The organism is Streptosporangium sp. G11 (assembly GCF_051192615.1).
Lineage (GTDB): Bacteria > Actinomycetota > Actinomycetes > Streptosporangiales > Streptosporangiaceae > Streptosporangium.
The window spans coordinates 57,672-172,404 of sequence record NZ_JBPJUQ010000009.1 but is presented as its reverse complement, the minus strand read 5'-3'; the positions used below and the strand labels follow the sequence as shown (position 1 = coordinate 172,404).

Annotated in this window: 106 protein-coding genes (2 of these 106 only partly in view); 83 read left to right on the top strand and 23 right to left on the bottom strand. The window is 69.4% G+C overall.

Annotation, left to right across the window (positions count from 1 at the left end):
• The 49 genes from secE to truA all read left to right on the top strand — a co-directional run.
• Nucleotides 1–51, top strand: the 3' end of a protein-coding gene (gene secE, locus ACSDR0_RS12380; RefSeq protein WP_329089906.1) for a preprotein translocase subunit SecE. The gene continues 198 nt to the left of window position 1, outside the view; the window shows 51 of its 249 coding nt (coding positions 199–249); its start codon lies off the left edge, out of view; it ends in the stop codon at nt 49–51.
• Nucleotides 52–124: 73 nt separating this feature from the next.
• The gene (gene nusG / locus ACSDR0_RS12375; RefSeq protein WP_435288906.1) at nt 125–913 is read left to right on the top strand and encodes a transcription termination/antitermination protein NusG; all 789 of its coding nucleotides are present in this window, start codon (nt 125–127) and stop codon (nt 911–913) included.
• A 146-nt stretch (nt 914–1,059) separates the two neighbouring features.
• Nucleotides 1,060–1,491 (top strand): 50S ribosomal protein L11, encoded by a 432-nt coding sequence (gene rplK, locus ACSDR0_RS12370; RefSeq protein WP_329089910.1) that lies wholly within the window; start codon nt 1,060–1,062, stop codon nt 1,489–1,491.
• Between the two features lie 173 nt (nt 1,492–1,664).
• Nucleotides 1,665–2,378, top strand: a complete 714-nt coding sequence (gene rplA, locus ACSDR0_RS12365; RefSeq protein WP_435288905.1) for a 50S ribosomal protein L1 — start codon at nt 1,665–1,667, stop codon at nt 2,376–2,378.
• A gap of 143 nt (nt 2,379–2,521) precedes the next feature.
• On the top strand, nt 2,522–3,352 hold the full coding sequence (locus tag ACSDR0_RS12360; protein WP_435288904.1) for an LppX_LprAFG lipoprotein: 831 nt from the start codon (nt 2,522–2,524) through the stop codon (nt 3,350–3,352).
• Nucleotides 3,353–3,831: 479 nt separating this feature from the next.
• Nucleotides 3,832–4,356 carry a 50S ribosomal protein L10 gene (rplJ, locus tag ACSDR0_RS12355; protein ID WP_435288903.1) on the top strand — a complete coding sequence of 175 codons (525 nt, stop codon included), beginning with the start codon at nt 3,832–3,834 and terminating at the stop codon, nt 4,354–4,356.
• An 84-nt stretch (nt 4,357–4,440) separates the two neighbouring features.
• Entirely contained in the window at nt 4,441–4,827 is a 387-nt protein-coding gene (rplL, locus tag ACSDR0_RS12350) for a 50S ribosomal protein L7/L12 (protein ID WP_344746616.1), read from the top strand.
• Nucleotides 4,828–5,249: 422 nt separating this feature from the next.
• On the top strand, nt 5,250–5,777 hold the full coding sequence (locus tag ACSDR0_RS12345) for a hypothetical protein (RefSeq protein ID WP_435288902.1): 528 nt from the start codon (nt 5,250–5,252) through the stop codon (nt 5,775–5,777).
• Nucleotides 5,774–6,298 carry a hypothetical protein gene (locus ACSDR0_RS12340; protein WP_435288901.1) on the top strand — a complete coding sequence of 175 codons (525 nt, stop codon included), beginning with the start codon at nt 5,774–5,776 and terminating at the stop codon, nt 6,296–6,298. Before ACSDR0_RS12345 ends, ACSDR0_RS12340 begins: the two co-directional genes overlap by 4 nt.
• A 443-nt stretch (nt 6,299–6,741) precedes the next feature.
• Entirely contained in the window at nt 6,742–10,209 is a 3,468-nt protein-coding gene (gene rpoB / locus ACSDR0_RS12335) for a DNA-directed RNA polymerase subunit beta (protein WP_435288900.1), read from the top strand.
• Nucleotides 10,210–10,236: 27 nt separating this feature from the next.
• Nucleotides 10,237–14,124, top strand: coding sequence for a DNA-directed RNA polymerase subunit beta' (locus tag ACSDR0_RS12330; protein WP_435288899.1), 3,888 nt, complete (start codon nt 10,237–10,239; stop codon nt 14,122–14,124).
• Nucleotides 14,125–14,675: 551 nt separating this feature from the next.
• On the top strand, nt 14,676–14,975 hold the full coding sequence (gene rpsL, locus ACSDR0_RS12325) for a 30S ribosomal protein S12 (RefSeq protein WP_435288898.1): 300 nt from the start codon (nt 14,676–14,678) through the stop codon (nt 14,973–14,975).
• Nucleotides 14,976–14,977: 2 nt separating this feature from the next.
• Complete coding sequence (rpsG, locus tag ACSDR0_RS12320) at nt 14,978–15,448, top strand: 30S ribosomal protein S7 (RefSeq protein ID WP_012887827.1); 471 nt, start codon at nt 14,978–14,980, stop codon at nt 15,446–15,448.
• Between the two features lie 87 nt (nt 15,449–15,535).
• A complete protein-coding gene (gene fusA, locus ACSDR0_RS12315) occupies nt 15,536–17,584 on the top strand; it encodes an elongation factor G (protein WP_435288964.1) in 2,049 nt (682 codons plus the stop codon).
• Nucleotides 17,585–17,746: 162 nt separating this feature from the next.
• The gene (gene tuf / locus ACSDR0_RS12310; protein WP_435288897.1) at nt 17,747–18,940 is read left to right on the top strand and encodes an elongation factor Tu; all 1,194 of its coding nucleotides are present in this window, start codon (nt 17,747–17,749) and stop codon (nt 18,938–18,940) included.
• A gap of 335 nt (nt 18,941–19,275) precedes the next feature.
• Entirely contained in the window at nt 19,276–19,584 is a 309-nt protein-coding gene (gene rpsJ / locus ACSDR0_RS12305) for a 30S ribosomal protein S10 (protein ID WP_030912931.1), read from the top strand.
• 14 nt (nt 19,585–19,598) lie between these two features.
• Complete coding sequence (rplC, locus tag ACSDR0_RS12300) at nt 19,599–20,252, top strand: 50S ribosomal protein L3 (protein WP_435288896.1); 654 nt, start codon at nt 19,599–19,601, stop codon at nt 20,250–20,252.
• Entirely contained in the window at nt 20,249–20,896 is a 648-nt protein-coding gene (gene rplD / locus ACSDR0_RS12295; RefSeq protein WP_435288895.1) for a 50S ribosomal protein L4, read from the top strand. Before rplC ends, rplD begins: the two co-directional genes overlap by 4 nt.
• The gene (gene rplW, locus ACSDR0_RS12290) at nt 20,896–21,198 is read left to right on the top strand and encodes a 50S ribosomal protein L23 (protein WP_030912923.1); all 303 of its coding nucleotides are present in this window, start codon (nt 20,896–20,898) and stop codon (nt 21,196–21,198) included. The genes rplD and rplW overlap by 1 nt, the downstream gene beginning before the upstream one ends.
• A 91-nt stretch (nt 21,199–21,289) precedes the next feature.
• Complete coding sequence (gene rplB / locus ACSDR0_RS12285) at nt 21,290–22,126, top strand: 50S ribosomal protein L2 (protein WP_329089941.1); 837 nt, start codon at nt 21,290–21,292, stop codon at nt 22,124–22,126.
• Between the two features lie 11 nt (nt 22,127–22,137).
• Nucleotides 22,138–22,416 (top strand): 30S ribosomal protein S19, encoded by a 279-nt coding sequence (gene rpsS, locus ACSDR0_RS12280; RefSeq protein WP_012887835.1) that lies wholly within the window; start codon nt 22,138–22,140, stop codon nt 22,414–22,416.
• Between the two features lie 97 nt (nt 22,417–22,513).
• On the top strand, nt 22,514–22,867 hold the full coding sequence (gene rplV, locus ACSDR0_RS12275; protein ID WP_030912916.1) for a 50S ribosomal protein L22: 354 nt from the start codon (nt 22,514–22,516) through the stop codon (nt 22,865–22,867).
• Nucleotides 22,867–23,742, top strand: coding sequence for a 30S ribosomal protein S3 (gene rpsC / locus ACSDR0_RS12270; protein ID WP_435288894.1), 876 nt, complete (start codon nt 22,867–22,869; stop codon nt 23,740–23,742). Before rplV ends, rpsC begins: the two co-directional genes overlap by 1 nt.
• A gap of 2 nt (nt 23,743–23,744) precedes the next feature.
• The gene (gene rplP / locus ACSDR0_RS12265) at nt 23,745–24,164 is read left to right on the top strand and encodes a 50S ribosomal protein L16 (protein ID WP_030912912.1); all 420 of its coding nucleotides are present in this window, start codon (nt 23,745–23,747) and stop codon (nt 24,162–24,164) included.
• Nucleotides 24,164–24,400 (top strand): 50S ribosomal protein L29, encoded by a 237-nt coding sequence (gene rpmC, locus ACSDR0_RS12260; protein WP_030912909.1) that lies wholly within the window; start codon nt 24,164–24,166, stop codon nt 24,398–24,400. The genes rplP and rpmC overlap by 1 nt, the downstream gene beginning before the upstream one ends.
• Nucleotides 24,393–24,674: a 30S ribosomal protein S17 gene (rpsQ, locus tag ACSDR0_RS12255; protein ID WP_326635528.1), complete on the top strand. Its 282-nt coding sequence runs from the start codon at nt 24,393–24,395 to the stop codon at nt 24,672–24,674. Before rpmC ends, rpsQ begins: the two co-directional genes overlap by 8 nt.
• A 180-nt stretch (nt 24,675–24,854) precedes the next feature.
• A complete protein-coding gene (rplN, locus tag ACSDR0_RS12250; protein ID WP_012887841.1) occupies nt 24,855–25,223 on the top strand; it encodes a 50S ribosomal protein L14 in 369 nt (122 codons plus the stop codon).
• Nucleotides 25,223–25,543, top strand: a complete 321-nt coding sequence (gene rplX, locus ACSDR0_RS12245) for a 50S ribosomal protein L24 (protein ID WP_435288893.1) — start codon at nt 25,223–25,225, stop codon at nt 25,541–25,543. The genes rplN and rplX overlap by 1 nt, the downstream gene beginning before the upstream one ends.
• Nucleotides 25,543–26,121, top strand: coding sequence for a 50S ribosomal protein L5 (gene rplE, locus ACSDR0_RS12240; protein WP_435288892.1), 579 nt, complete (start codon nt 25,543–25,545; stop codon nt 26,119–26,121). Before rplX ends, rplE begins: the two co-directional genes overlap by 1 nt.
• A 2-nt stretch (nt 26,122–26,123) precedes the next feature.
• Entirely contained in the window at nt 26,124–26,309 is a 186-nt protein-coding gene (locus ACSDR0_RS12235; RefSeq protein WP_012887844.1) for a type Z 30S ribosomal protein S14, read from the top strand.
• Between the two features lie 147 nt (nt 26,310–26,456).
• Entirely contained in the window at nt 26,457–26,855 is a 399-nt protein-coding gene (rpsH, locus tag ACSDR0_RS12230) for a 30S ribosomal protein S8 (RefSeq protein ID WP_329089949.1), read from the top strand.
• Between the two features lie 17 nt (nt 26,856–26,872).
• Nucleotides 26,873–27,415 carry a 50S ribosomal protein L6 gene (rplF, locus tag ACSDR0_RS12225; RefSeq protein ID WP_329089952.1) on the top strand — a complete coding sequence of 181 codons (543 nt, stop codon included), beginning with the start codon at nt 26,873–26,875 and terminating at the stop codon, nt 27,413–27,415.
• A 2-nt stretch (nt 27,416–27,417) separates the two neighbouring features.
• A complete protein-coding gene (gene rplR, locus ACSDR0_RS12220) occupies nt 27,418–27,801 on the top strand; it encodes a 50S ribosomal protein L18 (protein ID WP_344913778.1) in 384 nt (127 codons plus the stop codon).
• A 73-nt stretch (nt 27,802–27,874) separates the two neighbouring features.
• Nucleotides 27,875–28,507, top strand: a complete 633-nt coding sequence (gene rpsE, locus ACSDR0_RS12215) for a 30S ribosomal protein S5 (protein ID WP_329089955.1) — start codon at nt 27,875–27,877, stop codon at nt 28,505–28,507.
• A 3-nt stretch (nt 28,508–28,510) separates the two neighbouring features.
• Entirely contained in the window at nt 28,511–28,693 is a 183-nt protein-coding gene (gene rpmD / locus ACSDR0_RS12210) for a 50S ribosomal protein L30 (RefSeq protein WP_012887849.1), read from the top strand.
• A gap of 2 nt (nt 28,694–28,695) precedes the next feature.
• Complete coding sequence (gene rplO / locus ACSDR0_RS12205) at nt 28,696–29,151, top strand: 50S ribosomal protein L15 (protein ID WP_435288891.1); 456 nt, start codon at nt 28,696–28,698, stop codon at nt 29,149–29,151.
• Nucleotides 29,152–29,330: 179 nt separating this feature from the next.
• Entirely contained in the window at nt 29,331–30,650 is a 1,320-nt protein-coding gene (gene secY / locus ACSDR0_RS12200) for a preprotein translocase subunit SecY (RefSeq protein WP_435288890.1), read from the top strand.
• Entirely contained in the window at nt 30,650–31,300 is a 651-nt protein-coding gene (locus tag ACSDR0_RS12195) for an adenylate kinase (RefSeq protein WP_435288889.1), read from the top strand. Before secY ends, ACSDR0_RS12195 begins: the two co-directional genes overlap by 1 nt.
• Before the next feature lie 123 nt (nt 31,301–31,423).
• Nucleotides 31,424–32,242, top strand: a complete 819-nt coding sequence (gene map / locus ACSDR0_RS12190) for a type I methionyl aminopeptidase (RefSeq protein WP_435288888.1) — start codon at nt 31,424–31,426, stop codon at nt 32,240–32,242.
• 50 nt (nt 32,243–32,292) lie between these two features.
• On the top strand, nt 32,293–32,724 hold the full coding sequence (locus tag ACSDR0_RS12185) for a DUF1707 SHOCT-like domain-containing protein (protein ID WP_435288887.1): 432 nt from the start codon (nt 32,293–32,295) through the stop codon (nt 32,722–32,724).
• A gap of 109 nt (nt 32,725–32,833) precedes the next feature.
• The gene (locus tag ACSDR0_RS12180; protein ID WP_435288886.1) at nt 32,834–33,301 is read left to right on the top strand and encodes a hypothetical protein; all 468 of its coding nucleotides are present in this window, start codon (nt 32,834–32,836) and stop codon (nt 33,299–33,301) included.
• 535 nt (nt 33,302–33,836) lie between these two features.
• The gene (infA, locus tag ACSDR0_RS12175) at nt 33,837–34,058 is read left to right on the top strand and encodes a translation initiation factor IF-1 (RefSeq protein ID WP_012887858.1); all 222 of its coding nucleotides are present in this window, start codon (nt 33,837–33,839) and stop codon (nt 34,056–34,058) included.
• 25 nt (nt 34,059–34,083) lie between these two features.
• Nucleotides 34,084–34,197, top strand: a complete 114-nt coding sequence (gene rpmJ, locus ACSDR0_RS12170) for a 50S ribosomal protein L36 (RefSeq protein WP_003956441.1) — start codon at nt 34,084–34,086, stop codon at nt 34,195–34,197.
• A 209-nt stretch (nt 34,198–34,406) separates the two neighbouring features.
• Entirely contained in the window at nt 34,407–34,787 is a 381-nt protein-coding gene (gene rpsM, locus ACSDR0_RS12165) for a 30S ribosomal protein S13 (protein ID WP_362678418.1), read from the top strand.
• A 45-nt stretch (nt 34,788–34,832) separates the two neighbouring features.
• Complete coding sequence (rpsK, locus tag ACSDR0_RS12160; protein ID WP_012887860.1) at nt 34,833–35,237, top strand: 30S ribosomal protein S11; 405 nt, start codon at nt 34,833–34,835, stop codon at nt 35,235–35,237.
• A 20-nt stretch (nt 35,238–35,257) separates the two neighbouring features.
• A complete protein-coding gene (gene rpsD / locus ACSDR0_RS12155) occupies nt 35,258–35,884 on the top strand; it encodes a 30S ribosomal protein S4 (protein WP_030912875.1) in 627 nt (208 codons plus the stop codon).
• 99 nt (nt 35,885–35,983) lie between these two features.
• The gene (locus tag ACSDR0_RS12150; RefSeq protein WP_089210160.1) at nt 35,984–37,000 is read left to right on the top strand and encodes a DNA-directed RNA polymerase subunit alpha; all 1,017 of its coding nucleotides are present in this window, start codon (nt 35,984–35,986) and stop codon (nt 36,998–37,000) included.
• A gap of 151 nt (nt 37,001–37,151) precedes the next feature.
• Complete coding sequence (rplQ, locus tag ACSDR0_RS12145) at nt 37,152–37,676, top strand: 50S ribosomal protein L17 (protein WP_435288885.1); 525 nt, start codon at nt 37,152–37,154, stop codon at nt 37,674–37,676.
• 167 nt (nt 37,677–37,843) lie between these two features.
• Nucleotides 37,844–38,731, top strand: a complete 888-nt coding sequence (gene truA, locus ACSDR0_RS12140) for a tRNA pseudouridine(38-40) synthase TruA (protein ID WP_435288884.1) — start codon at nt 37,844–37,846, stop codon at nt 38,729–38,731.
• Here truA and ACSDR0_RS12135 read toward each other — a convergent pair.
• The 3 genes from ACSDR0_RS12135 to ACSDR0_RS12125 form a co-directional block, all read right to left on the bottom strand.
• The gene (locus ACSDR0_RS12135; RefSeq protein ID WP_435288883.1) at nt 38,721–41,216 is read right to left on the bottom strand and encodes a hypothetical protein; all 2,496 of its coding nucleotides are present in this window, start codon (nt 41,214–41,216) and stop codon (nt 38,721–38,723) included. The genes truA and ACSDR0_RS12135 overlap by 11 nt on opposite strands.
• A 94-nt stretch (nt 41,217–41,310) precedes the next feature.
• On the bottom strand, nt 41,311–42,240 hold the full coding sequence (locus ACSDR0_RS12130) for a hypothetical protein (RefSeq protein WP_435288882.1): 930 nt from the start codon (nt 42,238–42,240) through the stop codon (nt 41,311–41,313).
• A 35-nt stretch (nt 42,241–42,275) separates the two neighbouring features.
• A complete protein-coding gene (locus ACSDR0_RS12125) occupies nt 42,276–42,971 on the bottom strand; it encodes a CAP domain-containing protein (protein ID WP_435288881.1) in 696 nt (231 codons plus the stop codon).
• Between the two features lie 647 nt (nt 42,972–43,618).
• Between ACSDR0_RS12125 and rplM the strand changes: the two genes are divergently transcribed.
• From rplM to ACSDR0_RS12100, 5 genes are all read left to right on the top strand, one after another.
• Nucleotides 43,619–44,062: a 50S ribosomal protein L13 gene (rplM, locus tag ACSDR0_RS12120; protein WP_344746717.1), complete on the top strand. Its 444-nt coding sequence runs from the start codon at nt 43,619–43,621 to the stop codon at nt 44,060–44,062.
• Between the two features lie 69 nt (nt 44,063–44,131).
• Nucleotides 44,132–44,653 carry a 30S ribosomal protein S9 gene (gene rpsI / locus ACSDR0_RS12115; RefSeq protein ID WP_435288880.1) on the top strand — a complete coding sequence of 174 codons (522 nt, stop codon included), beginning with the start codon at nt 44,132–44,134 and terminating at the stop codon, nt 44,651–44,653.
• Between the two features lie 3 nt (nt 44,654–44,656).
• Nucleotides 44,657–46,012, top strand: a complete 1,356-nt coding sequence (glmM, locus tag ACSDR0_RS12110) for a phosphoglucosamine mutase (protein WP_435288879.1) — start codon at nt 44,657–44,659, stop codon at nt 46,010–46,012.
• Between the two features lie 518 nt (nt 46,013–46,530).
• On the top strand, nt 46,531–58,644 hold the full coding sequence (locus tag ACSDR0_RS12105; RefSeq protein ID WP_435288878.1) for a putative Ig domain-containing protein: 12,114 nt from the start codon (nt 46,531–46,533) through the stop codon (nt 58,642–58,644).
• Nucleotides 58,645–58,829: 185 nt separating this feature from the next.
• Complete coding sequence (locus ACSDR0_RS12100; RefSeq protein ID WP_435288877.1) at nt 58,830–59,606, top strand: hypothetical protein; 777 nt, start codon at nt 58,830–58,832, stop codon at nt 59,604–59,606.
• A gap of 50 nt (nt 59,607–59,656) precedes the next feature.
• On the opposite strand, the gene ACSDR0_RS12095 is transcribed toward ACSDR0_RS12100, so the two are convergent.
• The 6 genes from ACSDR0_RS12095 to ACSDR0_RS12070 all read right to left on the bottom strand — a co-directional run bounded on the left by ACSDR0_RS12095 (nt 59,657) and on the right by ACSDR0_RS12070 (nt 64,839).
• Nucleotides 59,657–60,373, bottom strand: coding sequence for an ABC transporter permease (locus tag ACSDR0_RS12095; RefSeq protein WP_435288876.1), 717 nt, complete (start codon nt 60,371–60,373; stop codon nt 59,657–59,659).
• Nucleotides 60,374–60,375: 2 nt separating this feature from the next.
• The gene (locus tag ACSDR0_RS12090; protein WP_435288875.1) at nt 60,376–61,290 is read right to left on the bottom strand and encodes an ABC transporter ATP-binding protein; all 915 of its coding nucleotides are present in this window, start codon (nt 61,288–61,290) and stop codon (nt 60,376–60,378) included.
• Entirely contained in the window at nt 61,287–62,165 is an 879-nt protein-coding gene (locus ACSDR0_RS12085; RefSeq protein ID WP_435288874.1) for an ABC transporter permease, read from the bottom strand. The genes ACSDR0_RS12090 and ACSDR0_RS12085 overlap by 4 nt, the downstream gene beginning before the upstream one ends.
• On the bottom strand, nt 62,158–63,063 hold the full coding sequence (locus ACSDR0_RS12080) for an ABC transporter ATP-binding protein (protein ID WP_435288873.1): 906 nt from the start codon (nt 63,061–63,063) through the stop codon (nt 62,158–62,160). The genes ACSDR0_RS12085 and ACSDR0_RS12080 overlap by 8 nt, the downstream gene beginning before the upstream one ends.
• Before the next feature lie 84 nt (nt 63,064–63,147).
• Entirely contained in the window at nt 63,148–64,098 is a 951-nt protein-coding gene (locus tag ACSDR0_RS12075; protein WP_435288872.1) for a DUF389 domain-containing protein, read from the bottom strand.
• Between the two features lie 204 nt (nt 64,099–64,302).
• A complete protein-coding gene (locus tag ACSDR0_RS12070) occupies nt 64,303–64,839 on the bottom strand; it encodes a hypothetical protein (RefSeq protein WP_435288871.1) in 537 nt (178 codons plus the stop codon).
• Between the two features lie 629 nt (nt 64,840–65,468).
• On the opposite strand from ACSDR0_RS12070, the gene ACSDR0_RS12065 reads away from it, so the two are divergent.
• Nucleotides 65,469–66,689: a cytochrome P450 gene (locus ACSDR0_RS12065; protein WP_435288870.1), complete on the top strand. Its 1,221-nt coding sequence runs from the start codon at nt 65,469–65,471 to the stop codon at nt 66,687–66,689.
• Between the two features lie 212 nt (nt 66,690–66,901).
• The gene (locus ACSDR0_RS12060) at nt 66,902–67,681 is read left to right on the top strand and encodes a class I SAM-dependent DNA methyltransferase (protein WP_435288869.1); all 780 of its coding nucleotides are present in this window, start codon (nt 66,902–66,904) and stop codon (nt 67,679–67,681) included.
• Between the two features lie 78 nt (nt 67,682–67,759).
• Here ACSDR0_RS12060 and ACSDR0_RS12055 read toward each other — a convergent pair whose 3' ends face one another.
• A complete protein-coding gene (locus ACSDR0_RS12055) occupies nt 67,760–68,344 on the bottom strand; it encodes a TetR/AcrR family transcriptional regulator (RefSeq protein WP_435288868.1) in 585 nt (194 codons plus the stop codon).
• 107 nt (nt 68,345–68,451) lie between these two features.
• Between ACSDR0_RS12055 and ACSDR0_RS12050 the strand changes: the two genes are divergently transcribed.
• The gene (locus tag ACSDR0_RS12050; RefSeq protein ID WP_435288867.1) at nt 68,452–69,285 is read left to right on the top strand and encodes an NAD(P)H-binding protein; all 834 of its coding nucleotides are present in this window, start codon (nt 68,452–68,454) and stop codon (nt 69,283–69,285) included.
• Between the two features lie 84 nt (nt 69,286–69,369).
• Here ACSDR0_RS12050 and ACSDR0_RS12045 read toward each other — a convergent pair whose 3' ends face one another.
• Nucleotides 69,370–70,824: a MerR family transcriptional regulator gene (locus tag ACSDR0_RS12045; protein ID WP_435288866.1), complete on the bottom strand. Its 1,455-nt coding sequence runs from the start codon at nt 70,822–70,824 to the stop codon at nt 69,370–69,372.
• A gap of 277 nt (nt 70,825–71,101) precedes the next feature.
• Between ACSDR0_RS12045 and ACSDR0_RS12040 the strand changes: the two genes are divergently transcribed.
• The gene (locus ACSDR0_RS12040) at nt 71,102–72,733 is read left to right on the top strand and encodes a hypothetical protein (protein ID WP_435288865.1); all 1,632 of its coding nucleotides are present in this window, start codon (nt 71,102–71,104) and stop codon (nt 72,731–72,733) included.
• Here the strand turns inward: ACSDR0_RS12040 and ACSDR0_RS12035 are convergent.
• Nucleotides 72,697–73,275 (bottom strand): GNAT family N-acetyltransferase, encoded by a 579-nt coding sequence (locus ACSDR0_RS12035; RefSeq protein ID WP_435288864.1) that lies wholly within the window; start codon nt 73,273–73,275, stop codon nt 72,697–72,699. The genes ACSDR0_RS12040 and ACSDR0_RS12035 overlap by 37 nt on opposite strands.
• 225 nt (nt 73,276–73,500) lie before the next feature.
• Nucleotides 73,501–74,436: a type I pantothenate kinase gene (coaA, locus tag ACSDR0_RS12030; RefSeq protein WP_435288863.1), complete on the bottom strand. Its 936-nt coding sequence runs from the start codon at nt 74,434–74,436 to the stop codon at nt 73,501–73,503.
• A 115-nt stretch (nt 74,437–74,551) separates the two neighbouring features.
• Between coaA and glmS the strand changes: the two genes are divergently transcribed.
• Complete coding sequence (gene glmS, locus ACSDR0_RS12025; protein WP_435288862.1) at nt 74,552–76,405, top strand: glutamine--fructose-6-phosphate transaminase (isomerizing); 1,854 nt, start codon at nt 74,552–74,554, stop codon at nt 76,403–76,405.
• A gap of 175 nt (nt 76,406–76,580) precedes the next feature.
• The gene (locus tag ACSDR0_RS12020; RefSeq protein WP_435288861.1) at nt 76,581–77,996 is read left to right on the top strand and encodes a PhoX family protein; all 1,416 of its coding nucleotides are present in this window, start codon (nt 76,581–76,583) and stop codon (nt 77,994–77,996) included.
• A gap of 70 nt (nt 77,997–78,066) precedes the next feature.
• Here the strand turns inward: ACSDR0_RS12020 and ACSDR0_RS12015 are convergent, their stop codons facing one another.
• The gene (locus tag ACSDR0_RS12015; RefSeq protein ID WP_435288860.1) at nt 78,067–78,756 is read right to left on the bottom strand and encodes an SDR family NAD(P)-dependent oxidoreductase; all 690 of its coding nucleotides are present in this window, start codon (nt 78,754–78,756) and stop codon (nt 78,067–78,069) included.
• A gap of 154 nt (nt 78,757–78,910) precedes the next feature.
• Here ACSDR0_RS12015 and ACSDR0_RS12010 point away from each other — a divergent pair, with 154 nt between their 5' ends.
• The 10 genes from ACSDR0_RS12010 to tsaD all read left to right on the top strand — a co-directional run bounded on the left by ACSDR0_RS12010 (nt 78,911) and on the right by tsaD (nt 87,490).
• A complete protein-coding gene (locus ACSDR0_RS12010) occupies nt 78,911–79,261 on the top strand; it encodes a holo-ACP synthase (RefSeq protein ID WP_435288859.1) in 351 nt (116 codons plus the stop codon).
• A gap of 10 nt (nt 79,262–79,271) precedes the next feature.
• Complete coding sequence (locus tag ACSDR0_RS12005) at nt 79,272–80,918, top strand: NAD(P)H-hydrate dehydratase (RefSeq protein ID WP_435288858.1); 1,647 nt, start codon at nt 79,272–79,274, stop codon at nt 80,916–80,918.
• On the top strand, nt 80,915–82,042 hold the full coding sequence (alr, locus tag ACSDR0_RS12000; RefSeq protein WP_435288857.1) for an alanine racemase: 1,128 nt from the start codon (nt 80,915–80,917) through the stop codon (nt 82,040–82,042). Before ACSDR0_RS12005 ends, alr begins: the two co-directional genes overlap by 4 nt.
• Before the next feature lie 20 nt (nt 82,043–82,062).
• The gene (locus ACSDR0_RS11995; RefSeq protein WP_435288856.1) at nt 82,063–83,145 is read left to right on the top strand and encodes an alpha/beta fold hydrolase; all 1,083 of its coding nucleotides are present in this window, start codon (nt 82,063–82,065) and stop codon (nt 83,143–83,145) included.
• 186 nt (nt 83,146–83,331) lie between these two features.
• On the top strand, nt 83,332–83,784 hold the full coding sequence (tsaE, locus tag ACSDR0_RS11990; protein WP_435288855.1) for a tRNA (adenosine(37)-N6)-threonylcarbamoyltransferase complex ATPase subunit type 1 TsaE: 453 nt from the start codon (nt 83,332–83,334) through the stop codon (nt 83,782–83,784).
• 169 nt (nt 83,785–83,953) lie between these two features.
• A complete protein-coding gene (locus ACSDR0_RS11985) occupies nt 83,954–84,622 on the top strand; it encodes a hypothetical protein (RefSeq protein ID WP_435288854.1) in 669 nt (222 codons plus the stop codon).
• 6 nt (nt 84,623–84,628) lie between these two features.
• A complete protein-coding gene (locus ACSDR0_RS11980) occupies nt 84,629–85,186 on the top strand; it encodes a class F sortase (protein WP_435288853.1) in 558 nt (185 codons plus the stop codon).
• 147 nt (nt 85,187–85,333) lie between these two features.
• Nucleotides 85,334–86,017 carry a tRNA (adenosine(37)-N6)-threonylcarbamoyltransferase complex dimerization subunit type 1 TsaB gene (tsaB, locus tag ACSDR0_RS11975; protein ID WP_435288852.1) on the top strand — a complete coding sequence of 228 codons (684 nt, stop codon included), beginning with the start codon at nt 85,334–85,336 and terminating at the stop codon, nt 86,015–86,017.
• Nucleotides 86,014–86,466 (top strand): ribosomal protein S18-alanine N-acetyltransferase, encoded by a 453-nt coding sequence (gene rimI, locus ACSDR0_RS11970; protein ID WP_435288851.1) that lies wholly within the window; start codon nt 86,014–86,016, stop codon nt 86,464–86,466. The genes tsaB and rimI overlap by 4 nt, the downstream gene beginning before the upstream one ends.
• Nucleotides 86,459–87,490, top strand: coding sequence for a tRNA (adenosine(37)-N6)-threonylcarbamoyltransferase complex transferase subunit TsaD (gene tsaD / locus ACSDR0_RS11965; protein WP_435288850.1), 1,032 nt, complete (start codon nt 86,459–86,461; stop codon nt 87,488–87,490). Before rimI ends, tsaD begins: the two co-directional genes overlap by 8 nt.
• Nucleotides 87,491–87,692: 202 nt before the next feature.
• On the opposite strand, the gene ACSDR0_RS11960 is transcribed toward tsaD, so the two are convergent.
• Entirely contained in the window at nt 87,693–88,751 is a 1,059-nt protein-coding gene (locus ACSDR0_RS11960) for an alkene reductase (RefSeq protein WP_435288849.1), read from the bottom strand.
• 109 nt (nt 88,752–88,860) lie between these two features.
• Between ACSDR0_RS11960 and ACSDR0_RS11955 the strand changes: the two genes are divergently transcribed.
• The gene (locus ACSDR0_RS11955) at nt 88,861–89,457 is read left to right on the top strand and encodes a MarR family winged helix-turn-helix transcriptional regulator (RefSeq protein WP_435288848.1); all 597 of its coding nucleotides are present in this window, start codon (nt 88,861–88,863) and stop codon (nt 89,455–89,457) included.
• Nucleotides 89,458–89,528: 71 nt separating this feature from the next.
• On the opposite strand, the gene ACSDR0_RS11950 is transcribed toward ACSDR0_RS11955, so the two are convergent.
• Nucleotides 89,529–90,818: a hypothetical protein gene (locus ACSDR0_RS11950; RefSeq protein WP_435288847.1), complete on the bottom strand. Its 1,290-nt coding sequence runs from the start codon at nt 90,816–90,818 to the stop codon at nt 89,529–89,531.
• Nucleotides 90,819–91,032: 214 nt separating this feature from the next.
• Nucleotides 91,033–92,199: a class I SAM-dependent methyltransferase gene (locus ACSDR0_RS11945; RefSeq protein WP_435288846.1), complete on the bottom strand. Its 1,167-nt coding sequence runs from the start codon at nt 92,197–92,199 to the stop codon at nt 91,033–91,035.
• 243 nt (nt 92,200–92,442) lie between these two features.
• Between ACSDR0_RS11945 and groES the strand changes: the two genes are divergently transcribed.
• The 4 genes from groES to ACSDR0_RS11925 all read left to right on the top strand — a co-directional run bounded on the left by groES (nt 92,443) and on the right by ACSDR0_RS11925 (nt 95,664).
• Entirely contained in the window at nt 92,443–92,754 is a 312-nt protein-coding gene (groES, locus tag ACSDR0_RS11940; protein ID WP_329090052.1) for a co-chaperone GroES, read from the top strand.
• Between the two features lie 91 nt (nt 92,755–92,845).
• Nucleotides 92,846–94,468 (top strand): chaperonin GroEL, encoded by a 1,623-nt coding sequence (gene groL / locus ACSDR0_RS11935; RefSeq protein ID WP_435288845.1) that lies wholly within the window; start codon nt 92,846–92,848, stop codon nt 94,466–94,468.
• 271 nt (nt 94,469–94,739) lie between these two features.
• Nucleotides 94,740–95,378, top strand: a complete 639-nt coding sequence (locus ACSDR0_RS11930) for a sigma-70 family RNA polymerase sigma factor (protein ID WP_329090055.1) — start codon at nt 94,740–94,742, stop codon at nt 95,376–95,378.
• An 82-nt stretch (nt 95,379–95,460) separates the two neighbouring features.
• Nucleotides 95,461–95,664, top strand: coding sequence for an anti-sigma-D factor RsdA (locus ACSDR0_RS11925; RefSeq protein ID WP_435288844.1), 204 nt, complete (start codon nt 95,461–95,463; stop codon nt 95,662–95,664).
• Here the strand turns inward: ACSDR0_RS11925 and ACSDR0_RS11920 are convergent.
• Complete coding sequence (locus ACSDR0_RS11920) at nt 95,625–96,002, bottom strand: DUF5319 family protein (RefSeq protein WP_326635634.1); 378 nt, start codon at nt 96,000–96,002, stop codon at nt 95,625–95,627. The genes ACSDR0_RS11925 and ACSDR0_RS11920 overlap by 40 nt on opposite strands.
• Before the next feature lie 111 nt (nt 96,003–96,113).
• A complete protein-coding gene (locus ACSDR0_RS11915; RefSeq protein ID WP_435288843.1) occupies nt 96,114–97,124 on the bottom strand; it encodes a LuxR C-terminal-related transcriptional regulator in 1,011 nt (336 codons plus the stop codon).
• A 478-nt stretch (nt 97,125–97,602) separates the two neighbouring features.
• Between ACSDR0_RS11915 and guaB the strand changes: the two genes are divergently transcribed.
• The 3 genes from guaB (at nt 97,603) to ACSDR0_RS11900 (ending at nt 101,578) form a co-directional block, all read left to right on the top strand.
• On the top strand, nt 97,603–99,084 hold the full coding sequence (guaB, locus tag ACSDR0_RS11910; protein WP_435288842.1) for an IMP dehydrogenase: 1,482 nt from the start codon (nt 97,603–97,605) through the stop codon (nt 99,082–99,084).
• A gap of 153 nt (nt 99,085–99,237) precedes the next feature.
• A complete protein-coding gene (locus tag ACSDR0_RS11905; protein ID WP_435288841.1) occupies nt 99,238–100,356 on the top strand; it encodes a GuaB3 family IMP dehydrogenase-related protein in 1,119 nt (372 codons plus the stop codon).
• Nucleotides 100,357–100,645: 289 nt separating this feature from the next.
• Nucleotides 100,646–101,578 (top strand): hypothetical protein, encoded by a 933-nt coding sequence (locus ACSDR0_RS11900; protein WP_435288840.1) that lies wholly within the window; start codon nt 100,646–100,648, stop codon nt 101,576–101,578.
• A gap of 112 nt (nt 101,579–101,690) precedes the next feature.
• Here the strand turns inward: ACSDR0_RS11900 and nagA are convergent, their stop codons facing one another.
• Together nagA and ACSDR0_RS11890 are read right to left on the bottom strand one after the other, a co-directional pair.
• The gene (gene nagA, locus ACSDR0_RS11895; protein ID WP_435288839.1) at nt 101,691–102,827 is read right to left on the bottom strand and encodes an N-acetylglucosamine-6-phosphate deacetylase; all 1,137 of its coding nucleotides are present in this window, start codon (nt 102,825–102,827) and stop codon (nt 101,691–101,693) included.
• 372 nt (nt 102,828–103,199) lie between these two features.
• Nucleotides 103,200–103,373 (bottom strand): hypothetical protein, encoded by a 174-nt coding sequence (locus tag ACSDR0_RS11890; RefSeq protein WP_435288838.1) that lies wholly within the window; start codon nt 103,371–103,373, stop codon nt 103,200–103,202.
• A gap of 424 nt (nt 103,374–103,797) precedes the next feature.
• On the opposite strand from ACSDR0_RS11890, the gene ACSDR0_RS11885 reads away from it, so the two are divergent.
• The 5 genes from ACSDR0_RS11885 (at nt 103,798) to ACSDR0_RS11865 (ending at nt 109,331) form a co-directional block, all read left to right on the top strand.
• Nucleotides 103,798–104,697, top strand: a complete 900-nt coding sequence (locus ACSDR0_RS11885) for an ABC transporter ATP-binding protein (protein WP_435288837.1) — start codon at nt 103,798–103,800, stop codon at nt 104,695–104,697.
• Complete coding sequence (locus tag ACSDR0_RS11880) at nt 104,697–105,434, top strand: ABC transporter permease (RefSeq protein ID WP_435288836.1); 738 nt, start codon at nt 104,697–104,699, stop codon at nt 105,432–105,434. The genes ACSDR0_RS11885 and ACSDR0_RS11880 overlap by 1 nt, the downstream gene beginning before the upstream one ends.
• A gap of 7 nt (nt 105,435–105,441) precedes the next feature.
• Entirely contained in the window at nt 105,442–106,656 is a 1,215-nt protein-coding gene (locus tag ACSDR0_RS11875) for a sensor histidine kinase (protein ID WP_435288835.1), read from the top strand.
• Nucleotides 106,653–107,258, top strand: a complete 606-nt coding sequence (locus ACSDR0_RS11870) for a response regulator (protein ID WP_435288834.1) — start codon at nt 106,653–106,655, stop codon at nt 107,256–107,258. The genes ACSDR0_RS11875 and ACSDR0_RS11870 overlap by 4 nt, the downstream gene beginning before the upstream one ends.
• Before the next feature lie 330 nt (nt 107,259–107,588).
• Nucleotides 107,589–109,331 carry a glycerol-3-phosphate dehydrogenase/oxidase gene (locus tag ACSDR0_RS11865; protein WP_435288833.1) on the top strand — a complete coding sequence of 581 codons (1,743 nt, stop codon included), beginning with the start codon at nt 107,589–107,591 and terminating at the stop codon, nt 109,329–109,331.
• 162 nt (nt 109,332–109,493) lie between these two features.
• Here the strand turns inward: ACSDR0_RS11865 and ACSDR0_RS11860 are convergent, their stop codons facing one another.
• Both ACSDR0_RS11860 and ACSDR0_RS11855 read right to left on the bottom strand, forming a co-directional pair.
• Nucleotides 109,494–112,406, bottom strand: a complete 2,913-nt coding sequence (locus ACSDR0_RS11860) for a M36 family metallopeptidase (protein ID WP_435288832.1) — start codon at nt 112,404–112,406, stop codon at nt 109,494–109,496.
• Between the two features lie 201 nt (nt 112,407–112,607).
• On the bottom strand, nt 112,608–114,733 hold the 3' portion of the coding sequence (locus tag ACSDR0_RS11855) for a beta-propeller domain-containing protein (protein WP_435288831.1). 106 nt of this gene lie beyond the right edge of the window; the window shows 2,126 of its 2,232 coding nt (coding positions 107–2,232); its start codon lies beyond the right edge, outside the window — the gene reads right to left on this strand; the stop codon is at nt 112,608–112,610.

Genomic DNA, 114,733 nt, shown 5'->3' with positions numbered 1-114,733 from the left:
TTGGACGCGCTGTTCACCGAGGGCGTGCTGAGAATCTTCGGCGGAGCCTGAGCCGCGGTCTCCAGCGGGCGATCCAGCTCCGCGGACGAGTCCATCAGCCATCGACGAAAAGAGAAAGAGCACCGTGTCCGAGTCTGCACAGTCGGCCGGCGAGCCCCGCGAAGAGCGCGAGGACGAGCTGGAGAAGGCCGTCGACGTCACCGAGGATTCGCTTGACGAGTCCGACGGGCAGGATGTCGACGCCGAGACCGACGCCGACGCCGAAACCGAGGCCGAGCAGGCCCCGACCGGCGCCGTCGACGAGGACGGTGACGTCCTTCCCGACGTCGACCCGGTCGAGGAGTTCAAGCGGCACCTGCGGAGCCTGTTCGGCGAGTGGTACGTCATCCACTCCTACGCGGGTTACGAGAACCGCGTGAAGTCGAACATCGAGACCCGTACGCAGTCCCTCAACATGGAGGACTACATCTTCCAGGTCGAGGTGCCCACCCACCACGTGACCGAGATCAAGAGCGGCAAGCGCCAGCTGGTCAAGGAGCGGGTGCTGCCCGGCTACGTGCTGGTCCGGATGGAGCTCACCGACGAGTCCTGGTCCGCGGTGCGTAACACGCCCGGTGTGACCGGTTTCGTCGGCCTTTCCAACAAGCCGAGCCCGCTGAGCCTCGAAGAGGTCGCCAAGCTGCTCGCGCCGGAGCCCTCGGAAGAGGTCAAGAAGTCCACCGCGAAGGCCTCCGCCGCCACGGTCGATTTCGAGGTCGGCGAGTCCGTCACCGTCATGGACGGCCCGTTCGCCACGCTGCCCGCCACGGTCAGCGAGATCAGCGCCGAGTCGCAGAAGCTCAAGGTGCTCGTGTCGATCTTCGGTCGAGAGACCCCGGTCGAGCTCTCGTTCAACCAGGTCTCGAAAATCTAAACCGGTCGCGTAGACTTCATCAGTCTGCCCCGCGGTCGCGGGGATGGTTCCAAATTCGCGGCGTTGGTCAATGTCCAACTGCTGTGGGCCCCGCGGTCGCGGGGATCTGGAACATCGTTCAGAGAAGCAAGGACCCGGAGAGAAGCATGCCTCCTAAGAAGAAGTTTGCCGCGCTGGTCAAGGTCCAGTTGCCCGCCGGCCAGGCCACCCCCGCGCCGCCGGTCGGTACCGCCCTCGGTCCGCACGGCGTCAACATCATGGAATTCGTGAAGCAGTACAACGCTGCCACCGAGGCCCAGCGCGGCAACATCATCCCCGTAGAGATCACCATCTACGAGGACCGCACCTTCACCTTCGTCACGAAGACGCCCCCGGCGCCTGAGCTGATCAAGAAGGCCGCCGGTGTCGCCAAGGGTTCGGCCGTCCCGCAGAAGGACAAGGTGGGCAAGCTCACCAAGGAGCAGCTGCGCCAGATCGCCGAGACCAAGATGCAGGACCTCAACGCCAACGACGTCGCGGCGGCCGAGAAGATCATCGCCGGCACCGCCCGGTCGATGGGCATCACGATCGTCGACTAGCCGAAACGGCGACCCGGCCCTGCGGGCACGAGCGCGGGACATGATCCGCGTGACCGCCGAGGGGCCGACAGCGGGCGGAGCACGAGCGACGTCCGCCAGGACAATTTCGAAGTAAGTGGAGGGGCCAGGCGCTGGCCCGCACCACGAACACTCGGATCCACAGGAGTGATCACATGAAGCGCAGCAAGGGATACCGCGCCGCAACGGCGCAGTTCGACCGCGACGCCCTGTACAGCCCGGCCCAGGCGGCCAAGCTGGCCAAGGACACCAGCGTCGCCAAGTTCGACGCCACCGTCGAGGTGGCCCTGCGGCTGGGTGTCGACCCCCGCAAGGCCGACCAGATGGTCCGCGGCACCGTCAACCTCCCGCACGGCACCGGCAAGACCGCCCGGGTCCTGGTCTTCGCGACCGGTGACCGTGCCGAGGAGGCCCGCGCCGCGGGTGCCGACATCGTCGGTGCGGACGAGCTGATCGACGAGGTCGCCAAGGGCCGCCTCGACTTCGACGCCGTCGTCGCCACCCCGGACCTCATGGGCAAGGTCGGCCGTCTGGGCCGCGTGCTCGGCCCTCGTGGCCTGATGCCGAACCCCAAGACCGGCACCGTGACCCCGGCCGTCGGCAAGGCCGTCACCGACATCAAGGGCGGCAAGATCGAGTTCCGTGTCGACCGGCACGCGAACCTGCACTTCATCATCGGCAAGGTGTCCTTCGGTGAGCGCCAGCTCATCGAGAACTACGCCGCCGCCCTCGACGAGGTGCTGCGTCTCAAGCCGTCCGCGGCCAAGGGACGCTACGTCAAGAAGGTCGTCTTCTCCACGTCGATGGGCCCCGGCATTCCGGTCGACCCCAACCAGACGCGGGCGCTGACCGCCGAGCTCGACGCCTGATAGCAGACGTCTTCCGCGGAAGGCCTCAACCGAATGGCCATTCGGTTGAGGCCTTTCTTCGTTCTCCCGGACGACGCGCCCGGCTTTGCCGACGCGTAGTGTCTTAGTCAGGATCATCGGGGGAACGAAAGGATGAAGAGGAAATGCGCCGATTGGCTCCCGCACTTGCACTAGGAGCGGCCGCGCTCGTCGCGGTCGCGGGATGCGGTGCGCAGGGCACCAGCTCCCTCGGAAACGTCAAGCTCGCCGCGGCGGACGCGGTGCAGCAGAGCGCGCAGAAGGCCGAGGAGGTCACCTCCTACTCCGCGGACGTGGTTCTCGACGCCAGTGGCGGCGAGAAGGAGTCGGGCAAGATCCAGGGCAGCATGCTCTATCAGAGCAAGCCCCAGCTGGCCACGGACATCAGGCTCGACACGATCACCTTCGGCGGCCAGAACGTGCCCGGCGGGGCGCGGGCCATCCTGTCGGGTGACACGGTCTACGTGAAGTCCGAGCTCCTCAACAGGTTCGCCGGTGTCACCAAGCCGTGGACCAAGGTGTCGCTCACCGAGCTCGACGCCAAGGGGCAGTCCGAGATCAGGAAGTTCATGGACCAGGCCCAGCAGTTCGACCTGGCGGGCACCGTCAAGCTGCTGACCGCGTCGAAGGACGTCAAGGCGGTCGGCACCGAGACGGTCGGCGGGGTCGACACGACCCACTACAGCGGCACCTTCCCGGTCGCCGAGGCCGCCCAGCTGATCGACCCGGCCAAGCGTGAGCAGCTCCAGGAGCAGCTCTCGCATGCCAAGAACGTGAAGTTCGACCTGTGGGCCGACGCGCAGAGTCTGCCCCGCAAGGTGACGCTCAGCGGTTCCGAGAAGGACGCGACGTTCAACCTGACGGCGCTCTTCAAGGGGTTCAACGAGCCCGTGGAGATCACCGCCCCGCCCGCCGACCAGGTGGGTGACCTGCCCGAGCACCGCGGCGGAAACTGACGTTTCCCCGAGATCCGCGCCCCCGGCCCACCGGCCGGGGGCGCGCGCCTTTTCCCGGGCCCTGTCCGAGGGGCCTCGTCCGCGCCGGCGGCCGTTCCGGCATCCGGGGCCGGGAACCGTGACGACAGCCGTTCTGGGAACCGTGACGGTGGCCGGGCCGGGAACCGTGACGGCATTCGCGACGACAGCCGTTCTGGGAACCGTGACGGTGGCCGGGCCGGGAACCGCGATGGCATTCGCGACGGTGGCCGAGTTGGCATTCGTGGCGGCAGGACGTAAGCTGTCAACGCCGAAGACCGCCGGTCGTCGTCAAGTCGCATGGCTTGACGACTTAAGGATCCACGTCAGTGGACGGCCCGCGTAGGTTGTGATGTGAGTTTTCATCTGGACTAACCTCCTCATGTGAGCCCCGCGCGCCTGCGCCGGGGCTTGTTCGCTTTTCTGGGCCTTGCCCCGGCGGCACATCTGGAAGGAGGCCCATGGCGAAGGCAGAAAAGGCAACGGCTGTCGCTGAGCTGAAGAGCAGCTTCGACGGCTCCAATGCTGCCGTTCTGACCGAATACCGCGGTCTCACCGTCGCCCAGCTCAAGCAGCTGCGCGTTTCTCTCGGTGAGAATGCGAAGTTCGCCGTGGTGAAGAACACGCTGACCAAGATCGCGGCCACCGAGGCCGGGTTCAACCAGCTCAACGACCTGCTCGCGGGTCCGTCGGCGATCGCGTTCGTCAACGGCGACGTGGTCGAGGCTGCCAAGAGTCTGCGTGACTTCGCCAAGGCCAATCCCCTCCTGATCATCAAGGGCGGTGTCGTCGACGGCAGGTCGATGACGCCGGACGAGATCAGCAAGCTTGCCGACCTCGAGTCGCGTGAGGTTCTCCTCGCGAAGCTGGCCGGTGCCATGAAGGCGAAGCAGGGCCACGCGGCCGCCGTCTTCAACGCGCTGCCCACCAACATGGCTCAGCTGGTCGAGGCCCTGCGTGCCAAGCGCGAAGGCGCCGGCGAGTAGGTCCGCGCAGGCGGTCACAGGGGATTAACGCAAACCGCGGTCCCAACTTTCTTTAGTAGTTCAGATCCGTATGGAGGAACCACCATGGCGAAGCTCAGCACCGACGAGCTGCTCGACGCTTTCAAGGAGATGACCCTTCTTGAGCTGTCCGACTTCGTGAAGCTCTTCGAGGAGACCTTCGACGTCAAGGCCGCTGCCCCCGTCGCCGTCGCCGCCGCCGCCCCCGGTGCGGCCGCTGTCGAAGAGGTCGAGGAGCAGGACGAGTTCGACGTCATCCTCGAGGCTGCCGGCGAGAAGAAGATCCAGGTCATCAAGGAGATCCGCGCCCTGACGAGCCTGGGCCTCAAGGAGGCCAAGGACCTCGTTGACGGCGCTCCCAAGTCCGTCTTCGACGGCAAGGTCAACAAGGAGCAGGCCGAGAAGGCCAAGGCCGCCCTTGAGGGCGCCGGCGCTTCGGTCACCGTCAAGTAGTTCGTCTCACCGGAAAGAGCGGGTCCACCAGGTGCCGGTGGCCCGCTCTTTTCGTGTTTCCGCCCTCAGGGCGGCCCGTACGCGCCCGAGACCGGCTCGTACGGCTTTGTTCCACGCCGCCGGCCCGCACACCTGAGACCGGCTCGTCCGCGCCCCGGGCGGGGCGGGAGACGGCCGGTCGAGGCGCGCGTCGGTGGCGCGTCGGCGGTGAGGGGGAGCGCGGTCATCTGGCCGGGTGCCTGGCCGTTCCCGGTACGGGGTGCGGGGCCGGGCGAAATGGCCCGAGGCATGTGCGCGAAGGCCGTTATGCGGATCTGCGCGGCGGGTTATGATCCGGCGATCGGGGAGCATGCCGTTCCGGACGGCGAGGCAGCCGCGCTCGCCGGCCCGCGTTCCGCAGACCGTGCGATGGGAGAGAACGCATGGCAGTGCACTCCACTCGCTCCCGTCGCTCGCGCCGCTCCCGTCGCCCGCTCAGGATCGCGGGACCGGCGCTGGGAGTGTTGATCGCGGTGCTGCTGGCGGCCGCGTTCTGGGTCGGTGCCACCCTACGGGACGCTCAGACGGCCGCTGACGACAGGCAGGCGGCGCTGCGGGCCGCGGGGGCCCACGCCGTCCATCTCCTCTCCGTGGGCCACAGGAGCGTCGACGACGACATCGGGCGCATTCTCGGCACCTCCACGGGCGCGGCCAGGGCCGAGTACGCCAGGACCGCCGCGGAGCTCAAGAGGAGCACGGTCAAGGACAAGATCCTCCAGACGGGCGCGCTGCGGGCCTCGGGGCTGGTCTCGCTGCGCGGAGGCACGGCCCAGGTGATGGTGGTGGGCGACGCGGTGATCCGGCGGGACGGTGGCAAGGACGCTCCGCAGGAGCGGTTCTACCGGTGGAACATGGAAGTGACCAAGGTGGGGGGAGCCTGGCTCGTGTCCAAGGCGGAGCTGGTGCTGTGAGACGTGCCTCCCGGTTGGCGATCGGGCTCATGGTCGCCGTCGCGCTCGCGCTCGCGGCGGCCGTATGGATCATGTTCACCGACCTGAGCCGGCTGCGCGCGGACGAGACGGCGGGGCGGGAGGCGCTCGCCGCGGCCCGTTCGGTCGCCCCCGACATGCTGTCGTATGACTATCGTACGATCGAACAGGATTTCGCAAGAGCGGGTGGATACACCACCGGGGCGCTCAGCCTGCACTACCGGCAGCTGGCCAGGAGCATGGCTTCGCAGGCCAGGAGCCAGAAGACGGTGCAGCAGGCCACGGTGACCGGGGCCGGGGTCGAGTCGGTGGAGTCCGGAGATTCCGGCCGGGTCGAGGTGCTCCTCTTCATGAGCATGAGCACGGTCAGGACCCCCGCCGGGGAGAAGGAACCCCGCCGGGTCGTCAGCCAGAACCGGGCCAGGTTCATCATGGTCAAGAAGGATTCCCGCTGGCTGGTCTCGGAGCTCTCCACGCTGCTCGGAGACCCCCCGCCACCTTGATCGGCGCGTCGCTTTATTCAATTGTTAGTAAAGCCTTGGTTTGGACTGGGTCCGCGGTTGGGTACACCGGCCATGGCAGCGTCGATCGTCAGTCGGTCCCTCGGCTAGCGTTCGATCCGCCGTGTGACTCAGTGTCAGCCACACCAGGTCGGACATCGTCTCCGGCCTTGTGGTGTACGCAGGTCACCCGGTGGGAAAACTCCCAGGGTCTCGGCTATTTCCCGGCCGAAATGTCAGCTCCCGGGCTTGACGTTTCGGCTCTGACGGGCGATGCTGCGACCAACGTGGAGCTTGCAGCGAGACTGAGGTGGACAGGTGTATGCCGTTCGGCTACACTGCCCCTTTGCGCTGCCCTTTGACGACCCGCTTCTTTTGGTGCTCTGATGCATGGTCGTCTGGCGTGCGTGTAGTCAGTCCGCCGCGAGCCCTCGGAAGGACATCTGTTGGCAGCCTCGCGCAACGCCTTCGCCGTACCCGCCGGTCCCCGTCGTGTGTCTTTCGCACGAATTCAGGAGCCGCTAGAAGTTCCTGACCTTCTCGCTCTTCAGACCGAGTCCTTCGACTGGTTGCTCGGCAACGAGAAGTGGAAGGGGCGGGTCGAGGCGGCTCGCCAGGCCGGGCGCAAGGACGTTCCGGCCCAGTCGGGCCTCGAAGAGATCTTTGAGGAGATCAGTCCCATCGAGGACTTCTCCGGGACTATGTCCCTGTCGTTCCGCGATCACCGGTTCGAGCCGCCCAAGTACTCAGTCGATGAGTGCAAAGACAAGGACATGACCTACTCCGCCCCGATGTTCGTCACGGCGGAGTTCATCAATAACACCACTGGTGAGATCAAGAGCCAGACCGTGTTCATGGGCGATTTCCCGCTCATGACCGGCAAGGGCACATTCATCATCAACGGCACCGAGCGTGTCGTCGTCTCCCAGCTGGTCCGGTCCCCGGGCGTCTACTTCGACCGCAGTGTCGACAAGACCTCCGACAAGGACCTCTATGGATGCAAGGTGATCCCTTCCAGGGGCGCCTGGCTAGAGTTCGAGATCGACAAGCGTGACAGCGTCGGTGTCCGCATCGACCGTAAGCGCAAGCAGGCCGTCACCGTCCTGCTCAAGGCGCTCGGCTGGACCAGCGAGCAGATCCTTGAGCGTTTCGGTCAGTACGAGTCCATGCGCGCCACCCTGGAGAAGGACCACACGGCCGGCCAGGACGACGCTCTGCTCGACATCTACCGCAAGCTGCGCCCGGGCGAGCCGCCGACCAAGGAGTCGGCGCAGACGCTGTTGGAGAACCTGTACTTCAACCCCAAGCGTTATGACCTCGCCAAGGTCGGCCGATACAAGATCAACAAGAAGCTCGGGGTCGACAGCGAGATCACCCAGGGCACGCTCACCGAAGACGACGTCGTCGCCACCATCGAGTACATCGTCCGGCTCCACGCCGGCGAGGTCGAGATGCCCGGCGCCAACGGTGAGATCGTCGTCGAGACCGACGACATCGACCACTTCGGCAACCGCCGTCTCCGCACGGTGGGCGAGCTGATCCAGAACCAGGTCCGCCTGGGCCTGGCCCGCATGGAGCGCGTCGTCCGCGAGCGGATGACGACCCAGGACGTCGAGGCGATCACGCCGCAGACCCTGATCAACATCCGCCCGGTCGTGGCGTCGATCAAGGAGTTCTTCGGCACCTCCCAGCTGTCGCAGTTCATGGACCAGACCAACCCCCTGGCCGGCCTGACGCACAAGCGTCGTCTGTCCGCGCTGGGCCCCGGTGGTCTGTCCCGTGAGCGGGCCGGCTTCGAGGTCCGTGACGTCCACCCGTCGCACTACGGCCGCATGTGCCCGATCGAGACGCCGGAAGGACCGAACATCGGTCTGATCGGCTCGCTGGCCTCCTTCGGCCGGGTCAACTCCTTCGGTTTCGTCGAGACCCCCTACCGCAAGGTCGTCGAGGGCCGGGTCACCGACCAGGTCGACTACCTGACCGCGGACGAGGAGGACCGGCACGTCATCGCTCAGGCGAACACGCCGATCGGTCCCGACGGAACGTTCCTCGAACCGCGCGTGCTCGTCCGCAGGAAGGGCGGGGAGTTCGAGTCCCTGCGCGCCAACGAGGTCGACTACATGGACGTCTCGGCACGCCAGATGGTGTCCGTGGCGACCGCGATGATCCCGTTCCTGGAGCACGACGACGCCAACCGCGCGCTCATGGGCTCCAACATGCAGCGCCAGTCGGTGCCGCTGCTCAAGAGCGAGGCGCCGCTGGTCGGCACCGGCATGGAATACCGTGCCGCGACCGACGCCGGCGACGTCATCACCGCCGACAAGGCGGGTGTGGTCGAGGAGGTCTCCGCCGACTACATCACCGTGATGAACGACGACGGCACCCGTACGACCTACCGGGTCGCCAAGTTCAAGCGCTCCAACCAGGGCACCTGCTTCAACCAGAAGCCGATCGTCAAGGAAGGCGACCGGATCGAGGTCAACCAGGTCGTCGCCGACGGTCCCTGCACCGACGACGGCGAGATGGCCCTGGGCAAGAACCTCCTCGTGGCGTTCATGCCGTGGGAGGGTCACAACTACGAAGACGCGATCATCCTCTCCCAGCGCCTGGTGCAGGACGACGTCCTCTCCTCGATTCACATCGAGGAGCACGAGGTCGACGCCCGCGACACCAAGCTGGGCCCCGAGGAGATCACCCGGGACATCCCGAACGTCTCCGAGGAGGTCCTGGCCGACCTCGACGAGCGCGGCATCATCCGCATCGGTGCCGAGGTCGTCCCCGGCGACATCCTCGTCGGCAAGGTCACGCCCAAGGGCGAGACCGAGCTGACCCCCGAGGAGCGTCTGCTCCGCGCGATCTTCGGTGAGAAGGCGCGTGAGGTCCGTGACACCTCGCTGAAGGTGCCGCACGGCGAGCAGGGCAAGGTCATCGGGGTGCGCGTGTTCAGCCGCGAGGAGGGCGACGAGCTCCCCCCCGGCGTCAACGAGCTGGTCCGCGTCTACGTGGCCCAGAAGCGCAAGATCACCGACGGTGACAAGCTGGCCGGCCGTCACGGCAACAAGGGCGTCATCTCCAAGATCCTCCCGGTCGAGGACATGCCGTTCCTCGAAGACGGCACGGCCGTCGACATCATCCTCAACCCCCTGGGCGTGCCCGGCCGAATGAACGTCGGCCAGGTCCTGGAGACCCACCTCGGGTGGATCGCCGCCAGAGGGTGGGATATCACCGGCATCCAGGAGGCCTGGGCCGAGCGGCTGCGCGACAAGGGCTTCACGGAGGTCGAGCCGCGCACCAACATGGCCACGCCGGTGTTCGACGGTGCCAACGAGGAAGAGATCATCGGTCTGCTCGACAACACCCTGCTCAACAGGGATGGCGGGCGCATGGTCGGCGCGAACGGAAAGGCCCAGCTGTTCGACGGCCGTTCCGGGGAGCCGTTCCCGCACCCGATCTCCGTCGGCTACATCTACATCCTGAAGCTGCTCCACCTGGTCGACGACAAGATCCACGCTCGTTCGACCGGCCCCTACTCCATGATCACCCAGCAGCCGCTCGGCGGTAAGGCCCAGTTCGGTGGCCAGCGCTTCGGTGAGATGGAGGTCTGGGCCCTGGAGGCGTACGGCGCCGCCTACGCCCTGCAGGAGCTGCTCACCATCAAGTCCGACGACGTCCTCGGCCGCGTGAAGGTCTACGAGGCCATCGTCAAGGGCGAGAACATTCCCGAGCCGGGCATCCCGGAGTCGTTCAAGGTCCTCATCAAGGAAATGCAGTCGCTGTGCCTGAACGTCGAGGTGCTCTCCAGCGACGGCATGTCCATCGAGATGCGCGACACCGACGAAGACGTCTTCCGCGCCGCGGAAGAACTCGGCATCGACCTGTCCCGGCGCGAGCCGAGCAGCGTCGAAGAGGTCTGATCTAGAAGCTGAGGAGGGGATTACATAGTGCTCGACGTCAACTTCTTCGACGAGCTTCGGATCGGCCTCGCGACCGCCGACGACATCCGCCAGTGGTCGCACGGCGAGGTGAAGAAGCCCGAAACCATTAACTACCGGACGCTCAAGCCCGAGAAGGACGGACTCTTCTGCGAGAAGATCTTCGGCCCGACTCGCGACTGGGAGTGCTACTGCGGTAAGTACAAGCGCGTCCGCTTCAAGGGCATCATCTGTGAGCGCTGTGGCGTCGAGGTGACCCGCGCCAAGGTGCGTCGTGAGCGGATGGGCCACATCGAGCTGGCCGCGCCCGTCACGCACATCTGGTACTTCAAGGGTGTCCCGTCCCGTCTGGGATACCTGCTCGACCTGGCCCCGAAGGACCTCGAGAAGGTCATCTACTTCGCGGCCTACATGATCACGCACGTCGACAAGGAAATGCGCGAGCGTGACCTGCCGTCGCTCGAGGCGAAGATCTCCGTCGAGCGGCAGCACATCGAGCAGCGGCGTGACGCCGACATCGAGGCTCGCCAGCGCAAGCTGGAGACCGACCTGGCCGAGCTTGAGGCCGCCGGCGCCAAGGGCGACCAGCGCCGCAAGGTCCGCGAGGGCGCCGAGCGTGAGATGCGGCAGCTGCGCGACCGGGCCCAGCGCGAGCTGGACCGGCTGGACGAGGTCTGGAGCCGCTTTAAGAACCTCAAGGTCCAAGACCTTGAGGGCGACGAGCTGCTCTACCGCGAGATGCGCGACCGCTTCGGCCGCTACTTCCGCGGTGGCATGGGCGCCCAGGCCATCCAGGAGCGTCTGACCAACTTCGACCTCGCTCTCGAGGCCGAGAACCTGCGCGAGACGATCCGCAGCGGCAAGGGCCAGAAGAAGGCCCGCGCGCTCAAGCGTCTCAAGGTCGTGTCCGCGTTCCTGAACACCCGCAACTCGCCCAACGGGATGGTCCTCGACTGCATCCCGGTCATCCCGCCGGACCTGCGCCCGATGGTGCAGCTCGACGGTGGCCGGTTCGCGACCTCGGACCTGAACGACCTGTACCGCCGGGTGATCAACCGGAACAACCGCCTCAAGCGACTTCTCGACCTCGGTGCCCCCGAGATCATCGTGAACAACGAGAAGCGGATGCTCCAGGAGGCCGTCGACGCGCTGTTCGACAACGGCCGCCGCGGCCGCCCGGTCACCGGTCCCGGCAACCGCCCCCTGAAGTCCCTCAGCGACATGCTGAAGGGCAAGCAGGGCCGGTTCCGCCAGAACCTGCTGGGCAAGCGAGTCGACTACTCCGGCCGTTCGGTCATCGTCGTCGGCCCGCAGCTGAAGCTGCACCAGTGCGGTCTGCCCAAGCAGATGGCGCTGGAGCTCTTCAAGCCGTTCGTGATGAAGCGCCTGGTCGACCTGAACCACGCGCAGAACATCAAGTCGGCCAAGCGGATGGTCGAGCGTGCCAGGCCGGTCGTGTGGGACGTCCTCGAAGAGGTCATCACCGAGCACCCCGTGCTGCTCAACCGCGCGCCGACCCTGCACCGCCTGGGCATCCAGGCCTTCGAGCCGCAGCTGGTCGAGGGCAAGGCCATCCAGATCCACCCGCTCGTCTGCACCGCGTTCAACGCGGACTTCGACGGTGACCAGATGGCCGTGCACCTGCCGCTGTCGGCCGAGGCGCAGGCCGAGGCCCGCATCCTGATGCTGTCGACGAACAACATCCTCAAGCCGGCCGACGGTAAGCCCGTGACCATGCCCACCCAGGACATGATCATCGGCCTCTACTCGCTGACCACGCTCAAGGACGAGGACGAGAACGGTGTCGGCAGGGGCCGGGTCTTCGGCTCGGTGTCGGAGGCGCTCATGGCCTTCGACCGCCGCGAGCTGGACATCCAGTCGCTGATCCAGATCCGGATGAAGGGCGACGTCCCGCCGCCCCGCGGCTGGGCCGGTCCCGAGGGCTGGGAGGCAGGTGACAGCTACCGCCTGGAGACCACCCTGGGCCGGTGCCTGTTCAACCAGACCCTGCCGGCCAACTACCCGTACGTGAACTCGCAGGTCGGCAAGAAGCAGCTGTCGGTCATCGTCAACGAGCTCGCCGAGAAGTACCCCAAGGTCGAGGTCGCCGCGGCGCTCGACGCCCTCAAGGACGCCGGTTTCTACTGGGCGACCAGGGCCGGTGTGACGATCTCCATCGAGGACGTCATCGCGCCGCCGAACAAGGCCGAGATCATGGAGACGTACGAGCGCAGGGCCGACAAGGTCCAGCGTGAGTACGAGCGCGGTCTGATCACGGACGAGGAGCGCCGTCAGGAGCTCATCGAGATCTGGACGCACGCGACCAGTGACGTGACCGACGACATGCAGAAGGCGTTCCCGAAGACCAACCCGGTCTGGATGATGGTCCAGTCGGGCGCCCGAGGAAACCTGATGCAGGTCCGGCAGATCTCCGGCATCCGTGGTCTGGTGTCCAACACCAAGGGTGAGACGATCCCGCGTCCGATCAAGGCCTCGTTCCGCGAGGGCCTGTCGGTGCTGGAGTACTTCATCTCCACCCACGGCCAGCGAAAGGGTCTGGCGGACACCGCGCTGCGGACCGCCGACTCGGGTTACCTGACCCGTCGTCTGGTGGACGTCGCGCAGGACGTCATCGTCCGCGAGATCGACTGCGGCACCGACCGTGGTGTCCCGCTGCACGTGGCCGACCGCGACGCCCAGGGCAACCTGGTCAAGGCGGAGAACGCCGAGAGCAACGTGCACGGCCGCATCCTCGCCGAGGACGTGGAGGTGGATGGCAAGATCATCGTGCCGGTGGGTGTCGACATCAACGACATCCACGTCACCGCGCTGGTCGAGGCCGGTGTGGAGACCGTCAGGACCCGCAGCGCCCTCGTCTGCGAGGCCAAGATCGGTGTCTGTGCCACCTGCTACGGCCGCTCGCTCGCGACCGGCAAGCTCGTGGACGTCGGCGAGGCGGTCGGCATCATCGCCGCCCAGTCGATCGGCGAGCCCGGCACCCAGCTGACGATGCGGACCTTCCACACCGGTGGTGTGGCGGGCGCCGACATCACCCACGGTCTGCCCCGTGTGCAGGAGCTCTTCGAGGCGCGCGTCCCCAAGGGTGTCGCCCCGATCAGCGAGGCCGAGGGCCGGGTCCGCGTCGACGAGACCGACAAGACGCGGAAGATCGTGGTCGTCCCGGACGACGGTTCCGAAGAGGTCGCGTACCCGGTGTCGATGCGGTCGCGCATGCTGGTCTCGGACGGGCAGCGCGTCACGGTCGGCCACCAGCTGATCGCCGGCGCGGTCAACCCCAACGAGGTGCTGCGCATCCTCGGCCCCCGGGCCGTGCAGCTGCACCTCGTGGCGGAGGTCCAGCAGGTCTACCGCTCGCAGGGTGTGTCGATCCACGACAAGCACATCGAGATCATCGTGCGGCAGATGCTCAAGCGCGTGAACGTGCTGGAGTCCGGTGACGCCGACATGCTGCCCGGTGAGCTCGTCGAGCGGCCGCGCTTCGAGCGGATCAACCGCGAGTGCGTGGCGGAGGGCGGCACGCCGGCCTCCGGACGCCCGGTGCTGATGGGCATCACCAAGGCCTCGCTCGCCACCGAGTCCTGGCTGTCCGCGGCGTCCTTCCAGGAGACGACCCGAGTGCTCACCGACGCGGCGATCCACGCCAAGTCGGACTCGCTGCTCGGCCTCAAGGAGAACGTCATCATCGGAAAGCTCATCCCGGCCGGTACGGGCATGCCCCAGTACCGCAACATCCGGGTCGAGCCCACCGAGGAGGCCAAGGCCGCCATGTACACCGTCGGTGGTTACGACGGCTCCGCGGCCGACTACACCTTCGGCTCGGGCTCTGGTGAGGCCGTGCCGCTGGAGGAGTACGACTTCGGTCAGTACAACCGCTAAGTGGTCACAGGCGGCGCCCGGTTCCCGGAAGGGGGCCGGGCGCCGTCGGCGTTCCTCCCACCGGCGCCGTCTTTTTCCTCTCCCGCAGGTCCGGTAGCTGTGGATGTGGACCTTTCTTGACCGGAATGTTGCGGCGAAAGCCGTACGTTAATGCGGAGAACGGCCGGAGAAGTGCTTCGCGGCGGGTAAACTCGACACGGACCCGGAAGCGGTCGGTCGGAAACCGGTCGCGGGAGTCATGACACGAACGCCGACGCCTGGCGAGTGCAGCCGTTTTGACGTGTTGCGTTGAGCTGGGTAGTCTTTTCCTTCGTGCCCATGTCTTCATGGGCCCTCATGCGTGCGCGTCGCCAGGCTCCCAGTGAGGGGCCGGCAGAGGCGCCGTGTGGCCTCCTCCACCGGACCGGCCTTAACCGGGATGTGGCGCGGAACGTACGCGACACGCCCGACCGCGTGGGTCGGAGGGGATGAAAGAACCGCAGGTCATGACACCGGCAGTACCTGCAAAATGCACGACATTCGAATTACCGGCTAGCACGAACGGAGACGCGGTGCCCACGATTCAGCAGTTGGTCCGCAAGGGCCGCCAGGACAAGGTCACCAAGACCAAGACCCCGGCGCTCAAGGCCAGCCCTCAGCGACGCGGCACCTGCATGCGCGTTTACACCACGACCCCGAAGAAGCCGAACTCCGCCCTCCGCAAGGTCGCGCGTGTCCGGCTCACCAACGGCATCGAGGTCACGGCCTACATCCCCGGTGTCGGCAAGATCATCCGCGGTTCGCTCGACACCCAGGGTGTCCGTAACCGCAAGCAGGCCCGTAGCCGTTACGGCGCGAAGAAGGAGAAGTAGGAATGCCTCGCAAGGGTTCTCCTGGCCGCCGTCAGCTCATGGCTGACCCGGTTCACAACTCGCCCCTGGTCACCGCGCTCATCAACAAGGTGCTCCTGGACGGCAAGCGATCCATCGCCCAGTCCATCGTGTACGGCGCCCTCGAAGGCGCCAAGGAGAAGACCGGCAACGACCCGGTCGTCACCCTGAAGCGCGCCCTGGACAACGTCAAGCCCACCCTTGAGGTCCGCAGCCGCCGTGTCGGTGGCGCGACCTACCAGGTCCCGGTCGAGGTGCGCGCGGCGCGCAGCACCACCCTGGCCCTGCGTTGGCTGGTGCAGTACTCCCGCGCCCGCCGCGAGAAGACCATGACCGAGCGCCTCATGAACGAACTGCTCGACGCCAGCAACGGCCTCGGCGCAAGCGTCAAGAAGCGCGAGGACACCCACAAGATGGCCGAGTCCAACAAGGCCTTCGCCCACTACCGCTGGTAACAGCGGGTTCGACGAGACGACGAGGACGCGAGAGAAGTGGCCACCACGACCGCTCTTGACCTGGCCAAGGTCCGTAACATCGGGATCATGGCCCACATCGACGCGGGCAAGACCACGACGACCGAGCGCATCCTGTTCTACACCGGTATCAACTACAAGATCGGTGAGGTCCACGAGGGCGCAGCCACGATGGACTGGATGGAGCAGGAACAGGAGCGTGGTATCACCATCACCTCCGCTGCCACGACCTGCGAATGGCTCGGCCACACGATCAACATCATCGACACGCCGGGCCACGTGGACTTCACGATCGAGGTGGAGCGCTCGCTCCGCGTCCTCGACGGTGCCGTCGCCGTGTTCGACGGCGTCGCCGGTGTCGAGCCGCAGTCCGAGACGGTCTGGCGTCAGGCCGACCGCTACGAAGTGCCCAGGATCTGCTTCGTCAACAAGATGGACCGGGTCGGCGCGGAGTTCCACCGCTGCGTCGACATGATGGTCAGCCGCCTGAACGCGACCCCCGCCGTCATCCAGCTTCCCTGGGGCGTCGAGGCCGACTTCAAGGGCGTCATCGACCTGGTCAAGATGAAGGGTCTGCTCTGGAGCGCCGAGGCGGCCAAGGGCGAGATGTACGAGACCGTCGACATCCCGGCCGAGCACGCCGAGGTCGCTCGCGAGTGGCGTGACAAGCTGGTCGAGACCGTCTCCGAAAACGACGACGAGCTGATGGAGCTCTTCCTCGAGGGCGTCGAGCCCACCGAGGAGCAGCTGGTCGCGGCCATCCGCCGCGCCACGCTGGCCAGCACCATCAACCCGGTCCTGACCGGCACCGCGTTCAAGAACAAGGGCGTCCAGCCCCTGCTCGACGCGATCGTCGCCTACCTCCCCGCCCCGATCGACATCGCGGCCTTCAAGGGTCACGCGGTCGGCAAGGAGGAGGAGATCATCGAGCGTCACGCGGACGTGAACGAGCCCTTCTCCGCGCTCGCCTTCAAGATCATGAGCGACCAGCACCTGGGCCGTCTCACCTACATCCGCATCTACTCGGGCACGCTCGAGACCGGCACCGCCGTGGTCAACTCGGTGAAGGGCCGCAAGGAGCGGATCGGCAAGATCTACCAGATGCACGCCAACAAGCGCGAAGAGCGCCCGTCGGCCGTGGCAGGTCAGATCGTCGCCGTCATGGGTCTGAAGGACACCACCACCGGCGACACCCTCTCCGACCCGGCTCACCCCGTGGTCCTGGAGTCGATGAACTTCCCGGCGCCGGTCATCAGCGTCGCCATCGAGCCCAAGACCAAGGGCGACCAGGAGAAGCTGGGCACCGCGATCCAGCGTCTGGCCGAGGAGGACCCGTCCTTCCAGGTCCGTCGTGACGACGAGACCGGGCAGACGGTCATCTGGGGTATGGGCGAGCTCCACCTGGAGATCCTCGTCGACCGGATGCGCCGCGAGTTCAAGGTCGAGGCCAACATCGGCCGGCCTCAGGTGGCCTACCGGGAGACCATCCGCCGCAAGGTGGAGAAGGTCGACTACGTCCACAAGAAGCAGACCGGTGGTTCCGGCCAGTTCGCCAAGGTCATCATTGACATTGAGCCGCTGGGCGAGGGCAACGACGGTTACGAGTTCTCGAACAAGGTCTCCGGTGGCCGCATCCCGAGGGAGTACATCCCCTCGGTCGACGCGGGCGCCCAGGAGGCCGCCGAGTTCGGTGTTCTCGCCGGATACCCCATGGTCGGGGTCAAGGTCACCCTGCAGGACGGTGCCTACCACGAGGTGGACTCGTCCGAAATGGCCTTCAAGATCGCTGGTTCGATGGCCTTCAAGGAGGCCGCGCGCCGTGCGGACGCCGTAATCCTGGAGCCGATGATGGCCGTCGAGGTCACCACGCCCGAGGACTACATGGGTGATGTCATCGGTGACCTCAACGGTCGCCGCGGGCAGATCCAGGCGATGGACGAGCGCTCCGGCGCCCGGATCATCAAGGCGCTCGTGCCGCTCTCTGAGATGTTCGGCTACGTGGGAGACCTCCGTAGCAAGACGCAGGGACGCGCGAGCTACAGCATGCAGTTCGACTCCTACGCGGAAGTGCCTGCGCACATCGCCAAGGAGATCGTCGCGAAGGTGCGGGGCGAGTAAGTCCGGCATCGTTCCGAGTGCGGGAGGACGAGAAGACCGTCTTCCCGCCACCGGAGGGGTGCGGGGCGAGAACTTTCTCGCCGGCCGGTTCCGAGAGGGGCCGGCCTCCCCAAGCCCGAATATGAAGACGCAAGTCACGTCAGAATCTCTAAGGAGAGAGCAGTGGCCAAGGCCAAGTTCGAGCGGACCAAGCCGCACGTAAACATCGGCACCATTGGGCACATCGACCACGGCAAGACCACTCTGACCGCGGCGATCACCAAGGTGCTCCACGAGCGTTTCCCGACTCTCAACGAGGCGACCCCGTTCGACAAGATCGACAAGGCGCCCGAGGAGAAGGCTCGTGGTATCACGATCTCCATCGCGCACGTCGAGTACCAGACCGAGAAGCGCCACTACGCCCACGTGGACTGCCCCGGTCACGCCGACTACGTGAAGAACATGATCACCGGTGCGGCTCAGATGGACGGCGCGATCCTCGTGGTCGCCGCCACCGACGGTCCGATGCCGCAGACGAAGGAGCACGTCCTCCTGGCCCGCCAGGTCGGCGTCCCCTACATCGTCGTGGCCCTCAACAAGTCCGACATGGTGGACGACGAGGAGATCCTGGAGCTCGTCGAGCTCGAGGTCCGCGAGCTCCTCTCGGCCCAGGAGTTCCCCGGCGACGACCTGCCGGTCGTCCGCGTCTCGGCGCTGAAGGCGCTTGAGGGCGACGCCAAGTGGGGCGACTCGATCATCGAGCTCATGACCGCCGTGGACGAGAACGTCCCCGAGCCGACTCGTGAGACCGAGAAGCCGTTCCTGATGCCGATCGAGGACGTCTTCTCGATCACCGGTCGCGGCACGGTCGTCACCGGCCGTATCGAGCGCGGTGTCGTCAAGGTCAACGAGACCGTCGACATCATCGGCATCAAGGAGACCAAGACCACCACCACGGTCACCGGTGTCGAGATGTTCCGCAAGCTCCTCGACGAGGGCCAGGCGGGCGACAACGTCGGTCTGCTCCTGCGCGGCATCAAGCGCGAGGACGTCGAGCGCGGCCAGTGCATCATCAAGCCGGGCACGACCACCCCGCACACCGAGTTCGAGGCCCAGGTCTACATCCTGAGCAAGGACGAGGGCGGCCGCCACACGCCGTTCTTCAACAACTACCGCCCGCAGTTCTACTTCCGTACGACCGACGTGACCGGCGTGGTGAACCTCCCCGAGGGCACCGAGATGGTCATGCCCGGCGACAACACGGAGATGAACGTCGCGCTGATCCAGCCCATCGCGATGGAGGACGGTCTCAAGTTCGCCATCCGTGAGGGTGGCCGCACCGTCGGTGCGGGTCGAGTGACCAAGATCATCAAGTAGTACGATCGCGGAGTGGCGGTCGGCCCTCGACGCAGGGCCGGCCGCCTCCCCACGAGGGGCCCGCGCTCTCAGGGCGCGGACCTCGGCAGGACCCCACGAACCGTGATCTCGCAGTTGGTTCGGCTGAACGCCGGCCGAACTAATTGCCAGATCACGGAAGAAAGCGCGGACTCACAGCGTCTGCTACGTGGGGCATGTGCGGAGAACGCCGTCCCAGGGCGAGACGTGCTCCGGCACGACGTGGCGGGACCGTCCCAAGACGGACCGGCCATGACACAGCGGCAACAGGCCGCACGTAACTTTTTCAGACGACAGTGAAGGACACCGAGGCCATTATGGCGGGACAGAAGATCCGCATTCGGCTCAAGGCCTATGACCACGAGGTCATCGACGTCTCGGCCAAGAAGATCGTCGAGACGGTGACAAGGACTGGCGCCAAGGTCGCGGGCCCGGTGCCGCTGCCGACCGAGAAGAACGTGTACTGCGTCATCCGCTCGCCGCACAAGTACAAGGACAGCCGCGAGCACTTCGAGATGCGCACGCACAAGCGGCTGATTGACATCATCGACCCGACGCCGAAGACGGTCGACTCGCTCATGCGACTCGACCTTCCCGCCGGCGTTGACATTTCGATCAAGCTCTGAGGGAACGCACTGACATGGCTAACAAGATCAAGGGCGTCCTGGGCAAGAAGCTCGGCATGACCCAGGTCTTCGACGCGGACAACCGGATGGTCCCGGTGACCGTCGTCGAAGCTGGCCCGTGCGTCGTGACCCGCGTCCGCACCCCCGAGAAGGACGGCTACACCGCCATCCAGCTGGGCTTCGGCCAGGTCGACCCGCGGAAGGTCAACAAGCCGCTCGGCGACTACCTGCGCAAGCACGACATCACCCCGCGTCGTTACTTCACGGAGATCCGTACCGACGACGCGAGCGACTACACCCTGGGCCAGGAGCTCCTCGCCGACACCTTCGAGGCCGGCCAGTTCGTCGACGTGACGGGCAAGAGCAAGGGCAAGGGTTTCGCGGGTGTCATGAAGCGCCACGGCTTCAAGGGCCTCGGCGCCTCGCACGGTACGCAGCGCAAGCACCGCTCGCCCGGTTCCATCGGTGGCTGCGCCACCCCCGGCCGCGTCTTCAAGGGCGTGCGCATGGCGGGCCGGATGGGCAACGTCCGCACGACCGTCCAGAGCCTCAAGGTTCACGCCGTGGACGTCGAGAAGGGCCTCATCCTGATCAAGGGTGCGATCCCCGGCGCCAACGGCAGCCTGGTCCTGGTCCGCACCGCCACCAAGAAGGGGGCTGCCAAGTGAGCACCATTGACGTCCTCGACGTACGTGGCGAGAAGGCCGGCACCGTCGACCTGCCGGAGGACATCTTCGGCACGAAGATCAACATCCCGCTGATCCACCAGGTCGTCGTGGCCCAGCTCGCCGCTCGCCGGCAGGGCACCCACAAGGCGAAGACCCGCGGTGAGGTCCGAGGCGGCGGCAAGAAGCCGTACCGCCAGAAGGGCACCGGCCGCGCCCGCCAGGGCTCGACCCGCGCCCCGCAGTTCACCGGTGGTGGCGTCGTCCACGGCCCGGTCCCGCGGGACTACTCGCAGAAGACTCCCAAGAAGATGAAGGCCGCCGCCCTGCGCGCGGCCCTGTCCGACCGGGCGACCGGCGGCCGCGTTCACGTGGTCAGCGGTCTGGTCGAGGGGGAGACCCCGAAGACCAAGGCGGCTCTCGAGTCGCTTCGCAGGCTCACCAAGGCCCGCAGCGTCCTGGTCGTCGTCGACGAGGGTGACGAGCTCAGCTGGCTGAGCCTGCGCAACGCTCCCGAGGTCCACCTCCTGGACGCCGGGCAGCTCAACACCTACGACGTGCTCTGCTACGACGACGTCGTCTTCACTCAGGACGCGTACGACCAGATCGTGGCGCGTCTGAGCAAGAGCGGGAAGGAAGACGCCTGATGGAGAAGATCGCCGACCCGCGCGACATCATCATCAAGCCGGTTGTCTCCGAGAAGAGCTACGGCTTGATCGACGAGCACAACAAGTACACGTTCCTGGTGCGGAAGACGGCCAACAAGACGCAGGTCAAGATCGCCGTTGAGAAGATCTTCGGTGTCAAGGTCGCCAGCGTCAACACCATCAACCGCCAGGGCAAGCGCAAGCGGACCAGGTTCGGCTACGGCCAGCGCCCGGCCACCAAGCGAGCCATCGTCAGCCTGGTCGAGGGCGACCGGATTGACATCTTCGGCCAGATCGGCTGACGCGCTCGCTCAGTAAGTACAGGGAGGACGCCCCTCACCACCTGGTGAGGGGCATTCGACCGGATTAACCGACGAAGGATGAACGAAAAAGATGGGCATCCGTAAACTCAAGCCGACGACCCCCGGTCGCCGCGGCGCCAGCGTCTCGGACTTTGCCGAGATCACGCGCAGCACGCCCGAGAAGTCGCTGCTTGCACCCCTGCACAGCAAGGGTGGCCGTAACGTCCACGGCCGAGTCACCACCCGTCACCAGGGTGGTGGCCACAAGCGCGCCTACCGGATCATCGATTTCCGGCGTCACGACAAGGACGGGATCCCGGCCAAGGTCGCTCACATCGAGTACGACCCGAACCGCACGTCCCGCATCGCGCTGCTGCACTACGCCGACGGGGAGAAGCGCTACATCCTCTGCCCGACCGGCCTCAAGCAGGGCGACAACATCGAGAACGGCCCCACGGCCGACATCAAGCCGGGTAACTGCCTCCCGCTGCGCAACATCCCGACCGGTACCTTCATCCACGCGGTGGAGCTCCGTCCGGGTGGTGGCGCCAAGCTGGGCCGGTCCGCCGGTGCGCAGATCCAGCTCCTCGCCAAGGAGGGCCAGTACGCCACGCTGCGTATGCCCTCCGGCGAGATGCGCCAGGTCGATGTTCGCTGCCGGGCCTCGATCGGCCAGGTCGGCAACGCCGAGCAGGCCAACATCAACTGGGGCAAGGCCGGACGCATGCGGTGGAAGGGCAAGCGCCCCACCGTCCGTGGTGTCGCGATGAACCCGGTCGACCACCCGCACGGTGGTGGTGAGGGTAAGACCTCCGGCGGTCGTCACCCTGTCAACCCCAAGGGCAAGCCCGAGGGACGTACCCGTGCGGCGAACAAGGCCAGCGACCGGCTGATCATCCGCCGTCGTACCAAGCGGAAGAAGCGGTAGGAGCAGCCAAAATGCCACGTAGCCTTAAGAAGGGTCCCTTCGTGGACGACCACCTTCAGAAGAAGGTGGATGTCCAAAACGAGAAGGGCACCAAAAACGTCATCAAGACGTGGTCGCGGCGCTCCATGATCGTGCCCGACATGCTTGGTCACACGATCGCCGTTCACGACGGCCGTAAGCACGTCCCGGTGTTCGTCACCGAGTCGATGATCGGCCACAAGCTCGGTGAGTTCGCTCCGACGCGAACCTTCCGTAGCCACGTCAAGGAAGACCGCCGCAGCCGGCGATAAGCGCCTCAGGAAGGGGACGTCGCGCCGGGAACGATCGGAAACGATCGTCACAGGGTGAGACGGACTCGACCAAAACGAAGGGTAAGAGGAGTAAGCGATGGAAGCCAGGGCTCAGGCGCGGTTCGCGCGCCACACGCCCATGAAGGCCCGCCGTGTGGTGGACCTCATTCGCGGGCTGCCCGCTTCGGAGGCGCAGGCCGTGCTGCAGTTCGCTCCCCAGTCGGCGAGCGAGACCGTGTACAAGGTGCTTTCGAGCGCCATTGCCAACGCGGAGCACAACTTCAAGCTCGACCGTGACACGCTCTTCGTGAGCCGTGCCTGGGTCGACGAGGGCCCGACGCTGAAGCGGTTTCGTCCCCGTGCTCAGGGTCGTGCCTATCGGATCAACAAGCGGACCAGCCACATCACCGTGATCGTGGAGTCCCGCGAGCCGAAGGGGAGGACCCGCTAGTGGGTCAGAAGGTTAACCCGCACGGGTTCCGCCTCGGCATCACGACCGACTTCAAGAGCCGGTGGTATGCCGACAAGCTCTACAAGTCGTACGTTGCCGAGGATGTGGCGATCCGCCGCATGCTCAAGAAGGGCATGGAGCGGGCCGGCATCTCCAAGGTGGAGATCGAGCGGACCACCGACCGGGTTCAGGTCGACATTCACACCGCCCGTCCGGGCATCGTCATCGGCCGCCGCGGCGCCGAGGCGGACCGGATCCGCGGTGACCTCGAGAAGCTGACCAAGAAGCAGGTCCAGCTGAACATCCTCGAGGTCAAGAACCCTGAGATCGACGCTCAGCTCGTCGCCCAGGGTGTGGCCGAGCAGCTGTCCAGCCGTGTCTCGTTCCGCCGTGCCATGCGCAAGGCGATGCAGTCGGCGATGAAGAGCGGCGCCAAGGGCATCCGGGTGCAGTGCTCCGGTCGTCTCGGCGGCGCCGAGATGTCCCGTTCGGAGTTCTACCGCGAGGGCCGCGTGCCCCTGCACACCCTCCGCGCGGACATCGACTACGGCCTGTACGAGGCCCGCACCACCTTCGGCCGTATCGGCGTGAAGGTGTGGATCTACAAGGGTGAGGCTCCGACCAGCCGCGCCGAGCGCGAGGCGGCTGCCGCCGGTGCTCGCGCCGGCCAGCGTCGTGACCGCGACGACCGTCGTGGCCCCGGTGCCGGTGGTGGCGGCGGCGACCGTCCCCGTCGTGGCGGTGGCGCCGGTGGCGCCCGTCGTGGCGCCGGTGCCGGCCGTGGTGACCGTCCCGCCGCCCCCAGGAACGAGGCGGCCTCCCAGGCTGCCCCCGAGACCGGCCCGGCTGCGCAGCCGGGTGCTGAAGGGAGCTGACCATGCTGATCCCGCGCAGGGTCAAGCACCGCAAGCAGCACCGGCCCGACCGTCACGGTGCCGCCAAGGGTGGCACCAGGGTCGTGTTCGGCGAGTTCGGCATTCAGGCGATTGAGCACTCCTACGTGACCAACCGCCAGATCGAGTCGGCTCGTATCGCGATGACCCGTCACATCAAGCGTGGCGGAAAGGTCTGGATCAACATCTATCCGGACCGCCCCCTCACGAAGAAGCCCGCCGAGACCCGCATGGGTTCCGGTAAGGGTTCGCCGGAGTGGTGGATCGCCAACGTCAAGCCCGGCCGCATCATGTTCGAGCTTTCGGGTGTCGCCGAGCCGGTGGCTCGCGAAGCCCTGCGCCGTGCGATGCACAAGCTGCCGATGAAGTGCCGGTTCGTCAAGCGTGAAGTGGGTGAGGCGTGATGGCTAAGGGCCTGACCGCCGGTGAGCTGCGGGTGGAAGACCAGGACACCCTGGTCACTAAGCTGAAGGAAGCCAAGGAGGAGCTGTTCAACCTCCGCTTCCAGGCAGCGACCGGCCAGTTGGAGAGCCACGGGCGGTTGCGTGCCGTCCGCCGCGAGATCGCCCGTATCTACACCGTGATGCGCGAGCGGGAGCTCGGAATCGTCACGGTAGAGAAGGAGTCGATCGATGGCTGAGGCCACGGAAACCACGACCGAGACGCGGAACTACCGCAAGACCCGTGAGGGTCTGGTCGTCAGTGACAAGATGGACAAGACTGTCGTGGTCGCTGTCGAGGACCGCGTGAAGCACCCCCTGTACGGCAAGGTCATCCGTAGGACGACCAAGTACAAGGCGCACGACGAGGCCAACACCTGCGGTGTCGGCGACCGTGTCCTCCTGATGGAGACCCGGCCGCTCTCCGCCAGCAAGCGCTGGCGGGTCATCGAGATCCTCGAGAAGGCCAAGTAGGCAACGCGCCTCGTGGGGGGTGACACCGTCACCCCCCACGACGGCGTCCAAGGGGGCGAAGCGATCTTCGCCCCGCCTGCGGTGGCGGCCTGAGAAAGGCTGTCGCCGGGGGAAAAAGACCCAGCAGGTTCCGCAAGGCTCGCCCACGGGTGAGAACCAGCGAGACAAACAGGAGTTCAAGTGATCCAGCAGGAGTCGCGGCTCAAGGTCGCCGACAACACCGGTGCGAAGGAAGTCCTTTGCATCCGTGTGCTCGGTGGCTCGGGCCGGCGCTACGCGGGAATCGGTGACATCATCGTCGCCACGGTCAAGGACGCCATTCCCGGCGGCACCGTGAAGAAGGGCGATGTGGTCAAGGCCGTCATCGTCCGCACTGTCAAGGAGCGCCGCCGGCCTGACGGTTCCTACATCCGCTTCGACGAGAACGCCGCCGTCATCATCAAGGACAGCGGTGACCCCCGGGGCACCCGCATCTTCGGTCCTGTCGGACGTGAGCTGCGTGACAAGAAGTTCATGCGGATCATCTCGCTCGCGCCGGAGGTGTTGTAATGCCGAAGCTTCATGTGAAGAAGGGTGACCTCGTCCTGGTCATCGCCGGCAAGGACAAGGGTGCCAAGGGCCGTGTGATCGCCGCCCACCCGCGCGACGAGCGTGTGGTGGTCGAGGGCGTCAACCTGGTCAAGAAGCACTCCAAGGAGACCAACCAGGGTCCGCGTGGCGCCAAGACCGGCGGCGTGCAGACCATGGAGGCTCCCATCCACGTGAGCAACGTCAAGAAGCTCAAGGATGAGAAGCCTGCCAAGGACGACAAGCCCGCCAAGAAGGAGTCGGCCAAGGCCGCTTCCGAGGAGACGGGTGAGGACAACTGATGACCGCGAACACCACTGAGACCGGACAGCGGGCCCTCCCGCGCCTCAAGCAGCGCTACCGCGAAGAGATCATCGCGAAGCTGAACGAGGAGTTCCAGTTCGAGAACATCATGCTGGTGCCCACCATCACCAAGATCAAGGTGAACATGGGTGTCGGCGAGGCCGCGCGCGACTCGAAGCTCATCGAAGGCGCCGTCCGCGACCTCACTGTGATCACCGGCCAGAAGCCGGCGGTCGTCCGCGCCCGCAAGTCCATCGCCCAGTTCAAGCTGCGCGAGGGCATGCCGATCGGCGCGCACGTCACGCTGCGCGGTGACCGCATGTGGGAGTTCCTCGACCGGCTGCTCTCGCTGGCGCTGCCCCGTATTCGTGACTTCCGCGGTCTGTCGCCCAAGCAGTTCGACGGCAACGGGAACTACACCTTCGGTCTCACCGAGCAGGTCATGTTCCACGAGATCGACCAGGACAAGGTCGACCGCCAGCGGGGCATGGACATCACGGTCGTGACCACCGCTAAGACCGACGACCAGGGCCGGGCGCTGCTGAAGCAGCTCGGATTCCCGTTCAAGGAGGCCTGATCATGGCGAAGACGTCGCTCAAGGTCAAGGCTGCTCGCAAGGCCAAGTTCGAGGTCCGGGCGTACACTCGGTGCTCGCGCTGTGGTCGTCCCCGCGCCGTCTACAGGAAGTTCGGCCTGTGCCGCATCTGCTTCCGCGAGATGGCGCACCGGGGCGAGCTGCCCGGCATCACCAAGTCGAGCTGGTAGCCCTCCGCGCGGCCCTGTGAGCGATCACGGGCCCGCGCGCGGCACCGGCCGCACATAGAAGTTCGTACTCACCGGGCGCTGACTACAAGCGCCCATGACCACACCGTAGGTCCCCTGTGGAAACCGCGGTGAGGAAGGCCACCGGCCATGACGATGACCGACCCGATCGCAGACATGCTGACGCGTCTGCGAAACGCGAACTCGGCGTACCACGACAGTGTGGCGATGCCGTACTCGAAGATCAAGGCGCACATCGCCGAGATCCTCCAGCAGGAGGGTTACATCCAGTCCTGGAGCGTCGAAGACGCCAAGGTTGGAAAGAACCTCGTGGTGGAGCTGAAGTTCGGGCCGACCCGTGAGCGGTCCCTCGCGGGCCTGCGCCGGGTCTCCAAGCCCGGCCTGCGGGTCTATGCAAAGAAGGACAACCTGCCCCGAGTCCTGGGTGGACTGGGCGTCGCGATCATCTCGACGTCCGGCGGTCTCATGACGGACAAGCAGGCCGGCAAGCGTGGAGTGGGCGGGGAAGTCCTCGCCTTCGTTTGGTAGAGGGGAGAACGAACAGCATGTCAAGAATCGGACGGCTGCCCATCCCCGTACCGAACGGAGTGGACGTCGCCATCGACGGCCGGGACGTCACGGTCAAGGGCCCCAAGGGCACGCTTTCACACACGGTCGCGGAACCCATCGCGATCGCCAAGGGTGACGACGGCAATCTGTCCGTCACCCGTCCCAACGACGAGAACAAGGTCCGTGCGCTGCACGGCCTGTCCCGCACCCTGGTCGCCAACATGGTGACCGGTGTGACCCAGGGTTACTCGAAGACCCTGGAGATCGTGGGCGTCGGTTACCGCGTGCAGGCCAAGAGCCCGACTCAGCTCGAGTTCGCTCTCGGCTTCAGCCACCCGGTGATCGTCGACGCCCCCGAAGGTGTCACCTTCCGCGTCGAGAGGCCGACGCTGTTCCACGTGGACGGCATCGACAAGCAGAAGGTCGGCGAGATCGCCGCGAACATCCGTAAGTTGCGCAAGCCCGACCCGTACAAGGGCAAGGGCGTGCGTTACCAGGGTGAAGTTATCCGCCGCAAGGTCGGAAAGGCTGGTAAGTAGGCATGGCTGGCAAGACTGCGTTCGGCAAGCACACGGCCGCCCGCGCCGTCTCGCGGGCCCGCCGCCACGGCCGAGTCCGCAAGAAGGTGGCTGGTACGGCCACGCGTCCGCGCCTGGTCGTCAACCGGTCCACGAAGCACCTCTTCGTGCAGATCGTCGACGACACCCAGGGCCACACGCTGGTGAGCGCGTCCACCATGGACGCCTCCCTGCGCTCGGCGGAGGGCGCCAAGACCGACAAGGCCAAGCAGGTCGGCGAGCTTCTCGCTCAGCGGGCCAAGGCAGCCGGGATCACCGCGGTCGTGTTCGACCGGGGTGGCAACCGCTACGCGGGCCGCATCGCGGCGCTGGCAGACAGCGCACGCGAAGGCGGACTGGAGTTCTGATGACTCCGTCCCAGGATCGCAATCCAGGATCGCAACCGATGGCCCGTCTTACGAATGAGAAGAGGAACCACTAATGGCTGGAGCTCCGCGTCGCGGTGGCGCCGCCGGTGGCGAGCGGCGTGACGGTCGTCGTGACGACCGCCGCGGTGGAAACGCTGACAAGGGCGTCTCGTACATCGAGCGCGTTGTGAAGATCAACCGAGTGGCCAAGGTCGTGAAGGGTGGTCGTCGCTTCAGCTTCACCGCCCTCGTCATCGTCGGTGACGGCAACGGCATGGTCGGTGTCGGCTACGGCAAGGCCAAGGAAGTGCCCGCGGCGATCGCCAAGGGTGTCGAAGAGGCCAAGAAGCACTTCTTCAAGGTGCCTCGCATCCAGGGCACCATCCCGCACATCGTGCAGGGTGAAGAGGCCGCGGGTGTCGTCTTCCTGCGTCCGGCCTCGCCCGGTACCGGCGTCATCGCCGGTGGCCCGGTGCGCGCCGTGCTGGAGTGCGCCGGTATCCACGACGTGCTGTCCAAGTCGCTCGGCTCGGACAACCCGATCAACATCGTGCACGCCACCGTGGCGGCCCTGAAGGGCCTCAGCCGCCCCGAGGAGATCGCGGCCCGCCGTGGTCTCCCGATCGAGGACGTCGCCCCCAAGAGGATGCTCAAGGCTCGCGCCGAGGGCCTCGCGGAGGCCGCGGCCGCGAAGGCGGTGAGCTAGTCCATGGCGCGCCTGAAGATTACCCAGGTCCGTTCCAAGATCGGTGGCAAGCAGAACCAGCGTGACTCGCTGCGCTCGCTCGGTCTGAAGCGAATCGGCGATGTCGTCGTCAAGGAGGACCGCCCGGAGATCCGTGGCATGGTCACCGTGGTGACGCACCTCGTCACCGTGGAAGAGGTCGACTAGACATGGCAGAGAACACTCCGCTCCGCATCCACCACCTGCGTCCGGCCCCCGGCGCCAACAAGTCGAAGGTCCGCAAGGGCCGCGGCGAGGCGTCCAAGGGCAAGACCTCGGGTCGCGGTACCAAGGGCACGAGGGCCAGGAACAAGGTTCCGCTCGGCTTCGAGGGTGGTCAGGTTCCGCTCCAGCGGCGCCTGCCCAAGTTCAAGGGCTTCTCCAACGCCCTGTTCAAGACGACCTACCAGGTCGTCAACCTTGACAGGCTCGGCGAGCTGTTCCCCGAGGGTGGCGACGTCACCGTCGACACGCTCGTGGCCAAGGGCGCGGTTCGCAAGAACCAGCTCGTCAAGGTTTTGGGAACCGGTGACATCTCCGTGGCGTTGAACGTGGAGGCGCATGCCTTCTCGGCCAGCGCCAAGGACAAGATCGCCGCTGCCGGGGGCTCCGTCTCCGAGCTGTAGGCGTTATCATCACGCGGCGCGGGGGCTCGTAATGGGCTCCCGCGCCCGTAGTGCGTTAGAGTTCGCTGGACAGTGGGCCTCGACTCATTTCCTTGGGCTCATTGACTGGATATGGCAAAGATGGAACACCCCCGCACCATCGCTGACCGACCTCGCCTTTCAGGCGCGCAGGAGGGACCGTGCTGACCGCATTTACCCGAGCGTTCCGTACGCCGGACCTGCGTAAGAAGCTGCTCTTCACTTTGGGCATCATCGCGCTGTTCCGACTTGGGTCGGTCCTGCCGACTCCGGGTGTGCATACCGAGAACATCAGCCGTTGTCTCACCCAGGCGCAGGCGGGGGACGCGGGAAACATCTACGGAATGGTGCAGCTGTTCAGTGGCGGCGCCCTTCTGAAGCTTTCAGTCTTCGCCCTCGGCATCATGCCGTACATCACCGCGAGCATCATTCTTCAGCTGCTCGTCGTGGTCATCCCGCGCCTGGAAGCCCTCAAGAAGGAGGGACAGGCCGGACAGACCAAGATCACGCAGTACACCCGTTACCTGACGGTCGGTCTGGCCGTCCTGCAGTCGACCGCCTTCGTGGCCCTGGCCCGTAGCGGACAGCTGTTCCCGCAGTGCCGCGAGGAGATCCTCCTCGACAAGGACAACGTCTTCGCCATCGTCACGATGGTGCTGACCATGACCGCCGGCACCGCCGTCGTCATGTGGCTGGGCGAGCTCGTCACCGATCGAGGCATCGGCAACGGCATGTCCATCCTGATCTTCACGCAGGTCATCGCGGTCTTCCCGTCCGAGCTGCTGAACATCGCCCGTCAGAAGGGCGGCTTCGTCTTCGCCGTGGTCATCGTCGTCGGTATCGCGATGATCGCCCTGGTCGTGATGGTGGAGCAGGCACAGCGCCGGATCCCGGTGCAGTACGCCAAGCGCATGGTCGGCCGCAGAATGTACGGCGGGACGTCGACCTATATCCCGCTGAAGGTCAACCAGGCCGGCATCATCCCGGTCATCTTCGCCTCCTCGTTGCTTTACCTTCCGCAGCTGATCACGACGCTCTTCACGAACACCCAGGAAGAGCCGCACCCGATCATCCAGTGGATCTCGCAGGAGTTCGGCGGCGGCGGGACCACCCCGACGTACATGATCACCTTCTTCCTGCTCATCGTCTTCTTCACGTACTTCTACGTGTCGATTACCTTCAACCCCGTTGAAGTCGCCGACAACATGAAGAAGTACGGTGGGTTCATCCCGGGCATCCGCCCGGGTCGCCCGACGGCTGAGTACTTGAACTACGTGCTCACGCGACTCACCGCTCCTGGCGCGCTGTATCTGGGCCTGATCTCCATGGTGCCGATCGTCGCGCTGGCGCTCGTCGGTGCGAGTCAGAACTTCCCGTTCGGAGGGACGAGCATTCTGATCATGGTTGGTGTCGGCCTTGACACCGTGAAGCAGATCGAGAGCCAGCTGCAGCAGCGTAACTATGAAGGTTTCCTGAAGTAGTGCGCCTCGTCCTGGTCGGGCCCCCCGGAGCGGGTAAGGGGACACAGGCCCAGTTCGTCGCATCGAACCTGTCGATCCCGAAGATTTCGACAGGTGACATCTTCCGCGCCAACGTCTCGGGCGGCACGGAGCTCGGCAAGATTGCCAAGGAATACATGGACCGCGGCGACCTCGTGCCCGACGAGGTCACCATCGCGATGGTCCGCGACCGCCTCGCCGAGAAGGACGCGCAGGACGGTTTCCTGCTCGACGGCTTCCCCAGGAACGTGCCCCAGGCCGAGATCCTGAAGAAGATCCTCGCCGAGTTCGAGGTCGGTCTGGACATCGTCCTGGAGCTCGTGGTCGACGACGAGGAGGTCGTCCGCAGGCTCGCGGGACGCCGGACCTGCAGCCAGTGCGGCCGCATCTGGCATGTCGACTTCGATGACAAGAAGGACGACGTCTGCGACGCCTGCAACGGCCGGCTCTACCAGCGGGACGACGACAAGGAGGCGACCGTCAGGCACCGCCTGGAGGTCTACCAGGAGCAGACGGCTCCCCTGGTCTCCTTCTACGCCGACGAGGGCATCCTGGTCGGCGTCGACGCCACGGGCCCTGTGGAAGAGGTCACCCAGCGCTCCATGGAGGCCCTGAACCCCTTCATCGGCTAGCGAAGCGACGGCACCGCGCACGCCATCCATGGGTTTCCCATGGGTGGCGTGCTGTCATTTAGGGCAGAATCGGGGGAATTGGGCTCCCGGGCCGCCCGTTGAACCACCCCAGGGGGTGTGCACGTGTTCAAGAAGAACAAGCACGGAATTCAGATGAAGACGCCCGAGCAGGTGGACAAGATGCGGGCGGCCGGTCTGGTGGTCGGCCGTACCCTGCAGCTGCTGCGGGAGAGCGTCCAGCCGGGCATGACCCCCCTGGACCTCGACGCGATCGCGGAGAAGGCCATCAGGGACGAGGGGGCGATCCCCTCCTTCAAGGGCTACCAGGGTTTCCCCGCGACGATCTGCGCCTCGGTCAACCACGAGGTCGTCCACGGCATCCCGAGCGACCTCCGCCCGCTGCGGGAGGGCGACATCATCTCGATCGACTGCGGCGCCATCCTGGACGGCTGGCACGGCGACTCGGCCATCACGGTCCCGGTCGGCGAGGTGGACCCCAAACTGACCGAGCTGATGAGGGTCACCGAGGAGGCCATGTGGCGGGGCATCGCCGCGCTCACCGTGGGCCGCCACCTGTCCGACATCGGCCACGAGGTGGAGAAGTACGTCCGCTCCCAGGGGCGCTACGGCATCCCGCAGGAGTACGGCGGCCACGGCATCGGCACCGAGATGCACATGGACCCGTGGGTGGCCAACCACGGCAAGCCGGGCCGGGGCCCGAAGTTCGAGGCGGGCATGTGCTTCGCCGTCGAGCCGATGCTGAACCTGGGGACGGACCGGACCAAGGTGCTGGCCGACGACTGGACCGTGGTCACGATTGACGGGAAGGTCTCCGCACACTTCGAACACAGCGTCGCCGTGACACATAATGGTCCTTGGGTATTGACCGCCCTTGACGGGGGGAAAGAGCGGCTTGCCGACCTGTTGGGAGACGCGGGCTAGTTCGGGCCCGCCGGCGAGCGGATGTGGTTGAGATGGCGGCTGGTCCGGAGATGCGAGCCTCCGACGGAGATCGCGACAAGGTCGCCTCGGTCCTGAGGGAGCACTACGCGCAGGGCCGCCTGACCACGGAGGAGTTCGACGAGCGCCTGGAGCAGCTCTACACCAGCAAGACGTACGGCGAGCTCGCCGTCCTCACCTCCGATCTTCCCGACGTCGACCTGCGACGGCTCCCCGAGGTCCCTTCCCGGGCCCCTGAGCGTGCCAGGGCGGGTGGCGGCAAGGACGCGCAGAACAAGGGCCTGGCGGCGGCCTGGGGCGCCTGGGCGACGGCCAGCGGCGTCAACTGGGTGATCTGGCTCATCATCGGGCTGACCGGTGGCGACTTCCCCTACCCGTGGCCCCTGTGGGTCATGGGCCCGTGGGGTGTGGTGTTGCTGGTGGCGACGGTCGCCGGCGGCCAGGGGCGAGAGAAGAACCAGTAATAGTGCACTCTGGGCGTTGAGTGTGGATTCCTCCACAGATGGTCCCCTTGAAACTTCCTAACGTGAGCGGTGTCCGAACGAGGACCCCGTTTCACAGGAGGAAGATTCAATGAGCAAGATCCGTACAGCCCTGGTCGGAGCGGCGCTGGCAGGTTCGCTGGCCGCGGGTGTGGTCGCCGCTCCGTCGGCGATGGCCTCGGCCGGGTCCGCCGTCGCGGTCCAGGAGGCCCAGGCGTCGAACAAGCACTTCTTCGGCCCGTACTACTCGGGCTTCGGCGGCGGCGAGAGCTTCGGCAAGCGCTCCTACTTCAAGGGCTACTGGACCAGCAGCGGTGGCCGCTACTGGTTCTACGGCGACCTGTTCGACCGTGATCGTGACCGCCAGCGCAGCTACGTCTGGTTCAAGTGGCACGACAGGTTCGGCTCGCACAGCAAGGTGTTCAACACCTTCGGCAACTCGGGTTTCAACAAGTTCGGCGGGTTCAAGAAGAGCAGCGGCTTCGACGACTTCAAGATCCGGGTGTGCGAGGGCAGCAACAAGTTCGACGACTGCGGCCGCTGGGGCGACGCCTTCTGAGCCTCCGACGCCTTCCCGGGAGACGGTCCGAGGGGTCAAGGTCATCCGGTGAGGGGCGGGGAGGCTCTTCAGCGGGACGCCGGCCGAGGAACGTTGATCGGGAAGCGCCGGACGAGAAAAGTCGATCAAGAAAGTCCGATCAGGGGACGTTGATCGATAAGGTTGACCGAGTAAGCCCTCCGGCGCCGGGTCGTCGGGGGGCTTTCCCGCGTCGCGGACGCGGCGAGACGCCGGGCCCGGTCGCCGGGATGCTGGCCTGACCTGGCCGGACGTGCCACAATGAGGGCGCGGACATTCGCGCGTTGATCGGTGCCGTCCATCCCGCTCGGGATCTGCGGTATCCTTTGTAGCGGTTGTGTCAAGGTACCGGCCGTGTGTTTCGCATTTCCTCGCCCGGTGCCGTACACTCCTTCTTCGGTTCACTATGACCATTGCGCATCGGCGGTGTCGCAACCGCCGCTCTCATCGAAGCGCTAGGTCGCGGCTGCTTAGTGTTCCGAAGCCTCAGACGACCGATCAGTGAAACGCGAGGGACATGGCCAAGAAAGACGGCGCCATCGAGATCGAGGGCACTGTGGTTGAGTCGCTCCCGAACGCGATGTTCCGGGTGCAACTCGACAACGGCCATAAGGTCCTGGCCCACATCAGCGGGCGGATGCGGATGCACTACATCCGAATCCTTCCTGACGACAGGGTTGTCGTCGAACTGAGCCCCTACGACCTCAGTCGTGGGCGGATCGTCTACCGATACAAGTAAGCGCGTCTGAGGGACGAATAGGACTATGAAGGTCAAGCCGAGCGTCAAGAAGATCTGTGACAAGTGCAAGGTGATTCGCCGGCACGGTCGCGTCATGGTGATCTGCGACAACCTGCGCCACAAGCAGCGTCAGGGCTAGTCGCTCCAAAAGGCCCCGTAAGAGTCCGCTCCTAAGAGGCGGACTCGATCCATGTGGGGCTGTCATGTAATCGTGTCTCACACCTGCGCCGGCGGCTCACGCCGTACCCCGCAGGAGACCCCCGGTCGGAGGCCGGGGCCCTCACCCCGGGCATGGGGAGGGGAAGTGAGGCGCAGGACCTCCGCCATAACGAAGGAGAATGCCCGACCATGGCTCGCCTGGTTGGTGTAGACCTCCCCCGCGACAAGCGGCTGGAGATCGCTCTCACCTACATTTTCGGAATCGGCCGCACTCGTGCGCTCGAAACCCTTCAGGCCACCGGCGTCAACGGCGACCTGCGGGTTCACCAGCTCACCGACGAAGAGCTGGTGCCGCTGCGCGACTACATCGAGGCGAACTACAAGATCGAGGGTGACCTCCGTCGCGAAGTTCAGGCCGACATCCGTCGCAAGATCGAGATTCAGTGCTACCAGGGCATTCGGCACCGCCGTGGCCTTCCCGTGCACGGTCAGCGCACGCAGACCAACGCACGCACCCGTAAGGGCAAGAAGAAGACCGTGGCCGGCAAGAAGAAGCCCGGTAAGAAGTAGTCCGCGTAGCCGCAGGACCGAAGACCTCAGGAGTGAAGGCAAAGAATGCCTCCTAAGAGCCGCCAGGGTGCACCCAAGAAGGTGCGCCGCAAGGAAAAGAAGAACGTCGCTCATGGGCACGCCCACATCAAGAGCACGTTCAACAACACGATCGTTTCGATCACCGACCCGAGTGGGAACGTGATCTCCTGGGCCAGCGCCGGCCACGTCGGGTTCAAGGGCTCTCGTAAGTCCACCCCGTTCGCGGCGCAGATGGCCGCGGAGAACGCCGCCCGCCGCGCCATGGAGCACGGCATGCGCAAGGTCGACGTATTCGTCAAGGGCCCCGGCTCCGGCCGTGAGACCGCGATCCGGTCGCTGCAGGCGACCGGGCTCGAGGTCGGGTCCATCCAGGACGTCACCCCCGTGCCGCACAACGGCTGCCGTCCGCCCAAGCGCCGTCGCGTCTGACGCCCAGGAGAAGATAGAAAATGGCTCGTTATACGGGTGCGGACTGCAAGCTTTGCCGCAGGGAGAAGACCAAGCTCTTCCTCAAGGGCAAGAAGTGTGAGTCCGCGAAGTGCCCCATCGAGATCCGTCCTTACCCGCCGGGTGAGCACGGTCGCGGCCGTCCCAAGGAGTCTGAGTACCAGCTCCAGCTTCGTGAGAAGCAGAAGACCCGCCGCATCTACGGCGTCCTCGAGAAGCAGTTCCACAACTACTACGAGGAAGCCAACCGCAAGACCGGCAAGACCGGCGAGAACCTCCTCCAGATCCTGGAGAGCCGTCTCGACAACGTGGTCTACCGCGCCGGTTTCGCGGAGTCGCGCGACGCCGCCCGCCAGCAGGTCCGTCACGGCCACATCCTGGTGAACGGCAAGAAGGTCGACATCCCGTCGTACCGCGTGCGCGAGCACGACATCGTCGAGGTCCGCGAGAAGTCGCGCAACCTCCTGCCCTACGAGGTGGCCCGCGCCACCGCCGGTGACAAGACGTACCCGGCGTGGCTCGGCGTCGTCCCGGACGCGCTGCGCGTCCTGGTCCACCAGCTCCCGGTCCGTCAGCAGATTGACACCCAGGTCCAGGAGCAGTTGATCGTCGAGCTCTACTCCAAGTAGCGGCTCCTCAGGTGCCGTGCGGCGATCTGCCGCACGGCACCTATGCTGTTGTTCGAGCGGCGTCAAATAGCGGGCGCCGCCATGCAAGGGAGATTTCACATGCTGATCGCTCAGCGTCCCTCCCTCCTTGAGGAATCCCTTGAGGAGACCCGGTCCAAGTTCATCATCGAGCCGCTGGAGCCGGGGTTCGGCTACACCATCGGCAACTCGCTGCGCCGCACGCTGCTGTCGTCCATTCCGGGCGCGGCCGTGACCAGCATCCGCATCGAGGGTGTGCTGCACGAGTTCACCACCGTGCCGGGCGTCAAGGAGGATGTCACCGACATCATCCTGAACCTCAAGGACCTGGTCGTCTCCTCCGAGCACGACGAGCCCGTGGTCATGTACCTGCGCAAGCAGGGCCCCGGTGACGTCACCGCCGCCGACATCGCGCCCCCGGCCGGTGTCGAGGTGCACAACCCCGAGCTGCGCATCGCCACCCTGAACGGCAAGGCGAAGCTGGAGATGGAGCTGACCGTCGAGCGCGGTCGCGGCTACGTCTCCGCCGCGCAGAACAAGCAGCCGGGCCAGGAGATCGGTCGCATCCCGATCGACTCCATCTACTCCCCGGTGCTCAAGGTCACCTACAAGGTCGAGGCGACGCGAGTCGAGCAGCGCACCGACTTCGACCGTCTGATCCTGGACGTCGAGACCAAGCCGTGCATGAAGCCCCGCGACGCGGTGGCCTCCGCCGGTAAGACCCTCGTCGAGCTGTTCGGTCTCGCCCGCGAGCTGAACGTCGAGGCCGAGGGCATCGACATCGGCCCGTCGCCGACGGACGCGGCCCTGGCCGCCGACCTGGCGCTGCCGATCGAGGAGCTGAACCTCACGGTCCGCTCCTACAACTGCCTCAAGCGCGAGGGCATCCACACCGTGGGTGAGCTCGTGGCCCGCAGCGAGCAGGACCTTCTCGACATAAGAAACTTCGGTGCCAAGTCCATCGAAGAGGTCAAGCAGAAGCTGCACGAGATGACGCTGGCGCTCAAGGACTCCCCGCCCGGGTTCGACCCGAGCGCGGTGGCCGGCGGCGGCTACGACGACGACGACAGCGCCTACGTCGAGACCGAGCAGTACTGAGTTCCGGGACGTCCCGGACGTCCCGCGACACCGGGTGACCCCTCGTCACGCCGGGTGTCACCGAGTTTCACGATGACGGGGGCCTTCGGGCCCCCGGCCCGACCCCGGTACCTCGTACGGCCGGGGCGGGTTTACTCCCAAGGAGAACGTAATGCCTAGGCCCAGTAAGGGTGCCCGTCTCGGCGGCAGCCCGGCCCACGAGCGGCTGATCCTGGCGAACCTCGCCACCCAGCTGTTCCAGCACGGCCGGATCAAGACCACCGAGGCCAAGGCGAAGCGTCTGCGTCCGGTGGCGGAGAAGCTGATCACCAAGGCGAAGAAGGGCGACATGCACAACCGTCGCCAGGTGCTGACGATCGTCAAGGACAAGAGCGTCGTCCACCACCTCTTCACCGAGATCGCCCCGACCTTCGCCGAGCGTCCCGGCGGCTACACCCGGATCACCAAGATCGGTCTCCGTAAGGGCGACGCCGCCCCCATGGCCGTCATCGAGCTGGTGTCCGAGCCGCTGAACACGGTCAAGGTCGGCCAGACCCCGGCCGCCGCCGCCCAGGCCACCGCGCCCAAGGCGGAGGAGGTCAAGGAGGCCGAGGTCGAGGAGACCAAGGCCGAGACCGCCGAGGAGACGACCGAGGCTCCCGCCGAGGAGACCGAGGCCAAGAAGGACAACGCCTGATCTCTCAGGCCCCGTGAACGGGCCCGGCACCCCCTCCACGGGGGGCGCCGGGCCTTTTCCGTTCTCCCGACGGTTTCCCGGGAGTCCCCCTGACGGTCTTCCGGAATGTCCCCGGGAGTTTCAAGGGAGGCCCGGAAAGCCCGTGAGAGTCTCAGAAAGGAACCATCGTGGTACGGCTGAGGTTGGATCTCGCCTATGACGGCACCGACTTCTCCGGCTGGGCCAAGCAGCCCGGGCGGCGTACGGTCCAGGGGGAGATCGAGGAGGCGCTCGGCAGGATCCTGCGGCTTCCCGAGCCTCCGTCGCTGACCGTGGCCGGGCGGACCGACGCGGGCGTGCACGCCCGTGGCCAGGTGGCCCACGTCGATCTGGACCCCGGCGCACTCGGCGCGCTGGACGGCCGCGAGCGCCGAGGGGAGGCCGTGGGCGGGGGCCCGGAGCCGGGATCCTCGGGGGAGCTCGACGAGAGGCTCTCTGCCATGCGCAGGAGGCTCGCCGGAGTCCTGCCCCCCGATGTGCGTGTCCATCTCGTCACGGTGGCTCCTGAGGGCTTCGACGCGCGGTTCTCGGCGCTGTCGAGGCGGTATGCCTACCGGATCTCCGACGCCCCGGGGGGCGTCGACCCGCTCCGCCGCCGCGAGGTCGTCTGGTACAACAGGCCCCTCGACGTGGACAGGCTGAACGCGGCCGCCGCCGCCCTCCTCGGCGAGCACGACTTCGCCGCGTTCTGCAAGAAACGCGAGGGCGCGACCACGATCCGCGAGCTCAAGCGGCTCGACTGGGCCCGTGAGGACGGGCTCGTCGTCGCGACGGTGATGGCCGACGCGTTCTGCCACTCCATGGTCCGGGCGCTCGTCGGATCGTTGCTGCCCGTCGGCGAGGGCCGGCTCCCGATCGACTGGCCGGGAGGGGTGCTGGCGCGGGCCGTACGGGACTCGGGGGTGCACGTCGCGCCCGCGCACGGGCTCTGCCTGGAGGAGGTGCGCTATCCCGGCGCCGAGGAGCTCGCCCGGCGGGCCGCGGAGACCCGCCGGGTGCGGACGCTCAGTTCGTGACGCGGCGCTCCACGACCTTCGCGGTCTGGTCGCGGAAGGCGCCGCTGACCTTGCCCAGGGCCTTCTCCTTGGCGGTCGGCGTGTGGCCGTCGCTGAAGGTGGCGTAGCTGAACACGATGTAGCGGCCCCACACCATCCCGGCCGCGTAGCCGCCGGCGATGTGCACCCGCTCGCCTCCCGTGCCGGCGGCGGAGGGCAGGCCGCGGAACCAGAGGTTGCTGTCGAGATTCTTGGCCTTGTCGGCCGCGACCGCGGACTCGCGGGTGGGCAGCACGGCGATCCCCGTGGTCACGGCGTATTTCCGCTTGCTGTCCACGTACGTGGCCCGCAGCACGCGGCGGCACTCCTGGGTGCGCAGGGTGTCGGCGAACCTGCCGGACGCGGCCTTCTGGCACTGCTCGGTGACGTTGGTCTTGACCCGCTTGAACGTCGTCCCGGCCACGGACACCTTCTTGCCGAAGGCATCGGCCACGGTCATCGTGCCCGGGTCGGTCTTCTCGGAGTTGAGCATCGTGGTGTTGATCGGCTCGGGTTCGCCGCTGATGTCCAGGTTGTCGGTGGGATCGAGGGTCCCCGAGCTGGGGATCGGATCCGTCGCGTTCGCCGACTGCTTGGCGCTGAACGACTGGTAGGCGAAGAAGGCCCCGGTGCCGATGCCGACCACCACGACCGCGACCACGGCGGCGAGCAGCGTCGTACTGGCCCTGCTGCGGGAGGGCGCGGGGGGAGGGGGCGGGGGCTCGGGGGTGAACGCCGAGAGCGGGGTGAACGCCCCGCGCGTCGTCGCGGGCCCGCCCTCGGGAACCGTCGACGGCTCGCCCGCCGCCGAGGAGGTCACCGGTGGAGGAGGGAGAACCGGGAACGGCGGGGCGGCGCCGGTGACGACGGGGATGCCGCCGGGCGGGGTCGCCTGGTCCGAGGGGGAGAAGGGCTGCGCCGCAGGGTCGGGACCGGCCGCCTGGGGCGGTGTCAGGTCGCGGGTGGCCTGTTCGAAGGGGGGCGCGGGCACCTGCGAGATCAGCTCCGGTTCTGGCCCCGTGACCGGCTGGGCCACGGGCGCGGGCATGGAGGGCCCGGCCGCCGGGACGGGGCCGGACGGAGCGGGAAGGACCTCGTCGCGCGGACCGGCCGATGAGGGCGCGGCGGCCTGCTGAAAGGCATGCGAAGGGGGTTGCGCGGGAGTCTGGTGGGCGGGCGGGCCCTGCTGGAGCGGACCCTGCCGGGGTGGGGGTATGTGCCCCTGCTCGGGCTGCCCCGGTGCGCCGGGCCCGGTGGCGCGGACGTCGATCGTGGCGTCGCCGTCCGCGCCCGGCTCCTGATGGGGGGCGGCGTCCGGCGGCCAGACGGCGATGTCGCCGGGCTCTCCCGGGCGGGCGGCGCTCTCCTCGGGGTCGGTCCACACCGGCTCGCCGGTCGCGGCGGGCCAGGGGGCCTCCTGGCCCGACGAGGGCCAGACCTGCATGCCCGCGGCGGCGGCCGTGAAGGCGGGGGGCGGCTGCCAGGGCGGTGCCCCCGGCACGATGGGCGCGGTGGACAGCGGCTGGTCGTCCCGCGGTGCGGGACCCCCGTGCTCGTGGCGCTCGCCCTCGCCGATCCCGCCGTGCCGCGGGGGGGCGGCGGGTTCGGCCGGCCATCTGGGGGAGGAGTCGTCCCGGAGCGGGGGCGGCCAGGCCGGTGAGGTGGCCTCGGGGGCGAGGGCGTCGGAGGCGCCGGGCCACGCCGGGCCGGGAGGATCGGCCGACCCGGGGGTGCCGGGCCAGGGCGCGGACGGCCGGTCGGAGGGGGACGGCCAGGCGGGCGAGGTGGTCTCGTCCCGGAGCGGGGGCGGCCCGGCCGGTGAGGTCGGGTCCGAAGGCGGGGCCGGCCAGGCGGGCGAGGTCGCGTCCGGGGCGGGGGCGCCGGGCCGGGACGGGCTCGAAGGATCGGCCGTGTTCGGTGAGGCGGGCCAGGCGGGCGGGGAGGGCTCCGGGGGCGTGGGGGAGTTGACCCACGCCGGGGGGGCCGGATCGGGCCGGGAGAACTCGGACCAGGTGGGACCCGAGGGGCCGGACGTTGCCCGCGAGTCCGAGGGCTCGCGGGGGAGGTCCGGCCGGGGGTGCCCTGAGGGGCCGGGCGGGAACCCGGTCCCGGCGGGGTCGGAGGACTCCGGGAAGGACTCGGGTCGCGGGGAGCCGGAGGGCTCCGGATACGGGAGCGGTCCGGGCCGGGGCGCGGAGTGCGCGGGGCCGGGCCAGGGGGCGGGCGGGTCGTCCTCCGGCTGGGCGTACCAGTCGTAGGCGGCCCCGTCGCCGGGAACCGTCCATGGTTGAGCCGCCCCCGGGGTCACCTCCGGCCACGCGGAGGGGCTGTGGGGCTGGTCGTCACCTGTGAGATCGGTCCGCAGCACGTGGGGCGAGGGCTGGCCGAAACTCGGCGGCGGCGTCGCCGGTGCTGCCGAACCCTCGGCTTCACGTTGGTGCTCGGACCCGGATTCCTGGCCACGCATACGACGCAGCCTAGCGACAGCCGGAGATCGCCATGCGGGTATGGCCGTATCGTCTGCCGGATTCGTGCCTAAAAACGGCAGTATGACCCCATGGTCAGGGACGTTTTCCGGTCAGCGATCGTGACTCCAGGGCCGGGGTGACGGTCGCGTCCGCCGCGCCGAAGGCCGCCTGGTTCAGCTTCTTGACCTCGGTTTTTTTCGGCAGATGGCCGTCCTTGTACTGGAACCAGACCATCACGGCGTAGTGCCCGTGGCGCCATTCGCCCACGAACGCCTCGCCGGTGCCGAGAAGTTTGGTGACCTTATCCTCACCTGGCAGCGGTTTGATGTATTCCTCCCGCTCCTTGCCGGAACCGACCGCGACGACCTTGGACGCTCCCGCCGACGTCTTGAGGTTGGCGACCCCCACGGTGCCGATGATCTTCCCCGAGGCGTCGCGGAAGCTGGCGCGCAGGAGCTGGTTGCACTTGGCCGCGATGAGGGCCTTCTGGAGCTTGGCCCCGACCACCGCCTTGTCGCACTTCTTGTCGGTCCTGTGCGTGGTCATCAGGTAGGTCTGCCCGCCGATCCTCACCTTCTGGCGCTTGAACACCTCGTTCAGGGTGAGGAGGTGCGGGTCGGTGGCGCGGGAGGAGGCGAAGCCGAACTTGCCCTTCGCGGTGTCGGCGGGCGGCACGAGAGGGGCCTGGGCGGTGGGGCCCGTCGCGCCGGGCACCGGGGCGGGGTCGGAGTTGGCCAGCATGGCCAGGCCGATGCCCGCGGCGACCAGCGCGGCGAACGCCCCGGCCGCGATGAAGATCGGGCGGCGCGAGCGGGGCCCCTCGTCGTACGGGCTCCACATCTCCTGGCGAGGTCGTTCTCTGGGCGGTTCCGCGGGCCGTTCCTGCGGCCGGGTGGCCTGCGAAGGGGGCTCGGGGGGGCGGTTGTTCGGCGAGGCGTCGAACCAGTGCTGGCCCTGTGCGGGCGGCGACGCGTCAGGCCGGTTGTAAGGCTGGCGGCGCGGCGGCTCCACGGGAAAACCCATGCGCCGAGCGTAGCCCGGTATCGGAGCCGGTTGGCTCAGGAGTATCCGAAGTCCTGGGTCCACCAGGGACCGTCGGCGCCCTGCACCGCCCCGACCCCGGTGGCCCTGAGCTCGCAGTTGAGGATGTTGCGCCGGTGGCCGCTGGTCCCCATCCAGCTGCGCACCGCCTCGTCGGGTGAGGTGTAGCCGCGCCCGATGTTCTCCGCGCCGCCGTCGCGGTAACCGGTGGTCTCCATCCGCTCCCACGGGGACGTGCCGTCGGCGGAGGTGTGGGAGAGACTTCCCTCGGCCGCCATCCCGGCCGAGTGCCTCCTGGCCGACACGGTCAGCCTCCTGTCGATCCGGAGCGGCGCGCACCCGGCCCGCCTGCGCTCGACGTTGATGAGCCGGACGACCTCGCGCTCCATCGCGCCGAGGGCGGAGGTGGCGCCGTCGCCGTCGCCGTTGAGGAGGTATCGGGAGGGGCCGTCGTCGTCGGAGCCGCCGAGCGACGTGCCGGCGCTCGGGGTGGGGCGCGGGCGCCGGTCCTGGGGGACGGGGGTGGTGGTGGAGCGGGCGACCCGGGCGAGCGGGGCGCGCTCGACCTGCCCGGCCAGCGCGCCGCTGGGTGTGGGCCTCGCCGGCCCGGCGTCGTTCAGATAGATCTGGTCGGCGGCCTGTTCGTCGCGGCTGCCCCGGCCGATGATGAAACCGACCAGCAGAACCGCCAGCAGACACGCGAACACCCCCATACGACGCAGGCGCGCTCGCTGGGTATGCCCGGGGTGAGGAAGCTGCCACATACCGCTATCAAAGATAGAGATGTTTGTGGTGAGGAAGAAGGGAATGTTGAGAACAGGTTGAAACCGTTCTGGAAAGGTTTCGGTGCGGCCGTCCCGGGAGCGTCGTCCGGCGCCTCCCGCCGGGAACGCCGCGTCATCGGGTCCCGGCCCCGCGCCTGAGGGGTCCCCGCCCTGGTCGTGGCCCCCTTCGGTGGCCGTCGGGCTCCGTGCGTGGCGGTTCCGGGGCCGCGGGTGACCTCGGTTCACGGATGACCCCGCTCCGCGGGCGACCTCGCTTCTCGGGCGGGGGCGAAGATCTCGGGAGCGGGCCGGATGCCCTGTGCGCGGCGGTTCCCGGGCACTGCCCGGCGGCGGGTAGACTGCCAGGGGCACCGGCGGAGAGTCATGTCGTTTTGCAAGCACTCCCCCGCGCCGGTATCCTGCTAGTTCGTTGTGTGCGAATTGGTCTCCTCTGCAGACCGATACGCGGCGCGTCCGGCGTCATCTCCTCTTTTTCTGGAGACGGAAGGTCCGGGCTGTCGTGTGCCCGCACCTACCGACCATGTTGCTGTCCTCTCCGACAGCGCCGAAGACGCGACCAAAGAAGGCATACGACCGTGCGCACGTACACACCCAAGCCTGCCGAAGTCGAGCGTCAGTGGCACATCATCGACGCCACTGACATCGTGCTTGGCCGGCTGGCCAGCCACGTCGCGATCCTGCTTCGCGGTAAGCACAAGCCGACCTTCGCCAACCACGTCGACACCGGTGACTTCGTCATTGTCATCAACGCCGACAAGGTCGCGCTGACCGGTAACAAGCTTGAGCAGAAGAAGGCCTACCGGCACTCGGGCTACCCGGGCGGTCTGCGCTCCATGACCTACGGCGAGCTCATGGACAAGCGTCCCGACCGCGCCGTCGAGAAGGCCGTGAAGGGCATGCTGCCCAAGAACGCCCTCGGCCGGAAGATGATCAAGAAGCTCAAGGTCTACGCCGGTTCCGAGCACCCGCACCAGGCGCAGCAGCCGGTGTCTTTCGAGCTCACCCAGATCGCCCAGTAGTCACTAGCTGCTTGTCGCCAGCAGCGTTGGCCGATGGCCGACGCCGAGTAGGAAAGTTAGAGGAGAACCGTGGCTGAGCCCACCGGTGTCGAGACGCCCGTCGAGGGCGAGCAGGAAGCGTACTCCGCGGAGGAGTTCCCCTCCGAGTACACCTCCGAGTCCACTGCCAGCGGCGACGTCGCCGTCCGCAAGCCCATCACCACCGGCAACTCGTACGGTACGGGCCGCCGCAAGGAATCCGTGGCCCGCGTGCGCATCGTGCCGGGCACCGGCAAGTGGACGATCAACGGTCGTACGCTTGACAACTACTTCCCGAACAAGGTCCACCAGCAGATCGTCAACGAGCCCTTCGTGGTGCTCGGTGCCGAGGACCAGTTCGACGTCATCGCCCGCATCAGCGGCGGCGGCGTCACCGGCCAGGCCGGTGCCCTGCGCATGGGCCTCGCCCGCGCGCTGACCGCCCTGGACGTCGAGGTCAACCGCGCCCCGCTCAAGAAGGCCGGCTTCCTGACCCGTGACGCCCGCGCCACCGAGCGCAAGAAGTACGGCCTCAAGAAGGCCCGCAAGGCTCCGCAGTACAGCAAGCGTTAAGCGTTGGGGCGCCTCTTTGGCACCGACGGGGTACGTGGGGTCGCTGGACGCGACCTCACGGCCGAGCTCGCCATGGACCTGTCCGTGGCCGCGGCTCATGTCCTCGGCGATGCCGGGGCGTTCAACGCCAGCGTCGGGCGGCGAGGCCGTCCCGTCGCCGTCGTGGGCCGGGACCCTCGGGCTTCAGGAGAATTCCTGGAGGCCGCGGTGGTCGCCGGCCTCGCGTCGTCTGGCGTGGACGTTCTCCGGCTCGGCGTGCTGCCCACCCCGGCGGTCGCTTACCTGACGACGGCTCTCAGAGCCGACATGGGCGTGATGATCTCCGCCTCCCACAATCCCGCCCCCGACAACGGGATCAAGTTCCTCACCCGAGGCGGCTACAAGCTGCCCGACACGGTGGAGAACGAGATCGAGCAGCGGCTCGGCGAGAAGTGGGAGCGTCCTGTCGGTGCCTCGGTCGGCCGCGTACGCGAGGCGTACGGTGAGGCCGACCGCTATGTGTCCCACGTGCTGTCCACGGTGGACGGCCGTCTCGACGGCCTGAACGTGGTCCTCGACTGCGCCCACGGCGCCGCCCACATGGTGGCTCCCGAGGCGTTGCTGCGGGCCGGGGCCACCGTGGAGACGATCGGGGCGCGCCCCGACGGTCTCAACATCAACGCGGGGGTCGGCTCCACCCACCTGGACAAGCTCCAGCAGATCGTGGTCTCCCGCAACGCGGACGTGGGCATCGCCTACGACGGCGACGCGGATCGCTGCCTGGCCGTCTCGCACACCGGCGAGATCGTCGACGGCGACCAGATCATGGCCGTGCTGGCCATGGACATGCACGCCGAGGGGAAGCTGATCGGCGACACCGTGGTGGCGACGGTCATGTCCAACCTGGGCTTCAAGATCGCGCTCAAGAACGCCGGTATCGACGTCGTCGAGACCGCCGTGGGCGACCGCTACGTCCTGGAGGCCATGAGGGCCGCCGGCTACAACCTGGGTGGCGAGCAGTCCGGCCACGTCCTGATGCTCGACCACGCCACCACCGGCGATGGCCTGCTGACCTCGCTGCACCTGCTGGCGGTCGTGGCGCGGCAGAAGAAGTCGCTGGCCGAGCTGGCGTCGGTGATGACCCGCCTGCCGCAGGTCCTGGTCAACGTGAGAGACGTCGACCGGTCCAAGGCCTCGGCTCCCGAGCTGTCCGCCGCGGTCAGTGCCGCGGAGTCGGAGCTGGGGGAGACCGGCCGCGTGCTGATCCGGCCCAGCGGCACCGAGCCGATGATCCGCGTGATGGTCGAGGCCGCTTCGGCGGAACAGGCCGAGCAGCTGGCCGGTCGCCTGGCCGACGTCGTCCGTACGGCCTGCGTCTGAACGATCGAAGCACGGTCCGCACTTTTGGTGCGGGCCGTGTTTTGTCGTGTACCCGGCTTTTGTCGTTTGGTTCGGGGCATCTTGTATTTGATGTCCGGTTTCCGTGCCCGGTTCGCGGCGGCCGGCTTCTGTCGCCCGGGTCTCGCGCCCGGCGTCGCCCTCGCGGGTAAAGCGCACGCTATCTGTCCTGCCTGATGTGCTCTGTTGTTTCCGTCCCTTACTTCTGTCTTGTCCGGCGCCACGCCACCCTTCGCATTGATTGACACTCTGAGTCGTCGATCGGACACTTTTAGTGGTTGGAGAGGGATTCCCTCCGAGAAACCGCTCATCGTGTCGAATGGCTACGAGTCCCGGTGTTCGCCGGGGCGCCCTGGTCGTCACGATGCCCACGCGGCGCAAGGCCGCCGACATCGTTGATCGATCGAAGGGGTGCCGCGTCGTGCTTTCGCTTCCCGGTTTTCCCGGCGGCATCCCCGGCCAGGCGGAGACGACCGGTCCGGGGGCCTCCGATAACCGTGATGAGTGACGTTCCACGCCCGGCGCGGGCGGGCCGGTTCGCGGGCATGATCGGAGGCCCGTCGCCGAGGCGCGGGCGGGCCCTCGCCCGGCTGCTCGTCCTGAGCATGGCCGCCGGCATGCTGAACGCGCCGGCTCCCATGGCCGCGTCGGCGGCCGGCACGGTCCTGTTCGACCAGCCCTTCCGCAACAACACGCCCAACGGGCTCGGCGCCGTGGTGCTGCCCGCGCTGCCGACCGGCCAGTCGGGCACGAACGTGGCGTGCCTGACCGCCTCCGGCAACTCCAGCACGGGAAACCTGCGCAGCTGCGCCGGCAGCCTGGACCTCCCGGGTTCGGGCAAACTGCGCCTGACGGACGCGGCCACCGGCAGGGTCGGCGGGCTCCTCGGGGCTGTCAGCGTGCCGACGTCACAGGGACTGGACGTGACGTTCAACACCTACCAGTACGGCGGGTCGGGGGCCGACGGGATGACCTTCGTCCTGGCCGCGGTGGACCCCGCCTCGTCCGTGTCCCCGGCCAACGTCGGCCAGTCGGGCGGTGCGCTGGGCTACTCCGCCTTCTCCAGCCTGCCCGGCCTGGCGTACGGCTATCTCGGTGTCGGCTTGGACGTGTACGGAAACTTCAGCAACGGCGCCTACCAGGGGAGCGGTTGCACGAACCCGGCCTACATCGGGTCGGGCAGCACCCGGGTACCCGGCCAGATCGTCATCCGCGGGCCGGGAAACGGCACCGTCGGATACTGCGCGATCAACAGCACGGCCACCTCGACGAGCTCCACCGCTCTCCCGCTGAGATCGGCCATCCGCACGGCCGTCCCGGTCCAGGTGGGCATCAACCCCACCAACACGGTCCTCACCACCGCCGCCGGCCTGACGGTTCCCGCCAACAGCTACAGGGTGGTGGTCACCCTGGTCGGCGGCGCGGTCAGGACGTTGACCGGCACCCTGCCCACGGTCCCCGCGGGACTCTTCCCGGTGTCCTGGTTGAACGCCAACGGGATCCCCAGACAGCTGGCGTTCGGGTGGGTGGCCTCCACCGGTGCCATCACCGACTTCCACGAGGTCGACAACGCCAAGGTGGCCACGATCAGCGCGGTTCCCGAGCTGACCATCGCGCAGACCGGTTACAACGCCGCGACGCTGCAGCCGGGCGCCCCCGTGACCTACAGCGTCGTCGCGGGCGTCGCCCCCGGCCTCTCGGAGACCTCCCCGGTCTCGGTGACCCAGACCCTGCCGGCCGGGACGGTGCCCGTGGGCGCGTACGGCACGGGGTGGGTCTGCGCGGCGCCGTCCGGGCGGTCGGTGACGTGCACCAACAGCAACGCCCCCTTCCTGCCGTCGCAGACGTTGCCGCCGCTCACCGTGGTGGGCATCGTCACCGGGAGCGGTGTCACGCCGGCACTGATCCAGAGCACGACCGTGGCCACGGCGTCGTCGGTCGACGCCAACCCCGCCTACTCGACGACGACGACCGCCGGCACGCTGCCGGCGGCGCCCGGCGGCATCTCCCTGAGCTCGACCTCGGGCACGATCGCCGGCGGTAACACGGTGATCGTGAGCGGTACGAACATCTCCAACGCCACCGCCATCGAGATCGGCACCACCGCCCAGCAGGCGGCGGGAACCCCGGTCGTCCTGCTGCCGTGCCCCTCCGGGGTCACCACCGGCTGCTTCACGATCAACGCCAACGGCACGCTGACCATCCCCTCCATGCCCGCCAGGGCATCGGCCGCCGCGGTGAACGTCAACGTCGTCACCCAGGGGCTGGACGCGCAGGCCGCCTACACCTACACCTCCGCCCCCGCGAGGCCCGCCGCGCCCACGGCGGTGGCCGGGGTGACCAGCGCGACGGTGACCTGGGCGGCGCCGGACGGCAACGGCAGCCCCATCACCGGCTACGTCGTCACGCCCTACATCGGCGGCGTGGCCCAGACCCCGGTGGCCTTCGACGCCTCCGCCACCAGCAGGACGCTGACCGGCCTGACCGCGGGCACGTCCTACACCTTCACCGTCGCCGCGGTGAACGCGGTCGGCACGAGCCTGGCCAGCCCCGCCTCCAACGCGGCCGTCCCTTACGACGTCCCCGGCCGGCCCACCATCACCGCGGTCACGGCCGGGACCTCCTCGGCGAACCTCACCTGGACGGCACCGGCGAGCAACGGCAGCGCCATCACCGGCTACGTCGTCACGCCCTACATCGGCGGCGTCGCGCAGCCGGCCCAGACGTTCAGCGGCACCGCGACGACCCGTACCGTCACCGGCCTGACACCGGGCACCTCGTACACGTTCACCGTCTCCGCCGTGAACGCGGCGGGCCCCGGCCTGCCGTCCCTGTCCTCCGCCGCCGTCGTCCCCAACGCCTCGCCCGCGTTCACCTTCGCCCCGCCGGCGGCCGGTGAGGTGAACGTCGCCTACAGCGTCCCGCTGACGGTCACCGGCGGTACGGCGCCGTACGTGTGGTCGGTCAGCGCGGGCAGCCTGCCGCCGGGGCTGACGCTGAACGCCTCCACAGGCGTGCTGTCGGGCACCCCGACCGCGAGCGGCAGTCACTCCTTCACCGCGCAGGTGACGGACGCGAGCAACGTGAGCACCACCCGCGCGGTCACCCTGGTCATCGCACCGCTGCCGGTGCTGACGTTCCCGGCGCCACCGAGTGGTGAGGTGAACGTCGCCTACAGCGTCCCGCTGACGGTCACCGGCGGTACGGCGCCGTACGTGTGGTCGGTCAGCGCGGGTAGCCTGCCGCCGGCGCTGACGCTGAACACCTCCACCGGCGTGCTGTCGGGCACCCCGACCACGGGTGGCACCTTCTCCTTCTCCGTCAGGGTGGTCGACGCCTTCAACCAGAGCGACACCAGGACGGTGAGCCTGGTCATCGCGCCGTTGCCGACGTTCACCTTCAACGCGCCACCGGCCGGTCAGGTCGGGGTCGCCTACAGCGTCCCGCTGACGGTCAGCGGAGGGGTCACGCCCTACACGTGGTCGGTCAGCGCGGGCAGCCTGCCGCCGGGGCTGACGCTGAACGCCTCCACAGGCGTGCTGTCGGGCACCCCGACCGCGAGCGGCAGTTACCCGGTCACCTTCCGGGTGGTCGACGCGAACGGCCAGGCCGACACCAGGACGGCGACGCTGGTCGTCACGGCCGGCCCGCTGGTCATCACGAAGACGGCCAGCACCTCCTCGGTGGCTCCGGGCGGCACGATCGGCTACACGATCACCGTGAACAACACCGGAGCGAGCGCCTTCACCGGGGTGACGGTGAGCGACCCGCTGGCGGACGTGCTGGACGACGCGGTCTACAACGGCGACGCGGTCGCCACCGGGGGATCGGTCTCCCTCACCGGCCAGACCCTGAACTGGAACGGAAACGTGGCGGCCGGCACGACCGTGACCATCACCTACTCGGTCACGGTGCGAACCCCCGACCCCGGCGACAAGGTGCTGGCCAACGCGGTGACCTCGCCGACGGTCGGCAGCATCTGCCCGGCGGGCGGCACCGACCCCCGGTGCTCCGCCACGGTGACCGTCTCGGGGCTGTCCATCGTCAAGACCGCCAACGCCACGACGACGACGCCCGGCGGTACGGTCCTCTTCACCGTCACGGCGACCAACACCGGCCAGACCCCCTACGCCGGGGTGACGTTCGCCGACCCGTTGGCCGGGGTGCTGGACGACGCGGTCTACAACGGCGACGCGACCGCGACCACGGGCGTCCTGTCGTTCAGCGGCTCCACCCTGACCTGGACCGGGAACCTCGCGCCGGGCGCGAGCACGACGGTCACCTACTCGGCCACGGTGCGAAACCCCGACACCGGCGACCGCAGCCTCGTCGGCACGATCTCCTCCGGCGCCCCGGGAAGCACCTGCCCGCCGGGGAACCCCGGCCCGCAGTGCACCGCCACGGTCGCGGTCCTGATCCCGGCCCTGACCATCACCAGCGGCGCGAACGTGAGCAGCACGACCCCCGGATCGGTGGTGAGCTACACGTTCACCGCTTCCAACACGGGTCAGACGCCCTACACCGGGACGAGCTTCGTCGCCTCCCTGGCCGGGGTGCTGGACGACGCCACGTTCAACGGCGACCTCGCCGCGACGTCGGGCGGCGCGGTCCTCAACCCCGACGGCACCATCACCTGGACCGGAAACCTGGCCCTCGGCGCGTCGGTCACGGTCACCGGCTCGGTCACGGTGAACAACCCCGACGCCGGAAACCGGCTGCTGAGCACCTCCATCACGTCTACCGCGCCGGGAGGCAACTGCCCGGCGGGCAACCAGGCGCCGGCCTGTCTCACCAACGTCCCGGTCCTCGTCCCCGGTCTGACGATCACCAAGACGGCGGACGTGTCGACCACGACCCCCGGCTCGGTCGTGCGCTACACGGTCGCGGTCACCAACAGCGGGCAGACGCCCTACACGGGGGCGACGTTCGCCGACGCGCTGGCCGGGGTGCTGGACGACGCGGCGTACAACGCGGACGCGACGGCCACGAGCGGCACGGCCGGCTTCGCCGGGTCCACGCTGACCTGGACCGGTGACCTCGCGGTCGGCGCCACCGCCACCGTCACCTACTCGGTCACCGTCAACGATCCCGACACCGGGGACAGGACGCTCACCAGCACGGTCACCTCGCCCACCACCGGCAGCAACTGCGCCGTCGGAAGCGGCGACCCCCGGTGCGCCGGCAGCGTGACGGTCCTCGTCCCGCAGCTGACGGTGACCAGCGCGACCCCGTCGAGCACCGCGCTCCCGGGTGACGTCGTGTCGTACACGTTCGCGCTGGCCAACACCGGGCAGACCCCTTACACGGGCATCAGCGCCATGCTGGGCGTCACGGACCTGTTCGGCGACGTGACCTACAACGGCGACCTGGTCACCAGCTCGGGCAGCCTCGACGTGCTCCCGGACGGCTCGCTCCTGTGGACGGGCGACGTCGCGGTCGGCGCCACGGTCACCATCACCGCCACGGTCACCGTCAACGACCCCTACACCGGCGACAAGCTCCTGAGGACCTCCTTCACCTCCGACGCGCCCGGCAGCACCTGCCCGACCCTCGGCGCGACGGCGCCCACCTGCTTCACCGTCATCACCGTCCTGGTCCCGGAGCTGACCCTGGGGATAACCGCCGACACCCAGACCGCCACACCCGGCGACACCGTCGGCTACACGGTCACGGTCGCCAACACCGGGGAGGCCCCCTACACCGGTGCCGCCGTCACCGACCTGCTGGCCCGGGTCCTCACCGACGCGGTCTACAACGCGGACGCGACCGCGACGAGCGGCACGGTCGTCTTCGCCGGCTCCAACCTGACCTGGACCGGGGACCTCGCGGTGGGAGGGAGCGCGACGATCAACTACTCGGTGACCGTCCTCGACCCCGATCCCGGGGACAAGCGAATGACCAGCACGCTGGTGTCGAGCGCGCCCGGCAGCACCTGCCCGCCCGGCGGCACCGCCCCCGCGTGCGCCGTGACGGTGACCGTCCTCGTGCCCCAGCTGACCACCGTCAAGACCGCGAACGCCACCACGACGGCACCCGGATCCACGGTCGGCTACACGGTCACCGTCACCAACTCCGGGCAGACGCCCTACACGGGGGCGACGTTCGCCGACGCGCTGGGCGGAGTGCTTGACGACGCGGCGTACAACGCGGACGCGACGGCCACGAGCGGCGCGGTCGGCTTCGCCGGGTCCACGCTGACCTGGATCGGTGACCTGGCGGTCGGGGCGAGCGCGACGATCACCTACACCGTCACCGTGCGCGACCCCGACCCGGGGGACGCCCTGCTCTCCGACACCGTCGTCTCGCCGACCAGGGGAAGCAACTGCCCGGTGGGGAACACCGATCCCCGGTGCGCGGTCTCGGTGCCGGTGGCCCGCCTCGTGCTGGAGCAGAGCTACACCCAGGCCGGTGCGACCCCCGGTTCGACGATCACCCTCAACGCCACGTTCACCAACACCGGCCAGGTCCCCTACACCGGGATCAGCGTCTTCGCCGCCAGTGGCGACACCGTCGACGACGCCATCCCCAACGGCGACCAGGTCGCCGGCTCGGGCACGCTCGTCCTCAACGCCACGGGCATCACCTGGACGGGCAACATCCCCGTCGGGGGCGTCGTCACCGTCACCGGCACCCTGACGCTGAAGAACCCGTCCACCGGCAACCTGGTCGCCACCGGCACCCTGGTCTCGGCCGCTCCCGGCAACAACTGCCCGTCCGGCGGCACCGACCCCCGCTGCACGGCCACGCTCAACGTGCTCGTTCCCGGCCTGACGATCACCAAGACCGCCGACACCGTCGCCACGGTGCAGGGAGCTCCCGTCACCTACACGGTCACCGTCCTGAACTCGGGACAGGCGCCCTACACCGGCGCGACGTTCACCGACTCTCTGGCGGGCGTGCTGGACGACGCCACCTACAACGGGGACGTGACGGCCACGACGGGCACGGCCACCTTCGCCGGCTCCGCCGTCGGCTGGACGGGGAACCTGGCTCCCGGCGCGAGCGCGACCGTCACCTACTCGGTCACGGTGAACAACCCCGACACCGGCGACAGGGCCCTGTCCGGCACGATCTCCTCACCCACCACCGGCAGCAACTGCGCCCCGGCGAGCGGCGACTCGCGGTGCACCAGCACCGTGATCGTGCTCGTCCCCGCCCTGACGATCACCAAGGCCGCCGCCCCCGCGACGGCGGTGCCGGGAAGCACGATCACCTACACGATCGTCGCCGCCAACACGGGGCAGCTCCCCTACACGGGGGCGACGTTCACCGACGCGCTGGCCGGGGTGCTGGACGACGCGGCCTACAACGCCGACGCGACGGCCACGACCGGCACGGTCGGCTTCGCCGGGTCCGACGTGACCTGGACGGGGAACCTGGCTCCCGGCGCGAGCGCGACGATCACCTACACGGTCACCGTCGACAACCCGGTGACCGGCGACCTGAACCTGGTGAGCACGATCACCTCCGCCACCCCCGGCGGCAACTGCCCGTCCGGCGGAACCGACCCCCGCTGCCGCACCTTCGTCCCTGTCACCGAGGCGACCACGCTGACGTTCGACAAGGTCGCGAGCACCACCTCGGTCGCCCAGGGCGAGGTGGTCACCTACACCGTCACGATCAGCAACAGCGGGCTGACGCCGTACGCCGGCGCGACGTTCACCGACGCGCTGGCCGGGGTGCTGGACGACGCCACCTACAACGGTGACGCCGTGGCGGGGGTCGGCACCGTCACCTACACCGAACCCGAACTGACCTGGATCGGGACCGTCCCGGCCGAGGGGTCGACCACGGTCACCTACTCGGTGACGGCGAACGTGCCGGATACCGGGAACGGGATCCTCTCCAACACGCTGGTGTCGGACTCGGTGGGCGGCAACTGCGCCGAGGCGAGCACCGACCCCCGCTGCGCGGAGACGGTGACCGTGGCGAGCCTCGCCATCGTGCTCACGTCCGACAAGGCGACCTACCTGCCAGGCGAGGTGGTGCGCTACACCACGGTGATGACCAATACGGGACGGACACCGTACTTCGGGATCAGCGTCCTGTTCGAGGGGGTCGGAGGCGTCGACGACTCCGTCCCGAACGGCGACCAGGTCGCCACCTCCGGGTCGCTGACGCTGGGCCTCGACGGGCTGACCTGGACCGGCAACATCCCCGTGGGCGGCAGCGTCACGCTGACCGGCAGCGTCACGGTGAACAATCCCGATCTGGGCGACAAGGTGATCCCCCTCTCCGTGACCTCCGCGGCGCAGGGCAGCGGCTGTCCGGCGGCGGCCTCCCCCGGCTGCACCCTCGTCGTCACCGTGACCGTCCCCGAGCTGACGATCACCAAGGTCACCGACAGGACCGCGGTGGTTCCGGGAGGCGCGGTGGCCTACACGCTGACGATCGCCAACAGCGGGGAGGCCCCGTACACCGACGCCGCCGTCACCGACTCGCTGGCGGGAGTGCTGAACGAGGCGGCCTACAACGAGGACGCGACGGCCACGAGCGGCATGGTCACCTTCGCGGGCCAGGTCCTGACCTGGACCGGTGATCTCGCGGTCGGGGCGAGCGCGACCGTCACCTACTCGGTCACCGCCGGCGGCGTCAGTACGGCGGGCAAGCTCCTGACCAACGCGGCCTCCTCCACGGAGGCGGGCAGCACCTGCCCGCCCGCCAGCGGCAACGTGGCGTGTAGCACGAGGGTCATCGTCCTCACCCCGGTCCTGACGATCGTGAAGACGGCGGACAGGGCCTCGATCACGCCCGGCGGGACGGTCGCCTACACGATCACGGCCACCAACAGCGGCCAGGTTCCCTTCGGGGCGGCGAACCTCACCGACGCGCTGGCCGGGGTGCTGGACGACGCGGTCTACAACGGCGACGCGACGGCCACGCGGGGAACGGTGGCCTTCGCCGGCCAGGCCATCACCTGGAGCGGCGCTCTCAACCCGGGCCAGGCGGCCGTCATCACCTACAGCGTCACGAGCGAAACCCCCGGGACCGGCGACCAGAGGCTGTCCAACGCCGTCACCTCCACCACGCCGGGCACCATCTGCCAGGTCGGCGGCACCGACTCCCGCTGTTCCAGCGAGGTCCTGATCTCCAGGATCACGATCACGAACTCGGCGGACGTCACCACCGTCATCCCGACCGGGACGGTGAACTACACGATCACGATCGCGAACACCGGGCAGACGCCGTACACCGGCGTCGTCGCGCGCGACCTGCTTGACGACGTCCTCGACGACGCGGTCTACAACGGCGACGGGACGGCGACGCCGGGCGATTTCAGCGTCGACGCCGGGAGCGGTGAGGGGATATGGGAGGGCTCCCTGCCGGTCGGCGCCACCGCCACCGTCACCTTCTCGGTCACCGTGATGAATCCGGACCCCGGGAACAAGGTCCTCAGAGCCGTCGCGGTCTCGGCGACCCCGGGCACCAACTGCCCGGCCGGGAGCGCCGACCCGGCCTGCACCTCGACCGTGACCGTGCTGACTCCCGTCCTGAACGTCTCCAAGAGCGCCGACAGGGCCACGGTCAATCCCGGCGGCACCATCATCTACACGATCACTGTCGCCAACACCGGCGAGACCCCGTACACCGGGGCGACGGTGACCGACCAGCTCGACGCGGTGCTTCCCGACAGCGTCTACAACGGGGACGCGACGGCCACGAGCGGAACGGTCGTCTTCACCAGCCCCGACGTGATCTGGACCGGGGATCTCGCGATCGGCGCGACCGCGACGATCACCTACTCGGTCACCGTGCTCGCCCCCGATCCGGGCGACAAGTCGATCATCAACGAGGTCTTCTCCGACACGCTGGGCAGCACCTGCCCGTCCACCGGGGCCGTCGCGCAGTGCACGACGTTCGTCGCCGTGCTCGTCCCGGCCCTGAGGATCGTCAACGTGGCCGACACCGCGACCACCACGCCGGGCGGGACGGTCGGCTACACGATCACGATCGCCAACACCGGCCAGACGCCCTACACCGGGGTGATCGTCACCGATGCGCTGGCCGGGGTGTTGGACGACGCGGTCTACAACGGGGACGCGACCGCCACGACCGGCGCGGTCGGCTTCGCGGGTTCCACGCTGACCTGGACCGGCGATCTCGCGGTCGGCGCGTCGGCGGTCGTCGGCTACTCGGTGACCGTCAACGACCCGGACAACGGCGACAGGGTTCTCACCGGGGTCGCCGTGTCGCCCGCGCCGGGCAGCACCTGTCCGGCGGGCGGCACCGATCCGGCCTGCACCTCGACGGTGACGGTCCTGATCCCCGCGCTGGCCGTCTCCACCGTCGCGGACCGGGCGACCACGACCCCGGGCGGCACCGTGCGGTTCACGATCACGATCGCCAACACCGGCCAGACGCCCTACACCGGGGTGATCGTCACCGACGCGCTGGCCGGGACGCTGGACGACGCGGTCTACAACGGGGACGCGACCGCCACGACCGGCGCGATCGGCCTCGCGGGTTCCACGCTGACCTGGACCGGCGCGCTTGAGCCCGGGGCGACGGCCGTCGCCGGTTTCACCGTGACCGCCGGCGACCCCGGCACCGGGGACAGGGACATGACCGGCGTCGTCGCCTCGGCGGCACCGGGAAGCACCTGTCCGGCGGGCTCCACCGCGCCCGCCTGCAGCGCGAGCGTCACCGTGCTCATCCCGGCCCTGAACATCGTCAAGACCGCCGACGCGCCGACCACCACCCCCGGTGACACGGTCGGCTACACGATCGTCGTCACCAACGCCGGTGAGACCCCGTACGACGCGGCGAGCGTCACGGACTCGCTGGCGCCCCTGCTGGACGAGGCCGACTACAACGCGGACGCCGTCGCCACCACCGGTGTCCTGGACTACACCGGCGGGGTGCTGACCTGGACCGGCGATCTCGCGGTCGGCGCGAGCGCCACGATCACCTACTCGGTCACGGTGCACGACGTCGGCGCCCTCGGCGACAAGCTTCTCAGCAACATCGCGACCTCGGGCTCCCAGGGGAGCAGTTGCCCGGCCGTGGGTGCCGCGACGGCGTGCACCGCGTTCGTGAGCATCCTCGTGCCGGAGCTGACGATCACCAAGAACGCCGCCACCGGCACCGTCGTCGCGGGCGGCACCGTCGCCTACACGATCACCGCGGTCAACACCGGCGAGGCCGACTACCCCCGTGCCACGATCGCCGACTCGCTGGCGGGGGTGCTGGACGACGCCGCGTACAACGGGGACGCGGTCGCCACCGTCGGCGCCGTCACCTACACGGAGCCGACGCTGACCTGGACCGGTGACCTGGCGGTCGGCGCCGCGGTGACGATCACCTACTCGGTGGACGTGGCCTACCCCGGGTCGGGGAACAGGATTCTGACCAACACCGCCGTCTCCTCCGTTCCCGGCTCGACCTGCCCCACGGGCGGGACCGACCCGCGCTGCGTCGTGACCGTGACCGTCCTCATCCCCGAGCTCACCATCACCAAGGTCGCCGACACCAGCGGTGACGTCGTCGCGGAGGAGACCGTCCGCTACACGATCACGGTCGTCAACACCGGTGAGACCCCCTACACCGTCGCCACGTTCGCCGACTCGCTGGCGGGGGTGCTGGACGACGCCGCGTACAACGGGGACGCGGTCGCCACCGCCGGCGCCGTCACCTACACGGAGCCGACGCTGACCTGGACCGGTGACCTGGCGGTCGGCGCCGCGGTGACGATCACCTACTCGGTGGACGTGGCCTACCCCGGGTCGGGGAACAGGATTCTGACCAACACCGCCGTCTCCTCCGTTCCCGGCTCGACCTGCCCCACGGGCGGGACCGACCCGCGCTGCGTCGTGACCGTGACCGTCCTCATCCCCGAGCTCACCATCACCAAGGTCGCCGACACCAGCGGTGACGTCGTCGCGGAGGAGACCGTCCGCTACACGATCACGGTCGTCAACACCGGTGAGACCCCCTACACCGTCGCCACGTTCGCCGACTCGCTGGCGGGGGTGCTGGACGACGCCGCGTACAACGGGGACGCGGTCGCCACCGCCGGCAACGTCACCTACACGGAGCCGACGCTGACCTGGACCGGCGACCTGCCCGTGGACGCCAGCGCCGTCGTCACCTTCAGCGTCACCGTCGACGACCCGGACACCGGCGACGCCGAGCTCGACAACCGGGTCACCTCGACGACGACGGGCAGCACCTGCCCTGCCGGCGGCACCGATCCCGGCTGCTCCGTCGTGATCGCCGTGACCCCCACCAGCATCACCCTCATAAATCTGACCAGCGACTTCACCATGGCCGGCCTCCCGGACTCGACCGTCAGGAACATCGGGGCCGTGAGCATGACGGTCATCACGAACAGCTTCGACGGCTACATCGTCACCGTGCGGGCGGATTCCGCCGAGCTCACCTCGAACGAGCCCGGCAACACCGCCACCATCCCGGTCGGGAACCTGCGCGTGCGCGAGAACGGCACGTCGGAGTTCCACACCATCTCGCGCACCACCCCGGTGCTCGTCCACGAACAGGACGTCCCGTCCTCGCCCAGCGGAGACGCCATCGTCAACGACTTCGAAGCCGACATCCCCTTTGTCCTGGTCGGCAGTTATTCGGCGACGCTCACCTACGTCGCGACGGCCAAATGACGCGCCGCCTTTCGACACGAGGCCTTTCGGGGCGCCGTCTTTCGAGGCGCGGCTTCTGTCGGGGCGCGGCCTCCGGGCGGTGTCCGTCGGTGTCCGTCGGTATCCATTGGCGTCCGTCGGGGCTCACGAACGACTTCTCACCGCACACCACTCATCCCGTACACGGGCAACGTGAAGGAGAAACCATGGCGGTAACCCGTCCCACCGGCACAGGGCGCCGCGCAGGCCGCCTGTTCGTCGCGGTACTGGCCCTCGTCCTCACCACCTCGCCACCGGCCCTCTCGTTCTCGCCGGTGGGGTCCCAGCGCGAGCCGCACGCCGGCGGCGAGGACGGAAGGAACGCCGGGGGCGGGAGGACCCCCGCCGACGGGATGAGGGCCGGTGGCGAGAGACCCAGGGGCCGGATGAAGATCGGTGCGGCGGCGCCTCCCACGCTCAGCATCGACGTCGACAACGGCCGCACCAGCGCCGAGAAGGGGGACAGGCTCACCTACACCGTCACCGTCCGCAACATCGGCGCGACCGACGCCCGCGGGCTGCGCCTCACCCAGAGCCTGCCGGACGGCCTGCGGTTCGTCTCGGCGGACCGCGGGGGCAGGGCGCGGGCCGGGGAGGTTACCTGGGCCGTCGACCTGAAGGCGGGCGGGAACGCCGCCTTCCACACCACGGGCGAGGTGCGGGACACCCCGCCCGACCTGCTGCGCCTGGCCACCGTCGCCTGCGCGAGCGCCATGAAGGACGACAGGCCCATCGTCTGCGCCACCCACTCCGACCTGTTGCCCGCCGGCGCGGCGGCCGAGGCTAAGGCCAAGGCCGCCCGCGCGCCCGCGCCCGCCGTCAACCGCCTGTGGTACGCGGGCGCCGGAGCCGGGCTGCTGGTCCTCGTGCTGACGGGGGTGCTGACCGTCCGCCACACCAGACGCCGCGCCAGCCGCCACGCCCGCCCGTCCCGCTCGCTCTGACCCGGTCTCCCGCCTTTCGTGGATTCCGGGTCTCCTCGGGGGCGACGGGGCTACTCGTCGCCGGTGATGGAGAAGCTTCGCAGGCGCCTGCCCGCCCAGAGGACCGCGCCGACGGTGACGATGACCAGGGCGGGGACGGCGAAGCCGAGGGTGATCTCGGTGGAGAAGAACGCGGAGGACGACAGCTGGTCGGCGATCGTCTGGGCCCACTGCTGAATGGAGAACCTGCGGGCGCCGGGGACGAAGTTGCCGACCACGCCCTCCCAGACGAGGGCGTAGACGATGCCGATCGTGACCGCGTGCCGGGTCAGCACGCCCAGCAGCATGAACACCGCCGCGTACGCGATCCCGCCGATGAGGGAGCCGAGCGCGAAGCCGTACGCGATGCCGGATTCGAGGTTGACCAGGAGGTAGGCCGCGACGAAGGTCGGCACGGCGGCGAACAGCGCGAGCATCGAGGCGGCGACCACGAACTTGGTCCGCGCGATCACCGGGCGGGAGATCGGCTTGGACAGCAGGTGGATGATCGTGCCGTCGTCGATCTCGGGGGCGATCACCCCGGTCCCCGCGATCAGGCCGAGCAGCGGCAGCATGGTGCCGATGGCGAAGGTCTGCATGAGCACGACGGCGGTCCGCTCGTCGGCGGCGCCGATGAACCTCAGCAGCGCGGCCATGGCGATCAGCACCAGGGGCAGCATGATCAGCAGCCAGATCCGGCGGCGGCCGAGGAGCGCCCGGTAGGAGATTCCGGCGATGACACCGTTCATGGTCAGCTGCTCCTGTTGATCAGGTAGGAGAAGACGCTCTCCAGGTCTTCGTCGGCGGGGGAGACCTGCAGGATCCGGATGTCCGCGTCCTTGGCGACCCTGGGCAGCAGCCGGGTGAAGCGCCGGAAGTCGATGGCGTGCACCTCCAGGCCCGTCTCGGTCAGCGAGACCGCGCCCGAGGAGGCGTCGGCGATCAGCGCGGACGCCAGGCGGCGGTCGTCGCTGGAACGGACCTTGAACAGGTGCGGTCGGTCGGTCATCCGGCGGCGGATCTCGCGGAAGTCCCCGGAGGCGGCGTGGCGCCCGGCGACCAGCACCTCGATGTGCTGGGCGACCCGCTCCACCTCCTCCAGGATGTGCGAGCTGAACAGGATGGTCTTGCCCGCGGTGCCCATGGCGCGGACCAGGTCCATCAGGTGCAGCCGCTGGCGCGGGTCCATGCCGTTGAACGGCTCGTCGAGCAGCAGGACCTGCGGGTCGTGGACGAGGGCCGCGGCCACCTTGACGCGCTGGCGCATGCCCTTGGAGTACGTCTCGATCCTGCGGTCCTTGGCGCTCTCCATCTCCACCAGGGCGAGCGCCTTGCGCGCGGCGTCGTCCGGGTTGGGGAGGCGGTGCAGCCTGGCGCTGGACAGCACGAACTGCCAGCCGGTGAGGAAGCCGTAGACGGCCTCGCGCTCGGGGACCAGGCCGATGGAGCGGTAGATCTGGTGGTTGCGCCAGATGCGGTCGCCGTCGAGGGTGACGGTGCCGCCCGAGGGGGCCAGGAACCCGGCCATCATGTGCAGCAGCGTGGACTTTCCCGCGCCGTTCGGGCCGAGCAGCCCGGTGACGCCGGGGCCGACGGTCATGGTGATGTCGTTGACGGCGACCACGTTGCCGTACCAGCGGGACACCTGGGCCAGTTCGATCTTCATCGGGAGGCCGCCTTACGGTAGCGCGCGATCAGGGCCGTGAGGGACAGGGCGATCAGCACGATCATGATCGCTCCGGCGACCAGGGTTCCGCCGTCCGGGGGGTAGATGACTCCCGCGGTGGGCGCCGCCCCGAAGATTCCGACGTGCACGGCGGCGTCCACCAGGAAGAAGGGGTTGATCAGCCACGCCCACGAGGCGGAGGCGTCGTCGCCCATCGACTCCAGCGTCGCGAACAGCACGGTCGAAACGGCGGAGGTGAGCAGGTAGAAGGCGATGACGGAGGCCACGCCCAGGCCGCGCCTGGGGGTGAACGAGGCGATGGCCACGCCGATGCAGGCCAGCAGCAGCGCGTAGCCGACCGCGCCGGCCATGCTGGTGAGGTATTCGGCAGTGTGCGTGTCGCCGGGAAGGTCGATGACCACCTCGCCGATGTAGAGCACGGTGAGCGGTGCCGCCAGCAGCAGGAACATGGCGGTCGCCATCGCCGCGAGCTTCGCCCCGACGTAGTCCCAGAGCGTCACCGGGCGCGACAGGTAGAGCGGCAGCACCCGGAAGCGCAGGTCGGGCGCCACGGCGTACGGCGACTGCGAGGCCAGGAAGATCGCGAGCACGGCCTGCATGACGACCGCGTACCCGGTGTAGCGCATTCCTTCCTGCTTGGCCAACGCCATGATCGCGATGGAGACGACCGCGGGCAGGAGCATGACGCCCACGAGCACGAACGGGATGATCTTCGAGCGGGCGGTGCGGCCGAGTCCGAAGATCCCGCGCAGGCTGTGCACGGTCAGCGCGGCGGTGGCGTGACCGCGCCCGAGCCGTACCCCCTCGTAGTGGCGGTATCCGATGTCGTGGATGACACCCGTGGGCTCAGACATTGGCGGGCTCCCTGAAGACGTCCTCGATGCGCTGGCGGCCCTGCTCCACGCGGACGAGGCAGAGGTCGAGCTCGCAGACGGCGTCGCGGAGCGCGTCGAAGGTCTCCGGCGCGCGGACGTGGACGAGCAGCATCCTGCCGTGCGGGGTGACGGTCTCGCCCAGCTCGGTCAGGCGGGCCGCCAGCGCGTCCTGGCCCTCCTCGACCTCGACGGTCACGGTCTGGGTGATCTGGGTGAACTCCCCGATGGACGAGGAGCGCAGCAGCTTGCCGCCGTCGATCACGATGACGTGGTCGCAGACCCGCTCAAGCTCGCCCAGCAGATGGGAGGTGACCAGCACGCTGATGCCGAACTCGGAGCCGATCCTGCGGATCAGCGCGAGCATCTCGTCGCGGCCCCGCGGGTCGAGGCCGTTGGTGGGCTCGTCCAGCAGGATCAGGCGCGGGTCGTGCACCAGGGCCTGGGCCAGCTTGACGCGCTGCTTCATGCCGGTGGAGTAGCCGCCCATCGCCCGGTAGCGCTCCTCGTACAGCCCGACGTGGCGCAGGACGTCGGCGGCGCGCTCGCGGGCCGCGGTGCGCGGCAGGCCCGACATCTGGGCCATGTGCACGGTGAACTCGGTGGCGGACAGGTCGGGGGGCAGGCAGTCGTGCTCCGGCATGTAACCGACGACCCGGCGGATCTCCGCGCCCTGGGTCGTCGCGTCCATGCCCAGCACCCGGGCGCTTCCCGCGCTGGGTTCGAGCAGGCCGAGGAGGATCTTGATCAGCGTGGATTTGCCCGCGCCGTTGGCGCCGACCAGGCCGGTCACACCGGGGCCGACGGTGACGGTGAGCTGGTCGAGCGCCGTCACCCGGGGGAAACGTCTGGTTAGTCCCTCGGTGGCGAGGATAGTCATGCTCGGACACTATCCGTCGCCACAGGTGCGCACCTCCGTCATGCGAAGGAGTCTCGCCTCGTCCGAAAGGGCAATTCTCAGCCGCTAACTCCCACCCGGACGGGCCGGCAGTCGCATGCCGAACCGGGACCAGTAGGCCTTCTGGACGAGGAGCGTCACCACGCCGGCGATGATCATTCCCATGACGTTCACCCCGAGCTGGACGGCCGAGGCGGCCATGTCGCCCCAGCGGGCCAGCGCGGCGGCGACCGCGAAGTATCCGGCGGCGGGGACCGTGGTGACCGAGATGAAGACGCCGACCAGGGCCGAGGACTTGCCCGCGGTGACCGAGAGCACCCCGGCGGCCCCGGCGAGCAGCGCGACGATGAACGACCACCTGTCGGGCTTGACGATGAACTCGATCTCCTCGTGCCCCGTCCCGAGCGAGCTCACGCCGATCCAGCCGAGCCCCCGAGAGACCAGCGCGCAGGCGAAGGTGATCGCGATGGCGGCGGCGAAGCCCAGGACCAGGGTCCTGGCCGCGCGGCCGATGAGGTCACGGTCGGTACGGAGCAGGCCGAAGCAGATGGCCGCGATCGCGCCGAACTCCGGCCCCATCACCATCGCGCCGATGATGAGGATCGGCGAGTTGACGATCACGCCGATCGCCGCGAGCTGGGTGGCGATCGCCAGGAAGGCCAGGAAGGCCCAGGTGAGCCGGGTGTCCTCGTCGACCCGCTGGGCGAACTCCGCCCAGACCACGGCGTCGTCGCTGTCGCCGGGCGCCTCCTCCTGGGCGCGCTCGGCCACCTCCGAGATCGACAGGTCGACCTGCTCGGCCGCGATCGAGCCCTCCGTGTGCAGGCCGAGCTCCTGGAGCCGCTCGATCACCTCGTTGGCGGCCTCGCGGGCGATGTCGAACTGGATGAGGTCACCGGCGGGGGAGCGCGCGGCACCGGGGAACACGACGATGTTGACGACGCCGACGCACCCGTCGAGCACCTCAAGCACCTTGTCCGACAGCTCCGGTGGACTGATCACACGTAGATGCAGCACGGGCCAACCCTAGGACCTGTGTCCCGGCCCGTTGAAGCCCGAAACCATATGGCTATGTCCCGGTCGTCGCTTTGGCGGTCCGTATCCGAGGTCCGTATCCGAGGTCCGTATCCGGGGGCCGTGCCCGGGGCGTTCGCCGAGCGGCGTCGTCGGCGCGGAGACGGACTCCCCCAAGGGGCTCTTCCGATTCCCCCAAGGGGTTCTTCAGGAGACCTTGGTGGCGGGGTCGGTGCTCAGGCGCCGGAGCAGGTCGACCGTCCGGGAGGCCTGCTCGGCGTCCTGGCCGGTCCGGTGGTCCGACTCGATGGCGTCCGCCAGGGCCGCCAGCTCGTGCGGCGGCAGGAAGGCGCGCGCCGCGCGCAGCCGCAGCAGGACTTTGCGGCCGCCCGGCTCCTGGGCGTACAGGTACAGGTGCGGGAGCCGGCGGCCGGTCAGGTCACGGACTCTTGAGCATTCGGGGAAGGAGTCCAGCCAGACACGGGCCCGCGCGAGATCCACCCTGCGCGTCGTGAACGCGCCGTGGACCTCCACGACGCCTCCCTCCACCTGCGCCCGGAAGCGGAAAATGCCGAGGAGGACGATGAGGAAGACCACCAGGACCACGACGAAGGGCACCATCAGGATCTGGGAGCCGAGAGGGGGGCCTCCGGTGGACGGCTCGACGGCCCCTTCGAGCTTCGAGATCGCGAACAGTGGAATGCCGACGAAAGGGGCGGCCAGGAGTGTGGCGCCGATCTTCAAACCGACGCTCGCGCCAACGCTCAGCTTTAGCGGCCCACGGGATGGGATGCTCACATATCAGACACTAAGCCACTCCGCTGGCCAGGGCTTGGCGCTGTTACGGCATACATAGCCGCAGGCGGGGAAGTTTTTTACCTTTGATGGGTGGCCGGTTCGTGACGGGCGGCACACGACGCCCTCCCCGGGGCGGGATCTCCGGCCCGTTCGCGCGTGGCCCGGGGTCCTCGCGGCGTCACCCCTGTCGCCCCTGTCACCTTTGATTCGTGGCGCCATCCCTGTCACACCCGAACGGAAGCCACCGGTGCGCCGGACGGGGAGCCCGCTCACACCCCGCCGGGGGTGAGAGTGGACGACCCCTTCCCCGGATACTCCGACAATGGCATTCCACCAATTCTGTAAATAAAATACTTATATTTCCCACCGTTCACTTAATAACCAGCAAGAATGGCTTAAAGGTATAAGCTTCCGCTGTTCTTGCTTTGGCGTCGTCCTTTCCGCCGTTGCCGCGTACCGGCAGGCCCAGTCGCCCGCCCGGTGAGGTGGCGGGCGACGCCGCTCTCCCGGCGGGGCGCGCGGACGGCATCACCCGCGCGTACACCCGAGGTCACCGACGGCGTGGGGCAGGTGGGATGGCGACGGTTGGGGAATCGGATCGGACCGCTCCCGACGGGAGGCGGTCGTGGCCGGTCGCGGCCGGGGGCCTGCCCGGCGGGGAGGCGCGGTGGTACCGCCGGGACCCGCTGGGCTTCGTCGAGCGGGCGGCCCGCGAGAAGGGGCCGGTGTTCCGGCTGCCCGACGACGGGTCGCTGTGCGTGGCCGACCCGGCGGAGGCCCTGCGGGTGCTGCACAACGAGGAGGGCCACTACGACGAGGTGTCCGACTTCTTCCACGTCCGCGGCGGCCGGCTGGGGCCGCGGGAGACGCAGGTCGCCATCGGGCGGGCGGCGCGTGCGACGGTGCGCGCCCACCTGGCCGCGCACCGCGAGCGGCTGCCCGCCGTCGTGGCGGAGCTGGGGGAGGTCAGCGAGTGGCCGTCGGCCGGGCGCGCCGCCACGCACCGGTTCCTGGCCGAGATGTTGCTGCGCCCGGACAGCCCGCCGGCGCTGCGGGAGCTGATGGCGCGGGTGGTGGGGCGCGACGTCCTGATCCGTTCCGGCGGCCGGCTGGCGCGCGCGGCGCGGCTGGCACTGTGGGCGCGCGTGGTGCGGGCGGTCACCGCCGAGGTGCGCGCCCGGCGGGCCGGCCGGGCCGGTCCGGGGCCCGGCCGGCCCGGTGACCTGCTGGACGCCGTGCTCGGGTCCACCCCGCCCGACACGCCCGCCGCACAGGTCGCCCAGGTGTACCTGCTGCTGTTCCGGACCTCGGTGGCGCCGGTGGGCCACGTGGTCGCCTGGGCGCTGCTGGCCGCCGCGACCCACGGCGTCGACCTGGCGGCCGTGCCCGCGGAGTCGGCCGTACGGGAGTCGCTGCGGCTGTGGCCGGTGGCATGGTTGCTGGGCCGCCCGGTACACCGCGCCCACCAGGTCGGCGGTGTGCGGGTGGAGCCGGGGGAGAGCGTGTCGGTCTGCGTCTACCTGCTGCACCGGGACGACCGGCACTGGCCGCAGGCCGCCCGGTTCCGGCCCGACCGGTGGGACGGTCCCGGCCCTCGCGGGCCCTACCTGCCCTTCGGCGGTGGCCCGTTCACCTGCGCGGGCGCCGCCGTCGCCCAGACCCTGGCCACCGGCCTGCTCGCCGCCGTGACCGACGGCGCCCGCCTGGAGGTGCGCGGTGGCCACGGACGCCCCCACGTCGCGGGCATCATCACCCCTCCCCGGTTCCAGCTGCGCCGGACCCCCACCAGACCCTGACTCCCAACCAGACCCTGACCACCAGCGGTCACCAGGAAAGGAGGTGTGTTCCGTGAGGAAGTTGCTGCGTCGGGTTACCGGCCGCCGGGTCAACCGGCAAGCGTGGTTCATCTGGTAGGCCTTCTCCTCCCACCGGCCGCGCCGGGCCCGACGGCCCGGCGCGGCCCCCGACCCGGCGCGCGGCCGACGGGACACCCGCGCAGGAGGCGCGCATGTCGCATGTGGACGAGACGCTGGCGGCGTACGAGAGCGTCGCGGCCCGATACGACGAGCTGAACGCGCGGATGGACACCGCCACTCTGGTGGACCGCTACGTGGAGGCGGTGGATCGGTACGGTACGGGCGGGCGGCGGCTGCTGGACGCCGGGTGCGGGACCGGCCGCAGCAGCGTGGCCTTTCGTGAGCGGGGTTTCGAGGTGACCGGCTACGACCTGTCCCCGGCGATGGTGACGATGGCCCGGCGCCGGCCCGGGGCCGAGGGGATCCGGTTCCTGGTGGGACGGCTGGAGGAGCCCCCGCCGGGGCTGACCGGCTTCGACGCGGTCGCCTGCGTGGATCTGCCGATGACGTACCTGACCGCCACGGACCAGCTGCGGCGGGCGCTGGCGGCCGCGCGCGACCAGCTCGCCGGGGACGGGGTGCTGGTCTTCGATCTGAACACCATCGGCTACTACCGGCGCGCGTTCGGCGTCCCCGCGGTCGCCGACCGGGGGGACCGGTACGTGGCGTGGTTCGCGGTGTCCCCGCGGATCGAGGTCGACGCGGTCGTGATCACCCAGTTCGACCTGTTCGAGCGGGCCGGCGAGGGCTGGGAGCGGGTGTCGATGCGGCACGTGCAGCGACACCACTCCGACCGGACGGTGCGCCGGGTGGCCGAACAGGCCGGGCTGCGCGTCGTGGCCGCCCGCGGGCTGGTGGGGACGTCCGCGCGGGAGCCCGCCGACGAGGACGACCACGACCGGATCCTGTACGTCGCCCGCCGGGCCGGCTGAGCGGGGGTTCTCTCCCGGACGTGACCTCGGCCGCCGGCCGGTGCCGCGTCGGGCGATGTTCGCCTTCGACGGCGACCCTCAGGCGAGTGAGTCGATCCAGCGTTCCAGGCGACGACCTTCCCCGGCCATGAGCTCGGGGTCCCTGAAGGTGTTGGTGAGGAGCGAGATGCCCTGGTAGGCGGCGACCAGGGCGATCGCGAGCTCATGGGAGTCGGACCGGCCCATCGACCTGAACTGCCGCTCGGCATAGTCGATCAGCAACCGCATGACCTCGGCCGCGGCGCGGTCGAGGCCGTCGGTGCGCTTGTCGAGCTCCGAGCAGAGGGTCCCGGTGGGACAGCCGTATCTCGCGGTGAGCTCGCGCTGCTCGATCCAGCCGCGCAGGAGTGCCTTCAGGCGGTCCCGGGGGCCGGTGTGCATGTCGAGCGAGGCGGTCATCGCCCGGAAGTTGAGCGCGTGCGCCTCGATCGCCGCCTCGACGAGCTGGTCCTTGGTCTTGAAGTAGTAGTAGACGTTGCCCAGGGGAACCTCGGCCACGCGGGCGATGTCGGCCAGCGTCGTCTTCTCGACACCTTGCTCGTGCAGGACCCGGGACGCGGCGGCCACGAGTCTTTCCCGCTTGCCCCGCTTCGATCCGGGGGCGCTCTCAGCTGAGTCAGTCATCTCACTAACGAGTGTAGACAACGGGCGCCACGGCTGGCTATGGTCCATTTAGTCAGTCAACTAACTCACTTGCGAGGCGGATCGCCTCACGATGGACGGGGCTTTTCATGATCGTGGTCACGGGATCGACCGGGAACGTCGGGCGAACGCTCGTACAGGCACTCGCCGAGGCCGGAGAGCGGGTGGCGGCGGTTTCGCGACGGCCCTCGGACATGCCGGAAGGTGTGACGCACCACAGGGCCGACCTGGCCGACCCGGAAAGCCTCCGGCCCGCGCTCGACGGAGCCGACGCGCTGTTCCTCCTCGTCGCCGGTGCCGGTGAGCACCTGAACCCGGAGGGCATCCTCGACGTCGCCAGAGCGGCCGGGGTCGGACGGGTCGTCCTGCAGTCCTCCCAGGCCGCCGGGACCCGGCCGGAATCCGGCTCCCACGCCCCCCTCCGGGTGCTGGAGGACGCCGTCCGGCGGTCGGGTCTGGAGTGGACCGTCCTGCGGCCGGGAGGCTTCGACTCCAACGCCTTCGCGTGGGCGGAGACGATCCGCTCGCGGCGGACGGCCGCCGCGCCGTTCGGCGACGTCGGGCTGCCGGCCGTCGACCCGGCCGACATCGCCGAGGTCGCGGCCGTGGTCCTGCGCGAGGCGGAGCACGCCGGTCACACGTACGAACTCACCGGCCCGGCGCCGATCACCCCGCGTCAGCGGGCCGAGGCGATCGGGGACGCGCTCGGCACACCGGTGCGGTTCGTCGAGCAGAGCCGAGAGGAGGCCAGGGAGCTGATGCTGCGGTTCATGCCCGAACCGGTCGTGGAAGGCACCCTCGCCATCCTGGGCGAGCCGTCGGCCGCCGAGCAGAGGGTGAGCCCCGACGTGGAACGGATCCTCGGCCGTGCCCCCCGCACCTTCGCCGAATGGGCGCGACGCAACATCGAGGCCTTCACCTGACCCGCCCGCGGCGGATCACACGGGGCGGTGGTGAAGCCGGATGACCCGGAACCGGATGACCCGGCGGCGGGTGATCGGCTGTGGTCATCCGGCCCGCCGGGAGCGCTCCAGATAGAGGACCAGGTCGCGCATGCGGTCCGCGGGCCAGGGGAGGCTCCGGCCGATCTCCTCGCTGTTCTCCCGCCACATCCGCCGCGCCGCGTCCTTGGTCCGCTCGCCGTCCTCGCCGTCGTCGTGGAACCGGCTCGCCAGCGCGTCCCAGCGCTGGACCAGGGCCCGCACCCGAGGGTCGTCGACGGGAGTGTCGTCCCGTACGTGCCGCAGGAGCTCCTCGACGAGCCCGGCCCATTCGGTCCTGGCCGTCTCGACGGCCTCCGGGCCGAGGTCGGCCCTGCGCCGGGCCAGTCGCTCCCGCTGCTCCGCCGTGAACGAGGTCTCGAACATAGAGATCATCTCCAGGGTCGTCATGAACTGGTCCGGATCGGGCATCGACGCGCCGTCGATCTGTTCCAGCAGGCCGTGAAGCCGGTGCGTGAGCCGCTGGATCCGCGCGCCGTGCGCCTCCAGCTCGCGGAGCTGGGCCGTCAGCAGGTCGCGCATCGCCGCCAGGTCGTCCGTGGAGTCCGCGAGCACGTCCGCGATCTCCTCCAGGGACAGCCCGAGCGCCCGCAGGGCCCGCACCCGGTACAGCCGCCGCACATCGTCCCCGGTGTAGCGACGGTGCCCCGACGCGGTGCGTTCGCTCGCGCTCAGCAGGCCGATCTCGTCGTAGTGGTGCAGCGCGCGCACGGTCGTCCCGCTCGCCCGCGCCACCTCGCCGATGCTCCACCGGCGCCCGGCGTCGTCTTTCCCGATCACGTCCGCAACGTTAGGACCTGCCGTCGCGGCAGGTTCAAGCCCTTGGAGCCGATGGTGGCCGCCTCTTGAGGACTTCCGAACCAGCCCGGGGACCAGGACACGATCCTCCTTCGCCGCTCCCGAGAGCCGTGAAGCCGGGAGATCGGTTCGGTACGCGTTGACCGGGAGGGCGAACCAGACGCACTTGCCGCTCTGGCCGGTACCGCAGAGGAGGGTGGTGTGCGTTCCACACCAGCCCCCGGACAGCTGGGCGACGATGCCCAGACCGCGTCCGCCGATCTGCAACGCGTCGATATCCTCGGTCGTCTCGACCTCCACCCGGTCGCTGTGGCGAAGCAGGTGCCGGGCGATGCTCTCCAGGTCGCCCCCGGCGTCAGCGATCTCACACGCCACTGGTACGCCCCTGTGGTGCAGAATCCGCATTTCGTACGGCCCCTGGGCGTGCCGATACGCGTTGGCAGCCAGCTCGCAGACCATCAGATCCAGATCGCTCAGCGTCGCCTCGTCGGTGATGTGACCGGCGACCTGCGATCGCAGCAGAGCGCGGGCTCTGCGGGCGGCCATCTTGCCCGGCAGGCACCAGGCTGTGATGTGGATCAGACCATCGCTCTGTGCAAGGGGTCCACCCAGCTCTCGCGCATGCGGCCTGCTCGCCAGGACCGCGCTGTGGGGGATGCGCATCCGCGCTCCTCAGTCGGGGTGTCGAGTTCCTGATGTATCGGCTGCCCCAGCAGCCGTAATGTCACTTTCCGCTATCACGCGCTCACGAAGAACGCGGTCCGGGCGGGGATCTTGAGGGGGCAGAGGAGGCGGCAACCGGCCACTGGAGTGATCCGCGGCCAAAACCGGCGGTCCGGTCGCCGGTTTTTGAATGGGCCGTCACTTGGCGTAAGCGATGTCGTAGCGTTTGGAGGACAACACACCGCCTCGGGGAAGTGATGTCCGGGAGGGGCGAGCGATGCCACCCAAACCCCGCAGCCTCAAGCAGCAGATGGACGCTCTCACGACCCAGATGCGCGAGCACGGGGCGACGTGGAGTCAGATCGCTGCGGACTATCAGCTTCGATTCAAGTTCAATCCGCTGCGCGGCTTCCGAGAGGCACACCGATATACGCAGTCCAAGGTGGTCCAACTATGGAACCTGCGCTGGCCCGACGACGTGCTCAGCGAACGCCGACTTGGGGCGTGGGAGGCCTGGCCTTCGGTGACCGGCAACGAACCTCCCATCTCCGGCCTGGAACGCCTGGCCCGCATCTACCGGTGCCGGGCCGGGGATCTGGTCCATGGGGAGGACCACAGCCGTGACGATGACCACACCGGCAGGCACCCGGCGGCCAAGGGCGGGCCTGCTCCCCAGTCCGTACTCACGGTCACCGGCATCGCCTCGTTTCTGGGCGCGTTACCGACACGGTCGCCTGGCCACGAGGTCGATCGGGTCCTCGCGCTCGCGGATCTACGGGAGCAGGAGTTCGGCTATCTGGTCGCTGCTCTCACTCAATGGGCGGACGGGATGAAACGCCGTGACGTACTGGCCGTGATCGCCTCCGCGGCCGCCGCGGCGCATGCCTCCCCCCTTCTCGCCCACTTGGACCGTGACGCCCTCGAACGCCTGACACTGGTCTCCCAGACGCCCTCGCGGGTCGACGGCGAGGCGGTCGGGCATGTGGAGACGATCCTTCATCACGCCATAAGGCAGGAGGACATCCTGGGCCCCCAAGCCGTGCTGGAGACCGCTCTGGCGCAGCACGGGCTGGTTCGCCGGCTCCTGACCGGCGCCGCCGATGAGGACCTGCGCCGGCGATTGATGTCGCTGCTGGCTGACACATCCCGCTTCATCGGGTGGCTGCTGTTCAACTCCGGTGACTTCGCCGGAGCCGAGCACTATTACAACCAGGCCCGGCGTGCCGCTCATGAAGCCGATGACGACCTCATGTCCAGTTATGTGCTCGCCCAATGGAGTCACCTGGCCACCTGGTCCGGCGATCCACGTCTTGGAGTCGAGCACGCTCTCGGGGCACTTGCCTGGGCGCGGCGAGGCGGCAGTCCCATGCTGATCGCCTATGCCAACGACGTCGGCGCCCGCGCCTACGCGGGAATCCTGCGCCGCGAGAACGGAAGGAATCGAGCCAAGGACCACGCGCGGTGCCGTGCCGCGTTGTCAGCCGCCCGCTCAGGGCTGGACGACTCCACGGAAGACGACCCTGGGCGGAGCCTGACGTACTTCTTCGGTCCGGCCATGCTCACGCTGACCCGCGCCCTGTGCCACCTCGACATGCGTGAACCCGACAATGCGATCGCCTGCGCGCGGGAGGCGATGACCTCGATAGGGACGGCTTTTTCCCGCAACCTGGCGTTCGGTCACCTGTATCTCAGTCGCGCGTTCGCCCAGAAACGTGAAATCGGCCAGGCCTGTACGGAACTGGCCCGGACCGCCGAGCTCGCCAGCCGTAACCGGTCCCCGCGACTGGTCGCGGCCACCGCCGATGCCCGCCAAGCCCTTTCACCCTGGAACCGCACCGATCCCGTGGTGCGCCTGGACGAGCGGCTGCGTTCCTATGGTCTGCCCGCAGGCAGGTCTTCCAGCACGTAGATGTCGTAGACGTCGTTGATGGACGACGCCGGGGCATCCACGCTCCCGACCTGCCGCCAGCCCCACGATCGGTAGAGTCGCTGGTTGCCCTCCAGCCGCGGTTCCACGGCCAGCACCGCCCGCTGCGCCCCACACCCGGCCAGCACCGCCTCGGTCAGCTGTTTGGCGATGCCGCGCCCGCGGTGGCTCGGCAGTACGCCCAGATCCACCAGGTGCCAGGTGCGGGAACCGGACTCGTCGGTGAACCCGGCCGGGAGTGGATCACGCATGCCGTTCCACCAACGGCCACCCTCCAGCAGAAACGCCCCGTAGGCGAAGCCGATCAGCAGCCCGTCCTGCCGGGCGACCGACAACCGGAATCCTCGTCGTTTGAGGAGTTCGGAGTAGGAGGCACGCTGGTGTTCGAACTCGGCGGGCCCTTCGTCGTTGGGCGGGGCGCCGAACGACTCCCGGTAAGCCGTACCGACCTCCTCCGTGATCGTCTCGGCCTCCTCCGGGCTCAGGGCCTTCACGATCACACGACCGCTCGCTGTCTCGCCCACGGCACCCGCCTCCCTCACCCGCTCCCGCCTCGAAACTATCCGCGCGGCCTCGCCCGAAACAGCGGGGAAGTTCAACTGGTGGCCGGTCGGCATGCCTCGAAGCCAAGGGGCGGAGCCTGGGGAGCCGGTCGGCGGCCGGGGAGTGTGAGGGGCCGGAAGGCCCCTCGCCCGGGGGGTGGGGCGGAGCCCCACGGGACACGGTGCGGAGCGCCGAGGGCCGGGAGGTCAGATGCGGCGCAGGCGGACGCGCTGGATGGAGTGGTTGGAACCCTTGTGCAGCACCAGGTCCGCCCGGCCCCTGGTAGGGGCGATGTTCTCGACGAGGTTGCGCTCGTTGATGTCGCGCCAGACGTTCTTCGCGAAGTCGGTCGCCTCCTCCTCCGACAGGTCGGCCAGATACCTGAAGTAGGACTTCGGGTCCTCGAAGGCCGTGCGCCGGAGCTTGTGGAAGCGGTCCACGTACCAGTCGCGGATGTGTTCGACCTTGGCGTCCACGTAGATGGAGAAGTCGAAGTAGTCGTTGATCGCGAGGGCGGCGGGCGGGGCGGGCTGGAGCACGTTGAGGCCCTCGACGATGAGGATGTCGGGGCGGCGTACGGTCTGGGTCGCGCCGGGCACGATGTCGTACTCCAGGTGGCTGTAGACCGGGGCCGTCACCTCCGGCAGCCCCGCCTTGACGTCGGCGACGAACCTGACCAGGGCCCGCCGGTCGTAGCTCTCGGGGAAGCCCTTCCTGTGCATGATGTCCCTGGCGGTGAGGGTCTCGTTGGGAAACAGGAAGCTGTCGGTGGTGATCAGGTCCACCCGGGGATGCTCGGGCCAGCGGGCCAGCAGGGTGTGCAGCAGCCTGGCCGTGGTCGACTTGCCGACCGCGACGCTTCCCGCGATGCCCAGGACGTACGGGGCCGCCCGCCGCCCGCCGCCGAGGAAGGTGTTGAGCGCCGCGCTGCGCTGCCTGGCCCCGGTGAAGTGGAGGTTGAGCAGCCGGGTGAGCGGCAGGTAGATGTCGGTGACCTCGGCCAGGTCGATCGGGTCGTCGACGCCGCGCAACTCCTCCAGTTCGTCCACGGTGAGCGTGAGGGGCGTGTTCTTGCGAAGTTCGCTCCACTGAGCCCGGCTGAGCTGCACGTACGGTGTCGCGGTGTCCAAACCGTTGGCCATGTTCAGGAAGCCTACTGATCCCTCCGGCGCGCGCTCCTGGCGGGTACCGGCGGGATTCTTGGGCTGTCCAGGGGGTTCTCCATAGGCGCGGCAGCCGATCTCTCAGGGAGGGGGTATGACAATGTGCGGAATAGTGGGATATACGGGACAGCGGCAGGCGATCGAGGTCGCGGTCGAGGGGCTGGGCCGGCTGGAGTACCGGGGGTACGACTCGGCGGGGATCGCCCTGGTCGGGGCCGACGGCCTGGTCGTGGAGAAGCGGGCGGGGAAGCTGGCCAACCTGCGTTCGGCGCTGATCTCGCGGCCCACCCCGCCGGCCACGGCGACGACGGGGATCGGGCACACCCGGTGGGCCACCCACGGAGCCCCCACCGACCGCAACGCCCACCCGCACACCGACTGCGACGGGCGGATCGCGGTCATCCACAACGGGATCATCGAGAACTTCGCCGCGCTCAGGAGCGAGCTGGAGGACGCGGGGCACAGGATCGTCTCCGAGACCGACACGGAGGTGGTGGCGCACCTGCTGGAGGAGTTCGCCGCCGGGGGGCTCATGGAGGCGATGCGCCGGGTCTGCCTGCGGCTGGAGGGGGCGTTCACCCTGCTCGCGGTCTCGGCCGACGAGCCCGACGTGGTGGTGGGGGCACGGCGCAACTCGCCGCTGGTGGTCGGCAGGGGGGACGGGGAGAACTTCCTCGGCTCGGACGTGGCGGCGTTCATCGCGTACACGCGCGAGGCGGTGGAGCTCGGCCAGGACCAGGTGGTCGAGCTGCGTCCCTCGAAGATCACGGTCGTCGACTTCCAGGGTCTCCCGGCCGAGACGCGTGACTACCACGTCGACTGGGACGCCTCCGCCGCGGAGAAGGACGGCTACGACCACTTCATGCTCAAGGAGATCGCCGAGCAGCCCCGGGCCGTCGCCGACACGCTTCTCGGCAGGATCGGCCGGGACGGCCGGCTGGTGCTGGACGAGATGCGGCTGTCCGACCAGGAGCTGCGCGACGTCAACAAGATCATTCTGGTCGCCTGCGGCACCTCGTACCACGCCGGGCTCATCGCGAAGTACGCCATCGAGCACTGGGCCCAGCTGCCCTGCGAGGTCGAGGTGGCCAGCGAGTTCCGCTACCGCGACCCGATCCTCACCCGCGACACGCTGGTGATCGTGATCAGCCAGTCGGGCGAGACCATGGACACCCTCATGGCGGTACGGCACGCGCGAGGGCAGCGGTCCCGGGTGCTGGCGGTGTGCAACGTCAACGGTTCCACGATCTCCCGCGAGTCCGACGCCGTCCTCTACACGCACGCGGGCCCGGAGGTGGCGGTGGCCTCCACGAAGGCGTTCCTCACCCAGCTGGTGGCGTGCTATCTGGTGGCGCTCTATCTCGCCCAGGTCAGGGGGACGAAGTTCGGCGACGAGATCACCCAGATCGTCGACCGGCTGGCGCAGATGCCGTCCAAGGTGAGCGAGGTCCTCGCGACCGTCGAGCCGGTCCGCGCGCTGGCCAGGTCGCTGGCCGACGAGCGGTGCGTGCTCTTCCTGGGACGGCACGTGGGTTTTCCCGTGGCGCTCGAGGGGGCCCTGAAGCTCAAGGAACTGGCGTACATGCACGCCGAGGGCTTCGCGGCGGGGGAGCTGAAGCACGGCCCGATCGCGCTGATCGACAGGGGGCTCCCGGTCGTGGTCGTCGTCCCGTCGCCGTCCGGCCAGCGGGTGATCCATGACAAGATCGTGTCCAACATCCAGGAGATCCGGGCCAGGGGCGCCAGGACCCTCGTCGTCGCCGAGGAGGGGGACGTCGCGGTCGGGCGGTACGCCGACACGCTGATCCACATCCCGGCCGTGCCGACCCTGCTCCAGCCGCTGGTCGCCACGGTGCCGCTCCAGGTCTTCGCCTGCGAGCTGGCCACGGCCAAGGGGCACGACGTCGACCAGCCCCGTAACCTCGCCAAGTCGGTCACGGTGGAGTGAGCCGTCCCGTGCGTTGTCCACACCCTGTGGACAAAGTCTATGGATTACCCACAGCCGGAAGTGGGTATAGGAGCCGTCCGCCTCCTTGTCAGATTAATTGTCGATATATGCCGTATAGCGGTTTACTGGGGCAGATTAACGTGGCGTGAATCCACCGGACCCAGGGAGCCGCAAGATGGATCGTCGTCGTTTTCTCGCCCGAGGCGGCGCTCTGGCCGCACTGGGAGTGGCCGGGCCGTTCGCCGGCGTCGCGCAGGCGGGGCTGAACGGGGAGATCCTCCCGGGAGCCGGGTACGGGCCGCTGAAGCCGGTCAAGGACGAGCGCGACGGCGTGGTGCGGCTCCACCTGCCCGACGGCTTCAACTACAGGTCCTTCAGCTCGGCCGGTGACAAGTACAGCGACGGATCCGCCGTCCCCTCCCGGCACGACGGCATGGCCGCGTTCCGCGGGCCCTCCGGCAGCGCGATCCTCGTGCGCAACCACGAGGTCAACGGCCCGGTCGGCGCGTTCGGCGACCCGGGCAAGGCCTACGACCCGGCGGCCGGCGGCGGCACCTCGACCCTGCGGGTCACCCGCTACGGCAAGGTGCTCAAGTCCGCCCCCAGCCTGACCGGCACCCAGATGAACTGCTCCGGCGGTCCCATGCCCTGGGGCGCCTGGGTGACCTGCGAGGAGACCGTCAACGGGCCGGACGTGGGCAACGACTTCACCGGCCAGGACAACGGCAAGCTGACGCAGAAGCACGGCTACATCTTCGAGGTCCCGCTCGACGGCAAGGCGAGAGGGCCGATCAGGAACGCCGGGCGGTTCGCCCACGAGTCGGCCGCGTTCGACGGGTTCACCGGCGCGATCTACCTCACCGAGGACAACTTCGGTTTCGCCTCCGGCTTCTACCGTTACCTGCCCCCGAAGAATCCGCTGACGGCCGGCCGCATCCTCGACGGCGGCAGGCTCCAGATGCTGGCCGTGCGGGGCGCCCCCGGCAAGGACCTCTCGCTCGGCCAGCCCAAGGGAGCCTCGTACGCGACGACCTGGGTGGACATCGACGACCCCGACCCCGCCTTCATCGGCACCCCCGCCAACGACGTCGCCGTCCAGGCCGTCGGCAACCAGGGCAGGGCCAAGGGCGCGGCGCTCTTCTCCCGGCTGGAGGGGGCGATCAACCACCACGGCACGATCTACTTCGTCTCCACCCAGGGCGGCGCGACCGCGTCCGGCGACACCCCGCCCAGCGGCTTCGGCAAGGGACGCGGCCAGGTGTGGGCGTACGAGACGTGGAGCGGGCGGCTCAAGCTCGTCTACGAGTCGCCGGGCGCGGTCACCCTCGACCTGCCCGACAACGTCACCGCCAGCCCCCGGGGCACCCTGGTCCTGTGCGAGGACGGCTCGGGCGACAACTACCTGCGCGGCCTCACCCGCCGAGGCGAGATCTTCGACTTCTCCCGCCTGGTCCCCGTCGACGGCGACTCCGGCGCCGAGTTCGCCGGATCGACCTTCGGCCCCGGCGGCCACACCCTCTACGTCAACGTCCAGTCGTCCAAGGGGACGAGCTTCGCCATCTGGGGGCCCTGGCAGCGCGGCGACTTCTGACCCCCGGGCCGTGGAAGGCACGGAAGACGGAGGAACCCGGCCACCAGGGGAATGTCCCTGGAAGGCCCGGCTACCAGGGGAGAGGGCCGTCCTCCGAGCTGAACGTGCCGGTCGGGCCGTCACCGTCGAGGATCGCCATCCGCACGGCCACCGCCGCGCCCTGGGCCGCCGTGCGGGCTCCGGTGTGACCGGTCAGGTCGGTGGCGCAGTGACCGGGGTCGACGCCGTTGACCAGGATTCCGGAACCGTCCAGCTCGTTGGCGTAGAGCACGGTGATCGCGTTGAGCGCGCTCTTGGCGGAGTTGTAGGCCAGCATCGCCCAGTCGGGGTTGATGCCGTCCCTGGCCGAGGTGAGGGCCAGCGAGCCCAGCCGGGTCGTCATGTTGACGATCCTGGCCTCGCCGGAGGCCCGCAGCAGCGGGAGCATCGCGTGGGTCACCGTGACGACCCCGAACACGCCGACCTCGTAGGTGGTCCGCATGTGCCCGGCCGTCACGTCCACCGGGGCCACGCCGTAGTCGCCGCAGAGCGCGGCGTTGTTGACCAGGACGTCGAGCTTCCCGAACTCCTCGCCGATGACCTTGGCGGCGTTCAGGGCGGCCACCTCGTCGGTGACGTCGAGCGGCAGCGGACGGGTGCCCTCGGGAGCGTGGCTCTCGTCGCGAACCCCGGCGAACACGGTCATCCCGCGCTCGGCGAGCTGCCGGGCGATCTCCCGGCCGATGCCCCGTCCCGCTCCGGTGACCAGTGCGATCTTCATAGGCTGTTTCCCCTCTGGTGAAGTCTCCATTGAGGTCGCACAATCTGGGCAGGGCCCCTTGGAAGTGACCTGCGGGCCACTGGTGAAGCCCGGGGGCGCGGCGCCCCTGCTCCACCGGTGTCAAGGCACCGGTCCTCTCTTCTAGCCTGGGAGAGTGATCGTTGGTATCGGCGTCGACGTCGTGGACGTGGCCAGGTTCGAGGCGACGCTGGCGCGGACGCCCGCGCTGCGGGGGCGCCTGTTCACCGAGGGGGAGAGCACGCTGGCCACCGCCTCCTTGGCCGCCAGGTTCGCGGCCAAGGAGGCCGTCGCCAAGGCCCTGGGCGCCCCTCCCGGGTTGCGGCACCTGGACGCCGAGGTGCTCAGCGGGGAGCACGGGCGGCCCGAGCTGCGGGTGACCGGCCGGGTGGCGGACGTCGCCGAGGCTCTGGGCGTGGCCCGGTGGCACGTGTCCCTGACCCACGACGGCGGCGTCGCCATCGCCTACGTGATCGCCGAGGGATAGATTCGGTGGAATGCGGACCGCGTACACATCCGACCAGATCAGGGCGGCCGAGGCCGCGCTGATGGCGACGCTGCCCGAGGGCGCCCTGATGGAGAGGGCGGCCACCGGGCTCGCGGTGACCTGCGCCAGGATGCTCGGCGGCGTGTACGGCTCCCGGGTCGTGCTGCTCGTCGGCAGCGGCGACAACGGCGGCGACGCCCTCTACGCAGGGGCCCGTCTGGCGGCCAGGGGAGCCAGGGTCGACGCGCTCCTCGCGGGGACGCGCGTCCACGCGGCGGGCCTGGAGGCCCTGCGCCGCGCGGGCGGCCGGGTGACCGTCGTACGCGGCGACTCCGGCCCCGCGACCGGCCCGGGTGGCGGCTCCGGCCCCGCGACCGGCGGCCCGGGGGGCGGTTCCGGTTCCGCGACCGGCCCGCGCGGAGACTCCGGCCCCGTCCCCGCGACGGCTCCGGAGGGATCGCGGGAGAAGGCGGAGGCGACGGGGGCCCGCGTTCGCGGCCTGCTCGACGCGGCGGGCCTGATCGTGGACGGGATGGTCGGGATCGGCGGGACCGGCGCGCTCAGGGAGCCGTACGCGACCCTCGCCAGGCTCGCGAACGACGCGCCCGGCGAGGTCGTCGCGGTGGACGTGCCGAGCGGCGTGGACGCGAGCAGCGGCCGGGTGGAGGGCCCGGCGGTCCTCGCGGACGCCACCGTCACCTTCGGGGCGTGGAAGGTCGGGCTGCTCGTCGATCCCGGCTCCGGGCACGCGGGCCGGACGGAACTCGTGGACATCGGCCTCGGCCCCCACCTGTCCGACCCCGACGCGGCCGCGCTGACGGACGCCGACGTGGCCGCGCTGCTGCCCAGGCCCGACGCCTCGTCCGACAAGTACCGCCGGGGCGTCGTCGGGATCGCGGCCGGCAGCGAGCGCTACACCGGCGCGGCGGTGCTGGCCGTGGGCGGGGCCCTGCGGGCCGGGGTGGGCATGGTCCGCTACGCGGGGGCCGCCGAACCGGTGGCCCAGGTGCGGGCCCGCTGGCCGGAGGCCGTGATCACCACGCTCGCCCCCGGCGAGGGGGTCGAGAAGGTGGGCCGCGTACAGGCGTGGGTGCTCGGCCCCGGCCTCGGCACCGGCGACGAGGCGCGCGCCATCGCCCGCTCGGTGCTGTCCAGCGAGGTCCCCGTGCTCGTCGACGCGGACGCGCTGACCCTGGCGGCCCAGGACGGGTCACTGCTCCGCCGTGGCGCGCCGGTCCTGATCACCCCGCACGCGGGCGAGCTCTCCCGCCTGATCGGCGTGCCGAGGGAGCGGATCGAGGCGCGACGCCTGGAGAACGCGCGGCGGGCGGCGGCCGAGCTGGGCGTGACCGTGCTGCTCAAGGGCTCGACCACGCTGGTCGTCGAGGACGAGCGGCCGGTCAGGATCAACACCACCGGCAGCCCCTGGCTCGCGACCGGCGGCACCGGCGACGTGCTGGCCGGCCTGGCGGGCGCGCTGCTGGCCGCCGGTCTGAGCGGGTACGACGCGGCCTCCTGCGCCGCCTATCTGCACGGGATCGCCGCCCAGGAGGGCCCTCTCACCGCCTGGGACGTCGCCGAGGCCCTGCCGGAGGCGGTGCGTTTCCTGGTCGACGGACCCCGGCATGGCGGCTCACCTGCCAAACTGGGGGAATGAGTTTCCCGATGACTCCCGCCGAGGCACGGGTGGACCTCTCGGCGATCCGTGAGAACCTGGCGCTGATCGCGAGCCATGCTCCCGGTGCCGAGATGATGGTCGCGGTCAAGGCCGACGCCTACGGGCACGGGCTGGTTCCCGTCGCGCGCGCCTGCCTGGAGGCCGGGGCGACACGGCTGGGCACCGCCTACGTCCGCGAGGCCCTGGAGCTGCGGGCCGCCGGGATCACCGCGCCGATCCTGGCGTGGATCATCCCGCCGGGCGAGCCGCTGGAGCGGGCCGTGGGGCACGACATCGAGCTGTCGGCGGGCTCCGTCGCCGGGATCGACGCGATCGCCGACGCCGCCGCCAGGTCCGGCGGGACGGCCAGGGTGCACCTGAAGGCCGACACCGGCATGTCACGCGGCGGCGCGATGGCGGCCGACTGGTCCGCCCTGGTCGAGCGGGCGCTGTGGCGCCGGGCCGAGGGCACGATCGAGATCGTCGGGCTCTGGTCCCACTTCGCCTGCGCCGACATCCCGGGAGACCCGTCCATCGCGATCCAGCTGGCCGCCTTCGACGAGGCGCTGCTCATCGCGGAGAAGGCGGGCGCGGGGGGCTCCCACGTCATCAGGCACATCGCCAACTCGGCGGCCATCCTGACGCTGCCGCGAGCGCGTTACGACATGGTCCGGCCGGGCATCGCGACCTTCGGGCTGAGCCCCGTGCCCTCGCTCGGAGGCTTCGGGCTGCGCCCGGCGATGACCCTCGTCGCGCGGATCGCGCTGGCCAAGCGGGTGCCGGCCGGATCGGGCGTGTCCTACGGGCACCTCTACATCACGGATCGGGAAACGACGCTTGGCCTCGTCCCCCTCGGGTATGCGGACGGGATCCTGCGGCACGCCACCAACCTGGTGGAGGTTCTGGCCGGTGGCTGCAGGCGGCGGATCGCGGGCCGGGTCTGCATGGACCAGTTCATGATCGACGTAGGGGACGACCCGCTGTCGGAGGGTGACGAGGTGATCCTGTTCGGTGACGGATCGCGGGGCGAGCCCACCGCTCAGGAGTGGGCGGATTCCCTCGGCACGATCACGCATGAGATCGTGACCAGGATCGGTTCGCGGGTCCCGCGCGTTTACCGGTGAAAGGCAGCTCAGGGGGGCGCATGAGTAGTACCAGACGGCGCAGGGTCGGTATCGCGGGCGCGATCGTCGGTGTCGCGTCGGCGGGAGTGGCCGCCGGGGCCCTTGCCAAGCGGTACGCCGTCGGACGCATCAGGCTCCGTCCCGACCTGGAGGCGAGCGAGCCGCTCGGAGAGCTGCGCGGCCGTCACGCCACGGTCACCACCTCCGACGGCGTTCCCTTGTACGCCGAGGTCGACGGCGACGAGGACGCCCCGCTGACCGTGGTGTTCTGCCACGGCTACACGCTCAACCTCGACTCCTGGCACTACCAGCGGCGCGACCTGGGCGACACGCACCGCCTGGTCCTGTGGGACCAGCGCTCCCACGGGCGCTCGCCGCGCATCCCGATGAAGGACTGCTCGATCGAACGGCTCGGCGACGACCTGGCAGAGGTCATCGAGGCGCTGGTGCCCGGCCCGTGCGTGCTCGTCGGTCACTCCATGGGCGGTATGACGATCATGGCGCTGGCCGACCGGCATCCTGAGCTGTTCGGCGACAAGATCAAGGGTGTCGCGCTGATCTCCACCTCCACCGGAAAGCTCGGCGAGATCTCCCTGGGCCTGCCCGCGCTGCTGTCGAAGGCGGTGCACAAGGTCACGCCGGGCACGGTGTCGATCCTGAGGCGCGGCGGCTCGCTGGTCGACAAGAGCCGCCAGGTGGGCAACGACGTGGCCTTCCTGGCCCTGCGCCACCTGGGCTTCGGCGATTCCAAGAACGTCAGCCCCACGGTCGTCGACTTCGCCGAGTCGATGATCCGCTCCACCCCCTTCGAGGTGATCGCCGAGTTCTACCCCGCGCTGATGTCGCACGACAAGCTGAACGCGCTGGGCGTGCTGGACGCGGTCCCGACCTCCATCATGGTCGGCGACAAGGACTGGCTGACGCCCGTCGAGCACAGCAGGGCGATGGCGGCGGCGCTGCCGAGCGCCCGGTTCACCGAGGTTCCGGAAAGTTCGCACCTGGTCCAGCTGGAGCGGCCTACCGTGGTCAACGACGCCCTGCACGACCTGCTCAAGCGGGTGGACGCGGGTGACGCCGCCGACGCCGGTGACGCGGACCGGTGAGCCGGGGGCACGCGCACGGCGTACGGTGAGCCCGGGGTCCGGCAGCGGGCCGGGGCCGGGCGGTCCGGAGCCCGCGAGGGCGCCGGAGAGCGCAGGGGATCTTGAAGGCGCGAGGGATCTTGAGCCCGGGACGCCGGGCCGGGAGACCTCGGGACGCCGAGAGGCATCGACAGGAGTGACGAAGCGGTGAGAAACGTGGCGACCGCCGAGGAGATGCGGGAGCTGGGCGAGGAGCTGGCGGCGCTGTTGCGCCCGGGGGACCTGGCGGTCCTGTCGGGCCCGCTCGGCGCGGGCAAGACGACCCTGGTGCAGGGGATCGCCGAAGGGCTGAAGGTGCGCGGTCCGATCACCTCGCCGACCTTCGTCATCGCCCGGGTGCACCCCTCGCTCTCTGGGGGCCCGGCGCTGGTCCACGTCGACGCCTACCGCCTCGGTGGCGATCTGGAGGTCGACGACCTGGACCTGGACGCCTCGCTGGAGGAGTCGGTGACGGTCGTGGAGTGGGGCGAGGGCCTGGTGGAGGGGCTCGCCGACGACCGGCTGGAGATCCTCATCGGCAGGGGCGCGTCCGGCGAGCCGGGCGAGGAGCGGACCGTGACCCTGCGGGGAATCGGGCCGCGTTGGCACGGTGTCATCTGATGTGCCTACGAAGACGGGGAAATCCTGGCACGCTGGCACTACGCCCCATTGGTCTAGATCGTCAGGCGTGATGATCGACTCTGGCGGGTTTGCCCATGTTTAATGGGGAACAGGTGGGAAATCGTGCCGGGCGAGGGTCGTCGGCCGGAGGGCGAAGTGGAGTTCGACGGTGCCAAGCGTCAAGCGTGTCGCGGTTCTGGGAGCCATCGTTCTTTTCGGACTGCTCGGGTGCTCGGCTGATGCCGACTCGGGCAACCCGACGGGCACTCCCACTCCAACCCCACCCGATTCCGGCATCAGCCGGCAGGACATCGAGGTCCAGCTCCAGCCGGCCCGCGCCAAGGCCGGGCAGAAGGTGTGGATCCTGGCCAACTGCCCGATCCCGCAGGGCGGTCCCGAGCACCGCGGTACCGCGTCCTCCCGGATCTTCCGTACCCCGGTGACCCTCGACCCGATCCTCGCGACGCCCACCCCCGACCCCGCCTCGACCGCGACCCCGACGGCACGCCCGTGGGTCCGCGGCCAGGCCACCGTCGCCGAGGGAACCGCCGCCGGGGTCCACGAGGTCAACGCCAGGTGCGAGGGGACCAACGACACCGGCAAGGCCAACCTCAGGATCGTGGCCGACACCGAGCCGAGCTCCACCCCCACCTCCAAGCCCACTTCCAGGCCGACCAGGACGATCATCAGCACCGAGGCGCCGGGTACGGGCGGCGGCGGCACCGCCGCCGGAGGCCCCAACGACTCGGGCGCCCCGATCGGCACGACCGGTGTCCTGCTCGCCCTCGCCCTGGCGGGCGGCATCGGCATCGCGGTCGTGCGTCGCCGCCGTTCGTAGTCATCGATGGCCGATTCCACCCGCTGGTCCAGGATCGTCCTGGCCGGAGTCATCACCGGTGCCGTCATGGTCGCGTTCGGCAACAGGGGCGGCGAGGTCAAGGAGAAGGCGCCCGCCCGCACCGCGATCGTGCCCAGCCGCATCGACATCCCGTCCCTGGGGATCAAGGCGCCCCTGATGAGGCTGGGCGTGACCGACGGCCGGGTCGATCTGCCGCCGTACGAGAAGCCGAACGTCGCGGGCTGGGTCAAGGACAGCGCGGTCCCCGGCGACGAGGGTTCCGCGGTGATCCTGGGGCACGTGGACACCAAGACCGCGCCCGCGGTCTTCTACAAGCTCAAGGACATGCGGGAGGGGCAGGTGATCAAGGTCGTGCGCAGCGACGGCAAGGTCGCCCAGTACCGGGTGGACACGATCGAGCAGATCAGCAAGAACCGGTTCCCCGCCGACAAGGTCTATCTTGAGGACGGCCTCCGGCTGATCACCTGTGGCGGCGCCTTCGACTGGGACAGCAACGAGTACCGCGACAACCTCATCGTCTACGCCACCCTGGTCAAGACCTGAGCCCCGCCCGTCCGGCGTGACCCCTGGCCGCGGGCCCACTCCGAGCCCCGCCCCGCCCCGGGGGGCGGCGTTCGCCCGGCGTCCGCCCGGGGTTCGTGCGGGGGGAGTGCCCCTGAGCCCTCGCGGGACGGGATAGGCTAACTGTTCGTGCTGGTCCTGGCCTTTGACACCGCCACCCCCGCCGTCACCGCAGCTCTGCACGACGGTGAGAGGGTCCTCGCCGAGGCGACGACGATCGACGCGCGTCGTCACGGCGAGCTGCTCGTGCCCACGATCGAGACGGTCCTGCGGGAGGCCGGGGTCTCGCTCCGCGATCTCACCGCCGTCGTCGCGGGCTCCGGACCCGGCCCCTACACCGGGCTCCGGGTCGGTCTGGTGACCGCACAGGCCCTCGCGACGTCGCTGGGCGTCCCGGCGTACGGCATGTGCACCCTCGACGCGCTCGCGTACGGAAGCGGGCTGGCCGAGCCGTTCCTGGTGGCCACCGACGCCCGGCGCAAGGAGGTGTTCTGGGGCCACTACCAGGACGCGCGCACCCGGCTGTCGGGCCCCGCGGTGGACCGGCCCCAGGATCTGCCCCGGGAGCTCCCGCTGGTCGGCGCGGGCGCCCGGATGTACGCCGAGGTCGTCGGCGCCTCCCGATTCCTGGACGCGCCGGAGTATCCCCACGCGGGCGCGATGGCGGCGCTCGCCGCCGCCGGGCTCGGCGAGCCGGGCGCCCACGAGCTCCTGGAGAGCGGCACCCACCCCGTGCTCGGCCCGCCCCGCCCGATCTACCTGCGCCGCCCCGACGCCAAGGTGCCCTCGGCGCCCAAGAAGGTCTCCGCATGACCACCGTGCTCCGCCAGATGACCGCCGACGACCTGCCCGCGGTCATGGAGGTCGAGCGGAAGACCTTTCCCGCCGACGCCTGGAGCGAGGGCATGCTCCGCGGCGAGCTCAACGACCAGCCGAGGACCAGGCACTACGTGGTGGCCCTGGTCGACGACGAGATCGTCGGCTACGCGGGCCTCGCCGCGGCGGGGGACCAGGCCGACGTGCAGACCATCGCCGTCCTGGCCGAGTGGCGCCGGAGCGGCGTCGGCGGCGCCATGCTGACCGAGCTGCTGGCCGAGGCCGCCCGCCGGGGCGCCGTGTCGGTCTTCCTGGAGGTGCGCGCCGACAACCCGGGCGCGCAGGCCGTCTACGACAGGTTCGGGTTCGAGCGGATCGGCCTGCGCCGCCGCTACTACGAGGACGGCACTGACGCGATCATGATGAGGAAGGATCTCCATGCGTGACGAACCGGTGGTCCTGGGCATCGAGACCTCCTGCGACGAGACGGGGATCGGCATCGTCCGGGGGCACACCATGCTGGCCAACGCCATCGCCTCCAGCGTCGAGCAGCACGCCCGCTTCGGCGGGGTGGTGCCCGAGGTCGCCTCCAGGGCTCACCTGGAGGCGATGACCCCGACCGTCGAGCTGGCCCTGGAGCGGGCGGGCCTGCGTCTCGCCGACATCGACGCGATCGCGGTCACCGCCGGGCCCGGCCTGTCCGGCGCGCTGCTGGTCGGCGTCGCCGCCGCCAAGGCGTACTCGCTGGGCCTGGGGGTGCCGCTGTACGGCGTCAACCACCTGGCCGCCCATGTCGCGGTGGACCAGCTGGAGCACGGGGCCCTGCCCAAGCCCTGCATCGCCATGCTGGTCTCCGGCGGGCACTCGTCGCTGCTGCTGGTGCCCGACGTCGCCAGGGACGTCATCTCGCTGGGGTCCACGGTGGACGACGCCGCGGGCGAGGCGTTCGACAAGGTGGCCAGGGTGCTGGGTCTGCCGTTCCCCGGCGGGCCGCACATCGACAGGGTGGCCCGTGACGGCTCGGGCGCGGCCATCGCGTTCCCGCGCGGCAAGTACGACGACGGGACGCTCGACTTCTCCTTCTCCGGCCTGAAGACCGCCGTGGCCCGGTGGGTGGAGGCCAGGGAGAAGGCGGGCGAGTCGATCCACGTTCCCGACGTGGCGGCGTCGTTCCAGGAGGCCGTCGTCGACGTGCTGACCCGCAAGGCGCTGCGCGCGTGCGCGAAGTACGACGTCCAGGACCTGCTGATCGGCGGTGGGGTGGCGGCCAACTCCCGGCTGCGGGCGATGGCCCAGGAGCGCTGCGACGCGGCCGGGGTCCGGTTGCGGGTCCCCAGCCCCGGGCTGTGCACGGACAACGGTGCCATGGTGGCCGCCCTGGGCTCTGACCTGGTGGCGGCCGGAGTCGCGCCGTCGCGGCTGGACATCCCCGCCGACTCCTCGATGCCCATCACCACCGTCCACGTCTGACGGGCTCGTCCCTCGCCCGCGGCCGTCCGCGCGTTCCCGGTGCCCACCGGCCGTCGCGCCTCCGTTGGGCGACGGCTGTGTGGGCTCTTCTCCGCGGTGTCCCGCCATGTCCTGGCGGTCTGGCGGTGACGCGGCACGTCCGGGCATGTCCTGGCATGCCGTCGCGACGGCCTGGCGGCGTCGGGACAGGGGGAGGTCGTGTCTAGACGGAGTGCAGGGCCAGCACCGGGTAGTCGGTGTAGCCGCGGTGGTCGCCGCCGAAGGCCGAGCTGAAGTCGGCCTGGTTGAGCTCGGCGCCGAGGCGCAGACGGAGCGGCAGGTCGGGGTTGGCCAGGAACGACGAGCCCAGCGCGACCAGGTCGGCGCCGCGCTCCAGCCACTGGGTGGCCCGGGTCGCCGGGTCGCCGATCGAGGGGTCGTTGACGATCAGGGCGTTCGGCCACGACTTGAGGATCTCCTGGTTGAGATCGTCGGAGGAGCTCGCCACCAGGTGCAGGTAGGCCAGGTCGAGTGCGGCGAGCTCGGAGACCAGCGTCGGGTAGACCTCGTGCGTGTCGTCCTCGACCAGGTCTCCCGCGCCGTTGCCGGGCGAGAGCCGGATGCCGACCTTGGAGGCGCCGATCCGGTCCACGACCGCCCGCGTGACCTCCACGCCGAAGCGAATCCTGTTCTCCACCGAACCGCCGAAGTGGTCCTCGCGCAGGTTGGCGTTCCGCGACAGGAACTGGTGGATGAGGTAGCCGTTGGCGCCGTGCAGTTCGACTCCGTCGAAGCCCGCGTCCACGGCGCGTGCCGAGGCGTCGGCGAAGTCCTGGACGGTCGACTCCACCTGGGCGGTCGTCAGTTCGAGCGGGGTCTGGTAGTCCTGCAGGCCGGAGGGCGTGAAGATCTGGCCCGCCGGTCGTACGGCGGAGGGCCCGATGGGCAGCGCGCCGGTGTTGTCGGGGTGGCCGATCCGGCCGGAGTGCATGATCTGGGCGAAGATCCTGCCGCCCGACGCGTGGACGGCGTCGGTGACCTCACGCCACCCGGCCACCTGTTCGTCGGTGTGCAGACCGGGAGTGTTCATGTAGCCCTTTCCCGCCTGGCTGGGCTGCACCCCCTCGGTGATGATCAAGCCCGCCGAGGCTCGCTGGGCGTAGTAGAGGGCGGTCAGGGACGAGGGGATCCCGTCGGCATAGGACCGTGAGCGCGTCATGGGCGCCATCACCAGGCGGTTGGGCAGCTGGAGACCGGCGAGCGTGAACGGTGAGAACGGCATGGTGACTCCCTTTGTTGGCTGGCCAACTTGGCTAGCCAATAAGTAGTTCTACAACTTGGTCGGCCAACATGCAAGCTGTAGGCTCGGGGGAGAACGGAAGGACCTGATCATGGCGGAGCCGCTGATCGACGAAGAGCGCGACGCGACCGAAGAAGGTGCCGTGGCCTGCGAGGGCGCCGCGGACGGGGCGTGCGGCCCAGCCGGGATGTACGGCCCGGCCACGGCCTGCGGTGAGTACGACAGTGACCTCAACTGCCTGATGGCCAACGCGACTCGCGGCCACCGCGTGCTGCTCGCAGGCCTCCTCGGGGAGATCGACCTCTACCCGGGCCAGGAGCGCGTGATGGGCGCCCTGTGGGACAACGGCCCCCAGTCACAGAACGGCCTGGCGAAAATCGTCGGCGTCGACGTGTCCACCATGACCAAGACCCTGCAGCGTCTGGAGCGCAGCGGGTTCGTCAGCCGCAGGCCCGACCCGGCCAACCGGCGGATCAGCATCGTCGACGTCACGCCCAGGGGGCACGCGCTCCGCCCCGAGGTGGACCGGGTCCTCGCCGAGATGCACCGCCGGATGATCGAGGGGCTGACGGCCGAGCAGACCGACGAGCTGTTGGTCCTGCTCTCCGTGGTCAGGGACAACCTGTGCCGCGAGGCGAAGGCCACCGAAGGCTCCGGGAGCCACGCGGGCGGCGTGCGCGTCGTCTGACGGCGTCCGTGCCGGGCCCGAGCGGGCCGGTGAGAGCCGGGCACGGCCCGGGGCGGGATTCCCCCCCGAAGTCAGTCCTTGTCGGCCCTGGTGGGGCGGAGCAGCGCCTCGGCCAGGGCCAGCATGGTCTCCTCCAGGGCGCCCAGGCGACGGGTGAGATCGGTGTGCGCGGGCTCCACGGTCTCGCTCAGGGCCTCGGAGAGCTGGTCGCGGTCGGGCAGGGCGCGGAGCGTCTCGGCCAGCGGGGCCAGCGCGGCCTCGGCCCTGATGACGCGCTCGTCCAGGGAGTCGAAGCGCTCGCGCTGCTCGTCGGTCTGAACGCCGATGAGCGCGCCGACGCCGAGGACGGCGGGCAGGCTCTCCAGGTGCTCGTCCAGGCTCTCCAGGCGCTCGGCGGACTTCTCCGCGTGCCCGTCCAGCGTGGACAGCCGGGAGTCGATGACGTCCATCCGGCCGGTGAGACGGCCCTCGATGTCGTCGAGGCGCTCGTCGAGGGTGTCGAAGCGGCCGCCGGCCGCCATGCGATGGCCGTCCAGCCGGTCGACGCGGTTGTCGATGCGGCTTTCGACGGCGGCGGCGCGCTCGTCGATCCTGGGCACGATCTGGTCGACCCTGGCGCCGACCTGCTCGATCCTGCCGCTCGTCAGATCCACCTTGCCGTTGACCTGCTCGACGGCGGCGAGCATCCGGTCGGCGGCCGTGCCGACGGCCTGCTGGACGCTCGCCGCCAGGTCGAGCATGCCCGCCTCGATGCGCCCGGTGCGCTGGGAGAGGTCGGCCAGGGCCCTGTCCAGGCGGCTGAAGCGGTGCGCCGCGACGCCCATGTCGGCCTGGAGCCTGCCGAGGTGCTCGGCCAGCTGCCGCACCTGCTCGTCGAGGCCCTGGGTGCCGTCCGAGATCGCCCGCAGGCGGGTGAGCGCCTCGTCCACGCTCTCGCCCACGGCGCCGAGATCGGTCCACAGGCTCGGCAGCTCGCCGAGGGGGGTGACCCGGTCGCGGACGGTGTCGACCCGGCGGCCGAGGGAGTCGACCCGCTCGCCGACGGCGTCGACGTGGTCGCGTACCGCCTCGACGTGCTGGGCCAGGCCCTCGGCCCAGGAGGGCGGGCGGGCCGCGATGTCGTCCAGGCGCCCGTGGACGGACTCCAGCGTGCCGTTCAGCCCGCCGATCTCGCGCTCCCTGACCTCGCGCAGCAGCCACTCCATGCCCTCCAGGCGCTGCCGGATCTCGTCGAGCACGGCGCCCTGGGTCCGCTGCTCGTAGACGTGGTCCTGTGCCGCGCGGGCGAGGAGCTCGCGCATCCGGTCGGAGATGGCGGTCTGGCTGCCTGCCTGGAGCAGGGTGTGGTCGGAATGATCCACCGAGAGCTCCTTCACTCGCCGACGCTCAGCCGCGCGGTTGGATTTGATGGGATTTGCCAATGAACGAGATGAAACCGCAGGTGAGAGAGAACTCCCGCCTGGCAACCCTAGCCTCTGGATCAAGGTTTTCCGGCAGCGAAAATAAAAGAAAGGAATTGCCGGATGGCTGGAAGAATTGACTGTTTTGGCTGGTCAGCCAGGGCCGATCCGCCGGTCAGCCGGGACTGCACACGAAGGCGAACGGCCGTTCGCCGATTCGGGTGAGAATGACCACCGCGGATTCACCGCCGGAAAGCCGGAGGTCTTTCCTGAGGCGGTCGACGTCCACCGCGGAGCCGCGCTTCTTGATCGTCACATTGCCCGCGCCGCGCTCGCGGAGAGCCGCCCGCAGCCGCTTGAGCGAGAACGGCAGCGTCTCGTGGACCTCGTACCGCGACGCCCACGGCGTCGGTGCCGCGGCGTCGCCGGTGATGTAGGCGATCTGCGGGTCGAGCAGGCGCCCGCCGACCGCCGCGGCGATCTCCGCGACCAGGTGGGCCCGGATCGCCGCGCCGTCCGGCTCGTAGATGTAGCGGCCCGCGGGGCCGGTGGCGGGATCGCCGAGGGCGGGGTCGGGCGTCATGGTGGCGCCCGACGGCAGCATCGTGGCCCTGCGCGCCGTCTCGCCCGCCAGCGTGCCGCACCAGATCACGGCCTCCTTGACGTCGCCCCTGTACGAGACCCACTCGGCCTCCGCGCCCTCGGGGACGAACTCGTACGGGATGCCGGGGGCGACCTTCAGGCAGGCGGCCCCGGCGCGGGCCACCATCTCCAGCACGGCGGGCCAGGGGGGCGAGTAGCCCATCGGGTCGAAGGTCCGGCCCCGCGCCGTACGGCGCGCGGGGTCGGCGAACAGGACGTCGAAGGCGGCCGGGTCCAGCGTGGAGGCGTCGGCGGCACGGACCGAGACCCGGTCGCCGAAGCCCAGGGCGTCCGCGTTGGCCTGGGCGATCGCGGCGGTCAGCGGGTCGGTGTCGACGGCCTCGACGGAGCAGCCGGCCCTGGCCAGGGCGAGGAGGTCGCCGCCGATGCCGCAGCAGACGTCGGCGACCCGCGAGCCCGCGGGGACGCGCCGCGCCCTGTGGTCGGCGACCTCGCGGCGGGTGGCCTGTTCCAGGCCGGTCCGGGTGAAATACATGAGATCGGCGTCGGCCCCGAACTTCTCCCTCGCGCGCAGCCGGAGCGTGGCCTGCGTGAGCGCGGCGGAGGTCAGGTCCGCGTCGTAGATCTTTCTCAACCTCGTCACCGCCGCCACCGGATCGTCGCCGGCGGTCTCGGCCGCCGCGCCCAGGGCCTCCTGGCCGCGCGGAGACAGGAGCTCCCGGAATGCGTCGAGATTCACATCACCCGACGCTACCCCCTCAGCCGTAGGGCTTCGCGAGGGGCTTCCACCTGGCTTGACGTTCGCGTGAAGCGCAGAAGGGGTGCTTCGTGTTGACTGTCAAGCCCACCTTGCATACTGTTCCGTATTGGCACTCTCCCGGTGAGAGTGCCAAATACATGCGACGAGGCAGGTCTGACACCCGCGACGGCAGACCGCTGGTCGCCTCTTCTAGATCGTTCACATCTGAAGGGGAGGTCCGACGTGACGACCGCCACCAAGGTTCCCGTTAAGCCGCTCGGCGACCGCATTGTGGTCCAGCCGCTTGAGGCCGAGCAGACCACCGCTTCCGGTCTGGTCATCCCGGACACCGCCAAGGAGAAGCCGCAAGAGGGCAAGGTCCTCGCGGTGGGTCCCGGCAACTGGGATGAGGAAGGCGAGAAGCGGATTCCGCTCGACGTCAGCGAGGGCGACGTGGTCCTCTACAGCAAGTACGGCGGCACCGAGGTGAAGTACAACGGCGAGGAGTACCTCGTGCTCTCCGCCCGTGACGTGCTCGCCATCATCGAGAAGTAATTCTCAACTTCACAAAGATGACGTATCGAGCCCCGGGTCGCGAGAGCGCCCGGGGCTTTGATGCGCCGACGTACTTATAGAGAGGATTGTCATGCCGAAGATCCTGTCGTTCGAGGAGGACGCGCGCCGAGCTCTCGAGCGCGGCGTGAACGCTCTCGCGGACGCGGTCAAGGTGACGCTGGGCCCGCGTGGCCGCAACGTCGTCATCGACAAGAAGTTCGGTGCGCCGACCATCACCAACGACGGCGTCACCATCGCCCGCGAGGTCGAGCTGGAGGCGCCGTACGAGAACCTGGGCGCCCAGCTGGCCAAGGAAGTGGCGACCAAGACCAACGACGTCGCCGGTGACGGCACGACCACCGCGACCGTCCTGGCCCAGGCCATGGTCCGCGAGGGTCTGCGCAACGTGGCCGCCGGAGCGCAGCCGCTCTCCCTCAAGCGCGGCATCGACATCGCGGCCAAGGCGGTCAGCGACCGGCTGATCGAGTCGGCCCGCCCGGTCGAGGACAAGAAGGAGATCGCGAATGTCGCGACGATCTCCGCGCAGGACGCCAAGATCGGCGAGCTGATCGCCGAGGCGTTCGACAAGGTGGGCAAGGACGGTGTCATCACCGTCGAAGAGTCCAACAGCATGGGCCTGGAGCTCGAGTTCACCGAGGGTCTCCAGTTCGACAAGGGTTACCTGTCGCCCTACATGGTGACCGACCAGGAGCGCATGGAAGCGATCCTGGAAGACCCCTACATCCTGATCACCCAGGGCAAGATCGCCTCTGTCTCGGACTTCCTGCCGCTGCTTGAGAAGATCGCGCAGACGAAGAAGGCCCTGCTGGTCATCGCCGAGGACGTCGAGGGCGAGGCCCTCGCGGTCCTCGTCACGAACAAGATCCGTGGCACCTTCACCTCCGTCGCCGTCAAGGCGCCGGGCTTCGGCGACCGCCGCAAGGCCATGCTGCAGGACATCGCCATCCTCACCGGTGGCCAGGTCGTCAGCGAGGAGATCGGCCTCAAGCTGGAGCACGTCGGCCTGGAGGTGCTGGGCACCGCCCGGCGCGTCGTCATCACCAAGGACTCCACCACCGTCGTCGACGGTGCGGGTGAGGCCTCGGCGATCGCCGACCGCGTCAAGGAGATCAAGCTCGCCATCGAGCAGTCCGACTCCGACTGGGACCGTGAGAAGCTCCAGGAGCGTCTCGCCAAGCTCTCCGGCGGTGTCTGCGTGCTCAAGGTCGGCGCGGCCACCGAGGTGGAGCTGAAGGAGAAGAAGCACCGCCTGGAGGACGCCATCTCGGCGACGCGTGCGGCGATCGAGGAGGGCATCGTCTCCGGCGGTGGCTCCGCGCTCATCCACGTCTCCAAGGTCCTCGACGACCTGGGCCTGAGCGGCGACGAGGCGACCGGTGTCTCCATCGTCCGCAAGGCGCTCGTCGAGCCGGCCCGCTGGATCGCGGAGAACGCCGGTCTCGAGGGCTACGTCGTGACGGCGAAGGTCACCGAGCTGTCCGTCGGCCAGGGCTTCAACGCCGCCACCGGCGAGTACGGCGACCTGATCGCCCAGGGCGTCATCGACCCGGTCAAGGTCACCCGCTCGGCCGTCCAGAACGCCGCCTCCATCGCCGGCATGCTGCTGACGACCGAGGCCCTCGTGGTGGACAAGCCCGAGGAGGAGGCCCCGGCCGCCGGCGGCCAGGGTCACGGCCACGGTCACGGCCACTGATCCCCCACCCCGGTTCCGCACGGCTCGCGTCTCCCAGGAGGCGCGAGCCGTTCGCGTTTTGCGGTAAACCAAAAACGATCTCAAGCGTCACGCGGGGCGGAAGGCCAAACACGGTTCTAACGAATAGCCGATGTATTTGGCAATCGAATGAAATATTTGCACATTCTGTAGTCGTTGCCGTCGCCGTTTGATTACGCGCCGTTATCTCCGCCTCAATGTGACCAATCCGTAGCCGTTTGCGATGACGACAGTCACTATCAGGGCGGGCATCATGCCTAACGTGACCGAGGGATGCGTCGCCGACGCCAAAAATGGGGTGAGGCTTGCGACGAGGTCTGATGGGGTCGCCCATAGGGATGATCTCAAGGATCTGACGAGCCTCGCCGTTCAGGGGGATCGCACCGCGATCGAATCTCTGATCGCGCAACTGCGGCCGATGGTCGTCCGATATTGCCGTGGTCGTCTGGGCCGGGTTTCCGGTCAGTATCACATCGCGGACGACGTGGCCCAGGAAGTATGCATAGCGGTGCTGTCCGCACTGCCCCGCTACCGTGACATGGGACGCCCGTTCGCGTCCTTCGTCTTCGGCATCGCGTCTCACAAGGTGGCCGACGCGCTGCGCAGCTCCGTACGATCCGCCGTGCCCACCCAGGATCTTCCTGACGGGCCCGACGAGGGTCCGGGGCCGGAGGAGACCGTGGTGCGTTACATCGAGGCCGAACACGCCCGCCGGCTGCTGTCGAGGCTGCCGGACAACCAGCGCGAGCTACTCATGCTTCGAGTGGTGTCGGGCCTTTCCGCCGAGGAGACCGGTAATGTACTTGGCATGTCACCAGGTGCGGTTCGCGTGGCCCAGCACAGGGCGCTGGCCCGGCTACGAGCGATGGCGGAGCTGGAGTCGATAGCTTGACCGCGGAGCTGTCGAGCAGGGGGCGCGAGCGAAAGCCCGAACCGCGGGACGGGGCTCGCGACGACCCGGAGCGAGAACGATCATGACAACGGTTCACCCGCGACGTCCGGCTCGCAGATACGGGCCGGACGAGGACCCGGCGGTAGCCGGGACCGACGAACTCCTGGAGGCGCTCTCCGGCAGGACGCCCGTCTCCACCTCAGACGTCGCGGTCGCCCTGCTGGCGGCCCTGGTCGACGACGTGGATCAGCGGTGTTCCTCGGTGTCGATCACGCCGTCCACGTAACCACGGGCGTATTCCCAGCTCACGTAGTCGGTGGGGTTGGGCTGGTAGGCGGGCTCGTGCACCTGGGGCTGGCCGTTCTCGATCATCTGGCGCAGGTTCCCGCGCAGCAGCTCCCAGTCGAAGTAGTGCTGCTCCCCGCATTCGGGGCAGTCGAGCACCAGGCCCAGCACACCTTGGGGCTCCAGCAATGAGCGGAAGACCTCCACGTCGGCGAGGTCGGTCATGGCCTCGTCGCGCTCGTCCGTCGTCAGTGGCTCGGGATCGTCGGGATCGCCCAGCGCCGCCGCCGGGTCGTCGGGGTCATCCGCGAACGGGTCGCGAGGGACATCGTCGAGCACGATCCCACCTTATGGCCTGGATGTGACAGACAGGTTCCGAACTGCACGAGTAGGACGCTTCAGGGCGGTACGGGCAGGTCAGCGGCCCGGTGGCACGGGCGGCGAGAGGCCCTAGACGAGCCAGCCGCGCCGGGAGGCCTCCACCCCGGCCTGGAAGCGCGACTGCGCCCCCAGCTCGGCCATGGCGTCGGCGAACCTGGCGCGCACCGTGCGGACCGAGACCCCCAGCTGCCGGGCGATCATCTCGTCGGGGACGCCCTGAGCGGCCAGCCGCAGCACCCGGACCACCCCGTCGTCGCGGTAGGTCCAGGGCAGGCGGGCCGCGCGGGCCCACAGCTCCTCGAAGAGCGAGCGCAGCGAGGCCACCACGACGGGAGCCCTGACCAGGTGGAAGTTGTAGGCGTTCTCGGGAAGCGCGCCGCCCCACTGGGCGGGCATGCCCGCGGCGTCGTCCCCCGCGACGAGGAACCAGCTCGGCAGCGTGTCGAGGGTGCGTACCTCGGCTCCCGCCTGTTCGAACTGGTCCAGCTTGTCGCGCAGGCCGGGGATCTCCAGCGTGTGGACCGGGATGGCGACCCGGCAGGAGAGCAGGCCGGCGCGCTGGGCCCCGATCCACTGGTCGGCGTAGCGGTGCGCGAAGTCGCTCATCGTCCGCCTGTCGGGGATGCCCGACAGCAGTTTCAGCGGCGGGGACTGGACGGCCATGCCGATCACGCTCTCGTAGAGCTCGTCGGCCCCTCCGACCAGGTCCACGGAGAACTGGCCGCTCTGGTAGTCGCGCCCCGCGTCGTACTGGTGGATGAAGCCGCGGATCGAGCCGAGCACGGTGTCGATCCTGCGGCTCTCGGCGGCCAGCCGGTCCAGCCTCTCCGCGATCAGATGGCCGAGGGCCGCGGCCGGGTGGCGGGCCAGGTATTCACCTCCCTGCTCGTCGACCACGCCCAGCCGTACCAGGGTGGCCAGCTCGCGGCCGAGCAGGTCGGGCGAGCCGTTGGTGGCCTGGGCGAGTTCGGCGCAGGTGGCGCGGTGCAGGCGCAGGACCGCGTTGTAAAGGGCCGTCTGGGCCGGGGTGAGCCCCAGGGTTTCCAGCGGATCGGGCAGTGCGGGTGTGTCGGTGCGCATCAGCGAGGGACTCCTGCAGGTGACACGGGTCTGGCGAGGATAACCCGGCGAATCATCCCTGTCCGGGCGTTGCTCCTACTGGCATGCCGTGGTGTGCAGCTTCGTGCAATTGCACGTTTGGACATTGCAAGAGGAACGCAACGTGACGCACTCTTGACGCAGCGTCGGCAGCAGGCGCGGGTCACGCCGCCATCCGGATGCGGAGGGGGGTTCGGTTGGCGTCAAGGCATCTCCGCGCCGATGCCGATGCCGGTGATCCGGGGGGCCGAGCGGGTCACCGACCGCTCGGTCCCCCGCTTTTCCCCCGGGTCCTCGGGGGCCCGTCTTTCCCCCGGGCCCCCCGGGACCCGTCCTCCCCAGGACCTCCGCGCCTCGTCTTTCCCCCTGGGTCCGCCGGGTTTGGCGTCAGACTCTAAACTGTGATCCGGGGGTCGGCGCCTTTCCCCGTCATGAGAGCGCCGCGGCAGGAGGGTTGCAGATGGCCAAGTTCACCGAGCCGGGGCTCACGTTCGACGATGTGCTCCTTGTTCCCGCGTATTCGGACCTGCAGCCGGGGCAGGCCGACACCACCACGCGGTTGTCGCGGGGCATCACCCTGCGGATCCCGCTGGTCTCCGCGGCGATGGACACGGTGACCGAGGCCCGCATGGCGGTGGCGATGGCACGCCAGGGCGGCATCGGCGTCCTGCACCGCAACCTGTCGATCGAGGACCAGGCCCAGCAGGCCGACCTCGTCAAGCGCTCCGAGGCCGGGATGGTCACCAACCCGGTCACCTGCTCCCCGGACGAGACGCTGGCCGACGTCGAGCGCCTCTGCGCGACGTACCGGATCTCCGGCGTCCCGGTGACCGACGAGAGCGGGGTGCTCGTCGGCATCGTCACCAACCGCGACATGCGCTTCGAGACCGACGAGAACCGCCCGGTACGCGAGGTCATGACCCCGATGCCGCTGGTCACCGCGCCGGTCGGGGTCTCCACCGACGACGCGTTCGCCCTGCTCAAGCAGAACAAGATCGAGAAGCTCCCGCTGGTCGACGCCGGAGGGCGGCTGCGCGGCCTCATCACCGTCAAGGACTTCACCAAGAGCGAGCAGTATCCTCTCGCCACCAAGGACGCCGACGGCCGGCTCGTCGTGGGGGCGGCCGTCGGCGTCGGCGGTGACGCCGAGAAGCGGGCGATCGCGCTGATCGAGGCCGGGGTCGACGTGATCGTGGTGGACGTCGCGCACGGCCACTCCAAGGGCCTCGCCGACATGATCGCCAAGATCAAGTCCAACAGCCGGGTCGAGGTGATCGGCGGCAACATCGCCACCCGCGCGGGCGCCCAGATGCTGGTCGACGCCGGGGTCGACGCGGTCAAGGTCGGTGTCGGGCCGGGCTCCATCTGCACCACGCGCGTGGTCGCCGGTGTCGGCGCCCCGCAGGTGACGGCCATCCACGAGGCCTCCCTGGCCGCGGGCCCCGCCGGGGTCCCGGTGATCGGCGACGGCGGCCTGCAGTACTCGGGCGACATCGTCAAGGCCATCGCGGCCGGGGCCGACACGGTCATGCTCGGGTCCCTGCTGGCGGGCTGCGAGGAGTCCCCGGGCGAGCTGATCTTCATCAACGGCAAGCAGTTCAAGTCGTACCGGGGCATGGGCTCGCTCGGCGCGGTCCGCAACCGCGAGCGCGGCGGCACCTCCTTCAGCAAGGACCGCTACGCCCAGGGCGACGTCGGGAACGAGGACAAGTTCATCCCCGAGGGCATCGAGGGGCAGGTCCCCTATCGAGGCCCGGTCGCCGCGGTGGCCCACCAGCTCATCGGCGGCCTGCGCCAGGGCATGTGGTACTCCGGGTGCCGTACGGTCGCCGACATGCACGAGCGGTGCGAGCTGATGCCGATCACGTCGGCAGGTCTCAAGGAGAGCCACCCGCACGACATCCAGATGACGGTCGAGGCTCCCAACTACCACGGTCGCTAGAGCGGCGCGCCCGCGCGCGGGAGAACGTGGCGTGCGGCCCCCGCACGCACGAGACGCCGCGCGCACGGCAGTACCGCATGGAACGCGGCGTGCATGGCGCACGCACGGAACACGGCGTGCGCCATGCACGCACGGAACGGGAAAGACAGACATATGACTCAGGTGGAGATCGGCCGCGGCAAGAACGGCCGTCGTGCCTACGCGCTCGACGAGATCGGCATCGTTCCCTCCCGTCGCACCCGCGACCCGGAGGAGGTCTCGATCGCCTGGCAGATCGACGCCTACCGCTTCGAGCTGCCCGTCGTGGTGAGCCCGATGGACAGCGTGGTCTCGCCGAAGACCGCCATCGAGGTCGGCAGGCTCGGCGGTCTCGCCGTGCTCGACCTCGAAGGGCTGTGGACCCGCTACGACGACCCGATGCCGCTGCTGGAAGAGGTGGCCCAGCTCAAGGGCGAGCCCGCCACGAAGCGGCTGCAGGAGATCTACAACGCGCCGATCAAGGAAGAGCTGATCGGCCGCCGTATCGAGGAGATCCGCGCCGCCGGGGTGGCGACGGCCGTCCGGCTGTCCCCGCAGCGCACGGTCCAGTACCACAAGGCCGTCATCGACGCGGGCGTGGACATCTTCGTGATCCGCGGCACCACGGTCTCCGCCGAGCACGTCTCCGGCAGGGCCGAGCCGCTCAACCTCAAGCAGTTCATCTACGAGCTCGACGTCCCCGTGGTCGTCGGCGGGTGCGCCACCTACACCGCGGCGCTGCACCTGATGCGGACCGGCGCGGCCGGGGTGCTCGTCGGCTTCGGCGGTGGCGCCTCGCACACCACCCGCACGGTGCTGGGCGTGGTGGTGCCGATGGCCACCGCGATCTCCGACGTGGCCGCCGCCCGCCGCGACTACATGGACGAGTCCGGTGGCCGGTACGTCCATGTCATCGCCGACGGCGGCATGGGCACCTCCGGCGACATCGCCAAGGCGATCGCCGTGGGCGCGGACGCGGTCATGGTCGGCTCGCCGCTGGCGAGGGCCGTCGAGGCTCCCGGCCAGGGATTCCACTGGGGTTCCGAGGCGCAGCACCCCGAGCTGCCCAGGGGCAAGCGGGTCGAGTTCGGCACGGTCGGTACGCTGGAGCAGATCCTGCACGGCCCCTCCTCGGTGGCCGACGGCTCGATGAACCTGATGGGCGCGCTCAAGCGCACGATGGCCACCGCCGGATACTCCGACCTCAAGGAGTTCCAGCGGGTCGAGGTCGTCGTCGCCCCGCAGATCAGCTGACCTCTCGCGAGGCGGGGCCCGGCCTCTCGCGAGCCCGACCTTTCGCGAGGCCGGGCTCCCGCGCCTGTGAGCGGGCTCCTGCGAGATCGGCCTCACGAGATCGGGCCTCCCGCGAGATCGGCCTCTCGCGGGGGCCGGAGGGATCTCGCGGGACGGTTGCCGGTGACCCGGCCGGCCGGTCGGGGTCTCGTGCGTGGGCGCCCGGTCCGGTGGGCCGGGTGCTCGCCGTCTTCCGTGCGACGGCGATAACCGAAATGACGCGCGTGAAGAAATCTGTGAGCATTCATACGTGCCAAATGATCAAGAACTCCGGGTCGCCCTCAAGGAAGGGCCCTTCCACGCCGCGCTGCGCGCCGCGGTGGAGGCTCGTGGGATGACCCTGGGCGGGCTCCGGCGGCATCTCGGGGAACGCGGTCTCCGGGTCGGGATGACGAGCCTGAGCTACTGGCAGCAGGGCCTGCGCCGTCCTGAGCGTCCCGAGTCGCTGCGCGCGGTGCGTGCCCTGGAGGAGATCCTCGTCCTGCCTCCGCGCTCCCTCATGGCCCTTCTCGGCCCGCCCCGGCCGCGCGGGCGGGACGCGGGGAAGCTCCCGGTGGGAGCCCTGCCCTACTCCGCGATCATGGAATCCTCCCACACGCTGTCGGCGATGATCCACGACCTGAACGGGGTGGCCGACGACCGGCGCCTGCACATCGCAGGGATGTACGAGACGCTGCAGATCGGTCCCGACCGCAGCACCGTGCGGCGCGAGACGCTCCAGGTGGTGCAGGCGCACGAGGAGGCCACCGACCGCTACATCATGGTCTACCGGGGCGATCTGGGATGTGACGTGGAGCGGGTGCGCGTCCGGGCTCTGGAGGACTGCCGGGTCGGACGGGTCCGCCGCGACGGGCCGACCGCCCTGGTCGTGGCGGAGCTACTGTTCGACCAGGTGCTGCGGACCGGCGAAACGCAGATCATCCGCTACGAGCTGGCCGACCCGAGCGGCGTGGAGACCGTCGAGTACGAGCGGGGCTTCCGGTACCCGGCCGGGCAGTACGTGCTCCGGGTGGGTTTCGCGCCCGAAGCCCTCCCGGTGCGCGTCCAGCGGTTCGCCCGCCACGGCCCCGGCACCGGGGAACAGGACCTCGGCGAGCTCTCCCTCAACGCCCACAACACCGTGCACCTGGTGGCCGGGTCGCTGGAACCCGGCCTGGTCGGCATCCGCTGGGACTGGTCCTGAACGGCCCGCGTCCACCTCACGCGGCGGGCCGGCCAGGCCCCGCGTTTCGGCCGGGCGGCGGGGCGCCGGCCCGGGGGCGCCGGAGGCCGGCCCGGGTTCGGTGATCCGGGGATCAGCGGGGTTCGGTGATCCAGGTGCCCCCGCGCATGACGCCGGAGACCTCCAGGTCGTCGGTGAGCACCACCAGGTCGGCCCGCTTGCCGACCGAGACGGATCCCAGGTGGTCGGCGAGGCCGAGAACCCTCGCGGGGGTCAGGGAGGCGATCTCGGACGCCTCGGCCAGTGACAGACCCACCTCGCGCACGGCTCGCCGGAACGCGACGTCCATGGTCAGGGTGCTGCCCGCGATGGTGCCGCCCTCGGCCAGCCGGGCCACCCCACCCGCGACGTTCACCGTCATCGGGCCGAGCCCGTAGACGCCGTCGCCCATGCCCGCCGCCGCCATGGCGTCGGTGATCAGCGCGGTCCTGCCGGGACCCGCGACCTCGAAGGCCAGGCGCGTCATGGCCGGGTGCAGGTGCACGCCGTCGTTGATCAGCTCGACCGTGACGCGCTCGTCCTGGAGCAGCGCGGCGATCGGCCCGGGGTCGCGGTGGTGCAGCGGCGGCATCGCGTTGTAGAGGTGGGTCGCGACGCTGCCGCCCGCCTCGATGCCGGAGATCGTCTGCTCGTAGGTCGCGTCGCTGTGGCCGAGGGCGGCGATCACCCCGTTGGCCACCGCCTCCCGTACGGTCTCCAGCGCGCCGGGCAGCTCGGCGGCGATGGTGATCATCCGTACGTGACCGCGCCCGGCCTTGAGCAGCCCGGCGAACTCCACCGGCGAGGGGTCGCGCAGCAGCGCCGGGTTGTGCGCGCCGCACCGGGCGGCGGAGATGTAGGGGCCCTCGAAGTGGATCCCGGCCAGCAGGCCGTCCTCGCACAGGTCGGCGAGGGACGCGGCGACCCTGGCCAGGTCGTCCGTGGAGGCGGTGACCAGGCTGGCCATGAGCGTGGTGGTGCCGTGACGGGCGTGCAGGTCGACGGCCTGGCTCGCCTGGTCCGGGTCGCCGGTGGGAAAGGAGCCGCCCGCCCCGCCGTGGTTGTGGATGTCGACGAAGCCGGGCACGACGTACCGGCCGCCGAGAGCGAGCCCGGCACCGGGGGCCGAGCCCTGGCCCACGTGGGTGATGCGGCCGTCTTCGATGGTGAGCCAGCCTTCGTGGACACCTTCGGGGGTCACGACGCGGGCGTCGGCGAGTGTGATGCTCATGGTCCCATCCTCGCGGGTTCCCGGGAGAACCGGCTCCCGGCACTCCCGGGCCTGGAGCTCGCGCCGAGAACCACGGCGCGGACCGGAACGAGCCCTTCCCGGCCTCACGGGACCTCACGGACCTTTCCCCGGCCTCACGGGACTTCGCGAACCTTCACGGACCTCGCGGGACCTCGCGGGACCTCGCGGGACCTCGCGGGACCTCGCGGGACCTCGCGGGACCTCGCGGGGTCTTATGGGGTCTTACGGGGCCTTACGGGGAAGGGTGTGACCGCGCTGCCGGCGACGCCCGCGACAGGGGGCGAACGGCGGGACACCGCCCGGCCCCGGTCACGCCGGGTTCCCGGCGACCGCCGTACGGCCGGAGTGAACTCACGTCGGCCGCCTCCGGCCGAGGGCGAGGCCGATGCTGAGACCGACCACGACGCCGATGGGGATGAGGATCGCGGGCTGGAGCCAGTACATTCCGGCCAGGCCGCCGATCACGCCGCCCGCGATCGAGCAGACGGTCATGAACATGATCTGCCGGGAGTTCTCGCTCGCCATTGTTCCTCCTGAATTCGTGGTGAAAATACCTCGGTTCCTGTGTCCAAATGGTGTCAGTCAAGGTCGCGGTGGACATAGGAATGCTGTCACGGACTTGTCATGACAGTTGTCATTCTTTGTGCGTGAAGAATGATGGAAAACCCGGAATGTGAAGGGGTGTCGTCGTGAAATCGAAAGTTCGAACACGGGGCCCGGTTCCCGGCCGGTGGGAAGCATGGCGCAGGGGAGGGGCAGGCGGCCGGGCACGAATGTGGAGGCGTGGCGCGCGGGTCTTCCCCATGACAGCCGTCACGGGGAAGTGGTGACACACAGGCTAGGCGTGCCGCCCCCTGTTTCGGCCACGCTTGACCGCATGGGAAACACGTCGATCCCGGAAGCCGGCGGGAAAAGGGAACCCCGGCCGACGGCGCTTCGCGCTGCCGGGTTGCACAAGAGATACGGAGACGTCCACGCCGTCAGAGGCGTCGACCTGACGATCGCCCCCGGTGAGGTCGTCACCCTGCTCGGACCGAACGGCGCGGGAAAATCCACGACGGTGGACATGATCCTCGGGCTGACCAGGCCGGACAGCGGCGAGATCCTCGTGTTCGGGCGTTCGCCCGCCCAGGCCGTCAGGGAGGGCCTCGTCGGCGCGGTGCTCCAGGAGGGGGCGCTGCTGGAGGACGCCACGGTCGGGGAGATCGTCGGGATGGTCGCCTCGCTGCACCGCAAGCCGCTCACGGTTCACGAGGCCCTGCGCAGGGCGGGGATCGAGGACCTCCGGCAGCGGAGGTCGACCAGGCTCTCGGGAGGCCAGAAGCAGAGGGTGCGATTCGCCGTCGCCATGGTCTCCGACCCGGACCTCCTGCTGCTCGACGAGCCGACGACCGGAATGGACGTGACCACACGCCGCGAGTTCTGGAGGTCGATGCGGGAATTCACCGCCCTGGGCCGCACGGTGATCTTCGCGACCCACCATCTGGAGGAGGCCGAGGAGTACGCCGACAAGGTCGTCTTCCTGAGGAAGGGGCTGGTGGTCGCCGACGGTCCGATCGACCAGGTGAGAAGGTTGGCGGCCGGCCGCGTCCTGCGCGCCGTCATCCCCGGGGCCGCCAGGGAGGCCCTGCTCGCCCTGCCCGGCGTCGTCAACGTCGAGATCTTCGGGGAGAAGGTGGAGATGGTCAGCTCCGACTCCGACGTCACCCTGCGCGCGCTGCTGCCCGGCTTTCCGGGGGCGCGCGGCATCGAGGTCGCCGGTGTCGGCCTGGACGAGGTCTTCTTCGCTCTCACGGCCGAGGGCGCTCTCGCCGACGGCGCTCTCACGACCGGCGAGGGGGAGCGGTGATGAGATTCGGATACCTGGCCCTGGAACTCCGCAGGGCGCTGCGGCAACCGGGGACACTCCTGTTCGTCGTGGGGTTCCCCGGCGCGTTCTACCTCCTCGAAACGCTGATCTTCGAGACGCAGATGCCCGGGGACGCCCCCTACCCGGCGGCGGTCGTCGTCCTTCCCGCCATGACCGCCTGGGGCGTGCTGCTGGCCGGGATGCTCGTCGGCACCCAGGTGGTGAACGAGCGGGCCGCGGGCTGGCAGCGGCAGCTCCGGCTGACACCGCTCTCGGGGGCCGGCTACCTCCTGGGCAAGGGGGCGGTGGGCATGCTCGTCGCGCTGCCGCCGCCGCTGGTGGTCGCGCTCATCGCGGCCCTGGTGAGGGACGTGCGGCTGGAGCCCGGCGCCTGGCTCGTCCTGATCCTCCTCGTCTGGCTCGGCGGGCTGCCCTTCGCCATCCTGGGACTGCTGATCGGTCAGACGGCGGGAAAGGACAACGTCCAGCAGATCACGATCGTCGGGATGCTGGTGCTGGCGATCTTCGGCGGCATGTTCATGCCGCTGGACACTCTCCCGCCGTGGTTCACCTCCGTCGGGCACCTCACGCCCGGTTACTGGCTGACAGAGGTCGCCCGGTCGGCGGTCCTGCCCGATCGCGACATCCTGCCGGCGGGCGGGGTGCTCGTAGGCTGGTCGGTGGTGCTGGCGGGCGCGGCGATGTGGCGTTATCGCCATGATTCCAGCCGGAGTTGAGTCCTTGATGGAGAGAGCCGAGCGCGGCCGGAGCGGTGACGGCACCCGCGCGCGCGGGGCCGTCGGAGACCTGGGAAGGTCCCTGTTCCTGCCCGCCTCGTCGACCTGGGACCGGCGGGTCGTCATGATCTCGGTGGGGCTGACCACGCTGTTCAGCGCCCTCATGATCCCGACCTGGCTGCACGCCCTCGCCTCGCTCGGGCCGCACCGGCAGGCCTGGGCGATAGGGGTGGGGGTGGCCTACACCGCCGCGTACCTGCTCTTCGTGGCGATGGGCCAGTGGGAGGCCTGGATCGTACGGGCGGTGCTGTGCCTGACCCTGATGGGACTGGGCGCCGCTCTGATCGTCCTCATGGGGCTGGGCAACTCCTGGGTGCTGATGTTCGCCCTCTGCGTCATCGCGGTGATGGCCAAACGCGAGGTGGCCGCCGTCGTGACGGTGCTCGCGCTCGCCGGGCTCGCCGTGGGCGCGTTGCTGACCGGCGGCCTGGCCGAGCAGCTGACCAACATCGTCATCCTCGGCGCGGTCAGCAGCGCCACCGCCCTGCTGGCCCGGCTGATGGACGCGAACGAGGAGCTGAGGCGGACGCGCGACCAGGTCGCCGCGCTCGCGGTGGACCAGGAAAGAGAACGTTTCGCCAGGGACCTCCACGACATCCTGGGGCACGGCCTCACCACCATCACGCTGAAGGCGGGCCTGGTCAGGCGGATCCTGGAGAGCTCGGGCGACCTCGGCGCGGCCGCCCGCGAGGCCGGTGACGTGGAGCGGCTGTCCAGGCAGGCGCTGGCGGACGTGCGTGCCACCGTTTCCGGATACCGGCAGGTCACGCTCTCGGGGGAGCTGGTCGTGGCGAAGGAGGCACTGCGCGTCGCCGGCATCCGGGCGCAGCTGCCGTACGCCGTCGACGACGTCCACCCGGGGCTGCAGGAGGTCTTCGGGCACGTGCTGCGCGAGGCGGTGACCAATGTGGTCAGGCACTCCTCGGCCGGGCGGGTCACCGTCGGCATGGGGGGAAACTGGCTGGAGGTGTACGACGACGGGACCGGCACCGCCGTGCGGTGGGGAAACGGGCTGCGCGGCCTGGAGGAACGCCTGCGGGCCGTGGGTGGCACACTTGAGGCCGGTCCGCGCGAACAGGGCGGTTTCGCCGTGCGGGCGGTCGTTCCCACGGCGCGGGACCGGCGGCGGGGGGAACGGGCCACGGGGGTGGATCAGGGATGATCAGGGTTCTCATCGCCGACGACCAGGCGCTGGTGCGCGGTGCCCTCGCGGCGATGCTCGGCCTGGAGCCGGACATCACCGTGGTGGCGCAGGTCGGCTCGGGCGACGAGATCCTCCCGGCGGCCCGCGAGGCCTCCCCCGACGTGGCGCTGATCGACGTGCAGATGCCGGGCAAGGACGGGCTGACCGCGGCGGAGGAGCTCCACGGGGAGCTTCCGGCCTGCCGCGTCCTCGTGTGCACGACCTTCGGCCGTCCCGGCTATCTCACGCGCGCGATGGCGGCGGGGGCCTTCGGGTTCATCGTCAAGGACGCCTCCCCGGAGGATCTCGCGGACGCGGTGCGCAAGGTCCACCGGGGTATCCGGGTGGTCGACCCGGTCCTCGCCACCGAGTCGCTGGTGTACGGGATCAACCCGCTGACGGCGCGCGAGCGCGAGGTGCTGACCGCGGTCGGCGCGGGGAACGCCATCGCCGAGGTCGCGAAGCTGCTGCATCTCACCGAGGGCACGGTGCGCAACCACCTCTCGGCGGCCATCGGCAAGACGGGCACCCGCGGCAGGAGTGAGGCCGCCGTGGTGGCCAGGGAACGCGGCTGGCTGTAGTCGTGTGGTGGTCGTAAGCGCTCCGGGCGATCCAGGGGTGGCGTGCGGGGGCGCCGTCCGGGCGGGGGAACCTCGTTAGACGATTTATGAGTCTCCCTCATGTTTCCTGCCCTCCGAGGCCGGGTGACGGGTGCCGGCCAGGGGGTTCACCGGCCGGAGTGAGGGGTTCCCGTGGCGTTGTCCTCCCTTTGACTCCTCGTTGTCTTCTCGCTGTTCACGGGGGTATGGCGTGAATCACGGCCGCCTTTCCCTACCGGCCGGTAATGATGCCTAGGGTAGATGGGTAGATACCTCACGTAAGGCGACAAGCCGCACCCCAGGGGGTTGCACATGACGGCGCGAATGGGCACCGGACGGCTCGGCCCTGCCGAGCGGTCCGCCGCACTGGCGCAGATGAGCGCCGAGGAACTCGACGTGGTGGTGATCGGAGGCGGGGTCGTCGGAGCGGGAGTCGCGCTGGACGCGGCGACCCGAGGATTGTCCGTCGGGCTGCTGGAGGCGCGTGACTTCGCCTCGGGCACCTCGTCCAGGTCGTCCAAGCTCATCCACGGCGGGCTGCGCTATCTGGAACAGCTCAATTTCGAGCTGGTCAGGGAGGCGCTCCAGGAGCGGGCCCTGCTGCTGCAGCGGATCGCCCCGCACCTGGTCAGACCGGTGCCGTTCCTGTTCCCGCTGACGCATTTCGGCTGGGAGCGGCCCTATGTCGGCGCGGGCCTGGTGATGTACGACACGATGGGCTTCTCCACCGGGCTCTCCCGGGGCGTACCCGGCCACAGGCACCTGTCGCGCAAGAGGGCGTTGCGGCTCGCGCCCGCGCTGCGCAGGACGGCGTTCTCCGGGGCGGTGCAGTACTGGGACGCGCAGGTCGACGACGCGCGCTACGTCATGACCATGCTGCGGACGGCGGCCACGTACGGCGCCAACGTCGCCTCGCGGACGCAGGTGGTGGGTTTCCTGCGCGAGGGGGAGCGGGTCACCGGGGTCAGGGTGTGCGACCTGGAGACCGGCAGGGAGGTGGACGTGCGGGCCCGCCAGGTGGTCAACGCCACCGGCGTGTGGACCGACGACATCCAGGAGCTGGTCGGCGGGCGCGGGCAGATCCACGTACGCGCCTCCAAGGGCATCCACCTGGTGGTGCCGCGCGACCGGATCCACTCGCTCACCGGGATCATCCTGCGCACCGAGAAGTCGGTGCTTTTCGTCATCCCCTGGGGCCGTCACTGGATCATCGGCACCACCGACACCCGGTGGGAGCTGGACCGGGCCCACCCGGCGGCGTCGCGGTCGGACATCGACTACGTCCTCGACCACGTCAACGAGGTGCTCTCGGTCCCGCTCACCCGCGAGGACGTCGAGGGCGTCTACGCCGGGCTGCGCCCGCTGCTGTCGGGGGAGTCGGAGGAGACGTCCAAGCTCTCCCGCGAGCACGTGGTGGCCCATCCCGTCCCGGGGCTGGTCATGGTGGCCGGGGGGAAATACACGACATATCGTGTTATGGCGAAGGACGCGGTCGACGCCGTGGCACACGGCCTGGACCAGCGGGTTCCGGCCTCCTGCACCGACCGCATCCCGCTGGCCGGGGCCGAGGGCTACCAGGCGCTGTGGAACTCCCGGCAGCGGCTGGCCCAGTCCTCCGGGCTGCACGTGGCCAGGATCGAGCACCTGCTCCAGCGGTACGGGTCGATGATCGACGAGGTGCTGGCGCTGATCGAGCGGGACCCGTCGCTGGCCAAGCCGCTGGCGGGGGCCGACGACTACCTCCGGGCGGAGGTGGTCTACGCGGCGACCCACGAGGGCGCCCGGCACGTGAACGACGTGCTGACCCGGCGTACGCACATCTCGATCGAGACCTTCCACCGGGGGCTGGGCGTGGTCGAGGAGACGGCCCAGCTGCTCGCCGAGCCGCTGGGCTGGGACGCCGAGCAGATCAAGCGCGAGGTGGAGTACTACACCAAGCGCGTCGAGTCCGAGCGCCTCTCCCAGGAGCAGGACACCGACCAGGAGGCCGACGCCATCCGCCTCGGCGCCCCGGAGATCGTGCCGGTGGCCAGCCCCGAGACGAACCCGGTCTGACCCTCCCCGGAACCAGAGCCCCCGGAACCAGAGCCCCCGGAACCAGAGCCCCCGGAACCGAAAGCCCTCCTGACCGAAGAACCCTCCGAACCGGAAAGTCCCCGGGCCCCGAGAAACTCGGGCCCCGGGGACTCCGGAGGGACCAGCGGACGTTCGGAGGGACTAGCGGGTGAAGGCCTGGAACTCGGCCGCGCGCAGGTGGTCCCTGGTGAGGCTGGCCGTGGCGCAGTCGGTGGCGGAGTTGGGGTCTGCGTCCTGCTCACCGGCGTAGACCGGGTTGCCGGTGCACTGGGTGGAGACGGCCCGCAGGGTCAGGTGGGTCGCGGTGGTCGTGGGGATCTTGAAGGACTCGATGACCAGGTCGGCGCCGCGAGGACGCGGCCTGCGCGTCTCGAAGGCGTTGGACGGGCTGGTGTAGACGACCGAGAAGGACGCGGGTGACGAGCAGTCCTTCTTGGTGGCGTCGCAGGCCAGGACCTCGAAGGCGCGCAGGGCGCTGAAGCGGTTCTGGGTGCCGGGGTCGGCGGGGTCGGCCGGGGCCGGGGGCCTGAGCATGGCGCTGACCTGCACGCGGCGGATCTTCGCCGGCTCGGTCCCGGCCAGGTCCACGGTGACGGACCTGCCCTTGACCGGCCCGGTCAGCGAGGCCCAGTTCGACGCCTCGGTCTCGTCGATCAGCTTGGCGTGGTTGACGCCGTCACCCGTCGCGGTGGCGCCCAGCGCCGCCGAGGCGAGGTTCTTCGGCACCGCGAGCGGCAGCGGCAGCTTCACGCCCGGCAGCACCGCGAACTTCACGCGGGTGTGCCCGAACCCGTTGCCCGCGACCACGAAGTCGTAGATTCCGGGGGTCATCTCGACGGTGTCGCCGAGCGCGGTCGCGGGGTCGGTGTCGGCCACCGGGACCACGCGGCCCTCGTAGTCGCCGACGTACAGCCGGAGCGCGGCGTCCTTGGCCTCGAGCAGCGGCTTGAGCTGGATCCTGCCGTTCTTGCCGGCCGGGTCGACGAAGCTCGGCGTCGGGTCGGGGTCGCCGCTCCCGACGCTCGCCGCGCCCTGGCCGAGGCCGTGCTCGGCGAACGCGCGCCACATGATGGCCTGGTTCGCGCCGCCGAAGCGGATGGCGTCGGCCGCGAGCAGTGCGTCGCGGTGGTCGACGTAGCTGACCGCGCCGGTGGCCATCAGCAGCAGCGCGTCGAAGGAGAGCTGCGCCCAGCGGCGGTTGCCGGGGCACTCCCCGACCGGCGTCTTGCCGTCGGCGCACGCCTTCTGCTTGGCCGGGGTGCCCTGGCCGTACTTCTGCAGGAAGGCCTTGCGCACGTCGTACTGGGTCGCCGACCAGATCTCACCGTCGGCGTGCACCTGCTGGCCGACGATGTCGTACGCGATGTCGCTGTAGTTCAGCGGCGAGGTGGACATGTCGTAGTTGCGGATGCCCGCCTTCTTGTCGCCGGTGACGTAGCCGCCGGTGACGTACGGGGTGTCGCCCGCGGGGCGGAAGCCGTACTCGGAGAGGTACTCCATCGCGAACAGGTCGGAGGTGCTCTCGTTCATGGCCCCGGCCTGGGCGCCGCTCCACCCGGCGTTCGGGCCGCCGATCATGCGGCCGGAGATCGCGTGGGTGTACTCGTGCCCGATCACCGACATGTCGTAGTCGCCGTCCACGCAGGGCGAGTAGAACGAGCCCGCGATCGGCTGCCACATGTACATGTTGGTGATGGGCGCGACCCCGTCGGGGCCGGTGATCTGGTTGGCGTTGTCGCGCACGCTGAGCACCCGGGCGCCCGCCTGGGCGTTGCCCTGCTCGGGGTCGCCGCCGAGGCCGCCGCGCTCGCCGTTGTCGTTCTGCATGTTCCAGGCGGTCTCGGTGAAGCCGAGACGGTAGGACCAGTCGTGCATGCGGTTGTGCATGACGTGCAGGTTGGAGATGGCGGCTTCGAGGTCGGCCTCGCCGGGCTGGTCCAGGGAGGCCGGGTCGCACTTGGCCGTGTACCACTTGTTGGTCCACGGGTAGACGTAGTCGCGGCTCGGCGTGGCCACGTTGCCGCGGGTGCCCACGGAGAACGCGTCGCCGCTGGCGCGGTTCTCCACGGTCTTGGCGGCGTTGCCGGTGCTCGTGTTCGTCGGGGTGTCCGTGGCGTGGTCCACGTCCCACGCCTTGCCGGTGGCCGGGTCGGCCCCGATCACGTCGCAGCCGGGACCGGCCTTGGCGCACCACGTCGCGCGGGTGTCGGTGGCGGAGTAGTCGGCCGGGGGATTGGCCGGGAACGCCTCCCACCGGGGGTCGTCCGGCGCGGAGTGGTGGTCGACCAGGTTCTCGCGGGTCAGGATCTCGCCGCTGACCGCGTCCACGTGCGTCGTGTACGCGGCGGGCTCGCCCTCGCCGCCGCCGATCAGGACGACCTGGAACGCGTTGTGCGTCCCGTCGGGCGCGGGCACCGCCGTGGCGGTGGCCTTCTTGACACTGGCCGTGGCCAGGTCGATCCCGCCGTCCCTGGCCGCGATCTCCAGCGCCTGCTGCTCGGTGAGCCTGGCGGCGGGAGGCGCCTCGGAGGAGCGCGAGAGGGTCGAGGTGACGTGGAGGACCTTGCCGCCCTTCACGCCGACGACGACCTGACCGTCCACGCCCGCGGGCAGGCCGCCGAATTTCTGCCGCAGGAGTACGGCGTGTCCGTCACCGATGGGGTTGGCGGCGACCTTCTCCAGCGCGTCCACGGCCTCGCCGGAGAGGCCGAAGAGGGTCTCGTTCGCCTTGAGGTAGGCCCGCGCGGCTCGCTCGGGGTCGGCGTCCAGGCCTTCGGCGAGGGGGGCGGAGCCGGTGATGACGGCCGGGGTGCCGAGGCTGTTCCACCGGATCGTCGAGGTGCTCGCCGCCACCGACCTGGAGAGCGAGGCCGGGGGCGCGACGCTGCCGCGCCGGTTGTCCAGGTCGGGCTTGGCGCCGTGTTCGGCCTGGAAGTCGTGGACCTTGGGGGGTTGGCCGCCGGGTTCGCCCTGGGCGACCCCCGGCAGGGGAATGACGAGCGCCGCGGTGGCGGCGGCGATGACGGTAACGCGTGACCAGGGTTTGGTCGACACCGATCCTCCTGCGAAATATGGCCGTCGTCGGGCCATGCCACACGCGGATCACGTGTGTTTCGCAAGAGGTAACACTGATTCAAGTGTCATGACAAGATCTTGTAAAGGGGCATATGTCAGTGTTATAGGGCGTTCTGGGGCCGGTAAACGGGAGCGCCCCCGGCGGTCGGCCGGGGGCGCGGGTTCGGTCGTCGGGAGAGGTCAGGAGAAGGGGATCCAGGCCTGGTCGGCCAGGTCCTTCATGTCGCTGACCTTGAGGCCGAGGTCGGAGACCGTCCACAGGCTGTCGCCGATGACGACCGAGCGGCGGATGCCGGGGTCGTACGAGGCGGCGCGGGCGTTCCCCGCCGGCTCGGGCCTGGGGTGGACGACCGTGCCGGTCCTGGTGACCGCGGAATCATCGATCTTGAGGACCAGGGCGGTCCCGTTGGTCTGCTCGGTGCCCGTCCACGAGCTCAGCGGGAGGACCGCCATGCCCGTCTTGGCCCAGTACAGGAAGGCGTGCGGGTCCCACTCGGCCTCCGATCCCGAGTCCTTCTGGAACATCTGCGACAGGCGGCGGGGGTTGGCCGGGTCGCTGACGTCGAACAGGGACACCTGGGTGCCGAGCGTGCGGCCCTGCTCGCTGGCCTCCTGGCCCACGCCGATCAGCCGCCCGTCGCCCGCCGGGTGCAGGTACGCCGAGTAGCCGGTGATCTTCAGTTCGCCCGTCTTCCTCGGCGCCGCCGGGTCGCGCAGGTCGAGCGTGTAGAGCGGGTCCACCTGCTTGAACGTCACCACGTAGCCGACGGGGCCGATGAAGCGGACCGAGTAGATCCGCTCGCCCTGCCCGAGCCCGCCGACCTCGCCGGTCCTGGCCAGGGTGTCGGCGTCGAGCACGTAGACGGCGCTGGAGCTGTCCTGCCCGCTGGTCGAGGTGGTGGCGACCCGCAGGTGCCCCTCGTGCTCCGACAGGGAGTACTGGTTGAGCAGCCTGCCGGAGACCTTGCCCGAGGCGACGTAGCGGGGCGCCCCGGCCGCGGTGATGTCGAACCGGTGGATCTCGGTCTCCTCCGGCGGCTGCTCCGGGGTCACCTCGGCCGTCGGGGTCACCTCGGGCGTCGGGGTCGGCGAGGCGGTGCCGGTCGGTGAGACGGTGTCGGTCGGCGAGGCCGTGCCGGTCGCCGAAGGGTCCGGGATCGGTGAGGCGGGCGGCTCCGGGAGCAGGCTCGGGGCCGGGTCGGCGTCCGAGAGGGACGCCGGGGTGACCGCCGGAGTGGCGGCGGTGGCGGCAGGAGTGACCGCGGGGGTGACGGCCGAAGTGGCGGCGGAGGTGGTCACCACGGCCGGCGACGTCCCGGGGGCCGGGGTGACGGTCGCGGACCCGGTCGGCGAGGGTGTCGCCGGGGCGTCCTCGATGACCATCGGGTCGATCGGCCGGGGCCACCACCAGCGCGGGTTGCTGGACACGTACAGGCTGGAGCCCGTCCCGTAGACGGTGTCGCCGTCGGCCGCGACGCTGATCGGGGCCGTCTCGGCGAGCGCCTGCGACAGGTCGAAACTGTGCACGGTCAGCATCGACGTCCCGGAGTACTCCACGGGATGGCTGACCTGCCCGCAGTCGACCTTGCGGTCCGAGGTCGAGCCGTCCGCGGTCGTCAGCTCGTACTTCGGCAGCCACGCCTCGATCGGCGCCTTGGCGACGATCTCCGCGTTGCGCCGGGTGCGCTCGTTGTCCGACAGGTCGGGCCCGGCGTCGGGGAACTCGATCCGCGGCTGGCTGCGGACCACGATCCGCACGGTCGAGCCGACCATCCTGACGTCCACGTGGGAGCCGTCGGGGGTGAGCGAGCCGATCACCTTCGGCTTCCCCGACAGGTCGACGAGGACGTAGCGCGGTCCCGGGCTCGCCGCGCGCTTGGCCGTCGCGCCGTAGGGGATGATCCCGCCGCCGGAGAACAGCACCAGAGCCCTGTCCCCGCTGACCAGCAGGTCGGCCGGGGCCCACGCCTGCTCGGCGTTCACGAGCTTGAGCGTTCCGGTGACCTTCCTGGTCGCGGCGTCCACCACCCGCAGCACGCCGCGGTTGACGGTGATCACCCGGTTGCCGTCGGTCTTCACCAGGTCGGGCTCGTCGACCCCGGCCTCGTGCGTGTTCGTGGTGGAGTGCTCGGGCGCGCCGGCCGAGCGCTTGGCGGAGGCGGCGTCCGACGTCGACTCCGCGTACATGACCACGGGACCGCCGATGCCCCAGGGGCCGACGTTCTTCGCCGTCGCCGCGCGAAGCCCGGCCAGCATGTCGTCGCAGTCGCTGTAGGAGACCAGCTTGATGTTCCCCAGATCGACCG

Excerpts from the sequence above, each read along its gene's own strand:
- ACSDR0_RS12130 (WP_435288882.1), bottom strand. The coding sequence starts at position 42,240 with ATGGGTTTTCCCGTGGAGCCGCCGCGCCGCCAGCCTTACAACCGGCCT.
- rplC (WP_435288896.1), top strand. The coding sequence starts at position 19,599 with ATGGCTAACAAGATCAAGGGCGTCCTGGGCAAGAAGCTCGGCATGACC.
- rplJ (WP_435288903.1), top strand. The coding sequence starts at position 3,832 with ATGGCGAAGGCAGAAAAGGCAACGGCTGTCGCTGAGCTGAAGAGCAGC.
- ACSDR0_RS11925 (WP_435288844.1), top strand. The coding sequence starts at position 95,461 with ATGACAACGGTTCACCCGCGACGTCCGGCTCGCAGATACGGGCCGGAC.
- rplO (WP_435288891.1), top strand. The coding sequence starts at position 28,696 with ATGGCAGAGAACACTCCGCTCCGCATCCACCACCTGCGTCCGGCCCCC.
- rplK (WP_329089910.1), top strand. The coding sequence starts at position 1,060 with ATGCCTCCTAAGAAGAAGTTTGCCGCGCTGGTCAAGGTCCAGTTGCCC.
- ACSDR0_RS11890 (WP_435288838.1), bottom strand. The coding sequence starts at position 103,373 with ATGGCGAGCGAGAACTCCCGGCAGATCATGTTCATGACCGTCTGCTCG.
- groL (WP_435288845.1), top strand. The coding sequence starts at position 92,846 with ATGCCGAAGATCCTGTCGTTCGAGGAGGACGCGCGCCGAGCTCTCGAG.
- rplV (WP_030912916.1), top strand. The coding sequence starts at position 22,514 with ATGGAAGCCAGGGCTCAGGCGCGGTTCGCGCGCCACACGCCCATGAAG.
- rplR (WP_344913778.1), top strand. The coding sequence starts at position 27,418 with ATGGCTGGCAAGACTGCGTTCGGCAAGCACACGGCCGCCCGCGCCGTC.
- ACSDR0_RS12020 (WP_435288861.1), top strand. The coding sequence starts at position 76,581 with ATGGATCGTCGTCGTTTTCTCGCCCGAGGCGGCGCTCTGGCCGCACTG.
- alr (WP_435288857.1), top strand. The coding sequence starts at position 80,915 with ATGAGTTTCCCGATGACTCCCGCCGAGGCACGGGTGGACCTCTCGGCG.
- ACSDR0_RS11980 (WP_435288853.1), top strand. The coding sequence starts at position 84,629 with ATGGCCGATTCCACCCGCTGGTCCAGGATCGTCCTGGCCGGAGTCATC.
- ACSDR0_RS12135 (WP_435288883.1), bottom strand. The coding sequence starts at position 41,216 with ATGCGTGGCCAGGAATCCGGGTCCGAGCACCAACGTGAAGCCGAGGGT.
- rimI (WP_435288851.1), top strand. The coding sequence starts at position 86,014 with ATGACCACCGTGCTCCGCCAGATGACCGCCGACGACCTGCCCGCGGTC.
- ACSDR0_RS11905 (WP_435288841.1), top strand. The coding sequence starts at position 99,238 with ATGACTCAGGTGGAGATCGGCCGCGGCAAGAACGGCCGTCGTGCCTAC.
- rplE (WP_435288892.1), top strand. The coding sequence starts at position 25,543 with ATGACCGCGAACACCACTGAGACCGGACAGCGGGCCCTCCCGCGCCTC.
- ACSDR0_RS12345 (WP_435288902.1), top strand. The coding sequence starts at position 5,250 with ATGGCAGTGCACTCCACTCGCTCCCGTCGCTCGCGCCGCTCCCGTCGC.
- rplF (WP_329089952.1), top strand. The coding sequence starts at position 26,873 with ATGTCAAGAATCGGACGGCTGCCCATCCCCGTACCGAACGGAGTGGAC.
- rpsG (WP_012887827.1), top strand. The coding sequence starts at position 14,978 with ATGCCTCGCAAGGGTTCTCCTGGCCGCCGTCAGCTCATGGCTGACCCG.
- ACSDR0_RS11865 (WP_435288833.1), top strand. The coding sequence starts at position 107,589 with ATGACGGCGCGAATGGGCACCGGACGGCTCGGCCCTGCCGAGCGGTCC.
- rpmJ (WP_003956441.1), top strand. The coding sequence starts at position 34,084 with ATGAAGGTCAAGCCGAGCGTCAAGAAGATCTGTGACAAGTGCAAGGTG.
- rplQ (WP_435288885.1), top strand. The coding sequence starts at position 37,152 with ATGCCTAGGCCCAGTAAGGGTGCCCGTCTCGGCGGCAGCCCGGCCCAC.
- rplA (WP_435288905.1), top strand. The coding sequence starts at position 1,665 with ATGAAGCGCAGCAAGGGATACCGCGCCGCAACGGCGCAGTTCGACCGC.
- tsaD (WP_435288850.1), top strand. The coding sequence starts at position 86,459 with ATGCGTGACGAACCGGTGGTCCTGGGCATCGAGACCTCCTGCGACGAG.
- ACSDR0_RS11930 (WP_329090055.1), top strand. The coding sequence starts at position 94,740 with ATGCCTAACGTGACCGAGGGATGCGTCGCCGACGCCAAAAATGGGGTG.
- rplL (WP_344746616.1), top strand. The coding sequence starts at position 4,441 with ATGGCGAAGCTCAGCACCGACGAGCTGCTCGACGCTTTCAAGGAGATG.
- ACSDR0_RS12125 (WP_435288881.1), bottom strand. The coding sequence starts at position 42,971 with ATGGGGGTGTTCGCGTGTCTGCTGGCGGTTCTGCTGGTCGGTTTCATC.
- infA (WP_012887858.1), top strand. The coding sequence starts at position 33,837 with ATGGCCAAGAAAGACGGCGCCATCGAGATCGAGGGCACTGTGGTTGAG.
- rpsQ (WP_326635528.1), top strand. The coding sequence starts at position 24,393 with ATGGCTGAGGCCACGGAAACCACGACCGAGACGCGGAACTACCGCAAG.
- ACSDR0_RS12060 (WP_435288869.1), top strand. The coding sequence starts at position 66,902 with ATGTCGCATGTGGACGAGACGCTGGCGGCGTACGAGAGCGTCGCGGCC.
- ACSDR0_RS12105 (WP_435288878.1), top strand. The coding sequence starts at position 46,531 with ATGAGTGACGTTCCACGCCCGGCGCGGGCGGGCCGGTTCGCGGGCATG.
- rplB (WP_329089941.1), top strand. The coding sequence starts at position 21,290 with ATGGGCATCCGTAAACTCAAGCCGACGACCCCCGGTCGCCGCGGCGCC.
- rpsS (WP_012887835.1), top strand. The coding sequence starts at position 22,138 with ATGCCACGTAGCCTTAAGAAGGGTCCCTTCGTGGACGACCACCTTCAG.
- fusA (WP_435288964.1), top strand. The coding sequence starts at position 15,536 with ATGGCCCACATCGACGCGGGCAAGACCACGACGACCGAGCGCATCCTG.
- rpsM (WP_362678418.1), top strand. The coding sequence starts at position 34,407 with ATGGCTCGCCTGGTTGGTGTAGACCTCCCCCGCGACAAGCGGCTGGAG.
- rplW (WP_030912923.1), top strand. The coding sequence starts at position 20,896 with ATGGAGAAGATCGCCGACCCGCGCGACATCATCATCAAGCCGGTTGTC.
- ACSDR0_RS12180 (WP_435288886.1), top strand. The coding sequence starts at position 32,834 with ATGAGCAAGATCCGTACAGCCCTGGTCGGAGCGGCGCTGGCAGGTTCG.
- rpsH (WP_329089949.1), top strand. The coding sequence starts at position 26,457 with ATGACGATGACCGACCCGATCGCAGACATGCTGACGCGTCTGCGAAAC.
- ACSDR0_RS11880 (WP_435288836.1), top strand. The coding sequence starts at position 104,697 with ATGAGATTCGGATACCTGGCCCTGGAACTCCGCAGGGCGCTGCGGCAA.
- ACSDR0_RS11870 (WP_435288834.1), top strand. The coding sequence starts at position 106,653 with ATGATCAGGGTTCTCATCGCCGACGACCAGGCGCTGGTGCGCGGTGCC.
- rpmD (WP_012887849.1), top strand. The coding sequence starts at position 28,511 with ATGGCGCGCCTGAAGATTACCCAGGTCCGTTCCAAGATCGGTGGCAAG.
- ACSDR0_RS12090 (WP_435288875.1), bottom strand. The coding sequence starts at position 61,290 with ATGAAGATCGAACTGGCCCAGGTGTCCCGCTGGTACGGCAACGTGGTC.
- ACSDR0_RS12185 (WP_435288887.1), top strand. The coding sequence starts at position 32,293 with ATGCGAGCCTCCGACGGAGATCGCGACAAGGTCGCCTCGGTCCTGAGG.
- ACSDR0_RS12050 (WP_435288867.1), top strand. The coding sequence starts at position 68,452 with ATGATCGTGGTCACGGGATCGACCGGGAACGTCGGGCGAACGCTCGTA.
- ACSDR0_RS11960 (WP_435288849.1), bottom strand. The coding sequence starts at position 88,751 with ATGCCGTTCTCACCGTTCACGCTCGCCGGTCTCCAGCTGCCCAACCGC.
- ACSDR0_RS12150 (WP_089210160.1), top strand. The coding sequence starts at position 35,984 with ATGCTGATCGCTCAGCGTCCCTCCCTCCTTGAGGAATCCCTTGAGGAG.
- glmS (WP_435288862.1), top strand. The coding sequence starts at position 74,552 with ATGACAATGTGCGGAATAGTGGGATATACGGGACAGCGGCAGGCGATC.
- ACSDR0_RS11915 (WP_435288843.1), bottom strand. The coding sequence starts at position 97,124 with ATGCGCACCGACACACCCGCACTGCCCGATCCGCTGGAAACCCTGGGG.
- ACSDR0_RS11875 (WP_435288835.1), top strand. The coding sequence starts at position 105,442 with ATGGAGAGAGCCGAGCGCGGCCGGAGCGGTGACGGCACCCGCGCGCGC.
- ACSDR0_RS12095 (WP_435288876.1), bottom strand. The coding sequence starts at position 60,373 with ATGAACGGTGTCATCGCCGGAATCTCCTACCGGGCGCTCCTCGGCCGC.
- ACSDR0_RS12045 (WP_435288866.1), bottom strand. The coding sequence starts at position 70,824 with ATGCGCATCCCCCACAGCGCGGTCCTGGCGAGCAGGCCGCATGCGCGA.
- ACSDR0_RS12100 (WP_435288877.1), top strand. The coding sequence starts at position 58,830 with ATGGCGGTAACCCGTCCCACCGGCACAGGGCGCCGCGCAGGCCGCCTG.
- rpsE (WP_329089955.1), top strand. The coding sequence starts at position 27,875 with ATGGCTGGAGCTCCGCGTCGCGGTGGCGCCGCCGGTGGCGAGCGGCGT.
- ACSDR0_RS12085 (WP_435288874.1), bottom strand. The coding sequence starts at position 62,165 with ATGTCTGAGCCCACGGGTGTCATCCACGACATCGGATACCGCCACTAC.
- nagA (WP_435288839.1), bottom strand. The coding sequence starts at position 102,827 with ATGAGCATCACACTCGCCGACGCCCGCGTCGTGACCCCCGAAGGTGTC.
- coaA (WP_435288863.1), bottom strand. The coding sequence starts at position 74,436 with ATGGCCAACGGTTTGGACACCGCGACACCGTACGTGCAGCTCAGCCGG.
- ACSDR0_RS12005 (WP_435288858.1), top strand. The coding sequence starts at position 79,272 with ATGCGGACCGCGTACACATCCGACCAGATCAGGGCGGCCGAGGCCGCG.
- rplP (WP_030912912.1), top strand. The coding sequence starts at position 23,745 with ATGCTGATCCCGCGCAGGGTCAAGCACCGCAAGCAGCACCGGCCCGAC.
- ACSDR0_RS11995 (WP_435288856.1), top strand. The coding sequence starts at position 82,063 with ATGAGTAGTACCAGACGGCGCAGGGTCGGTATCGCGGGCGCGATCGTC.
- ACSDR0_RS11955 (WP_435288848.1), top strand. The coding sequence starts at position 88,861 with ATGGCGGAGCCGCTGATCGACGAAGAGCGCGACGCGACCGAAGAAGGT.
- ACSDR0_RS12015 (WP_435288860.1), bottom strand. The coding sequence starts at position 78,756 with ATGAAGATCGCACTGGTCACCGGAGCGGGACGGGGCATCGGCCGGGAG.
- ACSDR0_RS12235 (WP_012887844.1), top strand. The coding sequence starts at position 26,124 with ATGGCGAAGACGTCGCTCAAGGTCAAGGCTGCTCGCAAGGCCAAGTTC.
- ACSDR0_RS12040 (WP_435288865.1), top strand. The coding sequence starts at position 71,102 with ATGCCACCCAAACCCCGCAGCCTCAAGCAGCAGATGGACGCTCTCACG.
- rpsD (WP_030912875.1), top strand. The coding sequence starts at position 35,258 with ATGGCTCGTTATACGGGTGCGGACTGCAAGCTTTGCCGCAGGGAGAAG.
- ACSDR0_RS12080 (WP_435288873.1), bottom strand. The coding sequence starts at position 63,063 with ATGACTATCCTCGCCACCGAGGGACTAACCAGACGTTTCCCCCGGGTG.
- guaB (WP_435288842.1), top strand. The coding sequence starts at position 97,603 with ATGGCCAAGTTCACCGAGCCGGGGCTCACGTTCGACGATGTGCTCCTT.
- ACSDR0_RS12360 (WP_435288904.1), top strand. The coding sequence starts at position 2,522 with ATGCGCCGATTGGCTCCCGCACTTGCACTAGGAGCGGCCGCGCTCGTC.
- rpsJ (WP_030912931.1), top strand. The coding sequence starts at position 19,276 with ATGGCGGGACAGAAGATCCGCATTCGGCTCAAGGCCTATGACCACGAG.
- rplX (WP_435288893.1), top strand. The coding sequence starts at position 25,223 with ATGCCGAAGCTTCATGTGAAGAAGGGTGACCTCGTCCTGGTCATCGCC.
- rpmC (WP_030912909.1), top strand. The coding sequence starts at position 24,164 with ATGGCTAAGGGCCTGACCGCCGGTGAGCTGCGGGTGGAAGACCAGGAC.
- ACSDR0_RS12065 (WP_435288870.1), top strand. The coding sequence starts at position 65,469 with ATGGCGACGGTTGGGGAATCGGATCGGACCGCTCCCGACGGGAGGCGG.
- rpsK (WP_012887860.1), top strand. The coding sequence starts at position 34,833 with ATGCCTCCTAAGAGCCGCCAGGGTGCACCCAAGAAGGTGCGCCGCAAG.
- ACSDR0_RS12055 (WP_435288868.1), bottom strand. The coding sequence starts at position 68,344 with ATGACTGACTCAGCTGAGAGCGCCCCCGGATCGAAGCGGGGCAAGCGG.